The sequence below is a fragment of the Bartonella sp. MR63HLJHH genome (assembly GCF_042194155.1).
Taxonomy (GTDB): Bacteria; Pseudomonadota; Alphaproteobacteria; order Rhizobiales; family Rhizobiaceae; genus Bartonella; species Bartonella grahamii.
This window is the reverse complement of sequence record NZ_JBHIMN010000001.1, coordinates 173,014-288,356: the sequence shown is the minus strand read 5'-3', so window position 1 is coordinate 288,356 and position 115,343 is coordinate 173,014. Positions and strand designations below refer to the sequence as shown.

Sequence of the window (115,343 nt, the reverse complement as noted above, 5' to 3'; positions counted from 1 at the left end):
GTGCTGCTGGTGGTGGTTATGCACAAGTCGTTCCAATGGATGACCTTAATTTACATTTTACCGGTGATTTTCATGCTATTACAGCTGCTCATAATCTTCTTGCCGCAATGATAGATAATCATCTTTATTGGGGAAATACTCTAAACATTGATCCACGTCGCATTGTTTGGAAACGCGTTCTTGATATGAATGACCGTGCATTGCGCGATATTGTTATTTCATTAGGGGGCATAACAAATGGTTTTCCACGCCAAACAGGTTTTGATATTACTGTTGCGTCAGAAATTATGGCACTTCTTTGTCTCTCTGAAAATTTAGAAAACCTTACACAAAGACTCAAAAAAATTATTGTTGCTTATCGTTATGATAAAACGCCCATCACCGTTTCTGATCTCAATGCAGAAGGTGCAATGGCAGTTCTTCTCAAAGATGCTATACAACCCAACCTCGTACAGACAATTGAAAATAACCCTGTTCTCGTTCATGGAGGACCTTTTGCCAACATTGCTCATGGTTGCAATTCAGTTATAGCAACAAAAACTGCTTTAAAACTTGCTGATTATGTTGTCACAGAAGCAGGGTTTGGAGCAGATCTTGGAGCAGAAAAGTTCTTCAATATCAAATGTAGGCAAGCAGGTATTGTACCAAATGCTACAGTAATCGTCGCAACTATTCGTGCATTAAAAATGAATGGTGGTGTAGATAAAAATAACCTGACAGAAGAAAATATCACCGCTTTAGAAAAAGGAACAGCCAATCTTTTACGACATATAAAGAATATGGAGCACTACGGTATTCCTTGTGTTGTGGCTATCAATCATTTTGACAGCGATAGCGATGCTGAAATAAAAACATTACAAAAAATAGTTGCAACAACTGGACACAAAGCTATTATCTGTAAGCATTGGGAACAAGGTGGAAAAGGCGCTATAGAACTTGCACAAGAACTCGTTACCTTGATTGAAGAAAAACATTCTCATTTTAAAGTTTTATATCAAGATAATATTCCACTCGTTCAAAAAATTAATTGTATTATAACAAAGCTATACGGTGGGCGTGGCGCCATCATCCCAGCCCCTATTCTCAAACAACTTGAATCTTGGGAAAAAGAAGGTTTTGGTGCCTACCCTATTTGTATGGCAAAAACACCTTATTCTTTTTCTTCTGATCCCAAGCAATATGGTGCTCCTGTTGATTTTGAAATTCCCGTACGTGAAGTTCGTCTCTCCGCAGGAGCTGGCTTTATTGTTGTCATTTGTGGAGATGTTATGACCATGCCGGGACTACCCCATTATCCCACGGCTGAAAAAATTCATCTTGACGAAAATGATCAAATACAAGGACTTTCATAAATTTATAACCGTAAATTCTATCATTCATTATAAAAAGCGTTTTATTGCAAAAAGAATAGAATTTTAAAAAGCGATATAGACAAATGTCTTATTTATATGATATAGGTGCTTGTCCTTTTGGATATGCCTTTAAAAGGATGTAGGTTTTTCCTATCATTTATGACACTGAAAAAAGCAGGATAGATAGTGCAAGTACTCGTTCGTGATAATAATGTTGACCAAGCGCTCCGTGCGTTGAAAAAAAAGATGCAGCGTGAAGGTATCTTCCGTGAAATGAAAATGCGTAGTTATTATGAAAAGCCATCTGAGAAGCGTGCTCGTGAAAAAGCTGAGGCTATTCGTCGTACACGTAAGCTTGCTCGTAAGCGTGCGCAAAGAGAAGGTTTTGTTAGTAACGGACGAACTGTTGCGGTAAAGTAATATACTTTATGTAATTGCATAAGTAGTAGATAATAAGCTTCCAGAAAATTTTATCTTCATAGGCGATTGCAATAAATTGCTTGTGTACGGTTTTTTGTGTACAATGTTATCTAATATGTTAGTTATCTGAAAATAATAAGGTTTCTGTCATAGGGGTGTTTTTTTCACTCTTATATTTCAAAAAACAGATAACAAACTACGCTTTAGATATTTAAGCGACTTATTCTTATGTGAATTGAGTGTAAGGTGTTTTATTATCACTTTTCGCTATAATTTTTCTCCTTCCGGATATCTCTTAAATAACTGTTTCTTTATGTACAAATTTCATGATGATTTTCTTTTTTTGTCATTAAATATTCTACATCTTTCGAACATCCTAGATCAGATTGCAAAACAAAAATAACTATCGCAATATGCGATTGTGTATAAAAATATGATATCAAATGCATAATCCTCTTTCCCTTCAGTTATGTAACAAAACGATATAATTCCATAACTTTTTATATCTCTTGACTCTGTCTCTCTAAACGATGACGAATTTCAACCACGGCACTACAGATTCTTTTTTCTTGATAAATTTCTTCTATTCATCACTTATGTAATGCCCCCCATAAGTGTATTGAATAAGCTCCTCTATTTCATTCAACTTTCTTCTATACTGAGTTAGAGAAAAAGAAAATTGACAATAAACAGAGAAAACACTGTATTTTAATATGGATGAATGAATGTACCTTTTATTACCATTTTTGATGGAAATATTTTTACAATTTAAATAACGAGTTAAAGTTTTTAACGCATTGATTTATCGTTATAAGTAATCGTTTTTCATATTAAGTAATAATTCTGAATAACGTGAAGTTTCTCAACACCTTCTTATATTGAATAAATCAAGATTATTTTCTTGTACATCATAAGCAGGGTTAGTATGCAAATAGAATAAAAGCTATTTAAGAAAAAAATAAAAATGCTTCTTATGAACGCCATAAATAATAAGAACTGCATAACATTGAGAGCTGGTAAATGGTATGATGGATCCAGCTTATCTGCCATACGGATAAGCATTATCATGACATAAGATTATAGTATAGCAAATTTTATAAAATGGATTATCACGAAAAACTGTCTTGTTAAAATCAGCCCTTCATATATCAATCTACTCCATAATTTTGCTCATATTTTTAAGCTTAAATGTTTTATTCATCGTATTATTTTGTCCATTCAAAACTTCTTTTCAAGCCACATGATAACCCCTTTACTGAACAGCTCTTTGTTCATAATATGCATACATGTACTTTTACTTCGAGAAACAAACTCAGAAAAGAGATGCAATACTTTAGCCCTAATTTCCTGTACAAAAAATGCTATGCTCCTAGTATACTTTACTGTTTTATCACGCGTACATCTACATAAAAGTCCAGTGTTTATTTATATTTATCCCCTCATAAACAAGATAAGCACTAAAAAATACAAACTTTTGTTTTCCTTATTTTGCTATTCTCGTAACAATTTTTTCATTGTTTAGATCTCTTTAACGAGCGATATGTCATAATTTTTATCAGTTTCTAGTCTTATCTTTCAGATTTTAATTTCCAATATATGACGAAATAAAGGAGTTCAGTGTGCAAAATTCTCGTTGGTTTCGCGTTTCAATACTCGCATCATGTATCTTAATAGCAACAGTCATTGTATTGGGTTCACCTCATTTGTTGCATGCACAAACATTTAATCAAAATTTAGGGCCCAGCGGTTTACCACTTCCGCGATTTGCTTCGATTAAACCCACCAGCGTTAATGTACGCGTCGGACCAGGAAGCAACTATTCTATCATTTTTACCTACAAAAAGAAGGGCTTGCCTATTGAAATCATTCAAGAATATGATCAATGGCGCAAAATTCGTGATGCAGAAGGCGATGAGGGGTGGGTGTATCAATCGCTTTTATCGGGAAAGCGAACTGCTATAACTATTCCATGGCAAAAAGATAAAACAAAAAGGCTGATGCTACGAAAAAACCCCACCGACAACGCAGAACTTGTGGCGGAAGTAGAACCTAATGTCATTGGTAATATCCGCCAATGTGATGGACAATGGTGCGAACTAAACATTAATAATACGCGCGGATGGCTTCAGCAACCCCAGTTATGGGGAATCTATCCTGATGAAAAAGTAAAAGGTTGGTGAATACTCAAACTTATCAAGTTTAACTTTTATTCCTCATTGAATATCCTCACTGCCTATCACAAGATTGATTTTTGGGTTTCAATCGTACGATCAAATCAACATGTGAAACTTCCATACCTTCTGGTGGCTTAGGCAAATTTCTAATAATGGGAGCTTCTTCCAAATTGTAAGGAATATCAAGAATACGATTTTCGCCTTCTATATAAAAATGGTAGTGATCAGAAGTATTGGTATCAAACCAAGTTTTTGAGCCTTCTACGGCAATAATCCGTAACAATCCCGCTTCCGTAAATTGATGAAGCGTATTATAAACCGTTGCTAAAGATACAGGTACACCTGCCCTCCCCGCTTCCTCATAGAGCTCTTCAGCAGTAATATGACGATTTCCTTGAGAAAAAATCATATGTGCAAGCTCCAACCGCTGACGTGTTGGACGCAGACCATTTTGACGCAAATGTTTTTCTAACATAGAAATGGAATAATATTGCACAATTTTTCCACACTCTTTTGTGAACTGTTGTTCTTCATTCATATCTAAATCGTCTGCACTTACTGACATATTACAAACCCAAATATATTCCTGCTAAATAAGATCAAAATACAAAAAAATGGGAATAGTATGGTGTAATCTTGTATTCCATTTTTAAATAATTACCTGTGTAGAATACATAAAAAAGGGCTTTTGTCATTAAAAATGATATAAAATCATTTCCCTCTCTTTAAAATTTGCTCTAAAAGTAGGTTGGGAAAAGCGCAGAAATAAAGATATATGCAAATAAATGGAGTAACAATGGCTGAACAAAAGTCTCGCTACACTTATGAAGAGCTTCTAAGCTGCGCTCGCGGCGAAATGTTTGGTAGAGGTAATGCGCAATTGCCAGCACCGCCAATGTTGATGATTCATCGAATCACTCAAATTAGTGAAACTGATGGTAAATACGATAAAGGAATGGTTCGCGCCGAATTTGACATTACACCAGACCTGTGGTTCTTTAATTGTCACTTTATAGGCGATCCCGTCATGCCGGGATGTCTCGGACTAGACGGTATGTGGCAATTAACAGGCTTTTTTCTTGGTTGGCTAGGCGAACCAGGAAAAGGAAGAGCGATATCAACAGGTGAAGTAAAGTTATCAGGAATGGTAACTCCACAAACCAAAATTCTTGAATATGAAATAGATTTTAAGCGTATTCGACGTGGAAATTTAGTCTTAGGAATAGCTGATGGATGGCTAAAAGCAGATGGAGAGACTATTTATAAGGCGAATGATTTACGCGTTGCTTTATTCAAAGAAGATTGAACGTTATTTCCATCAGAAAGAACTTTTCATTATTCTGTATGGAACGAGGAGGTATGAATGCGTCGAGTTGTTGTAACCGGAATGGGAATTGTCTCCGCGATTGGAAATGGACCTGAAGCTGTTTTAACCAGTTTACGTGAAGCAAAATCCGGAATTTCTTACGCGCCTCAATATGCCGAATTAGGCTTTCGTAGCAGAGTTTACGGCAAACCCGATATTAATATAGAAGAACTCGTAGATCGACGTGCTCTACGTTTTCATGGGCGTGGAACAGCATGGAATCACATTGCTATGGATCAGGCAATTGCTGATGCGGGTCTAGAACCGCATGAAGTATCGAATGAACACACGGGTATTATTATGGGTTCTGGAGGTGCTTCAACTCAGTCAATCGTTGAGGCTGCTGATATTACACGCCAAAAAGGTCCAAAACGCATCGGTCCTTTTGTTGTGCCTAAAGTGATGAGTTCTACGGCATCCGCAACACTTGCAACTTTTTTTAAAATTAAAGGCGTAAACTATTCAATCTCTTCCGCGTGTGCTACATCCAATCATTGTATCGGCAATGCTTATGAAACAATACAATATGGAAAACAAGATCGCATTTTTGCTGGTGGTTGTGAAGATCTGGATTGGACATTATCTGTTTTATTCGATGCTATGGGTGCTATGTCCAGCAAATATAATGATGTACCAGAAAAAGCTTCGCGTGCTTATGACACTAATCGTGATGGATTTGTTATTGCTGGTGGCGCTGGCGTTTTGGTTCTTGAAGAACTAGAAGTCGCTAAAGCACGTGGTGCAAAAATCTATGGAGAAATTGTTGGTTATGGCGCTACATCCGATGGACACGATATGGTCTCTCCATCAGGTGAGGGAGCAGAGCGGTGCATGCGCATGGCACTTGCGACCGTCAAAAATAAGATTGATTATATCAATCCCCATGCAACAGCAACACCTGTTGGTGATCCCCCTGAAATAGAAGCGATCCGCCGTATCTTCGGAGCAGGTGATCAATGCCCACCAATTTCCGCCACAAAATCTCTGACTGGTCATTCCTTGGGTGCAGCTGGTGTTCAGGAAGCAATCTACACACTGTTAATGATGAAGCATAATTTTATTTGTGAAAGTGCTCATATTGAAGAACTTGATCCAGCTTTTGCCGATATGCCAATTGTTCGTAAACGACGCGATCATCAACAACTTAATACCGTATTGTCAAATACTTTTGGCTTTGGCGGTACCAATGCAACGCTTGTTTTCCAACGCTATGAATAAACAAAAGTTCTTAGTAATTGAAAAAAGTACGGTCTTACGGAGAATAATATGAAAGGTTTGATGGAGGGCAAACGTGGCCTTATTATGGGAATTGCAAATGACCATTCAATTGCTTGGGGCATTGCCTGTCAGCTCGCACAAGCAGGAGCTGAATTAGCATTGACTTATCAAGGAAATGCTTTTGGAAAACGTGTTCAACCTCTAGCAGATAAACTTGGCTGCAAATTAGTGCTAGAGTGTGATGTTGAAAATATTGAAAATATTGACTACGTCTTTGGGCAACTTGAAAAAGAATGGAAAACAATTGATTTTATTGTCCATGCCATTGGTTTTTCAGATAAAACTCAGCTAAAAGGGCGTTACGTTGATGTTACAACACGTGAAAACTTTCAACGCACGATGGTTATTTCAGCGTATTCCTTTACTGAAATTGCCCAACGCGCGGGTAAGCTTATGCCCAATGGAGGAACACTTTTAACTCTTACCTATGGTGCTTCACAGCAAGTTGTGCCTAATTATAACATCATGGGTGTTGCTAAAGCAGCTTTAGAAGCTATGGTACGTTATTTAGCAGCAGACTTTGGTCCTCAAAATATCCGTGTCAATGCGATTTCCGCTGGTCCTGTTAGAACTTTAGCAGGTAATGGCATTGCAGCTGCACGTGCAATATTTTCACATCAACGCCGTAATGCCCCATTACGTCGTACCGTAAATATTCATGAAATTGGAAAATCTGCTCTTTATCTACTCTCTGACTTATCATCAGGTGTTACAGGTGAAATCCATTATGTTGATTCAGGCTATAACATCATGTCTATGCCAATACTTGAAGAACTGAAAAAAAGTGACGATACTCAAGAAGAATAAAAATTATCGCACTTAGAAAATATGACGTAAGGCACGTGTGCAGGTCTTTATAAGAATAAGTATAATACAAAACAAGATGCCTTGTTTTGCGAAGTATTTTATAAAAATCCGAATATTTTTTCAATCCATGGTTGAAAAATTTTGTATTTTATGACGTTATTTACCTTACTAAAGCATACCCTTTTGCTGTTGCTTACAAATCAATCCTCAGCCCTCATGCCATCGCAGTTTGAAACAGAGATTAGAGGATTATTAAAATCCTTAGCTTCAGCTTTTGTATACCAGATTGAAAAAAATATTGCCTACCTTTTTATTTATTCTTGAAACGCAAAGACAATCTAATTTAGGAAGAATATGAAGGCGTAAAGAAATCAATCATTAATCTTACTATTATTCTTTAATGAGGCTTTACAGTTTTAAAAGCATCCACATCAATATTTTTTTAATAATGGAGATTACGCTTTACCTCACACCTTTATTTTTCTCGTTCTTTAATGAAAGCATTTCTCTGATATATCAGGTAAAACAGAACGCTCAAAAACACTACGGCTGTTGCTCCTTCATGCATTTTTTTAAAAGATATCCCTCAATACACGCAATTCCATTTCACAATGGTATCTGTAGAACAGATAAAATCCCCGTGAAGTACATAAATCCTTTTTTCTCCACCATTTTAATGTTTATACAAATGACAAATCGACACTATCATTTTACTTGCCATGTTCTAATGTTGAAACACCCCTTGATACTTGAGATGATTCATTAGAAGTATTTTTAATAATTTTTATCAACATACTAACCCGCTTGTGACAAGCAAACACATATTTTTAATTAATTCAATACAAAAATAAAATGAATTATTCATATAAATCAATTTGTTATCTTTATAATCACATTATTTTTTCAATTTAAATGACAGCCACAAACAAGTACGATAACATTTTTTCAATTTTAGATTTTCAAAAGTCATTTCTTGCATATAAAAAACAGAATTGACATGTGAGAAAATAAAAGGCGTAAACATCTCTACTGAACAGCCTCAAGTGCCAAGAGCTGTCTCAAACATTGGAGGCTGGTAGGATGTGTGATGATGCCCGGCTTCCTCCTTCGTAAAGGTAAAGATGGGGATGTGCACAATGGCTTTATCGTTACACTATTCACGGTCACCGTCGCGAATTGGGCTTGGGCGTTTTAAGAGAGGTCTCTTTAAAACAAGCGCGTGAATATACAACAGCAATAGTGTTTTATTTTGGGCGTTCTATTTTACCTGACACATCAAGGTGTGAGGTAATCTCCACTATTTAAAAGATATGCTTTAGATAGCGTAAAACTGAATTTAAAAATGATGGTAGAGATGGGAACTGGTTTTTATCTTTAAAATTTCATCTTCTTCCCAAATTAGATTGTCTTCTTGTTTTAACGAATTACACAAACAGAAACACACAATATCCCTGCCTCTATCGAGATATAAACGCTGTTACACGCAGCAAATAATATTGAAAATTGGATAATAGCAATGATATTTTTAGCTTATACGTTACATAAAAAAAATGCTTCCACCTAATGAGTCTTGTATTATTCTGTTTGCAAATATCATTGTGAGATGAATTTAAGAGAAAATCAAAATATCTTGTTCATTACATTACATAAACATGTGTAAGTGGAAACGATAATTTATTTTCAAAGAGATAGCTCTTAGACAAAAGCCAAAACTTTTATATTTCAGCCATGTTTCATAAATAATCGAATGATATGAATCTATAATTTGCTAGAATATGACTGTCTTATACAACCATCAATACAATCTATTTTATATGTCTTCATAGCAAGTTTCTATTTTTTTACGATTGGAATTATTAAAAAACAGAATATCATTGTATTTCATCCTTGAGAGTACGGCTTAGTAATGTGTGCGCCGCTTCAGTTATGTTTTTACCACAATAGAGAATTTGATAAATTTGTTCTACAATGGGCATTTCTACCCCAATACGTTGCGCCAACGTATGTACTTCCTTGGTATTTAAGTACCCTTCCACAACCTGACCAATTTGTTTTTCCGCTTCTTTTATATCTATTCCTTTACCAAGAAGTATTCCAAAACGACGATTACGCGACTGATTATCAGTACATGTCAAAACCAGATCACCTAAGCCTGTCATTCCCATAAATGTGGAAAGCTCAGCACCCATAGCCCCCCCTAAACGACTGATTTCAGCTAGTCCTCGTGTGATGAGAGCTATTCGTGCATTTGCCCCAAACCCCATACCGTCTGATATTCCTGCACCAATAGCAATAACATTTTTGACTGCTCCCCCTAATTGAACACCAATCATGTCTGAACTTTTATAAACTCTAAAACTTTTGTCACAATGAAAAAATTGCTGTAATTCTTTACCAAACTCAACATCAGAAGCTGCTATCGTCATTGCAGTAGGCCAACCAATAGCTAGTTCTTGAGCAAAAGTTGGTCCAGAAAAAACTGCTAAAGGAATTTTTTCACCTAAAATCTCACGAGCAACCTCTTGTAAGAAACGTCCGGTACCATGTTCTAAACCTTTTGTTGCCCAAATAACGCGTGAATGCTGATCTAAATAAGGCTGAATATTATACAAAACTTGATGAAATACATGGCTTGGAACAGCGATTAATATATTGTGACTTGCTGCTATTGCAGTTTCAAGCGAAGCTTCAAGTAATAAATTTTCAGGAAATTGAATATCGGGTAAATATACTTGATTACAACGTTGTTCCTGTAATTCTTTGATATGTTGAGGATTATATCCCCAAAGTAAAACATTATTACCATTACGGGCAAGAGCAATCGCTAATGCAGTACCAAAAGAACCAGCACCAATAATTGTCATTGCAGCGGTTTTCATTAAGTTTTCTGATTATTCTCTAAACTTTTGATTTCAAGTGCATATTATTATCACAAATAACTTTAATGCTATCTTTAATATAAATTCTGTAAATTATAAAAACGTTACCGCTTCGTAGCTCTTATCTCACACAGCATAAAAACTTGTTTCTCACATTCTCTTTCTTTGTAGTAAATTGCATAGACATCACTTTTTGTATATTCTACAAATAGCTATTTGTCTCAAAAATTAAAGCTTGACTCAATACTCCATGGACTTTCTCTTTTAAAATAAAAGTACATTCAAAATCATGATACTCATTCCACTGATATCTTGCACTTAACCCCTCTTTAATATCCTACGAATTTTTTGTAAGAGCTGATACACGCCGCATCAGCTCCACAGGTATTTCTAACAATTACTCCACAGGAGACTGCGTACTTAACCCCTGCTCCATAGGCATTTCTGAACTAGGAACTTGATCTACAGGAGTTTGCGTACTTAGCCCCTGCCCCATGGGCATTTCTGAACTAGGAACTTGATCTACAGGAGTTTGCGTACTTAGCCCCTGCCCCATGGGCATTTCTGAACCAGGAACTTGATCTACAGGAGTTTGCGTACTTAGCCCCTGCTCCATGGGCATTTCTGAACTAGGAACTTGATCTACAGGAGTTTGCGTACTTAGTCCCTGCCCCATGGGCATTTCTGAACTAGGAACTTGATCTACAGGAGTTTGCGTACTTAACCCCTGCCCCATGGGCATTTCTGAGCCCTGTATCTTTTCTGGCTGTTTTCTTACGGATATATCTTTGTTTGATAACTGCTCAGATACTGAAGAATCATCTCTACTTGATATTTCCGGTTCAATAACACGTCCTGAGCCACCCATCATATTATAATTCAAATGAGAAATAGCCCACCAAGTTCCCCCAATAATAACAAAAACGCAAATAGCAGCAAACCACAACGCGCTTAAATTCCACTTGGCATCTGGACCAGAATTCAAGTGCAAAAAGAAAACAATTTGTACTATAATCTGAATAATCGCCATCCCAATAAGATACGCAACCTTTGTACTAACTGCCCAACTTTCCATCATTCCATACATCACAGGAACAAAAGAACCCAAAGTGAAAAATACAGCCAGAATAAAACCGACTAAATATGAACCAGTACTGGGACCATGTGTTTCATTTTGCATGCTCATCACAACGCTCCTAATAGATAAACCATGGTGAAAACACCAACCCATACAATATCAAGTAAATGCCAAAAAATGGAAAGGCATGCTAAACGTGTCTTATTGTTCTGATCCAAGCCATTACGACGAAGATGAAAAAACATCACAACCATCCAAAGAAGACCAACACTTACGTGAAGTCCATGGGTGCCAACCAAAGCAAAAAATGCTGACCAATAAGCAGAGAGAATCTCCCGACCAAAAAGCTGTAAACCTGTTGCAGAATCAATACCAGCATAAGCATTTGGATCGTAATAAAAGACCTCACCCAAAAGTTCATGAAATTCGTAAAGTTCCATACCAATGAAGCAACAGCCAAATACAAAGGTAATAGCCATCCATAAACGCACACCACTGATGTTATTTTTATGTGCTTGTACCATTGTAAAACCATAAGTGACGGATGAAAACAACAAGAAAGCAGTCTCAACCAAAACAAATTTTAAATCAATAAACTCATTGCCCGCCTTACCACCACCATAAGAAGCAGAAAAAACAGCAAAACTTGAAAAAAGTGTCGAAAACAGGATCAAATCTGAAAGAATATAGACCCAAAAACCAAACGTCATTACCGAACTATTATCGTGGTGATGTTCATCCACAGCACTCACATTATTTATTGTTACTGCACTCATACTGTCACTCCTTGTTCTTTAAGAACAGCTGTAAAGGCATCTTCAGTTTTTTGTACTTCTTCAGCCGGAATATAATAACCATGATGGTCACCTGTTAATGAATGACACACAAGCGTTGCAATAAAACCAATCAAGCCGACCGCAACAAGCCACCAAATATGCCAGACAAGCGCAAAACCAACAACTAACGAGAAGAATCCCGCAATAATTCCAGCCGATGTATTGGACGGCATATGAATTTTTGTAAATCCACTGGTAGGACGTTGATAACCACTTTTCTTCATATTCCAATAAGCGTCATCAGACTGTATTTTCGGAACTATTGCAAAATTGTAAGAAGGAGGCGGTGAAGAGATAGACCATTCAAGAGTCCGTGCATCACCCCAAGAATCATTTAATGTTACAGGTAAACGTCCCTTATGTTTGATACCGTACCAAATCGCCAAAACAACTTGCAGCACAAAACAAAGGATACCAAGCAAAATAATAAAAGCGCCCAATGCAGCAATCATAAACATCGGTTGCCAACTAGGTTCCATATAATGCTGGAGACGACGTGTCCCACCCATTAAACCAAGTGCATAGACTGGGAAAAAGGCAAGGTAAAAACCAATGAACCAACACCAGAAAGATGCAATACCCAATGCCCGATTTGGTTTATAACCAAAAACTTTTGGAAACCAAAATGCAATCCCCGCTAAGTACGCAAAAACGACACCCCCAATAATTGTATGATGGAAATGCGCTACCAAAAACAACGAATTATGAAACTGCCAATCAGCTGGCACAATAGATAACAAAACACCAGTTAATCCACCACCAACAAATGTAAAGATCATTCCCATGCACCAAAGCATTGGAGGCTCAAAGCGAATCCGCCCCTTATACATAGTTAGCAGCCAATTAAAGACTTTTACACCTGTTGGAACGGCAATAATCATTGTCGCAATACCAAAGAAAGTATTCACAGCTTCACCGCCACCCATTGTGAAGAAATGATGTCCCCAAACAAGAAGCGAAAGAATCAAAATAACCAACATGGCCCATATCATCGAAGTATAACCAAAGAGGCGTTTTGAAGAAAAAGTTGATACAACCTCAGAAACAATTCCAAAAGCAGGAACAACCAAAACATAAACCTCAGGATGACCAAAAACCCAAACATAGTTAATCCATACCATCGGATTTCCGCCACCAACATTGGAAAAGAAATTCATGCCCAAATAACGATCGCATGCCAAGAGTGCAAATGCTACAGTTAAGACAGGGTAAATAACTAAAATAAGGACATTGCTAACAAAAGCGCTCCAACAAAAAACAGGCATTCTCATCATCGTCATCCCAGGAGCACGCATCTTAATCAAAGTCGCAACAAAATTGACCGCCCCCATTGTTGTCGCTATACCAGAAAGTTGAAGTGACCATAAATAATAGTCTACCCCTGTATCTGGACTCGTTTGCAATTCTGTAAAAGGTGGATACATCAACCAGCCACCACGACCAAAATTCCCAACACCTAGGGATATGTTAATCAATATTGCCCCTGCAGCCGTAATCCAAAAACCTAGATTATTTGCAAAGGGAAAAGCAACATCACGCGCACCAATTTGAAGCGGTATAAGATAATTAAAAAGGCCAAATAAAATAGGCGTAGCCATGAAAAAAATCATGATAGTGCCATGCGCCGAAAAAATTTGATCAAAATGGTCAGGGGGCAAATAACCTGCACTTTCACTCCCAAGAGCTAAAGCTTGATGTGTTCGCATCATGAGTGCGTCCGCAAAACCGCGAACAAGCATAATAATTCCAAGAACTATGTACATAATGCCTATGCGTTTATGGTCAACAGTTGTAATCCAATTTCGCCATAGAATCCCCCACCACCCAAGTGCTGTTAGAGCAACAACAGCAATTAAACCAACCACAACAATCGCAATACACGTGTATAAAACGATCGGCTCATGTGCAAGTGCATGAAAAGCACCTGCCGTAGGATCTGTAAGTCTTCCAAACATTTCTCAACCCATTTCAAATGAAATTCAAGTTTAAAAGAAACCTTATGTTAAAAGGGCTCTTTCTTTACTGACCCTTTAAATAACATCAGGATCAAATACTGAACATAGTGCACCCCATAGCGTCTGAGCAGCAGCACGTTTCATTAAATCCTCATTACATACCGTATTTTCATCGACACATCGATTAACAACACGATAGTAAAGGCGCTTCTCAACAGGTGCAAAATAACGAACTTCAGCATCTTTTTTCTTCGCAGCAATATCACCCATACGAGGCGCAATAGAAAGTTGACGATAAGATGCACGATCAAGTACTCGACCATTAGCCCGAGCTTTTACAATCCAATCCTCAAAGTCCTGCAAAGACACAGAATGCCACTTAAACCGCATACTCGAAAAACCATCACCACTGTAATTTGCTGAGGTTCCTTTGAATACTCCTTGCTCTTCAGCGACCAAATGCAACTTAGCATTCATCTGCGGCATAGCGTAAAGAACTGTACCCAGTTTGGGGACCCAAAAAGCATTGACAGAATTCTCTGACGTCAATTGCAATAAAACCTGACGTCCTTCAGGCGCATAAATCTCATTAATCGATGCAACACCATATTCAGGATAAATAAAAAGCCATTTCCAATCAAGAGAAACGGCATCAATCTGTAATGGCTTTCCTTCACCTACAACTTCCACTGGGAGAGGATTTGTAGGTTCCAGCTTATAAGTATAATAAGCTGTTAATGAACCTAAAACCATTACAATTACAATTGGAATACCCCACATCAACGCTTCAATTTTATTTGAATGCGCCCAATCAGGAGAATAGTCCGCTTTCATATTCGATGCGCGATATTTTATAGCTAAAAACACCACACTCACCATAACTGGGATGACAACACAAAGCATCACCACCACACAAACAACTATCAAAATGAGCTGTTGACGTGCAACATAACCTGATGGCTGTATAACATCAATTTTACAACCAGATAAAAGCAGTGCTCCCCCTAAAATCACAAGCATTTCTAATTGTCGAACAAAGCTTTTCATCTCTATTTACCCCCGTCATATGCACCAAAAATTGTCATAAAATATATATACCTCATATTGTACAGATTTGAAAATAATTATCAAGTGAATTCAATGCCTATATTACTCTTATCAAACGCTTATTCTTTACCTATCACAATTTAATTGTTTTGCTTAATTGTTTTGCAATATATTCAAGTGCAAACCAATATCCATCACCTCCACACCCAGTTATGATAGCGTCTACACCTGCAGATGTATAAGAGTGGTGACGAAAAGCTTCACGCTGGTAAATATGAGATAAATGAACTTCTACTTTCGGCCCTGAAAACATTTTTAGGGCATCAAGAAGTGCAACAGATGTATGACTGTAAGCCGCTGGGTTAATGATCAATCCAGAACTTGCCTCTATTGCTTCTTGTATCCATGCTACCAACTGCCCTTCACAGTTACTTTGATAAAAATTTATTACGATATCATTTTTTTTTGCCCATTCTCTGCATCTTTTTTCAATATCTTCCAGAGTCTCAGTTCCATAAATTTCTGGCTCACGTTGACCTAGAAAATTTAAATTAGGACCATTTAAAATCGTTATCACCTCAGACATAGCATGCCTTTTCTTTTAGACCTATCACTTATTAAAAAAATATTTAGCATGTTTTTACGACAATAAAGCCCCATCCTTAATCTCAAAGAATTCTGCGCGTCCTTTTAAGTCATCAAATAAAAGACGATCTGTTCCTGTCATAAATGTTTGTACAGCTAAATCATCAAGAATATCAAATAAAGCAGCACGTCGATGCGAATCAAGATGGGCAGCCATTTCATCAAGAAGAAGAATAGGAGCTTTTTCCGACATCATACCTGTTAGACGTGCATGACACAAAACTAAACCTGTCAGCAGCGCTTTTTGTTCACCTGTTGAACACGATGCGGCTCCTATATTTTTATCAGCATAAAAAACCTGCAAATCTGCGCGATGTGGTCCTTCTAACGTCCGCCCAGCAGCACGGTCCATTGCGCGATTATGCCGCAATCGATCACAAAATTGCTCTTCAACTTCAATTGCTGATATTTCACTAAGAGCTGTTTCCAAAAAACCATCAATTTGCAAAAAAGCTCGTGGAAAAGGTATCTGTGATGGCATTTGTGTAAACATATCATTTAAAAGACGAATAACATCAACACGCGCCGCAGAAATAGCTGTCGCCAGTTCTGCCATCTGCTTTTCTAAAGCATCAAACCAAGCATAATCTTCATTTCCATCTAAAAACAAACGATTACGTGCGCGCATAGCTCTATCATAATCGGCTATGCGGCGCCTATGCAAGGGATCAATCGCCAAAACCATACGATCCAAAAAACTACGGCGCTCAAGCGAAGGACCTGTAAAAAGACCATCCATGGATGGTGTTAGGACACTAATATGACAATAATCTGTTAGGCAATCACCCGACTCATTTACACCATTAATATGGACTTTTCGACTGTTATCGCTAACCTCCAAAGCTGTACCAATCTTTACTTCACCATAAAGAGCGCATTCAAGACGCGCAAATACAACAAATCCTCCACCGTCACCATCTACAAAGCTAACGTCAGAATAAGCAGCACGCCGCAAACCACGACCAGGAGAAAGAAAAGATAACGCCTCCAAAAGATTCGTCTTACCAGCACCGTTATGGCCGGTAAAAACCACATGCTGACCAGAAAAATGAATATTGAAAAAAGGATAATTGCGATAACGTAAAAGCTTCAGCTGCCTCACTGCCACTTTGTGCACATGACTGGCCATGCATTGCAAAACAATTGCCCCTAAACGCGAATAGGCATCAGTACATAGAGCACATCCACATCATCATTATCACGAATCAGAGCTGGTGCTCCAGCCTCAGCCAACATAAAAACCATCTCGTCACTTGAAAGCTGCCCAGCAATATCCAAAAGATAACGTGAATTAAATCCTATCTCAAGCGGTTCAGATGCATAAGTTACTGATAATTGATCTTCTGCACTGCCCGAATCTGGGCTATTAACAACAAGCCTTAACTGTCCGTGCTCAATCGTTAATTTAACTGCACGCCCCCGATCACTTGAAATCGTTGAAACACGATCAACTGCAGAAGAAAAGTCCTGCCTATTAACAATTAATTCTTTATCATTTCCAAGAGGGATAACACGTTGATAATCCGGAAATGTTCCATCAATTAATTTTGATGTAAAAATCACAGAACCTACAGAAAAACGAATCTTTGTCTCTGAAAGCTCTATACATACATCGCTATCATTTTCTTCTGAAAGAAGTTTTTGCAATTCTCCTACAGCTTTACGGGGGACAATAACACTGGGCATTCCCTCAACTCCTGAAGGAGCTTCCATCTCAACTTGTGCCAAACGATGACCATCAGTTGCAACCAAACGCAATTTCAAAACACCGTCATTAATAACATGTAAATAAATACCATTAAGATAATAACGGGTTTCTTCAGTAGAAATAGCAAACTGCGTACAATCAAGTAAATGTTTTAAGCTTGATGCCGATAGAGAAAAACGATAACCAAACTGCCCAGGAAGCGACTCTGGAAAATCTGCCTTCGGAAGACATTGAAGCTGAAAATGTGCACAACCCGAAACAACGGACATTGTACCTGCCTGATTCTCATCGACGGATAATACAACTTCATTGCTATCAGGAAGTTTTCGAATGATATCATAGAGCAAATGTGCTGGAACAGTTGTTGCTCCAGCTTGTTTAACATTAACTGCAAAAGATTCCGTAACCTCTAAATCAAGGTCTGTTGCTTTTAACTGCACAGAACCATTTTCTGCATCAATCAGCACATTCGATAAAATAGGAACAGTATTACGGCGCTCTACCACACGGTGAACCCGACCAAGAGACTTGAGAAATTGACTGCGATCAACTGTAATACGCATAAAAGCCCCGTATGATTTACTAAAAACTATAAGAATTCCTTAGCATTAAAAATAGATCCTCTTCAAAGAATCGCCTGCTAGACTTTATTAAACCTCTCTTAAAATGGCAAGTCACTCCTGCACAAGAAAAAATAAATCTTTTCATTAAATTCTTTAAAGTTTCTCCAAAGAAAGAAACAATAAACACTATACAGCCTGTTCTCCAATCAACCGCTTAAGCAATTCAAGTTCCTTAGCCAAGGTCTGATCACCACAAACCAAATCTTCAATTTTACGCACAGCGTGTAAAACTGTTGTATGATCACGCCCACCAAAACGACGCCCAATTTCTGGCAACGAGCGAGGAGTTAATACTTTTGCTAAATACATTGCAACTTGCCGTGGCTTCACAACCGTACGTGTTCGACGATTAGATAACAAGTCCTGTTTAGAAACATTATAATGACGTGCTACCGTACGCTGAATTTCTTCAATCCGAATGCGCTTAGGTTCACCAGGACGTGTCAAGTGGCCTAATAACTCATCAATCCGCTCTAAAGATAAATCAGACTCAAAAGATTGACGAAACAAGAGCTGATTAAATGCACCTTCAATATCACGCCCCGACCCTAAAACCGTTTTCGCAATATATTCCAAGATATCATCAGAAATTGATACCATGCCATCATCTTGTTGTGCCACCTTCAACCGCTGGCGCAACATTTGCAAACGCATTTCATAATCTGGTGCTTCAATTTCAAGAGCTACCCCTCCCTGAAGACGAGAACGAACGCGAAGATCAAGCGATTCTAATTCTGCTGGCGGACGATCTGCAGCGACAACAACTTGTTTTGCACTATCAAGCAACATATTAAGCAAATGGCAAAACTCATGTTGTATCGACTTACCCTGCAAAAACTGCATATCATCAATAATCAAAAGGTCGATATCACGAAGCTGTTCTTTAAAAGAAAGAGCATCATTATCACGAATAGCTGTTGCAAAACGCCACATAAAATATTCAGCAGTTAAATAAATAACGCGCGCAGACGTTAAACGCTTCAATGCAGAAGCAGCAATCGCCTGAAGCAAATGTGTTTTTCCTAAACCAACAGATGCGTGAATAAAAAGAGGATTAAAACGCAAAGCACTTTTATGCCCCTCCGCAATTGAACGCGCAGCTGCTAAAGCAACACGATTAGAAGCCCCCTCAACAAAACTTTCAAAAGTATAGCGCGAATCAAGCGGAGATCCAAAAACTCCCGTTTGAGAACTCTTAACTGAATGCTCTGCACAACTTTCAACAAAAGATGAAGTCGCCTGCTCCTCTAGCACAACAGAAGGAACACTTCTTTTACAAACGACGTCTCTTGAAACGCGTTCCATACCACGAACAATAACTTCAACACGAAGAATTGCTGAATTCTCTTGTTTCCATAAATGAGTCAAAAGAGAACCATAGTGATTATTAATCCATGAACGTAAAAAAGCAGTAGGAACAGAAAGCTTTACAAGAGTATGGCTATATTCAGCAAGCTTCACACGTCCAAACCAACTGGTATAAGCCTCAACACCAACCTGCACCTTTAATTGCGCCATAACACGTATAAAAGCCGCCGCACTTTCCTCCTCTGAAACAATAGAATGCCCTATAGAAGCATTTCTACGAACATCCTCATCACTCTCCGTCATCCTATTCTTTATTATGTTCTCTGCTGACAGGATATTCACCGAAACCCTTTTAAAGGAACTAGCTTTAGAGTTCAATTTATCCACCATCTTCCATCCTGATAAAAATAAAATTTTGTCCTGCCAAACAGCTAAAATAAATCTAGCGAAGGCAAAACGCCCTACCCCAAATAAGATTACTCACCCTCCCCTAGGATAGCCTCATCACAACCCCACTAACAAAGATGACCAATAAGATTTACTTGCACTCATGATATGACCCACCCTTCTAAAATGGTAAACATATCTATTCAGAAAACTAAAAAATCGTCAGAAAACCTTTCCAGTACAAAAGCTTCGAAAAGCCTAAGTCAAAACATCTTGTACTCAACAAAATATAGAACAATGTGCTGGTGTGACCCCTTCATGCTTTTTAGTCTTCATAAGAACCATACAAAACAGCAGAGGTAAAATGCAAGAGGTCAAAATAAAATCAAAAAACCCGAAAAAAATGCTTGTATCAATGAGGAATGAAAAAAATATTGATTCAATTCATTTTTTTTCTCTAAATTTACCAATAATTAAAGAATCTCCTCAGATTTAAAAAAAAAAATAAAATGCTTGACAAAAAAGACTCTGTAAAAATCCACAAAGCTTGTGGATAACCATACTCCCCCTATAAACTTTCTCTCCTTTTTCAAGAGGAGAATCATTATCGATTCTTATTTTCAATAGAAACTTTTTGAAATAATAAACAAAAAGCCAGCATCCTCATGGATACTGGCTTGATTCTCAATAAAGGAGAAAAAGCTTAAACGCTGAGAGCCTTCAAACGTTTAGCTAAACGCGATACCTTCCTCGCAGCAGCATTTTTATGAAAAACCCCTTTAGAAACCGCACGCATAATTTCAGGCTCAAAATTCTTAAATGCAATCTCTGCAGATGCCTTATCGCCACCCGCTAAAGCATCATCAAACTTACGTATAAAGGTACGAACGCGCGAACGGCGGGCCTTATTAACCTGTGCGCGCGTTGCAACCTTGCGCACCGCTTTTCGAGCAGAAGGTGTATTCGCCATAAATATAATCTCTCTTTCAACACCTTGGTAAAATGAGTCTAAATGACAACTCTACCAATATAAATAAATTCAACCCAAGCAAAACTATAAAGCTGCCTATAACTGTGTGGCTTATAGCGCAATCCCAAAGCTAACGTCAATTAGATTTTCAAAGATAGTCATAAAAAAACGAAGCCAAACTCTTTGATCCGCAACTTTACAGCTTAATAATAGATATTCCTTAACAAACAAAAGAATTTAAACAGCTAACTTACGCAAGACATATTGCAAAATTCCCCCATGATGCAAATAATCTAGCTCATCTTCAGTATCGATACGGCATAATAACGGAGCGGTTTTTATCGTACCATCAGAAAAAGTAATTTTCGCTACTGTCTTTTGACGAGGTTTCAAGTTATGAATTCCTTCAATTGTCACCTTTTCATCTCCCTTTAAGCCTAAAGATTTCCAACTTACACCCTCCTCAAAGACAAAGGGAACAATGCCCATACCAACAAGATTAGAGCGATGAATCCTTTCAAAAGACTGTACAATCACTGCTTTTATACCAAGAAGATTGGTACCTTTGGCTGCCCAATCGCGCGATGATCCATTGCCATATTCAATACCAGCAAAAACAACAAGTGGAGTACCTTCTTGTTTATACGCCATTGCTGCATCGTAAATGGCTTGTTCTACCGCTGACGGATAATGAACCGTATAACCTCCTTCTCGACCATTTTCCCCCAACATGAAATTACGAATGCGAATATTGGCAAAGGTCCCACGCACCATAACTTCATGATTCCCACGACGCGTTCCATACTGATTAAAATCAGCCACTTTAACACCATGATCCATTAAATATTTTCCGGCAGGAGAAGCTGCTTTAATAGAACCAGCAGGAGAAATATGATCCGTCGTGATTTTATCACCAAATAAACCTAAAATCCGTGCATCTTTAATATCTGGTAAGATATCAGGTGTTTTCTGCATATCATCGAAATAAGGTGGATTGCGTACATAAGTGGATTGCTCATCCCAAGAATAGGTAGAACCCGTAGGAATCTGAACTTTTTGCCAATTTTCATCTCCCTTAAAAACATCTGCATACTTTTCAGCAAAAACCTTACGCGTGACATTTTTTTCGATGAATTCCTGTATTTCTTGAGAGGTTGGCCAAATATCTCTCAAATAAATGGGTTGGCCATTTGAATCTTCACCAAGAGGTTCCTTGGTTAAATCTTTACACACCGTCCCGATGAGCGCATGTGCAACAACTAACGGTGGTGAAGCTAAATAATTCGCTTGCACATCAGGGGAAACACGCCCTTCAAAATTACGATTTCCCGAAAGAACTGCAGATGCAATTATACCATTGTCATTAATCGTTTTGGAAATAGCTGGATGCAAAGGACCAGAATTCCCAATACATGTTGTGCACCCAAATCCTACTAAGTTAAATCCTAATGCATCTAAATCTTTTTGCAGACCCGAATTTTGAAGGTAAGCTTCAACGACTTGTGAACCTGGTGCAAGAGAAGTTTTTACCCATGGTTTGCTCTTGAGACCTTTTGCCACTGCATTTCTTGCCAAAAGACCCGCTGCAATAAGAACACTTGGATTCGATGTATTCGTACACGACGTAATCGCAGCGATCACCACATCACCGTGACCAAGCGTATATTCTTCACCCTCGACCCGATAACGCTTATTTTGTTCAGAAGTCTTCTTATAGTCTTCGACCAATGCCTTCTCAAAACCCTGCCCAACGTTTTCCAATGCAATACGTCCTTCAGGACGTTTAGGACCAGCCATAGAAGGAACAACAGTTCCCATATCCAATTCAATTGTATCACTAAAAATGGGATGAGCCACCATTTCGTCATGCCACATCCCTTGTGCTTTGGTGTAAGCTTCTACTAAGGCAATCCGATTTTCATCACGCCCTGTCATATTGAGATAACGCACTGTCTCCTTATCAATTGGGAAAAAACCACACGTTGCTCCATATTCAGGTGCCATATTTCCAATCGTTGCCCGATCAGCAAGCGTCATCTGCTCCAAACCAGGACCAAAAAACTCAACAAATTTACCGACAACACCCTTCCGGCGTAGCATTTGAGTCACCGTCAATACGAGATCGGTGGCTGTTACACCTTCTTTAAGTTTACCTGTTAGACGAAAACCAATCACTTCAGGTAACAACATAGAAACAGGTTGGCCTAACATTGCTGCTTCTGCTTCAATACCACCAACACCCCAACCTAAAACCCCTAAACCATTAACCATAGTCGTATGCGAATCAGTTCCCACACAGGTATCAGGATAAATCGTCTCACACCCCTCTTCATTCTTCATCCATACACATTGTGCTAAATATTCTAGGTTAACCTGATGACAAATCCCTGTTCCTGGAGGAACAACGCGAAAATTTTGAAAGGCTTGCTGCCCCCATTTAAGGAAACGATAGCGTTCACCATTGCGTTCATATTCATGCTCAACGTTTTCCTTAAAAGCCATGGAATTGCCAAAAGCATCAACAATAACTGAGTGATCAATGATGAGATCAACGGGAATGAGAGGATTGATTTTTTCAGCGTTACCGCCAAGTTTAACCATAGCATCACGCATTGCAGAAAGATCAACAACTGCTGGAACACCTGTAAAATCCTGCATAAGAACACGTGCAGGACGGTAAGCAATTTCTGCCCCAGCGCTCCCTTTGTCGTTTAACCACTTAGCAACATTGAGGATATCCTCTTTTTTAACTGTGCGACCATCTTCAAATCGCAATAAATTTTCGAGAATAACTTTCATCGAAAACGGTAAACGAGAAACACCTTCAAGACCATTCTTCTCCGCTTCGATCAAGCTATAATAAGTATATTCTTTGCCACCAACATTTAATACTTTGCGACAATTAAAGCTATCAATTTGAGTCATGACTGTCCACCCTCATACTATAACCACCCAATTTCCAGGAATGAACAACACAAACTACGAGTCAAGGTCGCAGCTTGAGCGCAGACGCAATCACCTCCGCCATCCATTTCCCCCTCCACCCTCTCGTAGGCAAATGCGGAAATCAGCGCCAGAAACCATTTTACACCAGATATTGATGTAAGGTATCTCTTATAGAACTATTTCTAGAACTATTCTAGGTACAATTGCACAAAAAATGTGTTTTTTATTCTATAATGCAATAAAGAATATGAAAATAAAAACAAAATAGGCAATCACATGGTGTTATCAGGCAAAGATTTAGCCGCTTACAGAAACGAGGAAATTCTGTTTAAAGGTCTTTCTTTTTGTTTATTTTCACAGCAACTGATGACAATCACCGGTCCTAATGGTATCGGAAAATCTACATTACTCCGAATCATTGTCGGTCTTCTTGAAGCTGCTGAAGGTCATATAATACTTAAAGACCATAATCAAATATACCCTGTTGCAACTGCGTGTCATTATCTTGGTCCTCAAAATGCTATGAAACCTCTCTTATCTGTCATTGACAATTTGCAATTTTGGGCAGATTTTTACGGTCAACATTTACGCTTTGTGCATGAGGTTCTTGCCGATATTGGTCTTTCTAACCTTGAACATTTACCCTTTAAAGCTCTGTCAACTGGACAACAAAGGCGCGTAGCTATTGCTCGCCTTTTGCTCTCCTATCGTCCTCTTTGGATTTTAGATGAACCAATATCTGGACTTGATAACCATGCTCAAAAACTCCTTGCTCGTATTTTCCAGCGTCATCTCAATCAAGGTGGTATGATTATCGCTGCAACTCATAATTCCCTAGGTATTCCAGAAAACCATAAAATCGCTCTGGAAAAATTTTTACCTCTCTAGGAGAGAATAAAATGAAAGCACTGTTCTGGCGTGACCTTAAACTATTATTAGCGCCACAAGCCTCTTCACTAACAGGACTATTATTTTTTATCGCTGTTGTTGTCATAACCCCCTTTGCCATTGGACCAGATCCCAAAATTCTTGCACAAATAGGGCCAGGTATATTGTGGTTTGGAGCCCTTCTTGCAGGACTCCTCAATCTAAACAAACTTTTCCAAATCGATCGCGATGATGGTAATCTCGACCAATTTATCCTTTCAGGAAAAAGACAAAGTTTTACACTAATTGTTTTTACCAAATGTCTTGCCCATTGGGTAGGAACAATGCTTCCTCTTATTTTTGCTACACCTATTTTAGCCCTCATGCTCCATTTAGATGTAACAATAACTTTTACAACAATACTTACCCTTTTATGCGGAACACCAGCCATTATTTTTATTGGCGCCATAGGCGCGGCACTGGCAACCTCATTGTTGCACAGTACTCTGCTTATTTTTATCATTATCTTGCCGTGGATCATTCCAATTATGATTTTTGGTGTCTCGGCTGCTACAGCCCCAATAAATCCAAATATTTCTTTTCTCACGTCCTTGGCTCTTCTCAGCGCTTTTTCACTTCTTTTGAGTCTCTTTGGCTCTTTTGTTGCTGCAATAACGCTTAAACTTTTATCAGAATAATAAAAGATGATTGCCGCATAGAAAAACTCTGCCTATTATGAATTTCATGAATGAACTATCTCGTCCATATAAAATCAGGTCACTCCCTGCAAGTTTCACCCTTTTCATGAAAATAAGCAGTATCGTCTTACCTTGGTTGGCCGGCATAACATTGTGTTTCCTTATTTTAGGACTTATTCTGGTGATGTATTCCCCTGATGACTATCAACAAGGCATTACTGTTAAGATTATGTACCTTCATGTACCCTTTGCGTGGTTGTCTACATTCTGTTATGTAACTATGAGTGCAGCAGCATTAGGAAATCTGATTTGGAAATATCATCTTGCTGATGTGGCACTTAAATGTGGAGCGCCTATTGGAGCGATTTTTACCGCATTGGCTCTCATGACAGGAGCACTTTGGGGGCGACCTACATGGGGAACATGGTGGGTCTGGGATGCACGGTTAACATCAGTTTTAATTCTGCTTTTTATCTATCTTTCCATTATCCTGCTTGGACGTGCTTTTGACAACCAAGTAAAAGCCGCTCGCGCTACTGCAATTCTTACACTTGTTGGATTTGTTAATATTCCTGTTATTAAATTTTCCGTTAATTGGTGGAATACATTGCATCAACCAGCATCATTGTTACGTGCTGGAGGATCAACAATCGACAATGCTATGTTATGGCCCCTTATAACAATGCTATTTTGTTTTATCTTTATGTTTATTGCACTCTATTTGATGGCTATGCGAAATGAAATCAATAGTCATTATATTCGAATACTTCAGATTAAAAAATCCCGTCGTGCACAACAACAGGACTCTTCATCATGCTCGACCTAAATGGCATCCAGGGCGGATTTTTAGGAAATCTATCTCAGAAAATTGATTTTTTCCTTAGCACCCTTAAACACGAGCAAATTGTTGTTTTAAGCTATGTGCTTTCTGCAATATCCCTCTTATGTCTTATTGGATATATTCTTTGCAAAGCGCTATACCAAAAAAAAATTCTCCAACAGCTAAACAAAAAAGAGTTGTCACAAAAAGAAAAGTATAATGAAAAACATCCCTCCAAAACTTAAAAAAAATATATCTTTTCCTGTTCTGCTTGTTTTTTTTGGACCATTTGTGCTTTTTCTTCTTCTCGTGGTGCTTTTTTTCAACTTTATGGATAAAAAAAACCTTCAAGATTCTTCTCTTCTCCCAAACGCATTAGCTGAAAAACCTGCTCCCAATATTCATCTTCCTCTTCTTGATAAAGAACGTTATCTCAATTCAAAACAGTTTAAGGGACGTGTCACGTTGGTCAATTTTTGGGGCTCTTGGTGTTTGCCCTGTCGCGAAGAGCATCCTATTCTTATGAAAATTGCACAAGATAGACGTTTTGATCTGATTGGTATTAATTATAAAGATAACAAAACAAACGCCCTGCGCTTTTTAAACAGTTTTGGTAATCCTTTTAAATTTATTGGCTTTGATGTTTCAGGATATACAGCTATTGATTGGGGAATATATGGACCCCCAGAAACCTTTCTCTTGAATAAAGAGAGCATCATCATTGCCAAACATGTTGGTCCCTTAACATGGCAAATTTATCAAAAAAAAATTCTACCAAAAATTAAACAAGCGATCATGACAGAAGAAAAATAAAATATCAAAATATTGATTTATAAATAGTAATTTACCATTTTTATCTATTAACTGAAAATACCGTATACTATGAGATTTTTTAAAATTTCTATATGTTGAATCAAAAAAACATTTAAGATAAAGACTAAAAATACCCCTTATGAATTGTCTAAACGTGAAAATAATTGGCAATATTTTAAGTTGAAAAATACAATAATGCAGGTTTGTAAAAACATAACGTTTTATCATGCTATGTATGCTACTTTATTTATACGGATCCTCATTCTTCTTAGGAAAATTTGACAAGAGCATTACCATTGTTGATTCAAAAACATGTGCAAAGAAATATCTGTAGAGCAAACCTCCCAAATATAACAAAAATTTAAGTAGTTTTCATTTTTTTAGCGATTAAATATCTGTTTTTGAACTTTATTTTGATTATTTGGACAAAACAATATTGCTATAGAAACATCGTTAGATTAGTGAAAGCAACCAACTATTATTTTCAAAATCATATAGTGTTCTGTCTCCGCTTTTTTATCTGAAATGCACATTGTTATGAGGGGACTTCACCACTATTTTCATCTTTATAAAATAACAAATCCATTCCTTCGCAGCGTTATTGGTATATTTATTCCCATTACACTATCTGTTCGTAATAGACTCCATAAAGCCCATATTGAGTCTATACATTCTTATTCTTTCGATAATTTATCTTATGATTACAACTAATAAGCTTTTTTGACTTTTAATAAGATAAATTCGAGTAAGAAAATATGACTACAATCAAAAAATCTCATTTAACAGAGAAGATAAGTTATAAGTACATGATCAATCTATCAATGAATATTATAAAAGAATTCATTGTAAGAAATAAGCTTTTGAGATGAAAAAATAAACAAGAAGCTTTTTCGAGAGGAGAAAATATATTTTACAGAGAACTCTTTTTTAAGCACTCGGTGACGTGATTACTGATTTCAACAGAAAGATCACTCGTATACATTAAAAAACTCTAAGACAAGAAATATTCTAGAAGTTCATATGAGCTTATAGGTAAACTTTTATGACGCAAATAAAATAGGCTTTTGTTGCAATCATCATTTTTTTATGAAAAATATTTGATTATGTTTTTTCTTCTAAAATTCTTGTGGTGTAAAACAATACGTTTTTGAGCAAAATTCACATGTGACTGAAATATATTTATTTTTAACCATTTTATTGCGTTCATCAATCGAAAATCCTTCTAGGATTCCTTTAATTTTTTCGTGTGAACAAGAACATTGATCGACAAGAGAAAAAGGATTAAAAACTCTAACACCTTGTTCATGAAAAAGACGGAACAAGAGCTGTTTACTACCAACTTGGGGATCTGTTAATTCTGAACTTTCAATCGTTGCCATGAGTATTTTAGCTTCCTGCCATTGGTTATCCAATTGGCTATGGGTTTTCGTTTTTTCTCGCGTTTGATGAGGGGTATCTATTTTATGATGAGACAATTCTTGGGGTAAAAGTTGGATCAAAATACCTCCAGCTCGCCAGCTTTTCTGCGTTTTTCCTTGTTGGTCACGATTAATTAATATAGCAACAGCCAAACGGATATCGGTAGGAATTTGTTCTGATTGATCAAAATAAATACGAGAAGTTTCTTGTAAATTTGATCCATCTAATGCAACTATCCCTTGATAGGGCTGCATATGGGGACCTTGATCAATTGTGAAGGCTAAAGTGCCTTTCCCTAAAAGGGTTTCTGAAGAGATTTGATTATTGTCCATGGCTTGTTTAAGCTGTTCTTTATCAAAACGAGCATATCCACGTAAACTGGAAGGAGGCGAAAAATCGCATACCAACATATTAACCGGTCCATCTGAATGAGTTTGTAAAATAAATTTTCCCGTAAGCTTTAGAGAAGTTCCAAGCAAAACAGTTAAAAGTAAAGCTTCTGCCAGAAGATAGGAAACCGGTTCAGGGTATTGATGTCTGTTAAGAATAGAATTTAAAGTTTCTCCAAGTTGTACGGCACGTCCACGAATATCAAGTTCTTCGACTTGAAAGGGAATAACAGTATCATCTTCATGCAAGAAGTTGTTATTGAGAGAGGCTTCATCTTTAGCTTGTTTACTCATAGCTTTGCCTTTTTTATATAATTTGTTGTAGAGGAGCTATTGTGGAGAGAAAAACGCATCTTGTAAACACCAAGAAAGAATTGCCTTTTGAGCATGAAGACGATTTTCAGCCTCATCGAAAACAACGGAGTGCGGTCCATCAATAATAGAATCAACCACTTCTTCACCACGATGAGCAGGAAGACAATGCATAAAAAGAGCATCAGATTTTGCTAATTTCATGAGAGCTTCATTGACTTGATAAGGCTGAAAAATAGAATGACTGCGAGCACGAAATTCTTGTCCCATGGAGACCCATGTATCGGTCATAATACAATCAGCATCTTGAGCTGCTTTTTGGGGACTATGAGTTAGTGTAAGGTGCGCTCCTCGTTCACGTGCCCAATGTATAAATTTTTCTTGTGGTTCACTGCCCTTTGGAGTAGCAATACGCAAATGAAAATCAAAAAGAGCTGCGGCCTCAATTAAGGAATGGAGCACATTATTACCATCCCCCATCCACGCGAATATTTTGCCAGCAATTGGCCCCCGATGCTCTTCATAGGTTAATATATCTGCTAAAATTTGGCAAGGATGTGTATCATCTGTAAGGGCATTAATGACAGGAATTTGTGCATATTGTGCCAATTCGAGCATACGTTGATGTTTTGTTGTTCGTAATATCACGATATCCACAAAACGGGATAAAACACGAGCCGTGTCAGCTATAGTTTCACTATGACCAAGCTGCATCTCTGACCCCGTGAGCATGATTGTATCTCCCCCAAGCTGGCGCATACTGATATCGAATGAAATACGGGTTCGTGTGGATGGTTTTTCAAAAATCATCGCAAGTGTTTTACCTATAAAAGGTTTTGAACCTTTCCCTGCTTTAAAAGATGCTTTAAGGATTTTTGCATAATCGATCAGTGCGCGTGCTATTGCTGGCGTTAAAATGGATAAGTCCGTGAAATGACGAAGAGCATTTGTCATGTGTGTAATATTTGTCTTTCTTTGTTTACTTGCGAAAGATACGCTATTGCTTTTTCAATACGATGCAAACTTTCATCTATTTCTTCTTCCCTAATGATAAGAGGAGGCAATAAGCGCACAACATTGTTGTTGGCAGCAACACTTAAGAGATATTCATTTTCTAAAGCATTAACGACAAGATTAGAAGACACAACACACTGAATACCCACCATTAGGCCCATCCCCTGAACTGCGCAGATAATATCAGGATAGATATTGAGAATGTGCAAAAGTCCACTTCTTAGTTTATTTCCCATACGCTGAACATGGTTGAGAAAATTTGGCTCTAACAAAATATCAAGAACACTATTTCCTACAGCCATTCCAAGAAGATTTCCTCCAAAGGTTGAACCATGGGTCCCAAGTGTCATGCTTTTTGCAACTTTATCCGTTGCAAGGCAAGCACCTAATGGAAATCCTCCTCCTAATCCTTTTGCGAGGGTAAGAATATCAGGCGAGACATCACTCCATTCATAAGCAAAAAGCTTCCCTGTTCGTCCTATACCCGTTTGGACTTCATCCAAAATCAATAACAGACCATTATCATCGCATATTTTGCGCAAAAATCTTAAATATTCATGAGAAACCGTTCGTATTCCTCCTTCTCCTTGAATAGGTTCAATAAGAATAGCGGCGGTATTTTTATTAATAGCGTTACGCAAAGCGATTTCATCACAAAAAGGTACTTGAATAAATCCACCAGCTTTAGGTCCAAAGCCTTCAAGATATTTTTCATGCCCAGTCGCAGCAAGTGCTGCAAGTGTACGTCCATGAAATGCCCCTTCAAAAGTAATTATTTCAATGCGTTCTGAATGACCAGCAGCATAGTAATAATGACGTGCCGTTTTGAATGCGCACTCCAATGCTTCAGTGCCTGAATTGCAGAAAAAAACCTTATCCGCAAAACTATTTGCACAAAGCCGCGTGGCAAAAGCTGCTTGTTCAGGGGATTGAAAAATATTAGAAACATGCCAAAGTTTTTCAGCTTGTATTTTGAGCGTATCAACCAATTTTGGATGTGAATACCCTAATGCATTAACAGCAATGCCAGATGTGAAATCAAGATAATGTTCTCCCTTATCGGAAATAAGCCATACACCATGCCCCTGTTCAAAATGCAAATCTCGTCGTGCGAAGCATTCATAAAGTGGTTGTATAGAGACGGCATCCATCATAATTTCCTTTATATTTTAACCTTTTCAATATATATACAAAGCAACACTACAAATAAAACAACATGGTACATTTTGTTACGGTGCTTTCAACATTTCATTACGATTAATGATTACACCTATGGAATAGATCATTACACCAATTGAAAAAAAGTCAATGAAGGTTCTATAAATAAGCATTTTGGGAAAAAGCCTTAAACAAAAGTGAAAGTTTAACCTATGATTGATTTGCAAGTTGGGGAAAACATTCTAAATAAACTCTTCAAGAGGTAAAGACTCTTGTCATAGAGTGAGTGCATATTGTAATTTATAATATAATAAGCAAGATGATGTGTTTTAGTTTGTAAGTCCACAGGTTGGATGATTTTCTTATGCTCGCTTAGAGTGTAAAATTCTTTCATTCAGCGTAGTGAAAATATTATTAAAACATTTGAAGATGCAAAGGGGAGAGCATCTTAGTGACGTAATCGGAATGGAGTGCTGGTATGGGTTGGACATGTGAACGCGTTGAGCTTCTTAAAAAGCTTTGGAGTGAAGGGTTAAGTGCAAGTCAAATTGCTGCTCAATTAGGTGGGGTCAGCAGAAACGCAGTCATCGGCAAAGTACACCGATTAAAGTTACCAGGACGCGGTAAGACAGCACAAGGAAGCGCGCGTACGCAAAAACCCCCCGTGGGAAGCAGCCCATCATCTCCACGTGTGCGTCGCAACACATCCACGGTATCGCCAATGAACACATCATCTGTAAGTATTGAAGAAACAGCTTTAAAGACAGAATTTGTAGCGGAAGATATAAAAGAAGTTGATATGTCCACAAAATCCAATGTAGTTGTGCCTATATCACGTCAACTTAATCTTTTACAATTGAGTGAAAATACATGTAGATGGCCGGTTGGCGATCCATTATCAGCAGATTTTCATTTTTGTGGTGCAGATTCTGATGAAAATAGCCCCTATTGTGCCTTTCATGCTAAGTTAGCATTTCAACCAATATCTGAAAGACGTCGGATAAGAGTGTAATATCCTCGATTGAATCTCATATTCTACACCTTCTGCGCTTCGTTATGAAATTTTAATTATCGAATTATTATGAGAAAGAAATTTAATAGAGCTTTTAATGAGTGAAAAAATTTCTTCATGAAACTATTCAACGAAATTGTATCTTTTGTGCTATTGCACAATTATGTGTTGTAAAGTTATATTCCTGTTTATTTCCAAGATCCTCTTTAATTTAGTTGTACTACTTTTAACACTATCCATAGCAATATCTTTTGAATAAGACAATTTCTCATGTTTTTATTCTTCGTGTATTTAATAGAGTAATGCTGTGGTTTATAAAAACAATTTATCGCGTTGCAACCTAAATGAGATCCATCAATATCTCTTTCATTTCAAGCCCTCTTATATTGAATCAATCAAAATCTTTCGTTTGGGCGTCACGAATGAGATGAGAACTGGGGAGAGTAAAAACACTTAAAGAAAAGCATGCCTTCTACAAATGCTTTCAAGTGCCAAGGGCTTCAAGAGTTGTTGCAACATTGGGAGCTAGCAAAGTGTGTGATGATGCCAGCTTGCTCTTTTATTAAGCATAAAGATAAGAGTCTTAATGGATTTATCGTTATACCCTTCACGGATGCCGTCGCAAAATAGGCTTGGATGCGTTGAGAAATGTTTCTTTAAAACAAGCCTGTGCATATATGCAATCCAATGTCATTCTGTTTTGCGTGAGGGATGTGCCCCATCAAAGAATGCGATAAATAAAAGCGTGAAGCAATACGTAGAATGTAAAATGATATATTTATAATTTTTTATAAAAAATTATAAATAAGGGGATATTGTATTCAAGGCTCTTACGAAATATACGAAAACTATAAATTATTACGTATAAATAAATATTAAACCTAGAACGACCACAATAACATCACTTTCCTTTTCCCGACACGAAACGGCGCAACCAAACATAAAGTGCACCTTCTCCGCCATGCTGACGCGCTGCTTGCTCAAACGCATGGACATAATATCGAAAAGCTGGTGTTGATAACCAATACGGAACAAATCTATACAAAGCTCCATCGCTCCCAACAGATCGTCCTTTTCCTGTAATCACAAGGACATAACGCAATCCTCTCTGCTGAGAGGATTGTAGAAAATTTTTTAAGAAAAAATAAGCTTCTTCCTGCATATAACCGTGGAGATCAAGGCGCGCCTCAAGAGGATAACGACCTTGGGAAATTTTACGATGTGCAACATGATCAAAGAAATGAATCTTTTGTACTTGTGTAACTGCCCTCTTTTCTTTTTTAATAAATGTCGAGGATTGTTGATTTTCCTGAGACAATGAGGAGATTTGAGTTACAGGCTGTTTTTTATCATTAATATTTGCAATAGTTTCTGAAGCAGAAGAGAGCATCTTACCGTGAAGCGGTGTTATCGTACGACAAACCATCTCCCATAAAAGGCGATCCTGTGAAGCCAATAAATCTCTTTTTTGTCTCCATTTACTTGAGGACATTTTAATTTCTCATAAATCATTGAATACTTATGGAAGAAAAACAAAAAGTATTTTAATTTTCATTTTCTGTAGCAAAAAGCTTCCAGTTTGGATCTGACGATAAACTATTGCGAACGAAAGTCCAAATATCCCTGATTTCTACAATAGCATCAGGATCACCGTCTATACGCTCACCCTGTTCATTATAAGTAACAGAAATCATCTCACTGACAATACGTATCGTTAAAAGTTCATCCTTTTCTTGTATTGCCGCCGCAACAAATTCGATCTTATTAATTCCAACAAAAGTGAACTCTATTCTCTCTTTATTTTTTTCTCGTTGCTCAATAGCCGTACAAAAGCTCTCAAAAACATCCTGACAAAGCAAGCTTTTAAGTTGATTGCGATCACCTTTGGCAAAAGCTGTTACAATCATTTCATAAGCAATTTGTGCACCTTTTATAAAAAATTGAGGAGAAAATTGAGGATCAATTTTATGCAATTCCCGCAAATTTTTATTCAAAATACTCCCCTCCGGTGAAATTTTATCAATTTCACTAAAGTCGTCTTTTTGTGAATTTTTCTGATGAGGGAACGAAACAATATTATCAGCCGTTTCTGCTTCAACCTGTTTTTTAGAACGACGCGAATAAGGATCAAAGGGGGGCTTTTCAAACCCAATTCGTTTCCCTAATACATTACGGAGTTGCACAAAAATAACAACCATAACAACAAGAGCTATGACAAGTATAACGTCAAATTCCATGGGCGCTGTCAATCTCCAAAGCTTAAATCTCTAATAAACATTGCAGTCAATACCATTTATCAATAAATATGTAAAATAAGGAATCCTACCATTCAAATATTTTTATAGATTTTATATTAAATGGAGTGCTCTTAAGAATTTCTCCCCACCTCATCCAGAAGGAAATTTGCATGTGATAAAACTTTATTCTATAAGTCCTCGTTTTTTTGTTGTTATCTTTCTTTGCATTCTTTTAATCGAGATCGCTGGTTTTATCTTTGTTGGTCAAGAAATTGGTATTTTGGCAACTTTGAGTTTGGTTATTCTCACAACCATAGTTGGGGTTGTTTTATTGCGAGTTCAAGGGTTTAGCCTTTTAAGAAACATACAAACTGAACTTATCCAAGGACGCACATTAGAGAATAATATTATTAATGATGCTTTCATCATGTTTAGTGCAATTTTACTTATTCTTCCCGGCTTTGTAAGTGATCTCTTGGGAATATTACTTCTTATTAAACCAATTCGCTCTGTTGTTTGGCATTTCTTTACATCATTAAAAAACAAAATAAATCCCAATACTAAAAGAAAAAATGACTCTGAAAAAATAATTGATCTTAACGCAGAAGATTACACAATTCATGATACGACAGAATCTCCATGGCGCAAAAATGATGATAACCATTGAAATGCCTAAAAAATCTGTAACAAACTAAAAAAATATTCAAGATAAAGAGCGCATTTCTTGCAACCTTTTGCAAGGCGTGATAACCAATTTGGTCTTTAGATCTAAAATAAATATACATATTATAATGAGAGAGGTTCGTCGTATGGCCGAAGGTGAAATGAATAACAGTGGTGGAGAGCCGGTTTTTGCTGTATTAACTCAATATTTAAAAGATTTATCATTCGAAAACCCAGGTGCTCCTCGTTCATTGCGTACACGTGAAAAATCACCACAAATTGATATCAATATTAACGTCAATGCTAACCCAATTGGTGATGACAATTATGATGTCGTTTTGTCTCTCTCCGTCAAAGCCAATGATAATACTGAAATCTTATTTCATGTAGAACTGATTTACGGTGGTGTTTTCCACCTTGAAAACATTCCACAAGAACATGTTATGCCATTGGTCTTTATTGAATGTCCCCGTCTTTTATTTCCATTTGCTCGCCAAATTATATCTGATGCTACTCAAAATGGTGGTTTTCCACCTTTATGGATTGATCCTATTGATTTTGCAGCCCTCTTCCAAAAGCGTCTCGCTGAAGAACAAAAAGACAATCAAATACAGCCCTCTTAAAAAATTTATTCTTTTGCTATCATAAAGCCCCTTGATATATTATTGGTATATTAGGGGCTTTTTTCCTTTAGACGGCTTTTGCGGCATGATAAGCCGCGAGCATTGCAATATTGACCACATCTGTATCGTTTCCACTAAACGGTACAATTTGGACAGATTTTTCCAACCCAATTAAAATAGGACCAATGATGGTTGCTCCACCAAGTTCTTGTAACATTTTGCTTGCAATGGAAGACGCGTGATATCCAGGCATAACCAAAATGTTAGCGGGCTCTGTTAATCCCATAAATGGATATTGCTGCATCAATTTGGAATTGAGTGCTACATCAGCACTTATTTCTCCATCAAACTCAAAATCAACCTTGCGTTCATGCAAAATATTAATCGCATCCTGAATTTGCTGTGTGATTTGCCCTTTCATATAACCAAACGTAGAAAATGCTAAAAATGCTACCCGTGGTTGATATCCAAATCCACGTACAAACGAAGCGGTTTGTTCCGCTATATCCGCAAGTTCTTCAGCATTAGGATTTTCATAAACAGCTGTATCCGTAATAAACACAGTTCGTCCTCGGCAAATAGCCATTGAGATACCAATCAATCGTTCTTTTGGTTTTTCATCAATTGCACGACGTATATCGATCAGCGCTGTTTCATAATTGCGTGTCACCCCTGTAACCATTGCATCAGCATCTCCTAGTGCCACCATACACGCAGCAAAATAATTGCGATCATTATTGATACGACGATGACAATCACGCAACAGCCAACCTTGACGCTGCATCTTTTTATAAAGATAATTCGCATAATCATCTGTACGGCAAGAAAGCTTAGCATTCATAATAGAAATACCTTCACGCTCCAGATCAATTCCAGCGATAACAGCTGTTTCTCTTACTTGCTCTTCACGACCAACCAAAATCGCTTGTCCTAATTTTTGATGAACATAGGAAACGGCTGCCCGCATAATTTGCTCTTCTTCACCTTCTGCAAAGACAATTTGTTTTGGCGCTTGACGAACATGGTTATAAACCCCACGCATCATCGAGGAAGTAGGATCACGTCTCGCATTCAAATCGCGCTCATAGGCCTCTAAATCATCTATGTTCTTTTGCGCAACACCGCTTTCCATTGCTGCTTTTGCTACCGCTATTGAAACAACCGTCAATAAACGCGGATCAAAAGGAACAGGGATGATATAATTAGGACCAAATTTTAATCGCTTTCCACAATAAGCTTCTGCAACGCTGTCAGGCACTTCTTCATGCGCTAAATTGGCAAGAGCCTTTGCCGCAGCAATCTTCATTTCTTCATTAATAACTCTTGCACGCACATCAAGTGCACCACGAAATATATAAGGAAAGCAGAGAACATTATTAATCTGATTTGGATAATCGGAACGCCCTGTTGCGACAATGGCATCATGACGCACTTGCATAACCTCTTCCGGCGTAATTTCTGGATCGGGATTAGCCATAGCAAAAATGATCGGCTGTGGTGCCATAGATCTTACCATTTCAGGAGTAAGAGCACCTTTAGCAGAAACCCCAAAAAATATATCTGCACCTTCCATTGCTTCTATAAGCGTACGTTTATCTGTTTGAATAGCATGCGCAGATTTCCACTGATTCATTCCCTCTTTGCGACCTTCATAGACCACACCCTTTGTATCACATAATATGATATTTTCGGCACGAAAGCCCATCGCTTTAATCAGTTCAATACAAGCAATTCCTGCAGAACCAGCACCATTACAGACTAACCGCGTATTTTGCATATTGCGCCCTGTTAAAGTCAAAGCATTGAGAACACCAGCAGCAACAATAATTGCTGTACCATGTTGATCGTCGTGAAAAACAGGTATATTCATCACCTCGCGTAGGCGGCTTTCAATCATAAAGCACTCTGGCGCCTTAATGTCTTCAAGATTAATTCCACCAAAAGAAGGTTCTAAATGACGCACCAAATTGATAAAACTTTCTGTATCGTTTATATCAATTTCTAAATCAATGGAATCAATATCCGCAAAACGCTTAAACAGCACTGCTTTGCCTTCCATGACCGGCTTAGAGGCAAGAGCTCCTAAGTTGCCTAACCCTAAAATAGCTGTACCATTTGAAATAACAGCAACAAGATTGCCTTTTGCTGTATAATCGTAAGCTAGCGCTGGATTTTGAGCAATTGCCTTAACTGGAACTGCAACACCTGGTGAATAAGCAAGTGCTAAATCATGCTGTGTTGCCATAGACTTTGTTGCAACAATCTCAAGCTTTCCTGGTCGACCACGACTATGAAAATCTAGAGCTTCTCGTTCGCTCGCACTGTAAACAGTTTGAGACATTTTCTGATCCTGCTTGCTCTCTTTCATTTCACTTTATTTTCTCCAAAAACAGTGTAAATTTTGCTTGATAATGCGTATAGTCATTAAATTTGATTCATGTATTAGAACTCGCTATTCTTGCCTTAGCAAATCTGATGATGCGTTGCAATTTAGAGATAAATAGATATTGAAGTAAACAAAAAAGAGTAAAAACTTCACTTAAAGGAAACAGGCCTCGTACAAATGGATAAAAAAGACAACCATAAAAATAATTTAATTCCACAGCCTGCCTCCTCATCTGCTTCCTCTCAAGAACGTCTGACACCTATGATGGAGCAGTACATAGAAATCAAAGCCGTACATCATGATTCCCTTCTCTTTTACCGAATGGGGGATTTTTATGAATTATTTTTTAATGATGCGATTGAAGCTGCTCAGGCTTTAGGAATCACACTCACAGCACGCGGAAAACATTTAGGACAAGATATTCCTATGTGCGGTGTTCCCGTTCATGCTGCTGATGATTATTTACAAAAACTGATTGCTTGTGGTTACCGAGTTGCTGTTTGTGAACAAATAGAAGATCCTGCTGAAGCAAAAAAACGTGGCTCAAAATCTGTTGTTCGGCGTGATGTTGTTCGCCTTGTAACACCTGGAACGATAACAGAAGAAAAACTCCTTGATCCAACACGCGCAAATTATTTGATGACACTTTCCCGTATAAAAACAAGCGATGGAGAGGAATTTGCTCTTTCTTGGATTGATATCTCAACAGGCATATTTCGTGTAACAGAAAGCCGCCAAGAAAAACTTTTGGCAGATATTATGCGTGTGGATCCACAAGAAATCATTGTTGCTGATTCATTCTTTCATGATAAATCTCACAAATCACTTTTTAATGTTCTTGATCGTATCGTTTCACCTCAACCTGCTTGTCTCTTTGATGCACTGACCGCTGAACGCGATATTTGCAATTATTTTAAACTCTCAACTCTTGAAGGCGTTGCCGATTATTCACGTTCCGAACTCTCTGCAATTGTAGCTGCTATTCGTTATATCGAAAAAACACAAATCACGCATCGTCCTCCCCTCATGCAGCCTGAGCGCCAAAATGAAAGTGCGACTCTTTTTATTGATGCCGCAACCAGATTAAGCCTTGAACTTATTCGTACGACATCAGGTCAACGGGATGGAAGTTTATTAAAAGCTATTGATCGCACTGTAACAGGAGGAGGATCACGCCTTCTCATCGATCGCCTTATTGCTCCCCTCACCACTCCTTCGGCTATTGATACGCGTTTGGATTCTATCGATTTTTTTCTACGTAATCCTTCTCTTGCAGAAGCGATAAAGCTTATTTTAAAAGGGGGACCAGATATGCCCCGCGCCGTTTCACGTTTGGCTCTTGGACGAGGAGGTCCCCGTGATATGGCGACAATCCAGCGCGGCTTTGAAATCATTCGTGAATTGCATCAACTTCTTAATAATGAGCTTCTGCCTCAAGAAATAAGTGATGTACAACAGGTGTTCTCAAACTTACCCACAGCGTTATACTTTCATTTAGAACAAGCATTAGCTGATGATCTCCCACTCCTTAAACGTGATGGTGGTTTTATTCGTTCAAATTATCATAAAGAGCTCGATGAAATGCGTGCTTTACGTGATGAATCGCGCCGTGTCATTGCTGAACTTCAAGCGCAATATGCCCAAGAAACAGATATTAAAACGCTTAAAATAAAGCATAATAATATTCTAGGTTATTTCATTGAAGTAACCAGTACACAAGCATCTGCTCTTACAAATAATCCACAAGCTAAAGCACGTTTTATTCATCGGCAAACAATGGCAAACGCTATGCGTTTTACAACAACAGAGCTTGCTGACCTTGAAAGCCGTATTGCCCATGCTGCCAATCACGCATTGACACTTGAACTAGAGATTTTTGATATTCTCGTTCAGGAAATTACCGAACAAGTTGATTTTATTCGTAAAGCCTCTGAAGCACTTGCTATTTTAGATGTCTCTGTCGCCTTAGCATATCTTGCTGAAGAACAAGGCTATTGCCGACCTAAAATTGATCTTTCACTTACCTTCCATATCACAGCAGGACGCCATCCTGTCGTCGAGCAAGCACTCCGCAAACAAGCAGCAGAACCTTTTATTGCCAATAATTGTGATCTCTCTGTGCAAGAAAATCAGCAATATGCAGCAATCTGGCTGTTGACAGGGCCTAATATGGGAGGAAAATCAACTTTTTTGCGGCAAAATGCTCTTATTGCTATTATGGCGCAAATGGGGTCCTTCGTTCCAGCGACTTCAGCACATATTGGTATTGTTGACCGCCTATTTAGTCGTGTTGGGGCTTCCGATGATCTTGCACGGGGGCGCTCAACCTTTATGATGGAAATGGTTGAAACAGCAACAATTCTCAATCATGCTAGCCACCATTCCCTTGTTATTCTTGATGAAATAGGACGTGGGACATCAACCTTTGATGGACTTTCTATTGCTTGGGCTGCTGTTGAATATCTCCATGAAGTTAACCATTGTCGTGCTATTCTCGCTACCCATTTTCATGAAATGACTGCACTTACCGAAAAACTTGACAGACTGCATAATGTAACCATGAAAGTCAAAAATTGGGATGGTGATGTAGTTTTTCTTCATGAGGTCACACCAGGAGCTGCTGACCGTTCCTATGGTGTACAAGTCGCAAAGCTTGCTGGACTTCCCCCAGCCGTTATTACACGAGCAACAGATGTACTCCATCAATTAGAACAAAGTGAAATGGCTGGAAAAGGGCATAAACTCATTGATGATTTACCACTCTTTTCTCTTAAAGCAACATCTCCCGTCAATGAAGCAAGAAACAAACATTGTGTACTTCACGAAGCTTTAAAAAATATCCATCCCGATGAACTCTCTCCTAAACAAGCTTTAGAAGCAATTTACCACCTCAAACAGCTTGAAAAGAATAACCTCTTATAGAAAACGGATGTTATTTTTTATTAAAAAGCTTTCTTAAGAGGAGATAAAGTATCACTTTTTGATATGCCACAGCACAAACTGTTGTTTACCGTATTCCCATCGCTTTTCTACACAATATATTTTGATAAGTGTAATGCATATAGAGGCAAAATCCTATGCATTATATTCCATATTTCCTTAGATCAATATTGGCCCGTAGACAAAAAATTAGTCAATATCGACTATTTTTACAAGATAGTCGTTTTTTGTGAAGATTGTCATGAAATCTCCTCCACCTTGCAAATACGCAATATTTAATGAATTATGCTTTTTCACAATCAATATTATTGTTATCATAGCAACAGTTTTAGTTTAAAGCTGTCGGTGTTGGGATGCCACCCCATTTTGCATAATAAATTCATGGATGATGGGTCTCGTATTTTCTTCACATTTTAAGTTATAAAAAGCTCTTTTACTGTTTTCATATGAACCATATAATCAGATATATCACAGCAGCATTTTATTTTCCTAAACATCCTTTGAACTCCTTCCCACACCTCAAAGGATAAAGATTTTCATTCACATCAAGTCTGCAAACAGTCTAGATTCTAAGGGATTTACCTTGACTTCCTTCATGTGATTCACTTAAACCCAAAGCTTGATAAACAAGTCTAAGAATATTCACCACACACTTAAAAAACACTTAATATATTAAGGAAGATGCCGTATATCACAGCCCTAAATGACAGTGTTTTTACGGTACAAAAAGATAATGCCACCAGTACAATAAATATCTTTCATAAATATAAGAACAGGAAATCGTAATTTCGTATAAAATTGAAATATGATATGAAGCGTAATCATACCATATCTATCTTTATCTGTCTTACATAGCTGCTGAAATAAGCAATCCGCAGCAGCTTTTAGTTGTATTGATAGCTTTTTAATCATACTTATCATGGCTCGAAATATTCTGATAAGTTCATAAACTCATAAAATAATTAGCTTAGAATATCGTGTAAAAGATGCAAAAAAAAATCAGAATACTATCTCTCTTTTATAAGACGCGTCATTCATCTCATTAAATATTACGTACTGCACCCTTTGCAGCAGATGTGGTCATCGCTGCATAGGCTTTGAGAGCCTTTGAAACTTTACGCTGACGCTTCTCAATCGGTTGCCAAGCACCTTTTCCTTTTGCTTCCATCTTAGCACGGCGCTGCTTCATCTCAACGTCATCCACCAACATATGAATTCTACGATTTGGAATATCAATTTCTATGATATCCCCCTCCTCCACCAACGCAATTTCTCCTCCTTCAGCAGCTTCTGGTGAAATATGTCCTATCGAGAGCCCTGAACTTCCCCCTGAAAAACGTCCATCCGTAACAAGTGCACAAACCTTGCCCAATCCTTTAGATTTGAGATAACTTGTTGGATAAAGCATTTCTTGCATTCCAGGTCCACCACGTGGACCTTCATAACGGATTAAAACAATTTCACCTATTTTAATCTTATCAGTTAATATAGCTGAAACAGCTGAATCTTGGCTTTCAAAAATTCTTGCCGGACCTTTAAAAGTTAAAATTGATTGATCAACGCCTGCTGTTTTTACAATACAGCCATCTTTTGCAAGATTTCCATAAAGAACTGCCAATCCTCCATCTTGTGAATATGCATGTTCCCTATCGCGAATCACACCTTTTTCACGATCAAGATCAAGGGTCTCATAGCGACAAGATTGGCTAAAAGCTGTCTGTGTTGGAATACCACCAGGAGCAGCACGATAAAATGTACGGACTGTTGGTTCATTAGTTTGTTTCACATCCCAACGGTAAAGAGCTTCTTTCATTGTTTTTGCATGAACCGTATAAGTTGACGTATCAATGAGTCCCGCCGCATCCAGTTCGCCTAAAAGCCCCATAATACCACCAGCGCGATGAACATCTTCCATATGTACATTCGCAACAGCAGGAGCAACCTTACATAAAACAGGAACACGACGTGAAAGATGATCAATATCCGTCATGGTAAAATCCACCTCACCTTCTTGCGCCGCGGCTAAAAGATGCAGTACCGTATTGGTTGATCCCCCCATAGCAATATCAACGGTCATTGCATTTTCAAAAGCCTTGCGTGAAGCAATAGAGCGGGGCAAAACTGTTTCATCATCTTTTTCATAATAACGTTTAACCAATGCAACAATCTGTTTTCCAGCTTCTTCAAAAAGCATCCGTCGATCTGCATGTGTTGCTAACATTGATCCATTTCCGGGAAGCGAAAGCCCCAATGCTTCCGTTAAGCAATTCATGGAGTTGGCTGTAAACATTCCTGAACAAGAACCACATGTAGGACAAGCAGCACGCTCCATTTCAGCAACTTCTTCTTCTGAATTCTGTTCTGAAGCTGCTGCAACCATGGCATCGACCAAATCAACCCTTAGATCTTGATCCTTCCATTTAATCTTACCTGCTTCCATAGGACCGCCTGAAACAAAGATTGTCGGAATATTCAACCGTAAAGCAGCCATTAACATACCAGGCGTAATTTTGTCACAATTAGAAATACAGACAAGTGCATCCGCACAATGTGCATTAACCATGTACTCTACAGAATCAGCAATGATTTCACGTGAGGGCAAAGAATAGAGCATTCCATCGTGCCCCATCGCAATTCCATCATCTACAGCAATGGTATTAAATTCTTTCGCAACACCACCGGCAACCGCTATCTGTTGTGCGACTAATTGCCCAAGATCTTTTAAATGGACATGCCCTGGTACAAATTGTGTAAAAGAATTCGCAATCGCAATAATGGGTTTACCAAAATCAGTATCTTTCATCCCTGTTGCACGCCAAAGTCCGCGGGCTCCTGCCATATTACGCCCGTGGGTCGATATTCTTGAACGGTAAGAAGGCATTATTTTTTTCCCCTCAAATAATTCCATTTTGCTTGTTGTGCTGTAACTTCATTATAAAAACAAGAGCTTTAATATTCAAAAGAGAAAAATACCTTGTACTGAGGCATTTGAAGCACAAAATTAAAAGCTCTGCATAAACTTTTTCATAAAGCCTTTGTTTTTTTATTACCTGTTAATCAACATCTAATCCCTGTGCAATTCCACGTTTGAGACAAATATCAAAACACTTCAGTGTGGCACGAACTGTACCAGATTTTTGTATGCCAGATTTGGTAAGTATATTGCATCTATCTGTTTGCGTAATTTCTGGAACAAGAAGACAGCCTAATTTGGAAAGAATATAAAGGCATCATGGTAAAAATCTATCATCTCCTTACAATTCAGCTTTACATCTTTCAAAAGCATTCATAGCAATATCTTTTAAATAACGATGACGCATTATATCATGCTTTTGTTTTTATACTCTTCAATGGAGTTACTCTCCTCACGAAGAACAGAAAACCCCAAACAAAATACACTTGTATAGCCTTCATGTACTCATTTTAAAGAAACATCTTTCAATGCACACTCGAGCCTATTTCACGATAGCGCCTATGAATGGTATAAAAGTTCCCGTGAATAATATAAATCTATAGGGGACATCTTCACACTTATGAAGAAGCAAACTGACACCATCATACATTTTTCTCATCCCCAATATTGCCAACATCCTTGCTAATTAAGACAATTCACAAGAGATATTTTTATTCCTTTCTTAGATATTTTTATTCCTTTCTTCAAGTGTTTTTATCCACACGGCTCTCCCTGCGTGTGACATACAAGCAAGTGACTTTAATTGTTTTAATACAAGAGGATTTCAAATGAGAGAACCTTATGATATTCGGGACTCTCATTCCAGTTGTAAAAATTAATTATGAATATAAACCTATACTTATCTCATTATAACTCACATTACACCCTTTACGAAAAAACAGATAGAATTTATAAAGAGTACAGCGTTTTCTCGTAAGGTAATCTAGTGCAGAGTTACAATTTGTAGTTCATGCTCATTGGCTCCAGCAAGGGCGATAGAACGCTCATCGGATAAAATGATAGGATAACCTGTTTCACCAAAGAGAGCCCATATCGTAATTCCTGGGGTCATTGGTGGAAGATCTGGAAAGTTTTTAGCCAGATCATCTGTACAAACTTTTTTTAAATAGGCAATCTGTCCCGCATCAGAGTAGGATGTGTTCTGAAACGACAAGTTTTGTTTATGTTCTCCCATTTCACTGTTCCTTTACGCCTTAACTTTTATGACTCACCACTACTGACTTTAATTGGAATCTGTTTTATTTCTTTTTTTAACTTTGGTTGATACAGATTAATTGATAAAAGACCATTTTTCAACTCTGCATTTGTAACATGCATCCCTTCCGCGAGAACAAAGGTTCGCTGGAATTGTCGCGCAGCTATACCGCGATATAAATATTGATGATTTTGGTTATCTGTTTGTTTACCATGAATAACCAATTGATTATCATCGAGCAAAATATTAAGATGGTTAATCTTAAATCCAGCAACAGCCAAAGTTATGCGGATATGATTTGCATCATCATTTTTATGCAAACGTTCAATGTTATAGGCTGGGTAAGCCTCATCAGCTTTACCGATACGTTGCAATATTTTTTCTACGGTTTCAAACCCTAAAAGGAAGGGATTGGAGAAAGGTGTCACATGTGTCATTCATGAGTATCCTCTTTAAAACGGCTTTACTTGACCAAACTCTATAAAAGTGTTCGCTGCATTCCTCTCATATGGCGAGCGTGAATGATAACTTCAAGAGAGAAGATTTAAGAGAGTTCAATGCCTCAAAGTACCATAAAATTGTCAAACGTGCGAAATTTATCTGGTATATTATATAATGAAAATGAAATTGCAGAAATATTTCGCCGTTTTTCTGTGCAACGCCCAGCGCCTAAGAGTGATCTTATCTATACAAATATTTTTACGCTTTTGGTTGCCGTTGTGCTTTCGGCTCAAGCGACAGATGTAAGCGTTAATAAAGCGACAAAAGAATTATTTCGCCTTGCTGATCAACCGGAAAAAATGGTTGCATTAGGAGAAGAAGAAATAGCACATCATATCCGTTCAATTGGTCTTTGGCGAGCAAAAGCACGCAATGTTTATGCACTTTGCAACTGTTTAATTGATTGTTATGGCGGTCAAGTACCTGATACGCGTGAAGCACTTATGTCCCTTCCTGGAGTGGGGCGCAAAACGGCTAATGTTGTTTTGAATGTTGCTTTTGGTCAGCCTACATTGGCAGTAGATACACATATTTTTCGCTTAAGCAATCGTCTTGGTTTAGCGCCTGGCAAAACACCAGAGATTGTTGAGAAGAAATTATTAAAGATTATACCAATCCATTATCTTCGTCATGCACATCATTGGCTTATTTTACATGGACGCTATGTTTGCCAAGCACGTAAAGCACAATGTAGGCAATGCATTATTGCTGATCTATGTAAAGCAGCTATCAAAACAAATGCTATTCCGGCACCTTTAGTTGAGCTTCAAGGCAATGGAGCTCCGATTTTTTTGTAATACGGTCTTGCTATTTTGTGTATAGTGGCTTATGGAAACACTATTAGAACCGCCCGGCAGGGCATGCCGTGGCTGTTTAAATGCTTGTTCAAGCGTTGGTCCGCTTGAGTGAATAAAATATTTGATTGAATAAATTAATGTACGGAGTAGCAAAATGCCCAAGATGAAGACCAAATCATCCGCTAAAAAGCGGTTTAAAATCACTGCGTCAGGCAAAATTAAAGTAGCAGCTGCCGGTAAGCGCCACGGTATGATTAAGCGTTCGAATAAATTTATTCGCGATGCACGTGGAACGATGGTTTTGTGTGAACAAGATGCTAAAAAAGTCGTTCAGCATTATTTGCCGAATGGTGTTTAAACCTTACGCTTTTGATTTTGAGGAGATTATAATATGGCACGTGTGAAAAGAGGTGTGACAGCACACGCTAAGCACAAAAAAGTTCTTAAACAGGCTGAAGGTTTTTACGGTCGTCGTAAAAATACCATTCGTGCAGCTAAAGCAGCAGTTGATCGTTCAAAGCAATACGCTTATCGTGATCGCAAAAATAGGAAACGTACTTTCCGTTCTTTGTGGATTCAGAGAATTAATGCGGCTGTTCGCGCAGAAGGTTTAACTTATGGACGTTTTATTGATGGCTTATCAAAAGCCGGTATTGAGGTTGATCGTAAGGTTCTTTCAGATATAGCAATCCACGAAGCAGAAGCATTTTCTGCTTTAGTAGCTTCGGCAAAAAAGGCTTTGGAATATTTAAAAGATACGACACCTAATGCTTTTGAAGGCGCTGTCAAGTAAGCCAGTCGTGTTCTCTTAAAGCATTTATTTATTCGAGGTCCCGTGCTGGCTGTTGCGAGTGCGGGTTTTTTTTATTAAAAAATAGGCAAAAATATGAACGATATTGAGCGTCTGGAACAAGAAATTTGTTTATCCTTAGAGGCAGCGGGTGATGAACAGGCACTTGAAGCAGTGCGTATTGCAGCATTGGGTAAAAAAGGTAGCATCTCTGAAAAATTAAAAGCATTAGGGAAGATGGATGCTAGCGAGCGCCATAAAGTTGGACCAGTTCTTAATGGATTAAAAAATCGTATTTTAGAATTATGGGCGCAAAAGCGTGATCTTCTGAAAAGACAGGCAATGGATACCCGTCTTTCTCGTGAAACGCTTGATGTTACCTTGCCTGTTCGCTCTTCACCTATAGAACGGGGACGCATTCATCCTATTTCACAGGTTATTGAGGAAATTATTGCCATTTATACGAAGTTGGGTTTTTCTCTTGCAGAGGGACCTGATATTGAAACAGATTATTACAATTTTACGGCATTGAATTTTCCTGAAGGGCATCCCGCACGCGAAATGCATGATACCTTCTTTTTTGATGTCAATAAAATGGGAGAACGAAAGTTGTTGCGGACCCATACATCACCCGTACAAATTCGCACACTAGAAAAACAAAAAGCACCGATACGGATCATTATTCCTGGAAAAACTTACCGCATGGATTCGGATGCGACGCATTCGCCCATGTTCCATCAGGTAGAAGGTCTTGTCATTGATAAAACCTCCACCATTGCCCATATGATGTGGCTACATGAAACCTTTTGTAAAGCATTTTTTGAAGTTCCCTCTGTAAAAATGCGTTTTCGTCCTTCTTTTTTCCCTTTTACCGAACCATCTATGGAAGTGGATATTCAATGTGATCGCTCTGGTTCAGAAGTAAAATTCGGAGAAGGACAGGATTGGTTGGAAATTTTAGGATGCGGAATGGTGCATCCTCATGTGTTGAAAAATGTTGGTTTAGATCCCGATGAATATCAAGGCTTTGCATGGGGAATGGGCATTGACCGTATTGCCATGTTGAAATACGGTATGCCTGATTTACGAGCTTTTTTTGATGCTGATCTGCGTTGGTTAGACCATTATGGCTTTCGTTGCTTTGATATGCCTGCTTTTTTTCCTAATAGAAATATGTGATCTTAGTCATCGCTTTCATGTGAGGTTTTAAAATGAAATTTACATTGTCGTGGTTAAAAGATCACTTAGAGACAAGTGCATCTTTGGATGAAATTTGTGAGAAACTAACAGCTATAGGTCTTGAGGTTGATTACGTTGATGATCGGTCTTCTTTAAAAGGTTTTGTGATTGCAAAAGTTTTAACAGCAATAAAGCATCCTGATGCAGATAAACTCCAGATTCTGTCCGTCGATACAGGGACTTCTACACCTGTTCAAGTTGTCTGTGGAGCACCAAATGCGCGTGCAGGTCTTGTTGGTGTTCTGGCACTACCAAGCACTTATATTTCAGGACTCGATGCGACATTATCTGTAGGAAAAATCCGCGGTGTTGAAAGTTTTGGGATGATGTGTTCGCAAGCGGAGCTTGAATTATCAAATGAACATGACGGGATTATCGAACTTCCAGAAGATGCACCTATTGGAGATTCATTTGCAACTTATGCTGGTTTAGATGATCCGATCATTGATATTGGTTTGACCCCCAATCGCTCTGATTGTACAGGTGTTCGTGGTATTGCCCGTGATCTTGCTGCCGCTGGAATGGGAAAATTAAAAGAATTATCCTTGTCAAAATTTGAGCCTTCCTTTGAAACACCTCTCGATGTTTCATTAGATTTTTCGCAAGATTCATCATTATGTTTAGGTTTTGCTTGGCGTGAAGTGCGCAATGTTCAAAATGGTGCATCACCTCAGTGGATGCAACAGCGTTTGAATGCAATTGGTTTGAGACCGATTAATGCGCTTGTTGATATGACCAATTACATAAGTTTTGACCTTGGTCGTCCACTCCATGTTTTTGATGCGGATAAAATTAAAGGTAATTTGTGTGTACGTTGTGCTCGTGAGGGAGAACAGCTTCAAGCACTGAACGGAAAAATCTATCATTTGGGCGCTAAGAATTGTGCCATTGCAGATGAAGAGGGGATTGTTTCGATTGCCGGTATCATGGGCGGTGAAAGAACGAGTTGTGATGAGACAACACGTCGCGTTATTATTGAATCAGCGCTTTGGGATGCGCAAAGCATTGCACAAACAGGAAGAGCATTAGGTCTTATCAGTGATGCACGTTATCGATTTGAACGAGGTGTTGATCCGGCTTTTATAGAAACAGGGCTTGAGATTGCAACAGAATTGGTCTTACGTCTTTGTGGTGGTGAAGTATCTAAGAAGAGGATCGTTGGCTATCAGCAACAAGAAATCAAACAGATCGCTTTTCCTTTTTCTGAAATTAAACGTTTAACAAATTTGGAAATAGAACCTGAAAAAGTCATCTCTATTTTAACAAAACTTGGATTTTTCGTTGAAGGAAAAGGAGATGTCGTTACAGTAAAAGTACCATCATGGCGCCCTGATATTATGGGGAAAGCCGATTTGGTGGAAGAAGTCATGAGGATTTATGGGCTAGATAAAATTAAACCTATTCCTTTGGAAAACTTCGCAGAAGGAAAAGATCAAATTTTAACATGCGCACAAATTCGTTCACGTGCTACACGTTTGGCTTTAGTGCAACGTGGTATGAAAGAAGCGGTAACATGGTCTTTTATTTCTGAAAATCAAGCTCTTGCTTTTGGAGGAGGTCAAGAAGAGCTTAAATTGGTTAATCCTATTGCTGCTGATATGTCAATGATGCGTCCTTCCCTTTTACCTGGTTTGATTATGGCGGCACAGAGAAATGCTGATCGTGGTTTTTCCGATCTTGCTTTGTTTGAAGTTTCCAATATTTATGAAGGCGATACCCCTGATAAACAACACCGTGTTGTTAGTGGGATTCGTCGCGGAACAGAGCAATTTAAAGGGGCTGGTCGTTTTTGGAATGGAAATGCAACCGTCGTTGATGTTTTTGATGCCAAAGCAGATGCTTTAGCTATTTTAGAAGCATGCGATATGGATGTTGGAAAAGTGCAGATTGAAGTAGGAGCACCCGATTGGTATCATCCTGGTCGTTCAGGTGTCATAAAACTTGGATCAAAGATTATTCTTGGTTTTTTTGGTGTTTTTCATCCTGCTACATTAGAAAAGTTAGATGTCAGTGGCCCTTTATGCGGCTTTGAAATTTTTCTAGACAGAATTCCAGAATCAAAGAAAAAAACGACCAAAAGCCGTCCTCCTTTGAAACTCTCACCTTTTCAAATGGTGCGGCGTGATTTTGCCTTTATAGCGGATAAAACTGTTGCCTCTTCTCTTATTATTCGTGCGGCAAGTGGAGCCGATAAAAAACTTATTCATTCAGTGCAGATTTTTGATATTTTTGAAGATTTAAGCTTTGGCGAAGATAAAAAATCTGTTGCAATTGAAGTAACTATTCAGCCCATAGAACGGACTCTAACAGATGAAGATTTAGAAAAGCTTGCCTTAAAGATCGTGGATAATGTTACCAAAATGACAGGTGCATATTTGCGCTACTGAGTATTTTCATTTTTTATGAGATATTTTACATGAAGTGGGAGCATTTTTAAGTGCTCCCTTTTTGTTTGGCATTCAAGAGCTATAGAGCTTCTTGAAAGCGGATCTCCTTACCAAAACAAGCTGCTTAAATCATCAATTTTTTCAATATGAAAAAAGCTGTTTTTAAACATCTTGAAAAGTTATTTTTTCTCTTAATCCTTCATTGCAAATGTAAAAGATAACTGCTATTGCTAAATGATAATGCAAATTATTTGCAATAAAAAGAAGGCATATAAAGGAAAGAGAGAATCAATGAACGTAAGAACGTTTTTCAGCATAGTTTTTGGAAGTGTTATTTTTTTTACACCCAATTTTGCTTTGTGTGCTGGTAAATTTAAAGCTGTTACGACATTCACTATCATTGCTGATATGGCACGCAATGTAGCAGGTGATGCTGCTGATGTTGAATCCATTACAAAACCAGGTGCGGAAATTCATGAATATCAACCCACCCCTCGCGATCTTATGCGTGCTCAGGGAGCTAACCTTGTATTGTGGAATGGATTAGAGTTAGAGCTTTGGTTTGAAAAGTTTTTTCAAAATATCAAGGATGTTCCAAGTGTTGTTGTTTCAAAAGGTATTGTACCCATTAAAATTGGTGAGGGCCCCTTTAGCGGTAAACCCAATCCTCATGCGTGGATGTCACCAACCTCTGCTTTGATTTACGTTGATAATATTCGCGATGCTTTTGTAAAATATGATCCTGAACATGCTGCTATTTATAAAGAGAATGCTGAAATTTATAAACAGAAAATTCGTGCAACGATTGATCCAATTAAGGCTGAATTAGAAGCCGTACCGCAAGATAAGCGTTGGCTTGTGACCAGTGAGGGGGCATTTAGCTATTTGGCGCGTGATTTTAATCTAAAAGAGCTTTATTTATGGCCCATCAATGCTGACCAGCAAGGAACACCACAGCAGGTCAAGCATGTTATTGATATGGTTCGCAAATACAATATTCATGCAGTTTTTTCTGAAAGCACTATTTCCCCTGCGCCTGCTAAGCAGGTTGCTAAAGAAACAGGGGCTAAATACGGTGGCGTTCTTTATGTTGATTCTTTAAGTGAGAAAAATGGTGAGGTACCCACTTATATTGATTTATTACGTGTCACGAGTGGGCGTATTAGCAATGCTTTATTAGAGGGAGTAAAAAGCCAATGACGGAATCTGGAATATTTGCCCAAGGAGTAACGGTAACTTATCGTAATGGACATACGGCTTTACGCGAAGTGAATTTTGAAAGTCCAAAGGGTTCTATTACGGCATTAGTTGGTGTTAATGGATCCGGTAAGTCAACGTTATTTAAAGCGATTATGGGGTTTGTACGCCCCTCAAAGGGAAAAATTCGCATGTTTGATTTGCCCGTTGATATAGCTTTGAAAAAAAACCTTATTGCTTATGTTCCTCAAAGTGAAGATGTTGATTGGAATTTTCCTGTCTTGGTCGAAGATGTTGTATTGATGGGGCGGTACGGTCATATGAATTTCTTTCGCTATGCCCGTACACAAGATTATGAAGCCGTTCGTATTGCCTTAGAGCGCGTTGATATGTTGGCTTTTGCCAAGCGCCAGATTGGAGAACTTTCTGGTGGACAGAAAAAGCGTGTTTTCCTAGCGCGCGCTCTTGCACAGAAAGCAAAAGCTATTTTATTAGATGAGCCGTTTACAGGGGTTGACGTTACAACAGAAGATAAAATCATTGCTTTGTTACAAGATCTTCGTAAAGAAGGAGCAGTGATCTTGGTTTCAACTCACAATTTGGGTTCTGTTCGCGAATTTTGTGATCATACAGTTTTAATAAAAGGAACCGTTTTAGCTTCTGGGTTAACAGAAAAAATCTTTACAAAAGAAAATCTAGAAAAAACTTTTGGAGGATCTTTGCACCACCATATTTTTGATCTTCCTAGCACAAAAAAAAATGATGGTTTCATGGGAAGAAAGCAGTCTGCAGTTTGTGAAGATATTGAAAGAGTGGAGCACGTTGCATGATTTCTTGGTTGCTTGAGCCACTGAGCTATCAATATATGGTGAATGCAATGTGGGTTTCTGGGTTAGTTGGGTGTGTTTGTGCCTTTCTTTCGGCTTTTTTGATGTTAAAAGGTTGGTCATTGATTGGTGATGCTCTTTCCCATTCGATTGTTCCTGGTGTAGCAGGAGCTTACCTTTTAGGGTTACCTTTTTCACTCGGCGCTTTTTTTTCTGGTGGTCTTGCAGCAGCAGCAATGCTCTTTTTTAACCACCGGACAAAGCTTAAAGAAGATACCATTATTGGGCTCATTTTTTCCTCCTTTTTTGCCTTTGGGTTGTTTCTCAAATCGTTAAAACCAATGGCTGTTAATATTGATACGATTGTTTTGGGAAATATTTTAGCCGTTAGTTCATCAGATATTCTACAATTGGCTTTTATCGGCTTTTTTTCGTTGCTTATATTGCTTTTGAAATGGAAGGATCTTCTTGTTTCGTTATTTGATGAAACACATGCGCATGCCATTGGATTAAATGTAAAGTTTTTAAAGATTCTCTTTTTCACATTACTTGCCGCTTGTACTGTTGCTGCTATGCAAACCGTTGGAGCGTTCTTAGTCATTTGTCTTGTTGTGACACCTGGGGCAACAGCCTATCTTTTAAGTGATCGTTTCGTGAATATCTTGGTTATTGCAGTTGTAATTGGAACATTCACAAGTGTCTTGGGTGTTTATGTGAGTTATTTTTTAAATGCACAAACGGGGGGGGTTGTTGTGCTTTTTCAAGCATCTTTATTTGTTTTGGCTTTTATTTTTGCTCCTAAACATGGGTATATTGCTGCACGCTTACGCATAAATGCGGCCAAAAAGGGTGTAATATTATCATGATTGATCAATTACTACTTCCGTTTCAGTTTTCTTTTATGCTTAAGGGTATGCTTATTGTCATGATTCTTTCTATTCCCATGGCGATGCTTTCCTGTTTTCTTATTTTGAAAGGATGGGCGCTGTTAGGCGATGCCATTTCTCATGCAGTTTTTCCAGGTGTTGTTGTTGGTTATATGACAACACCATGGGTAATCGCATTTTTGACTTCTTTGCCATTTGCTTGGTTTCAGCATATGCGTCCAGAGAATATTACAATGACTCTGATTACTTGCGGTGCTTTTGTTGCAGGAATGGTGTGTGCACTATTAACGGGTTTTTTAGGGAGCAATAGCCGTATCAAACAGGACACGGTGATGGGTGTGGTCTTTTCTTCGATGTTTGGTTTGGGGCTTGTTTTAGCCACGTCTATTTATAGTAGCTTAGATTTGAATCATATTCTATTTGGTAATCTTTTAGGTGTTAACTGGCTTGATATAACACAAACGGCGATCATTTCTGCTGTTGTCACTTTCATTTTAGCAGCAAAATGGCGCGACTTTATGTTGTATATTTTTGATACAGTTCAAGGACATGCAATGGGGTTACCAATATCTCTACTTCACTATACCCTTCTAACGATGATTTCTCTTACAATTGTTGCGGCTTTGAAAGCTGTAGGTATCGTGCTCGTTATTTCTTTACTGATAGCACCAGGAGCAATTGCCTATCTTGTTACAAAGCGGTTTTCTTTTATGTTAATGATCGCGATACTTGTTGCAGCTTTTTCTGGCTTTTTAGGGATTTATCTCAGCTTATTTATCGGCTCTGATTCTGCTTCCACAATTGTGTTGATCTTGACGTTGATTTTTATGGCTATTTTCATGATGATTTTTTTTCGTCAAAACACAGTTCAAGAAACTTAAAAGTGTTAAAATTCATGCATATCAGCCATGCATTTTTATATATTGTTTCTCATTTCTATTTTAATTAGAGTTCGGGGTGCTAGGTTATTTTTCCTCCTAATGTCTAGCAAGTGAATGCGGTACATTTTCTCCCCCCAACGCTGCATTCTTAATTAAGAGGCTGTATTGATTTATTCTGCAGCCTTTTTATTTTTTTGATTTTCTAAAATCTCTTCTCTTTTCTTGAAATCATTTAAAATGATTATCATATTGCGTAAGCTATTTGGTATTTTCAAGGAACTTATAACAGCAAAGACGCTTACGCATGAAGGGGTAGAAAGTAATTGTGCACTCAGACATGTAAACAGAAAAAAACAGATATAATGTTTTTGTAGAGGGTTTTGCGTAGAGGAAAAAAATACAAGAAAATGAAAAAAGATTTGAAGATATCTCACCCTTTGCGTATCTGCTATTATATAGCAGGGTGGACAATGGTTATATTAGGTATTATCGGTGTAGTATTACCTATTATGCCAACTGTGCCTTTTTTGTTAGTTGCCTCATGGTGTTTTACGCGTTCTTCTCCACGTTTTCATCAATGGTTGAATAATCATCGTATTTTTGGTCCCCCTATTAAGCGATGGGAAGAAAAAAAAGCAATCTCTCCATTCATTAAAGTTTTTGCAATAATGAGTATGACAGGAGGATTTTTATCCTTTTTCGTAATGGTACACCCTCCTTTATGGATTTCCTTACTTTTTGCGGTTATATTACTGCTGATTGCCATTTATATTGTAACACGTCCATCTTCATAATGATAGAAAAGGCTTTATGAGATATTCTTTTTAGCTTCGACTTATTTGTAAAAACTATGAGGACTTTTAAGTTTTGAATATAAGCTCTCCATATCCAAAATGCATATGAAATAGCAAGCTTTTTGAAAGCAATTAATTAATAATATGTTTGTGAAATGATTTTTATGAACAAAGAAGACTGTTTACGCACACTCAAAATGTTCTCACTTGGATAAACCACATTCATGGAAAAGAGTCATTATTTTTATAAGGCATGTTTGTATGAATCTCTACATATACATCATTGAAAAGTCATTGATATGATAGCCATTTCTTTCTAAAAAGACGTTTCGTTTATTTTCATATCTCTTAATGAGGATATAATACAAAGCAAACATCATCATCCTTGCCTTACAAAATGCACACCGATAGTCACCGTGCTATTTGTCATCCTCCAATGTTGCCTTAGCAATTCCTAATGTTACAACTGTAGCTTTTCATCGGGTTTTGTATATTTTTACACTAGATTTTGTACCAATTTATTTTTTTTCAAAGAGTTTTAAAGATGTTCTCAAAGGAGGGCAAAGCCTTTTCTCATTTTTACTATGGAAAAGCGCATTTAATGGTCAAAATTGTACATAAAAACAACAAATTACCACGTATTCCTACTTAATCCTATCTCTTCCCACTTAGTACAAACCTACTGTCGAGCTACAACAATAACCCTTAAAACTTGAAAACCTTCATACATGTAAGGAGATGAGTGTGCTTGATTTAAAAGGGTTGAAATGAAAAAAATTTATGATATTCACGCACGCTCTTTCAACATGCAAAACAACAGTATCTTGTTGTGCCGTATAACACCGTTATTTATGACAATGATATAAGGAAACCTCCTTGGCTAAACTTCCCTAGCAAGTTAAGTATTTTTTTAATGCGTAGTGAATATTTTTAAGTCTGATCTGTCGAATCCTTATGTAAGTGAAGCGTATGCGTGGTAGGCCAAGTAGAATCTGCTCAAAAAACAACCGAACTATTTACAGACCAGCAAAGGTTAAGAACCCTCATCCTTAGGGCAGGACAAAAATCAATCTTATAAACAATATGATGAGTCAATATACTCGTTTAAAGAACCGGAAACTACGTCTTTATAGGTCTAGCAATTCGCTTTTTATTACCAAAAAAATTGAGATAACGTTGTACTTCTTTTGAATCACCGATCGTTTTTTCAGGATTATCTGAAAGCTTTACGGCTGGTCGACCATTGGCATAGGTCACCTTACAAACAAGGGAAAGAGCATCAAGAGTTTCGATTTCCTGAGGTGCACAGCCTGTAAAGTCATTGGTAAGATCCGTGCCCCATCCAAAACTCATGCGCACTCTGCCATGGAAATGATGATAGGTTTTTTCAATTGTATTGACATCAAGAGCATCAGAAAAAATTAAAAGTTTTTCGCGTGGATCTTTTCCTTTTTCTTTCCACCATTGAATAATACGTTCGCCACCTTCAATAGGGGGCGCACTATCGGGTCTGAAACCTGTCCAATCAGCGACCCAATCTGGTGCATTGCGTAAAAATGCTTCTGTACCAAAGGTATCAGGTAAAACAATGAGAAGATTTCCACCATAATAACGGTTCCAATCTTGCAAGACTTGATATGGAGCTCTGCGTAATTCATCATCGTTGTTGCTGAGAGCCGCAATAACCATGGGCAATTCGTGTGCATTGGTTCCAAGAGCTTCTAAATCCGTATCCATGGCAAGAAGAACATTAGAAGTTCCAGTAAAAGAATTACCAATGCCTTCTTTTAATGCTTCCACACACCAGCGCTGCCATAAAAAAGAATGGCGACGCCTTGTCCCAAAGTCAGATATTTTAATATCAGGCAATTTTTTGAGACGTTCAACTTTACTCCACATTTTTGCTTTAGCACGCGCATAAAGTACATCAAGAGCAAAACGATCTAGTTTTTTGAGAGCTGCACGTGAACGTAATTCACTGATAATAGCAAGGGCTGGAATTTCCCACATAGAGCTATGAGCCCACGAACCATAAAAATGAAGCATATATTGGCCATCTTTGCGGGTTAGTTCATATTCTGGGAGTTGAAAATTCTCAAGCCACTGAAGAAAATCCGGTTCAAAAATTTGTTTGCGTCCATAAAATGTATTACCAGCAAGCCAGATCATTTCTTTTTTTGTAAAGCGCAAACTAAGAGCATGATCAAGTTGAGCACGTAATTCACTCTCATCAATATCATCGGCAAGACGTATTGTTTTAGAGCGATTTATGAGGGAAAAAGTAACATTAACATTAGGATACAACCCCCAAATCATCTGTACCATAAGAAGCTTATAAAAATCCGTATCGAGAAGTGAACGAATAATGGGATCAAGTTTCCAAGTATGATTGTAAACACGTCTAGCAATATCCGGATGATTCATAACCTTTTTCTTTCAGTTTCATAAAATCTAAAATATTATGCACCAACACGGACAATATAGGCGGTGCAATATAACAACTCTACAGTTTTGGGCAAGAATAAAAAAGTCTGCTCTCTTTTTCATCTTTCATCTCTAAGATTTAACAATACGTATAATTTCATGCTGACCTGTTTTGTGTAACTTTATCCCCGCATGAACTTCGGTATATTTTTTGCCATTAACATGGAGCATATTTTTAGGTCCCCATTTTACTTTAATGGTATAAACGGCATCATAAAACTTCATTGTTGCTTCATATTTTGGCCAAATAGAGGGTAAATGTGGCTGTAAAAACAACAGATCTCCCTGACGCTGTATTCCAAGAATAGCTTGTGTTGCAGCACGATAAAACCAACCGGCTGAGCCTGTATACCATGTCCAACCGCCTTGACCACATCGTGGTTCAACAGAATAAATATCTGCGGCCATCACATAAGGTTCAACACGATAAGTTTCAGGATCTTGTCCATGGGTAATCGGGTTAATCATAGAAAATAAAGCGTAAGCTTTATCGTTTTGTTCCATTTCAGCCAATGCTAAAATACTCCAAATGGCACCATGCGTGTATTGACCACCATTTTCTCGGATTCCCGGAGGATAACCTTTTATATAACCGGGCTCAAGTGTGCTTTTATCAAAAGGTGGCCAAAAAAGGCGAATGAGTCCGCCTTTTTTATCATAGAGATGTTCCAACATTGATGTCATTGCTTGCTTTTGATGTTCAGGCGACGCCATTTGAGAAATGACAGCCCAAGATTGAGCAATGGTATCAATTTGGCATTCATCATTAATTTTAGAACCAAGAGGTGTTCCATCATCAAAATAACCACGTCGATACCAAGCACCATCCCAACCGTTTTCCTCTAGGGATTTTGTTAAGCGTTCAAGGTATGTACTCCATATTTGCATATGGCTGTTATCACCACGTTTTTTGGCCAAAGGAATAAATGCTTGTAATGTGTACCCAAGAAACCATCCTAACCAAATGCTTTCGCCTTTTCCTTCCACACCTACCAAATTCATGCCATCATTCCAATCCCCACCTAAAATAAGAGGGAGACCATGGGGCCCGCAGCGTTTAATGGCAAGGTCTAAAGCTAAAGCACAATGTTCATAAACTGTTGCAACCTTTGAGGATTGGATAGGTTGAAAATAAGCATCCTGTTGCCCACTTTTGAGAACATCACCTTCAATAAAAGGAATGAGCGTATCAAGAAAAGCGTCATCACCAGTGGTAGTGACATAAAGAGCTGTTGCATATGCAAGCCAAACGATATCATCAGAAATGTATGTACGAACACCAGCATTTGTGTCAGGCAACCACCAATGTTGCACATCCCCTTCAAGAAATTGGTGCGCTGCTGCATTTAATAATTGTTCACGTGCTAATTGTGGTTCCAGCAATAACAAAGACAGGCTATCTTGTAACTGGTCACGAAAACCAAATGCACCACTCGCTTGGTAAAAGCCTGCACGTGCCATGATGCGGCATGCGTAGATTTGATAAGGAAGCCAATGGTTGACCATAAGATTAAAAGAAGCGTCAGGTGTTTTGACTTGGAAAGGAGAAACAAAATCACTCCATTGCTGTTTTTGTTTTGTGAGCAGAATTTCAAAATCACTTGCATGTACTTGATTGAGTAATTTTTCAGCTTCTTGCCTATTTTCAGCACTGCCAAGATAGAAGATGATTTCTTTTGTTTGCCCTGGTTGAAGATCAATATCATAGGCGAATGCTGAACAAGGATCACATCCTGCTTCAATGATATTCGAAAGAGCACCAGCTTTACGGATCGCAGTTGGATGCGTTACGGTTCCCGTTGCACCAATAAATTCAGCACGATTGGTTGTGGTGCTGGTTGGCATTTCAGATGCCGATAAGAATGTGACTTGTTGAGATTTTTCAATGTGATAAGGATTTTGAATAAAATGTACACCCCTTTTGTCCTCATAAGAGGAAATAATGAAGGGGGCATATTTTGTACGGGTATTTCCCAAAACCCATTCAACATAATTATAAAGGCGTAAACTGCGTAGTTTTTTCCCTTCATTCGTGAGGGTAAGACGTGAAAAGCGAACTGATTTTTCCGGATCGAGTGTATGAGTCAGTTCTAATGCAATTTCTGAATGTGTCGATTTAAAAGTTGAAAATCCAAAACCATGACAAGCCTCATAGACAATATTTTCATCACATTCTACAGCAGAAACGGGTGAAAAACGTTTTAAAGACTGGCGATCAACCAGATAAAGTGCTTCTCCTGGCCGGTTAGATGTTGGATCATTTGCCCAAGGAGTTAATTTATAATCGCGGCTATTATTAACCCAAGTAAAAATTGCACCTTCAGCAGAGACATGAAAACCAAATTTGTGGTTAGCGATGACGTTAATCCACGGGTGCGGTGTAGTTGTACGTCCATGAAGACGTATTACATAATGGTTATACTGGTTAAAACCACCGTAACCATTCCAATATTTTAGATCTTCTCCATTTATGGGAAAGGAGGAGGGTTTTTGTTGGCTAATAAGACCAATGGAAGCAAAAAAATTTTGTTCAGTTTGTATTGTAACTTGCCTTCCTTCGCTATACTTTGGGGAATCTAATTGATCATGCAATTCATGATAATTTTTATGAACTGTAAGATCAAAATCACTCTCATCAAGTCGTTTAAGCTGTTCAGATAAAGAGCCATTTTGGGCATCAAGAACGATGCGCGCTGATGCAAGAAGCGTTTTAAAACTCTGTTCACTCATTTGATCGCGTCGAAGCATGAAAATATGTTGGCGTTCATCTGCTTTTTGCGTGTGGTGATAATAAGATTCACAGACCCACTCAAGAGCGCGTTGTGTATTTTGTATGTAGGAAAATGTTTGTTCATTAAGAATGACCAAATCAACAATGAGTCCGCGTATATGCCAATATTCGTGTGCTTTAAGGAGCTCGCGCAGTACAGAGATATTTCCCTCGTTATTTAACCTAAGAAGACAGAGTGGATTGTCTCCTGAAATGGACATAGGCCAAAGATCGGACTGTTTTCCAAGCGTTTTTGCTAATATTTCAGGAGAAAGACGCCATGTTCGATCAAGGTAGATAAGCGATGTGGCATATTTTTGATAGACAATAGCTTCTTTAGGCTGGGTTCCGCTCTGATACAGTGCGACTTGTGAGCGCGTCCATGCCCTTGAAAGTTCTTTTTGAAACATATCGGGTTGTCGATAATGTTTAATATGATTATGCAGCGCTTCTTTTGTATGAGCAGCAAAAGTCCAAAAAATAAGTTCTGCTTTTCCATATGCTGAAATTTTGATACGGCATCGCAATGACATAATAGGATCAAGAACACAACCTTGACTGTTACTGAAACGAGCATTTTGGTCAAATGCAGCGGGCCGATGAATAGATCGACCCCGCCCAATAAACAGAGAGCGATCCGTTTCAGCTTCTGTCTCTTGGAGAATATCTGTTGTACTAGAGACAAAATGGGCAACATAGATTTCAGGATCGCTAGGTGAGCGTTTGCGCCTTTTGGCAAAAATTGTTTTACCTTCCTCAGCAATTTCTGTCTCTATAAACATACGGGAAAAAACAGGATGAGCTTCGTCTGTATCCATTGTGGCAAGCGCTAATTCACCATAAGAAGTCACTTCAATGAGGCGCTCTTTATTTGTCGTATTCATCAGTTGAATACGTCTACCTTCGCCACATCCTTCAGATGTAATAAGACATTCAAGTGTTGATTTTATACCATCAACCATTTTTGTATATTCAGCCTTTTCATCTGTAAAAATGCTGACAGCTTCTTCTTCAATAACACGTGTTGGCTCACTAGTAACAGACCACCACCGTCCACTATGCGTATCGCGTAAGAAGAATAAAGTACCTTGTTGATCTTCTGTTGCATCAGGAATAAAACGCGTAATCGCATAATCGTGCCACCGACTGTAACCAGAACCATTCGCTGTTAGCATGGTAAAATAAAAGCCATTAGACAAAAGTAACGTTTCTCGTGGTTTGAGCAACGGGTTTGTAATAATGCGCAAAGGAGCGGCGTCAAGTGCTTGAGACTTATTGCGCATACGATTAACAGCTTTGGTATGAATAATAGGAATGAGATGAGGCGCTCTTTCCTGTAACAGCAATTGCGTTGCTTCAATAATGGGATCACGGTGAAAACGGTCACGCATTCGCCCTTGAAAAATAACATTGTTAAGAGCAAGGATAGACATGCCATGATGGTGCGCATAATAATTGCGTACAACAGCGTATTTTTCCCCTGTTTTCACGCGTGAAGGGGTAAAATCGACAGAGTCATAATAACCATATGTTCCTAAAGCTCCAAGATCACGGAGTCGTTTTAAATTAGCGACAGCGCAAGCAGGAGCATATTGTGCCGCTAGAAGGCTGGCATAGGGAGCAATGACAGCATTGCGTGAAAGACCACGTTGGAGTCCGAGGTTTGGAACACCAAAATGAGCGTATTGGTAATTCATTAAATGATCGCGAGCGTTAAATGCGGCCTCTGAAATACCCCATGGCAATTCCCGTTTATGAGCATATTGTATTTGACAATGAATAATCAATCGATTTGTTTGATCTAGGAGAGATCCTAAAGGTTCATGCATTACGAGAGATGGCATAAGATATTCGAACATCGATCCAGACCATGATAGGAGCGCACCTTTCCAACCTATGGGTACGAGGAGTCGACCAAGACGAAACCAATGTTTAAGTTTTATGTCTCCTTTTGCGATAGCAAAAAAACTTGCAAGACGTGCTTCTGAAGCAAGTAGATCATAACAATTTTCATCGAGTTTGTTTTCTTGAACACGATATCCAATGGATAAGAGATGCCGTTTAGGCTGTTCTAAAAAGTCAAATTTCATATCAAAGGCTATTTGCCGTGCTACTATAGCCAACCTGTTTAGTTTTTTACGTAATTTTTCAGTATCACAATGAGCAGTCGCATCATGATGATAAGCGTTACAGGTATCGATAAGGCATTTAGCCCAAGAAAGCGCACGAGCAGATTCTATCGTTTGAATTTTGTGGTCAAGTTCACTGACTAAGTGCACAATATCGTGGGCTGCATGTGAAAGGTCTATGATGTGAGAAGGAATCGTATTTTCTTGTTTTACAAAAGTGAAGACAGAGTCATGAAAACGAATGATGTTTTCTTCGATTTTTTGACGTAACGAGCGTAAATTGGGTTGATGATCTGGAATTTCTTTGACAGTTTCTTCAAGAATAGCAAGAACATCCGATAAGCCTTCTCGATCACTTTGAAAAAAAAGAGGCAGTTTTTCAGCCCATTCACTTAAGGCAGAAGAGAGTGTTATCAAATGACCGGCAAGATTTCCTGAATCAACGGTTGATACATAAGTAGGTAAAAGAGGCCTGAGTGTATCCGTTTCATACCAATTATAGAGATGACCACGGAACTTTTCCATTTTTGTAAGAGAGCGTAATGTACATTCAATACGGGTAATGGTCTCTTCAAAACCAATCCAGCCAAAATCACGTGCAGCAATAATAGAAAGGAGATAAACGCCAATATTCGTAGGAGATGTACGTTGAGCAACAAGAGGTTCAGGATCTTCTTGAAAATTATCGGGAGGCAAATAGTTGTTTTGTGCATTGACAAAGGTTGTATAATAAAGCCATGTACGCCGTGCAATAGAGCGAAGTTTTTTTTCATCTTTTGAAGAAAGATCAAGACTATCTTGAAAGGTTGAAGGTTGACTCACAATCCAAGCAATGAAGGGTGAAAAAAACCATGCTATCCCAAAAGGAAAAGCAATCAAGCTTGCAAAACTATCAGAAAAAAGAGAAAGTGCTACAGTAAGGACACCAATAAGCGATGCTGGTGCCATTATAAAAACATAGAAGCGCAAACTATTGGGCATTGATTTTGTTGCGGCAGAAGTTTTCCATTCAAGAAGATGCTGTTTTGAAATCGTCATACGATAGAGTGTACGAATAATCGCATCGGTCATAAAATACGCCGAATGAGCAAGAAACGTTGTTTTAAGAAATATATCAGCGCTTGTAAGAGCAGTTTTGTTCCAAATTAATTGAAAATGTCCACGCAAAGAATGATCTATATTGGACGAGACAAGCGTTTTTAATACACATAGAATGGAAGAAATGAAGGAGCTAAACAACAAGAATATTTGCCAGACGATTGCACTCTTGAAAGACAAAAAAGTCCATCCTGCAAATGCTGCGATTAACCACATAAGTGGAGTAAGAGAACGACGTAAATTATCCTGCATTTTCCAACGCGTCACGGAACTTATTTGACGGTGGAAAAAAAGATAAGGCAAAAGCTGCCAATCACCGCGAATCCAGCGATGATAACGCATAACATCAATATTATAAGCGGTTGGATAGTCTTCAATGACTTCTATGCTACTTACCAGAGCAGTACGAGCATAACCTCCTTCTAAGAGATCATGACTAAGAATAGTATTTTCTTTAATTTTGCCATCAAGCGCTTGTTCAAATGCATCAATATTATAAAGACCTTTACCGATAAAGGTACCTTCTCCTAAAAGATCTTGATAAGTATCAGAAACGGCAAAAACATAAGGATCAATGCCACGGTTGATAGAAAAAACCCGTTGGAGAATTGATGTTTTTTTTCCTGTTGTAAGAGAAGAAATAATGCGTGGTTGTAAAACGCTATAGCCTTTTACAACTTTTCCACTTTGCGGATCAAAAATGGGATGATTGAGTGGATGGTTAAGCTTTCCAACAAGTTTCGCGACGCTCTCTGGAGTAAGACGTGTATCACAATCCAGCGTCATAACAAAACGGCAATCCATAGGAAGGTGTGGATTGGGAGGATAAAAGCTTGTGTTTTTATCGCCTCTTAAGAGCCGATTGAGTTCATGAAGTTTTCCTCGCTTTCGTTCCCATCCCATCCAACATTTTTCGCTTGTATTATAAAGGCGTCGGCGATGTAAAAGGAAAAAAAGAGGAAGTTCATCACGATGATAACGACTATTGAGTTTATCAATACTCTTTTGCGCATAGTGCAATAAATCAAGATCATCTTGCGTTTCTCTCAATGGAGCATCCACCCAATCTGTAATGAGCGCAAAATGAATGGCACCTTTAGGATTGGAAAGATAGTGCACTTCAAGATTGCGCACTTGTTCATCAATATCATCGCGTGATGTCATCAAAGTAGGTACAACAACCATTGTCCGTGCATGTTTTGGAATACCTTCTTTATATTCATAGCCAATGAGTTGTCTTGATGGGACAAACCATGAAACAACAGTGTTAAATAAAGCAAAAGCAGCATCGATAGCAGGAAAAAGCGCTAATACAGTAAAGCAAAAAGACATCCATGATGTCATGCCAGATATTTGTAAAAGGGCGTAAATTACAAGCAAAAGAGCGAGCGTCAGAAAAGAGACAGGAATAGCGATGACTCTCAATTTTGAGCAACAGGAAGCTCGTGTCCATTTTATGAGAAAGGGCGGGATATATCCACAAGCCTTTTCAAATATGCCACGACCATCATCAACAAGGTACCACCCCACACAAGAATGATGAGGCATATCTTTAGAAGTGGAATTTGCCATTTCTACAACTTTATGTGCAATTTCCAGCTCACTAAGAGGCGAAAAGCGTGCAACTTTTTCAATGACTTGTCGATAAATATTGCGTGAGTGAGAATCAATTTCAGAAAAATCACTATTTTTACGCAAAATAGAATCGACACAACTCACTGTTTCAAACCATGCTGTCCAATCAACATCATCTATAGCTTTAAGAGCACGGATAATATTTCCCATGGTCACACCATCTGCTGCTTGTCGGGTATGTTCATCAGCTGTTGCAATCTCTAAGCTACTGCCTTGGCTTTTCAATTGCTTTTCAAGCCAAGTCAATGCTACGGTTGAATCGACAGATGCACTGCGTAGGCGATAGAATAAATGTGCTGAAAACGTTGGATCAACAGTAAATGGTTTATACTGCGTAAAGAGAGAGTGTAGATTTGTTTTATTTTCTACAAGAGAAATTTTATCAGCCACTTGACTAGCAAGATGGCGCATATGTCGCGCTTTTTCGATACATACTGAAAGACGACGGACATTTTCAATGAGCAGCATTTGCATAACAGAAGGAAGAGCCCACAATTCACCAATTGTGAGCGCACAAACTTCTTGAAATCCATTGGTCATAGCAGTGAATGTTTCTTGTGAAAAGCTGCTATCAGTATGCGCAATATAAAGCCAAGTTAAAGCAAAAATTCGTGGTATTCCCGCTTTGTGTGTAAAAAGAGGAAGTTGCTTTATGAAGGACTTAGGTAGATTACGACGTAGCTTTTGTATAGTTTTATCAATGGTGTAATGATTATCAATGAGCCATTGAGCAGACGGTGCGATAGTCTCATCATTTCGGGCTGCAAAATCACTGGTATGAAAGGCATTAAGAATAAGTTTCGCATTTTCATTCAATCTCTTGCGAAAATCTTCTACTCCTTCATATTCAGGGAGTAAAATTTCTTTACCAGAAGCTATATCATGCCCTAAGTTATAAAGATCTTCCCGTACCTTATAAATTGCACGAAGAGGAAAATCCGTATTAATAAAATGGTTTTTTTTCTCTTTTTGAGAAAAAAAGCACTTTATGAAAGGTATTATGCACGTCATAATGTCCCATTGTTATTCAATTACATCGTTTTTTATTTAAATTGTAAGCATTTTATCTGAATAGTGAACCGTTGATAGACAAAAAAACAAACTTTTTGTTTTTAGTTGCAAGCAGTTATAATTTTTTACGCAATAATTAGAAAATAAGCAGACAATTTTTTTAGAAAATAAAAAGGTCACCCTAAAATGAGTGACCTTAATAACACCGTAAGCTTTAATGATTGATGATTAATCTTGTTCTTGTTTTTTTAAAGCAGCACCAAGAATATCACCAAGAGAAGCACCCGAGTCTGTAGAACCATATTGTGCAACCGCTTCTTTTTCCTCTGCAATTTCTAAAGCTTTAATCGATACTGAAATTTTACGTGTTTTTTTATCAAATGCTGTGATGCGAGCATCAACCTTTTGCCCAATTGCGAAACGCTCAGGACGTTGCTCATCACGATCACGCGCGAGATCAGCACGCCGAATGGTTGTCTCAAGGTTGTGGTCAATCAATTTCACACCAATGTCATTGTCGTTAACAGCAATCACTTCGCATGTTACAACAGCACCTTTTCGCAATTCGCCAGAAGCAGCTGCTTCTCCAACTTTATCGCTGGAAAGCTGCTTAATTCCAAGAGAAATGCGCTCTTTTTCAATGTCAACATCAAGGACCACAGCTTTAACGATATCGCCTTTATTGTAAGTATCAATGACTTGTTCACCAGGACGGTTCCAATCAAGATCAGACAAATGAACCATACCGTCAACATCGCCTTCAAGCCCAATAAACAGACCAAATTCTGTTTTATTTTTAACCTCTCCTTCAATTTGCGAATTGACAGGAAATTTATTGGCAAAAGCTTCCCATGGATTTTCAAATGTTTGCTTTAAGCCAAGAGAAATACGCCGTTTAGAAGGATCAATCTCAAGAACAACCACTTCTACTTCTTGTGATGTAGACAGAATTTTCCCAGGATGAACATTTTTCTTCGTCCAGCTCATTTCAGAAACATGGATCAGCCCTTCGATTCCTGGCTCAATTTCAACAAAACCACCGTAATCAGTAATGTTGGTGACAGCACCCGTAATTTTTTTACCAATCGGATACCGAACACTAATGCTTTCCCAAGGATCACTTTCAAGCTGTTTCATTCCAAGAGAAATACGGTGTGTATCCTGATTGATGCGAATAATCTGGACTTTAATCGTTTGACCAATTGTGAGGACTTCAGATGGGTGGTTAACACGCCGCCATGCCATATCTGTAACGTGCAAGAGACCATCAATCCCACCAAGATCAACAAAGGCACCATAATCTGTGATATTTTTCACCACACCTTCAACGATTTGGTTTTCTTCAAGATTTTGTACAATTTCTGAACGTTGCTCGGCGCGACTTTCTTCTAAAACAGTACGACGTGAGACCACAATATTGCCACGACGACGGTCCATCTTCAAGATTTCAAAGGACTGAGAATTATGCATGAGAGGTGAAACATCACGAATGGGACGAATATCAACTTGGCTGCGCGGCAAGAAAGCAACAGCACCATCAAGATCGACTGTAAAACCACCTTTTACTTGGCTAAAGATCACTCCATCAACGCGTGCACCAGCATTGAATTTTTCCTCCAAACGGACCCAACTTTCTTCGCGCCGTGCTTTTTCACGGGATAAAACAGCTTCGCCCATCGCATTTTCAATGCGTTCAATGTAAACCTCAACTTCATCGCCAACTTGCAAAGAACCGTCTTTTGCTTTAGCTCCAAATTCTTTGAGAGGAATACGTCCTTCAACTTTAAGACCAGCATCAATAATGGCCATGTCTTTTTCGATTGCAATAACACGACCTTTAACAACAGATCCTTCATTAAGATCATTGGTTTGAAAAGATTCTGTTAAAAGGGCTTCAAAATCCGCTGTTGTGGGATTGTATTGTGACATAAGAACTCCTAATATATACCTTGTGTTATAAGGTATGAGCGCTAGGTTAGTGTTAACATAAGCAACTCCCTGCCTTTTTCCTTGAATAAAGGAAAAAAAGTTAGCGCGAGGCTGGAAGTCACCTTAACGAATTTATCCAATTATATGCATTTTTATGATTGGATCAATAAAACTACATGCAATTTCAAATGTTGCTTCTATACTCAATTCTGATGTATCAAGCAAGTGGGCGTTTTTTGCTGGTTTTAGTGGACTTTGTTTACGGGTTATATCGCGACTGTCGCGCTGTTCAAGTTGAGCTAGGATTTCATGATAATTTGCTTGAACCCCCTTTTTTAAAATCTCCTGGTAGCGACGTTTGGCGCGCGTCTGAACATTGGCTAAAACATAAAACTTGATATCGGCATCAGGACAAACAATAGTTCCGATATCACGTCCATCAAGCACACAGCCAGGCAAAACTTTAGCAAAGTTGCGTTGTTTTTCGACAAGAATTTTGCGTACAGCAGGGTTAATCGCTATTTTTGAAGCCGCTTCACCAAGTTCATGAGAAGAAAGAAGGGCAGGATTTAAGGTATTAAAATCAAGTTCTTTAGCATAAATAATAGCATTTTTTTCATCATTAAGAGCTAAATTTTGTTGTAAAAGCGTATGAGCAACACTACGATAAGTAAGACCCGTATCGAGATGGCGAAGACGATAATGTGCAGCAATTTTGCGTGCTAAGGTTCCTTTGCCTGAGGCTGCAGGTCCATCAATGGCAATAACAAAAGGCTTCAAGCAATTTTCCCCCCAAGTTGTTTTATAAAAGGAATAAATTCTGGAAAGCTCGTAGCGATCATTCGTTTATCATCAATGGTAACAGGTTTTTCTGATATAAGCCCAAAAATGAGAAAACACATAGCAATTCGATGATCAAGATGTGTGGAGACATGTCCACCACCCAAACCTTTGGCAGAACCTTTCCCATAAACAATAAGAAAATCTTGACCTTCTTCACAGTCTACGCAATTAATTTCGAGTCCTTGAGCAACAGCAGACAGTCGATCTGATTCTTTTACACGCAATTCTTCAATTCCTAACATCACTGTTTTGCCTTCTGCAAAGGCTGCTGCTACTGCCAAAGCAGGATATTCATCAATCATTGATGGAGCACGTTCTTTGGGCACCGTAACACCTCTAAGAACCGATGATTTTATCCGTAGATCAGCAACATCCTCTCCACCTGTTTGACGTCGGTTCAAAAATTCAATTTGAGCACCCATTTCCCTCAATGTTTCGATAAGTCCTATTCGAGAGTTATTTATCAAAACATTTTCAATGGTGATATCAGAGTCTTCTACAAGAAGGGCTGCGATAATTAGAAAAGCAGCAGAAGAAGGATCACCCGGAATATGAATCGTTTGTCCAGTAAGATGGGGTTGACCGTTAAGATGAATCAAACGCGCACCTTCATTATCTTTTTCTATTTCAAGTTGTGCACCGAATGCTTTTAACATTTTTTCCGTATGGTCTCGTGTCAGAACTGGTTCAATAACAGTTATAATGCCGGCGGTATTGAGTCCAGCAAGCAGGACTGCTGATTTAATTTGGGAGGAAGCTATTGGAACACGGTAACGAATCGGATTAGCCATTTTCGGACCATAAAGCGTTAAAGGAAGGTGATCGTCGTGCGTTGCTTCAATTTCAACCCCCATGAGACGCAGTGGATCAAGGATACGTCCCATTGGACGTTTAGAGAGAGAAGCATCACCAATAAAGGTTGTTTTCATATGATATGGACCAACCATTCCCATAACCAAACGAGCACCTGTTCCAGCGTTTCCAAAGTCTAAAGGTTTTTGTGCAGCTAAAAGGCAACCATTCCCTGTTCCTCGTATGGTCCATAAGCCATCTTTTTTAATAATACAGGCACCCATAGCTTGCATAGCAGCAGCTGTATTGAGTACATCAGCGCTTTCAAGTAATCCATGAATATGTGTCTCACCACTTGCTAATCCTCCCAATATAAGAGAGCGATGAGAGATTGATTTATCTCCTGGTATTTTAATTTTTCCAGAGAGACTACTCGATTTATAGGTGGTTATAGGGATTGCTTTTTGCATGGAAATTCTATTTAATTCTATCTAACTTTTATGAAATTGTGCATCCTTTAGCACATGCTTTAAAAGACGTCATGAAAAAATCACTGTGAAACGGTGTATTTATCTTTGACAAAGGCATTATTTTTCGATTAAGCACCATAGAATTTATCTTTTAATGGAATAATAGTTAATCAAAGAGGCACGGTTTATGGCAAAAAAAGAACTTGGAACTAAACGTGTTGATCCAGAAACGGGAAAAAAATTTTACGATCTAAATCGCGATCCTATTGTGTCGCCCTATACAGGAATTTCTTATCCGCGTTCTTACTTTGAAGTTGCAGCAGCTGAGGCAAACAATGAAGAAGACGTTGATACTGAAGAGCTTGATACAGCACTTGAAAAATCTGCTTTTATGCTTCTTGAAGAGGATGATGAGGATTCTAAAGATGACGATCTTCCTGATTTAGAAGATAGTGATGTAGATCTTGGTGATGACGATGATACATTTTTATCTCATGATGATGACGATGAAGATGATGACGTTACTGATATTCTCGGAGGCGGTGTTTCTAATGATGACGATGCTTAAGAGAAGTAAAAGAGGACATCTTTTCCATTGAATGTAAATTCTTCTTGATCTTCAATTTTGATCGTTCTAGAAAAGCTGAAACTGTATACTTTCCTTTTGGGAAAAATTGTTTTTATAGGGGCTATAGCTCAGCTGGGAGAGCGCTTGCATGGCATGCAAGAGGTCAGCGGTTCGATCCCGCTTAGCTCCACCAAAAGGACCAGCTATTCTATCAAGGGAATCAATTATAATAGAGAATGTGTGCATCAATTTAAAAGGTTTATGCGCTATTTAATCATCATTCCAATAGCGCCTGTTGCTTGCATTTTAGCGATATTATAACACGTTTTTAATCATTTGTTGGATTATAAAATTTTACTGTCGTAACCGTGAAAGTAGATAATTTTTTATGCTTTGCACAGAAACAGAAAAAGAGCTGTTTAACTTACGCCTTGTTTTAAAGGACAAAATTTGAATTACCTTTATCACAATATTTCCACAAAATCATAATATGTTGGTTATCGATATCTTTTTAAAAGGTACGAAGTACCTAAACAAAGATGAGGGAATAAAATATTAAAATATTCTTCTCAATTATTGCGAATCAGAACTTTTTTCGAGTATTTTTAGCTTGATCAAATGTCCTGCCAATTAAAAAATTGCCTACTTTGAGTAGCATCTACCTACTCAATACTAAGGTGTATTAACGCTCAAATAACATATTGAATCAATTAATTTTGTTTCCTTGCACGTCACAAAAAAGGTTGAGGTGTGAAAGCAACGTGCGCCATCATTATATGTGCTAATTCCCAATGTTGCCAATAATTCTTACATTTGAGAATGTTCATAAGAAACATTTTTAGTCTTTTCTTTCACAGTTTTTATCCACATGCCAATTGCGCTTGTTATGTGCAAGCCAATGGTTTTTATTGATTCAACCTCAAGAGATCTGAAATGATAAAACCCTACGCCATTCGAGATTCTTACTTTAATATGATGCTCGAATTGCATTTCTTTTGATTGCTCTTTTATACGCTAACAAAGAAAATATTCATGTAATAATCAGTCAGCAATACGCATAATGAAAATAAAAAATAATATTAAATTTTAAAATTTTTATTCAATAATCTCTGGTACTTAGCCCTGTGCGAAATGTCAGAACCAAATAGAAGATAGTTTCCATTGTAAATTTTTTAAACAACAGAGGTAAAAATATTGAGAGTGCTCTCAAAATTGTGCATTGCAAAAGCTTTCTGTCTCTTTGGTTTATTCTAAAAAATAACAATTTATTTCATTTAACAATCAGAAAAACGATACAGCCTTATCACGCCATAAGAAATTTGGCTCTCAAATAATTTTACCAAAACAATTCTCTAATTGAGATTTTCAAAAATCTTCCCTAACGCCATCCACATCTCTTTAATTGCTGTTCATAGAGTCTCGATATCCTTGCCATGCGCTGTGCTGCCTGTGAAAGTGCCGCAGAGACATGCCCGCCACTACGCGCATAAGCACCATGTCCCATATGATAATTTAAATAAAGGCTATATGCATCATCAAATCTCACCCCATTGCGTTGAACACTTTGGCGATGGTACCAAGCAATAAAATCAGCAGAATCTGCAAAATTCGTACGCCATGCAAAAGATCTGCCCGTAGAGCGAAGATACATTGCCCATGTACTGTCAAGCGCTTGAGAATAACCATAGGCTGTCGATTGACGCTTCCATGGAATAAAACCAAGTAGTTTTTTACGTGGAGGACGTGCATTGTGACGAAAACTCGATTCCATATTAATGGTTGCAAGAATAATAGACATAGGAATCCCATAGCGCATTTCTGCACGTTTAGAAGCCTTACCCCAATTGTCAAAAAAACCATTTTTTTGTGCTAAAATAGCACACGCATTGTTCGTGTGTATGGGAGTGGTTGTTGCACACCCATCTAGCAGAAACACCAGTGCCCCTAAAAACAAAAGGTGTCGCATATTCCTATTCCTCTCGTTTAAGAAATAAAACAAGATAGAGATACTAAAAAAATATTACCAATCAATAAAGAACATGATCTGACTTGTGATATTTAAGAAGCTTGCTTTGCTTTATTCCTCGTCAGCAAAACGCAATGTTTGCGACTGAGCCAATGTTGTCATTTTTGTTGGTTCAGAATGATTCTCTTTTAATTCGACAGTTTCAATGCGATTTGCCCGTTTCATAATTTTGGAAGACGATATCAAAATTCCCTCTATATCTTCACCTGCTTTGTGAAAGTGCTTCTGTAACGCACGAACACGTATATCCATTCGTCCAAAATCTTCCATCAATTTTGCTACTTCTGATTGAATTAAGTGCGCTTGTTCACGCATCCGTGCATCTTTCATAATGGTTTGTACCACTTGGACAGAGAGCATCAACAAAGATGGTGAAACAATAATCACATGAGCTCTATTGGATTTTTGTACCAATGCCTCAAAGTCCTCATAAATTGTTGCAAAAATCGATTCAGATGGCACAAAAAGGAAAGCAGTGTCATGGGTTTCTCCAGGAATCAAATATTTTTGTGCAATATCACGAATATGGACTTCCATATCGGTACGAAATTGGCGTTCTGCCTCTTGACGCTCTTGCGCTGATTCTGCCTTACGCATAGCATTCCAAGCCTCCAGAGGGAATTTAGCATCAACAACAAGAGAAGGGGCTTTATTGGGCATATGAATGAGACAATCTGGGCGTTTTCCATTGGAAAGAACAGCCTGAAAAACATAAGCATTTGTTGGTAAGGCATCGGCAATAATTGCTTCCATCCGCCCCTGACCGAAAGTACCACGTGTCTGCTTATTGCTTAAAATGGACTGCAACTGAACAACTTGTCCCGTAAGCGATTGAATATTATTTTGTGCCGCGTCAATCACTGCTAAACGCTCTTGCAAACGATTCAAATTTTCATAAGTGGATTTGGTCTGTACCTGAAGTGTTTGGCCTAAGCTTGTTGTCATCCCATTGAGTTGCTCACTGAGTGATTTATTCAATTCAGCCTGCCGTTGACCAAAAATTTCCGCCATCGTTTGCATTCTCCCTTGCATTTCAGCTTGTGTTTTCAGCAAGGTAGCCATCTGCATTTGTGCCTCACGTGCGCGTTCAGCAATTTCATTTTCCAAAAATGCTTTTTTTCGATGAGAATGTATCAACATAAAAAATGCCCAACAAACAAGTATAAATAAAAGCAAAAGCATTAGTTTAGAAAAAAACTCTCCAGCGAGTATGGAAAAAAACGAATCAAACATAAATTGTAATATAACGCTCTTATTGTAAAAAAACGCAAGAATCCGTTATTCAATATTGACCAATAACAAACCATTGATTAATCTCTACTTATGCCAATGAGATCTTTAGTTACTTTACCTGATCCGATTTTACGGGAAGTGTCCAAGCCCGTTGATCAGGTCGATTCAGCTCTTCAAAAACTTGCGGATGATATGTTGGAAACCATGTATAGTGCTAAGGGCGTTGGTCTTGCTGCTATTCAAATTGGTATACCGCTACGTATGTTGGTTATAGATGTCTCTGGAAATTCTGAAGATGAGCAGAAAAAACCATTTGTTATTATCAACCCTGAAATTTTATGGCTTTCAGATGAGCGTAATATTTATAAAGAAGGTTGTCTTTCTATTCCTGACTATTTTGCAGAGGTTGAACGTCCTAAACGCCTTTGTGTTCGCTACCAGAACCGTGAAGGAAAACAAACAGAAATTGAAGCAGACGATCTCTTGGCAACTTGCTTGCAGCATGAAATTGATCATTTAGATGGGCGCCTTTTTATTGATTACATTTCAAAGATCAAACGCGATATGGTGATACGAAAATTTAAAAAACGCGCAAAAGAAAAAAACATGCAGGAAGCAGTTTTGTAATGGCTTTACGATTAAGTTTTATGGGGACACCAGATTTTTCTGTTCCTATTTTACGTGCTTTATTGGATGCAGGTCATGATGTTGTTGCTGTTTATAGTCAACCCCCTCGCCCAGCAGGACGTCGAGGACTTAAATTAATCCCCTCACCTGTTCACAATGTAGCAAAAGAGAAATCTATTCCCATCTTTACGCCACAAACACTCAAAACAATCGAACAACAGGAGCAATTTGCAGCACTTTCTGTTGATGTTGCTGTTGTTGTTGCCTATGGACTCCTTTTACCCAAAGCTATTCTTGAAACACCCCGTTTTGGTTGTTTTAATGCCCACGCTTCACTCTTACCACGCTGGCGTGGTGCTGCACCTATTCAGCGTGCAATTATGGCTGGCGATAAAGAAACAGGTATCATGATCATGAAAATGGATGAAGGACTTGATACGGGACCTATCGCTCTTTCTCGCTCCATCCCCATTACTGATAACACCACCACTGCTGAGCTTTCAAACAAACTTTCACATATTGGCGCAGAACTTATGATAGAAACCCTATCAACTCTTGAAAAAGACCAACTTAAACTAACCCCACAATCAGAGGAAGGCATCACCTATGCTGCCAAAATCAAAAAGGAAGAGACCCGCATTGATTGGACAAAACCTGCAGAATTTATTCAGAGGCATATTCGCGCGCTCTCTCCTTCTCCTGGTTGCTGGTGCAATATGAATATTGGGGGACGAGAAGAACGTGTAAAAATTCTTGATAGTCGCTTAACAACAGGTCCTTCTCTTGAAATTGGACGGATCGAACCAGATTCTTTGATTGTCCATTGTGGACAAGGGCGGATAGAAATAACCTCTCTCCAAAGATCGGGTGGTAAAGTCCTTGATAGCGCAACCTTTTTACGAGGTGCTTATATTTCTGCTGTTTTTTAAGATGCCACGTTTTAAACTCACTCTTGAATATGATGGTTCAAATTATGCTGGTTGGCAGCGTCAAGTAAAACTTCACACTGTACAAGGAGCTCTTGAAAAGGTACTCTTTTCCTTTAGTGGACAACAATTGACCATAACAACAGCAGGAAGAACCGATGCGGGCGTACACGCTACGGGACAAGTTGCGCATGTTGATTTCATAAAAAACTGGCATCCCCATACTGTACGTGATGCGCTCAATGCTCTTTTACGTAAACAGGGAGAAGCGATTTCAATCTTAAACGTACAAAATGTCCCTGATGACTTTGATGCACGATTTTCCGCTGTAAAACGCCATTATCTTTTTAAAATTCTTAATCGTCGCTCTCCACCAGCCTTAAATGCCAAACGCGTGTGGTGGTTGCCAAAGCCTCTTAATGCTGAAGCCATGCATGAAGCTGCTCAAAAGCTTGTAGGAAAACATGATTTTACCACTTTCCGTTCCGCACATTGCCAAGCAAAAAGCCCTATTCGCACCCTTGACCGCCTCGATATTCAAAGAGAAGGTGAAGAAATTTTCCTTTATGCGCAAGCCCGTTCTTTTCTTCATCATCAAATCCGTTCATTCGCAGGAAGCCTCATGGAAGTGGGTATTGGACGTTGGACAGCTCAAGATCTCGAAGCAGCTCTTCATGCTAAAGATCGTAAACATTGTGGTGTTGTTGCTCCTCCTTCAGGACTTTATTTAACCAAAGTAGAGTATTAATTATCCTTCAAGAGTGAACGTCTTAAAAGTCATTAAGGCAGTTTATAAAAAGAACGAATTTCTTCAAAAGCTTCTGCTGCTGTATTGACAAATTTCACAAAATTAACATCAGTAGGAGAAATTGTACCTTGTTCAGACAGATACTCAAAATTGATAGTATTGCTCCAAAATTCTTTGCCAAACAATAAAATTGGTACCTGTTTCATACGCCCCGTCTGTACTAAAGTTAACGTCTCAAACAATTCATCCAGAGTCCCAAATCCTCCAGGGAAGATAGCTAATGCTTTCGCTCGTACTAAAAAATGCATTTTGCGCATCCCCAAATAATGAAAATTGAAACACAAATGCGGCGACACATACGAATTAGGTTCCTGCTCATGTGGTAAAATAATATTCAAACCAATCGTTGGGGCACCAACATCACAAGCACCACGATTTCCCGCCTCCATAATTCCTGGTCCGCCCCCCGTAACAACCACAAATTCACGATATTCTGTCGTAGCAGAATAAAATGAGCACAAACGCGCAAATTCTCTCGCTTCATCGTAATAATGTGACATAGCACGCAAATTTTTCTTTTGTATTTCATTTTTTGCAGCCCACGCCGCTTGCCCAGATTCAGGAATACGCGCACCACCAAACAAAACAACTGTTGATTGAATATCATATTCTTTAAGGGTTATTTCCGGCTTTAAAAATTCAAGACCAATACGTTGTGAGCGCAACTCTGGACGCATCATAAAATCTTGATCGATATAGGCTAAACGATAAGTAGACGAACGCATTTGTGCTGAATTAGAGATTTTATGTATTTGTTGTAGAGCATCCTTCGTATGGAGAAGTGGTGTCCAATTTTCTTGTTCTCCTTTTCTTTTTTCTTTACAGCCTTTTTTCATGCACCTGTCCTACTTCCTCATCGTTTTATTGACTGAACACATTTCTTCGCGTAGTTCATAGAGAATAAACCTTGAAGCTTTCAACTTGTTTAACGGAACTCTCATCATGCCCCATCTCACACAACTTGAAATGATTATTCAACAAGCTTTTGACGATCGCGATTCTATCGATACTACCACAAAAGGCGAAATCCGTGAGAGTGTCGAACATACATTGAACCTTCTTGATAACGGTGAAATCCGTGTTGCAGAACGACAAAAAAATGGACAATGGCATGTTCATCAATGGTTGAAAAAAGCGGTTTTGCTCTCTTTTCGGCTTAATCCTATGCAAATTATTACTGGTGGAATCAATGGAACACATTGGTGGGATAAAGTTCCTTCAAAATTCTCTGGTTGGCAAGAGACCGATTTTAAAAGTGCTGCTTTCCGTTCCGTTCCTGGAGCCATTGTACGTCATTCTGCTTACATTGCACCCAACGTTATATTGATGCCATCCTTTGTTAATCTTGGTGCTTTTGTCGATGAGGGTACAATGGTTGATACATGGACCACGGTTGGTTCTTGTGCACAAATTGGTAAACATGTCCATCTTTCTGGCGGTGTTGGTATTGGAGGTGTTTTGGAACCACTGCAAGCAAACCCAACAATCATTGAAGATCACTGCTTTATCGGTGCTCGCTCTGAAATTGTTGAAGGCTGTATTATCCGTGAAGGTGCTGTTTTGGGAATGGGAGTCTTTATTGGAAAATCTACAAAGATTATTGATCGTACAACAGGTGAAATTTTTATCGGTGAAGTACCAGCCTATTCAGTGGTTGTGCCAGGTTGTTTCCCTGGAAAACCTTTACCAAATGGTGAAGCAGGACCAAGCCTTTATTGTGCTGTTATTGTAAAACGCGTTGATCAAAAAACACGAGAAAAAACATCCATTAATGATCTTTTACGTTCTTAGACACAAGATTAATTCACAATAATATTTCATCGTTTTTTTACTTGAATAATAACCTCGAATACAAAAATTCTCTCATTTCAAATCCTTTCATAGTGAATCTAATCACTATCATTTCCTTGCGTGTTACAAACGCAGTTGGTGTGTGGGCAAGAGACACTTTAAGAAAAGAGTAAAAATATTTTTAATGAAAATTCTCTCAAATGATAAGGACTGTCATAATATTTTGAGCTAAAAAAGAGTATGATAGATGCGCTTTGCACCTTTATGACGCGTAAAGACGGTGATGCCAAATGGATTTTATATCATTCACAGTGTATGTTACTTTATATTTTTCACAGCCTCCATTGTGAAATGGAATTTGATGCATTGAGTGATGATTCACTAAAACAAGCACACCAATATGCAACATAAATGTATTTCGTTTAAAGCATTCTGTTTTACGTGAGAAGCATGACATCATTACGCAATACACAAAAACATGAAGCACAGCGCAATTCTATTTAAAAGTGTTCTTTAAGCACCTGAATCAATCAATAAAAGCAAAAGCGCAATCAATAAGAGAAATACTCCTTTTTTCATTATTTGTTCATTTTGAGTGCTTGAATAAATGCCGATTGTGGAATTTCTACTTTTCCAAATTGGCGCATCCGCTTTTTGCCTTCTTTTTGCTTTTCCAAAAGTTTGCGCTTACGCGTGACATCACCCCCGTAACATTTCGCTGTTACATCTTTACGCAAAGCACGAATTGTTTCGCGCGCTATAACTTTACCACCAATAGCCGCTTGAACTGGAATCTGAAACATATGCTGGGGAATAAGATCTTTCAGCTTTTCACACATGGAACGCCCGCGCTTTTCTGCAATCGTGCGGTGCACAAGCATAGACAATGCATCTATAGACTCTCCATTTACCAAAATAGACATTTTAACTAAATCCCCTTCTGCATAATCTGCCATCTGATAATCAAAAGAAGCATAACCCTTTGAGATTGATTTTAGCCGATCATAAAAATCAAAAACAACTTCATTCAGTGGTAAATCGTACGTTACCATAGCACGGGTTCCAACATAGGACAAATCAGCTTGTATCCCCCGCCGCTCTTGGCATAGCTCTAAAATTGACCCAAGATAATTATCAGGAGTCATGATTGTCGCCCGAATCCATGGTTCTTCGATTGAAGAAATTTTAACCACATCAGGCATATCCGCTGGATTGTGCAACTCTTTAACAGAACCATCATTCATATTCATGCGATAAACAACCGAAGGTGCTGTCGCGATTAAATCCAAATTAAACTCACGCTCTAATCGCTCTTGAATAATTTCAAGATGAAGAAGTCCCAAAAAGCCACAGCGAAAACCAAATCCCAAAGCCGCGGATGTTTCCATTTCAAAAGAAAAACTCGCATCATTTAAGCGTAATTTGCCCATGGCTGCACGCAAATCATCAAAATCGGCAGCATCAATTGGAAAAAGACCACAAAATACAACTGGTTGCGCCGGCTTAAAACCAGGCAAAGCATTTTCACAAGGACGGCGCTCTTCAGTAATCGTATCCCCAACCCGTGTATCTGCTACTTCTTTGATAGAGGCAGTGATAAAACCAATCTCGCCTGGTCCTAACTCATCAACCTGTACCATTTTAGGTGTAAACACCCCAACGCGCTCAACTGGATATTTTGCTCCCGTACCCATCATACGAATGGTTTGGCCTTTTTTTAAAATACCATCTATCACTCGTACCAAAACAATGACACCAAGATATGCATCATACCAGCTATCAACCAACATTGCTTTCAAGGGATTTGCAACATCGCCTGTATGTGGAGGTGGTAATTGTGTAACAATTGCCTCCAAAACATCAGGAACACCCAAACCTGTTTTTGCTGATATTTCTACTGCTTGAGATGTATCAATGCCTATCACATCTTCAATTTGTTCTTTAACACGCTCAGGTTCTGCTGCTGGAAGATCAACTTTATTGAGTATAACAACCAATTCATGGGAATTATCAATAGCTTGATACACATTTGCTAACGTCTGCGCCTCTACACCTTGGCTTGCATCCACCACCAATAGAGAACCTTCACAAGCTGCCAATGAACGCGAAACCTCATAAGCAAAATCCACATGACCAGGTGTATCCATAAGATTTAAAATATAGGTTTCACCATTCTTTGCCTTATAGTGTAAACGTACCGTTTGTGCTTTAATAGTAATTCCACGTTCACGCTCAATATCCATGGAATCGAGTACTTGTTCTTTCATCTCACGTGTATCAAGCCCACCTGTTATTTGAATCAAACGATCAGCTAAAGTGGATTTGCCGTGATCAATATGCGCCACGATGGAAAAATTACGAATATAATTACGATCTATTGTCATATAAGGCGATTTAGCAAAGAATAATACAAAACGCAAAGACCAATTATGCTCCGGCTTCTATCAAAAGAATATAAACCTAAAAAGCTTCTCAAAACACAACTTTTCATAACCTAAAAAATGAGGCTTTTATTTGCTAAATTAAATCCAACGGTACTAAAATGATATTTTCACATCTTATTTTATGACTCATATGCTGGATAAACCGGCACCATCACACATTTTGCCAACCTCCAATGTTGCAACAATCCTTTACACTTGAAAGAGTTTATAAGAGATATGCCTTTCTTGTACAGTTTTTACCCACATGGACCACCTTCTTGTAACGTGTAAGCAAGTAGATTTGGATTGATTTAATATGAAAACGATTTGAAGTGAGAAAGTTTTACGGTATTCAGGATTCTAATTCAATGTGAATAATTCTATATTAATTATAAATCAATATGTTATAATATTTATATTATGGGCGTGTATATCACTTAAGCTTGCAATAAAATTCGCAAGAAATGCTTTTTTATTTATACGCAATAACCTGCTTTTTTAGCAATCTTATATAAAATAACATGAATATCGAGGGAGTTTCTTCTCAATTTTTAAAATTTTAGAAATATGCTCTATTGAGTGATCTTTTTATGTACTTTTTATACAACTCCTTCCTCCGTCCATTAAAGATAAAAAACACCAATCCTCTTCGATTCATTGAATAATGCATTGATTTATAATCATCGTTTATTGTTTTTCAATTTAAATTAAAACTCTGAATATCTCGAGCCTTTCTCATTTTAAATCTTTTCATAGTGAATCAATCAAATTTTTTGCTTCCCCATTATAAAACAGGGCTAGTATATGGATAAAAACGTTTAAGAAATGAGTAAACATGTCTCTCTCTTTCAAATGCCAAAGGCTGTCGTAATATTGAGAACTGACAAAGAAAATGCTAGTGCCTTTTATTTAAGTAAAACGATGATGCTCTGTGGTTTTTCTATACTTCACGCGGACCGTCAATGAATATGATGTATATTAAGAAAATTGTCTTTTTAAAAAACGCGTTAATATACAACATTATGGGAGGCTGCTTTAGGCGTTCTATTTTACGTGAAAAGCGTGATCCCATGAAATAACAAAAGGAATAACGTGCAACAGTGCGTAATTTTTATTATTCAAAAAAATTACCATGGATGTTTTCGAAAACTGTAAAGCTAAATTTAACAATAACAGTAAAGATGAGAGCTGTTTTTTATCTTCACCATTTCATGCTTTGACTCAATGAAGGTTGACTTCCCATTTCAGAGGTTAAGCAAACAGATAAATATTATTACTCCAATTTGCTATACAAAAGCTGGAATAGCTTATAAAGCCTCCTTATCTTCATATTTTAAAAAAGCCTCAAAAATGAAAACTTTGCAAGCAAAAATCTCATGTAATAAAATCATAATAGAAAAGGTGCATAGCTAATCAATTTTTTCAATTGCTTTATTTTTTTTACGCCATTGTGAAGGTTGTAATTCAGCCACAATGATCCCAATCAGAATAAGCAAGCCACCTAATAATGCTAACGGAGATAAATGCTCTCCAGCCAAACGCCCAACAATACCAGCCCATACCGGTTCACCTGCGTAAATGAGTGTTGCACGTGTAGGGGAAATAGACTTTTGTGCCCAATTCATAGCCAATTGAATGATGGCACTCATTAATGCCAATCCGATGCCAATACTAAACCATACCCACGAAAATTCAGGAATGCTTTCACCCATCAAAGGCATACAAGAAAATGAAAAAAAACCACTAAAAAATAACTGGATAATGGTCACACGCCGACTATCAACCTTATTGGCAAAAATTCCGATGAGTATGACTTCTCCAGCAATCGCTAACGCGCCTAACAAAGTCAAAGTTTCGCCTTTTGAAAAATCAAAATTCCCCGGCTTTTGTCCTGAAACAAGAACAAGCCCAATAAAAGCGAAAACAATACCAACCCAACAAGCAAAACGGGGAGGTTTTTTAAAAACAATCCATTGCAAGATTGGAACCATCGGTACATAAAGCGCTGTAATAAAAGCCGACTGACTACTAATAATCGTTTGAAGTCCAGCTGCTTGAAAAGCATAACCTAAAAACATGGCTAAACCAATCGCCATCCCAGCGAAAACTTCATAAACCGTTATACCTTTTATAGAGCGCCAAAAAATTGCTCCACATATAAGAGATGCAACAATAAAACGAAATCCAACAAAAAACAGGGGACCACTATAGCGTACCGCAATATGAATGACTAAAAATGTAATACCCCACAATATTGTTGCAGCAAATATTGCTAATTCTGGCTTACTTAATAAAGGATATTTAAGCTGTTTTATATTTGTCATGAAAGGCTTTCTCCTCCAATTTTCCGCACAATTTATGAAACAATAAGCGTTCCAACTCCCTGTTCGGTAAACAGTTCTAGTAAAACAGAATGAGGAGTTTTACCATTTAAAATGACAACACCTTCCACACCATTTTGAAGGGCTTTTATACAAGTCTCTACTTTTGGAATCATGCCTCCTGAAATTGTCCCATTTTTGATAAGTTTCTCTGCTTCAGAAACTGTCAATTCTTTTAAAAGTTGGCCCTGTTTATCCAAAACACCAGGAACATCAGTGAGAAATAAAAGGCGTTTAGCCTCTAATGCACCAGCAATAGCCCCAGCAAAAATATCAGCATTAATATTATAGGTTTTTCCATCGCGTCCTGGAGCCACAGGAGCAAGAACTGGTATCATTTCAGAACATGCTAAAAGATCCAGCAATGTGCGATCAACTTCAATAGGCTCACCAACAAATCCCAAATCTAAAACACGTTCAATATTCGAATCAGGATCAATGACAGTTTTATAAGCCTTTTCGGCAAAAACCATATTGCCGTCCTTACCACATAATCCTATTGCCCATTCACCCTCTGCATTGATGAGAGCGACAATTTCTTTGTTTATGGAACCGGCCAAAACCATTTCAACGACTTCAACGATCCGCTCGTCGGTTACCCGTAAACCGTTTTCAAATCGTGATTCAATCCCCATTTTCATCAAAATTTCAGCAATTTGAGGTCCTCCACCATGAACAACAACAGGGTTAATCCCCGATTGCTTTAATAGAGCAATATCACGCGCAAATGCTCGCCCCAAGGCAGGATCACCCATAGCATGACCGCCATATTTTACCACAACCGTTTCATTTTCGTATTTTTGCATATATGGTAAAGCAGACGATAGAAATGCTGCTTGTTTTTCTAAAACATCTACAGCACCGTTTTTAGCATCATCCATTAATAGAGCCTCCTCATCACTTTTTACCATCTCTTAGTGGAATTTAGGAAAAGTAATAACGAAATGAAACAAGAAAACAACTTCCTCAAAAAACTGACAGCGAAAAATTAAACAAAACAGGCGTACAAAACGTTATTATTTTATGATTTTATGTATAAAATTGAAAAGCAAAGTTCTGAAAAAATTTTAAAGCTATGCCGTACATTCGACTCGTTAGTTTATGCTTATGGATACTTAACAATGAATAAGAATATATACAACCATTGATTTTGTAAGATAAAAACAAAATTATTCTTATAATAATAAAATAATAATAAAATTAACAGATCACCAAGATAAGAAGTAGATTGACTTAGCTCTGTAACCTTATCCAAGCAATTTTTAAGACTATCAAAAATGCCAAAAATAAAATTGGTTATGAGGAATTGATATTTTATTTGAAAAAGATGGATTGTCTAACAGCTTATTTAGCTACTTCTTGATAGGCTACTACCTATTTGACAGTTTTAGTATAGGGCTTTTAAAAAGACATTTTGAGTAAAACAATAAATACAAAAAATGCTGAATGCATAAAGGCAGTTATCATGACACTGGAAATTAGTCACTCAATTGCGTTCTTCTTGTATGGATAAGCCCTTTTTAAAATATCATAGATACTCAAAAATAAGACTTATCCATAAAACTCGTGAAATGTAAAAAACTATCAGCGGCAGGCACTTACTTACCCTAAATTAATCGTTTCTCTCTTTTCTTTTCAAGAAAAAAATGCTTTTCACAGATGAATAAGACTATAGAAAGCTTAATTAAAATAACCTTCCAAAAGTTTTTTCTAATCTATTCTGAGAACATTCACATATTTAACCAGAAATATTTTCAAAAAATTCCTTCATACGTGAAAAAAAGCCATGTGATTGCGGTGAATTCTCATGATTTGAAAGTTTTTCAAATTTTTGCAATAGTTCACGTTGTTCTTGCGTTAATTTTTGTGGTGTCTCAATCGTGATATGGATGTAAAGGTCACCCCTTGCTTGCTGCCGACGCAACATGGGCATACCCTTACCCTTAAGGCGGAATTGACGTCCATTTTGTGTCCCTTCTGGGATCTTAACACGTGCTTTAACACCATCAAGATCGGAAACTTCAAACTCTCCTCCTAAAGCAGCTGTTACCATTGAAATAGGAACGCGACAGTGAAGATCTGCTCCTTCTCGCTGAAAAAACTCATGCGGTTTAACGGAAAGGAAAATATAAAGATCACCATTGGGGCCACCACGAATACCAGCATCACCCTCACCAGAAAGGCGAATACGCGTTCCATCTTCAATACCAGCTGGAACATTCACGCTCAATGAACGTTTTTTCTCTATGCGTCGTGTCCCCTGACATTTTGGGCATGGATCCGTAATAGTTTCACCACGTCCATGACATGAAGGACATGCTCGCTCAATAGAAAAGAAACCTTGTGCAGCACGCACACGACCAGATCCATGACATGTTCCACAAACTTGCGGCTTAGAACCCTTTCTCGCTCCTGATCCTTCACAAACATCGCACGTAACGGAACTGGGAATAGTAATTTCTGCAGTTTTTCCTGAAAATACCTCTTCTAAGGTTATTTCCATATTATAACTCAGATCTGCACCACGTTCGCGACCATCACCACGCTTACGGTGCGCACCTCCCATAATTTCGCCAAAAAAATCTTCAAAAATATCAGCAAATCCACCACCAGCAGCAAAACCTCCAAAGGGATTTGCTCCTCCTTGACTACCGCTATTTTCAAAAGCCGCATGACCAAATCGATCATAAGCAGCACGCTTTTGGGGATCTTTGAGGACTTCGTAGGCTTCGCCAATTTCTTTGAATTTTCGCTCTGCCTCTTTATCCCCGGCGTTGCGATCAGGATGATATTGCATTGCCAACTTACGAAAAGCAGATTTCAACTTTTTATCATCACATTCACGAGTCACGCCAAGAATTTCATAATAGTCAACCTTCATCATGTATTCCTGATAATTTCTCTGTCATCCATCTTATGGATAAGATTGCTTTTAATTTATATTTTTAGCAACAAAGTTGCAACTCACTCAAATAATAAAGCCCAGCCTTATATTTCAAAGGCCGGGTTTATAAATTAATCAACACACATGCTGACACTATTTCTTCTTATCATTAACTTCTTCAAAATCAGCATCAACAACATCATCATTCTTTGCTTCTGTTTCAGTGTCAGCGCCCGCTGCTTGCGAAGCTTCATACATAGCCTGTCCAAGCTTCATACTGACTTCAGCTAATTTTTGCATCTTTGTTGTTACTTCTTCAGTATCACTGCCTTCAAGCGCAGATTTCAAATCAGATATTGCTGTTTCAATCTGTCCTTTTTCTTCAGCTGATACTTTATCGCCATATTCACTGAGTGACTTTTCAGTTGAATGAATAAGAGCTTCCGCTTGATTTCTAGCTTCAACACCTTCACGGCGTTTTTTATCCTCAGCTGCATGCTCTTCCGCATCCTGTACCATTTTTTCAATATCAGCATCACTTAAACCACCTGATGCCTGAATACGAATTTGATGCTCTTTACCAGTTCCCTTATCTTTGGCCGAAACATTAACAATACCATTCGCATCAATATCAAAAGTAACTTCAATTTGAGGTATACCACGTGGTGCTGGAGGAATACCAACAAGATCAAATTGAGCCAATAACTTATTATCGCTCGCCATTTCCCGTTCACCTTGGAAAACACGAATGGTCACAGCACTCTGGTTATCATCAGCTGTTGAAAAAACTTGAGATTTTTTTGTTGGGATAGTGGTATTACGCTCAATGAGACGTGTGAAAACACCACCCAAGGTTTCGATCCCCAAGGATAAAGGTGTTACATCTAGAAGCAAAACGTCTTTGACATCGCCTTGCAATACACCCCCTTGAATGGCAGCACCCATTGCAACAACTTCATCAGGATTAACGCCTTTGTGTGGATCCTTACCAAAGAAGCTTTGCACGACTTGCTGAATCTTGGGCATACGTGTCATACCACCCACTAAAACAACTTCGTCAATCTCACCGGCCTTTAATCCAGCATCTTTTAACGCAGCTTTACAAGGCTCGATGGTGCGCTGCACTAAATCGTCAACCAGAGATTCAAATTTTGCCCGAGTCAATTTCATTGTTAAGTGCTTGGGACCTGATTGATCTGCCGTGATAAATGGTAAATTGATTTCTGTTTGCTGTGACGAAGAAAGCTCAATTTTTGCTTTTTCTGCCGCTTCTTTTAAGCGCTGTAAAGCTAATTTATCATTTTTCAGATCAATTCCTTGCTCTTTCTTAAACTCATCGGCAAAATAACCGACCAAGCGCATATCAAAGTCTTCACCCCCTAAAAACGTATCTCCATTGGTTGATTTAACTTCAAAAACGCCATCTCCAATTTCAAGTACTGAAATATCAAATGTACCACCACCAAGGTCGTAAACAGCAATTGTCTTTCCGTCTTTTTTGTCCAAACCATAAGCTAAAGCAGCAGCAGTGGGCTCATTAATAATCCGTAAAACTTCAAGTCCAGCAATTTTACCCGCATCTTTAGTCGCTTGACGTTGCGCATCATTAAAATAAGCAGGAACAGTAATAACCGCTTGTTCAACTTTTTCACCCAGATAAGATTCTGCTGTTTCCTTCATCTTTTGCAAAATCATAGCTGAAATTTGCGATGGAGAATATTTCTTACCCGCTTCTTCAACCCATGCATCACCATTGTCACCTTTAACAATTTTATAAGGCACAAGTGCTTTATCTTTTTCAACCATAGGATCATCAAAACGACGCCCTATCAAACGTTTAACTGCAAAAACCGTCCCTTCGGGATTTGTTACCGCCTGCCGTTTAGCAGGCTGTCCAACAAGCCGCTCTCCCCCATCAGTAAAGGCAACAACGGAAGGTGTTGTTCGTGCTCCTTCTGAGTTCTCGATAACCTTTGCGTTTTTGCCATCCATAACAGCCACACAAGAGTTCGTTGTCCCCAAATCAATACCAATTACTTTTGCCATATTATAATCTCCATTCAGCAAGCTACCTCAACCTTCATAAAGCATCTTTTTAAGACAGCTCCTCATAACACTCAAAGCCCATACATTGCTTCAAGCAACATAAAATAATAAAAAATTGCAAGTCGCAATAAGCCTTGCTGCCTCGTATATAAGAACAGGCTTTTATTGCTACAAGAGAATAATGAGAGAAACATCTCCAAAATAAAAAATTTATTTTAAAATAGGCGCTTTAATGACCCATAAATACCATATTTATGAGAAACTTGAGATCATAATATATTTTTCTTGCAATTCTCAATAAATATATCTTTCTATAAAAATTAAAAAAACAAAAGAGTGATTGCACTCTCGCTCTTGATCTTCTCATCATTAATAAAATGATGCTCACGTAAAAGCTTTTTAAAAGGCGAATAATTTATATCACGAATATTATAAATTTTCCTTGGACTAAAATAGTCATCATATCTAATGTTCATATCAGTAGAGGTATTATCTATCGATCTCCTTTCAAAAATTCTCCTTTTAACGGTCTCATTGTTTACTGCTATTTGAAAGATGTGTTTTAAACTCACCTAAAGCGTTTTTTCTTAACTGTATAATTTTGAACTTGAAAATATATAAAAATGCCTCTGTATAAATGCTTTAAAATACCAAGAGCTGTCATAATATTAAAAATTGGTAAAGTAGTTGATGATTGCTCTGTGTTATATCTTTATTAAGTAAAATAGTAGTGCATCATAGATTTTATACCATTTACAAACACTATTATGAGATGAACACGGAAGCGTTAAGAGGTGTGTTGTCATTGTAAACCTTATTGTCTTCCTTTAAAATCAAAGAATTCTATGATTTTTATTCTCATATTCAAATCAATTTCATTTTAGCATTTCTTTCTTTTATTTTAAATAAAAGCTCTGCTAAAATGAAAAGTTATTCAAAGTGTGAATCTTATGAAGGAGGGTAAATCAATGATGACATCTATTATTAAGAAAATAACAAATCTTATCTTGAAGAATATAATAAATACACAACATCCATACAAAAAGGTTATCATAAATATCGTGTGTGCTCTTCTCTTTGCTGGTATAACCCTGCCTGCAGGTGCTCAGCAATATCAACTTGGCGACATAGAAATTCTCAATCCTTGGACACGCGAAACACTTAGAGGTATAAGAGTTGGTAGCGGTTATCTCTACATTATTAATCACAGCAATACCCCAGACCGTTTGGTTTCTATTTCCACAAACGGAGTAAAAAAAACAGAGATACACTCTATGGCTGTCGTTAATGATATTATGAAAATGGAAAAAATGCACAATGGCATTGAAATTCCGGGAAATGGCGAAATCACGCTTAAGCCTGGCGGTGATCATATTATGTTTATGGGGCTTTCACAACCATTCAAGTTAGGTGATAAAATTAGCGCAAAATTGACATTTGAGAAAGCAGGAACGATTGATGTTGATTTCTCTGTAAACGCTATGAAAGCACCATCACCTTCTAAATCCTCTCCTAGCCACTAAGCTCCTTTTTTATAATACACACTCTTAAAATGAAGAAGCGTGAAATTTTTGTACGCTTCTTTATTTTTTGTTTAATGCCATCAGTAAAAAATTCTCCCCTTTGATGAATTAACTATGGTCAATTTCAGGAATACGTAAAACTTGTCCAGGATAAATTTTATCGGGAGATTTTAGCATTGGCTTATTGGCTTCAAAAATAAACGTGTTTTTATTACCTTGCCCTTTTCCATAAACCTCTTCAGCAATTTTCCAAAGATTATCACCAGATTTAACCTCATAAAAGCGAGAAGGTTTTCTGGGCGTTGTATCTATAACCTTTAATTGATCAACATCTACAGAAGAGATACCTTGTGAATTGCCAACAACCAGCAGTGCTTTTTCAAGTGTTTCCCTGTCTGGAACTTCACCGCTTAAAATAGCTTTACCGTCTTCAACTTGAATATTTACTTTTTCTGTACCGAGTTGAAAATGATCAAATGCTGTCTTAAAATCTTTTTCTTTTGGTTCATGGTCCCCAATACCTAACTTTTCCCCTACAGTTTTAATAAAATTAAAAAATCCCATTACAACCTCCTTTCGTGTAGCAGAAACAAATTTTTGTGCATATATTGCCACATTCTTTTCTTTGCTCTTAAAACACATAGGCAGATTTTCTAAACTTCAACAATCAAAACTATACCTGTTCAATTATGGGACAAATACAATAATAAACTTTGTAATAAACCTTGATAAAAAAAGCCTTTATGAAAATTTTCTCTCAAACGAAGGGATCTTAATAGACGTAGAAACATTATAAATTATGAAAGCAAAACAAGATTTTACAGTAATGACAAAAGGTTTTTTACTTTGCTACAATTTGTATCATATTTGTTTTGCAAAAAAAATATGAACTCCCATATAAATAAGTGTGGGTAATTTGCTACCACAGCAATAGAAAGGTCTAAGAAACCATGAAAGATACACCAACAATCACACAAACGATTGTACTTGTTGATGATGATCGCAATATTTTGACGTCTTTATCTTTTGCGCTTGAGACAGAAGGCTATCGAGTTGAAAGCTATACAGATGGAGCATCCGCACTCAAGGGTCTTACACTTCACCCTCCACACTTAGCTATTTTTGATATTAAAATGCCCCGAATGGATGGGATGGAACTCTTGCGTCGTTTACGTCAAAAATCTGATCTTCCAGTTATTTTTCTTACCTCTAAAGATGATGAAATTGATGAATTATTTGGTCTCAAAATGGGAGCTGATGATTTTATTACTAAACCTTTCTCCCAACGTCTTCTCATTGAACGCGTGAAAGCTATTTTGCGCCGTTCTAATGCACGTAACCAACCACTTTCTACAGGAACTTCTTCCACCTCTTCTCTCAAACGTGGAGATCTTGTGATGGATCAAGAACGCCACACCTGTACATGGAAAGATAAACCTGTTATTTTAACCGTTACGGAGTTTTTGATTCTGCAAACCTTAGCACAAAGACTAGGAGTTGTAAAAAGTCGTGATGCTTTAATGGATGCTGCCTATAGTGATCAAGTCTACGTAGATGATCGCACCATTGATAGTCACATTAAACGTCTGCGTAAAAAGTTTAAACAAGTGGATGATGATTTTGCAATGATTGAAACACTTTATGGTGTAGGTTATCGTTTCCACGAGGTATAAAACTACTTTGTCGCAAAAATTTGAACGGCAATCAAATCGATGACAGACAATTCTCAACTGGAAACTTTACAAAAAACAACCGTTAATGGTACATCCTCAACGCCATTTCTTATGTTTGCCCGTTTGCATCTCCGAACACAACGTCTCTTTAGACAATTGCTTTTTTCCAGCCTCACACGTCGCATTGTTATATTAAACATTGCTGCCCTTGCCATTTTAGTTACAGGCATTTTATACCTTAACCAATTTCGCGATGGTTTAATTGAAGCAAAAATTAAAAGTTTATGTACCCAAGGAAAAATTATTGCTGGGGCTATTGCTGCTTCTGCAACAGTAGATACAAATTCTATCCTCATTGATCCCCAAAAACTCTTAGAGTTACAGACTGGTGAAAGCGTTACACCCGCCCCTCAATCAACCGATTCTTGGGATTTCCCTATTAACCCTGAGCAAGTTGCCCCTCTTTTACGGCGTCTCATCACACCTAAAACGACAAGAGCACGTATCTATGATCGTGATGCTACTCTCCTTCTTGATTCGCGCGTTCTTTATTCTAGTGGAGAAGTTTTTAGTTATGATTTACCCCCACTTAAAACAGAACAAAGCATGTGGGATCGCCTTACTTCATGGTATTCAAGCACATTTTATGGCAAAGGTATTGCTCTTGACAGAGAACAAACAAAAACCAGTGGTATTGCTTATCCAGAAGTGTACCGCGCATTAAACGGATCTCTTGCTACGGCTAAAAGACGCAACAGACAAGGTCAATTAATTGTTTCTGTTGCCGTTCCTGTGCAACGCTATCGCGCAGTGGTTGGAGCTCTTCTTCTTTCAACCACTGGTTCTGATATTGATAACATTGTAAAAGGTGAAAGACTGGTTATCTTTAAAGTTTTTGCCGTTGTAGGCAGCGTACTTTTGGTTCTTTCTCTCTTTTTGGCCCATACGATTGCCCATCCATTAAGTAAATTATCTGCCTCGGCTAATCGAGTGCGTAATGGCAATAATCAGCGTGTAGAAATTCCTGATTTTTCAATGCGTGAAGATGAAATTGGTCACCTTTCAACCTCTATTCGTGATATGACTAATGCCCTTTATATGCGTATTGAAGCCATTGAACGCTTTGCTGCTGATGTAAGCCACGAATTAAAAAATCCTCTCACCTCCCTACGCAGTGCTGTTGAAACGCTCCCCTTGGCTAAAAATGAAGAAGCACAAGAGAAATTGCTTGAAATTATTCAACATGATGTGCGCCGTCTTGATCGGTTGATTACAGATATTTCTGATGCATCGCGGCTCGATGCAGAGCTTGCACGAGAAACCGCAGAGATTGTTGATATGACACCGCTTTTGGAAAGTCTTGTTCATGCTGTTCAGGAAGTGTATCGTAATACGCAAACCATTGACATAAGCCTTAATATTGTCCCACGTCCTCATGGAAAAGCCTATCTTGTATTGGGACATGAACTCCGTTTAGGGCAAGTGATTTCAAACCTTCTTGAAAATGCACGTTCTTTTATTCCTCGGAATCGTGGCAAAATTTGCATTACTATGAAAAGTCATGCTTCAACCCTTATTTTAACCATTGAAGATAATGGCCCAGGTATTCGTTCAGAAAATATTGAACGCATTTTTGAGCGTTTTTATACAGATCGACCAAACGAAGATGCTTTTGGACAAAACTCTGGACTTGGCCTTTCTATTAGTCGGCAAATCATCGAGGCTCATAATGGGACAATTACAGCCGAAAATATTATTGATCCTACACTTGGAAAGTGTAAAACTGGTGCACGTTTTATTATTATGCTTCCCCTCGCTAAATAAATCTTTTATCCAAAGTAAAAGACATGAAAACAAAATGTGAAATACTCCACGCAAATTGCCTTCAATTAGGCGGCAAGGGGCTGTTAATTATAGGTCCATCGGGATCAGGAAAATCAACCCTTACCCTTTCTTTGCTCGACCGTGCTGAGTGGTCAAAACGTGAAGCGAAGCTTATTAGTGATGATTATACAATGTTGCGTGCGGAAAATGGAAAGCTTCACGGATACACTCCTGATAATTTAGAGGGCGGTATCGAGATTCGTGGCGTTGGTCTTTATATGATAGAATTTGAAAAGCACACAACTATCGATTGTGTTATTTTTCTCGGTCCGGAATATGAACGTTTTTCCACAAATAAAACTTTTCAATTTGAAAATTTGCACATTCCTCTTTTAAAACTTCCCTCTCTTCGTGAAGCCGATTGTACAGCCATTTGTCAAGCTATTGAAGCATTTTTGTTTAGAAAAATATGGCAAAAATCTGTCTAATTTTTTTCTAAAGATAAAAAAATCACTATTTTTGCCTTTTTTTTGCAAATTTTTCTTGGCAGCAAGACAAAGCCTTGTAAAATGTGTTTCCCACCAATATGGTCGGATCTTATTAGTTAACAGGAGTTTGCGTAAATGATTGGACTCGTGCTTGTAACGCACGGTGAGCTGGCTGTCGAATTTTTACATGCCGTGGAACATGTTGTTGGAGTACAAGAAAAGTTCGCAACAATATGCGTTTATCCCGATGACGATATAGATCAGCGCCGAGGTGATGTTATAGCCGCAGTAACCGATACAGATACGGATCATGGCGTAATCATATTAACAGATGTGTTCGGTGGAACACCATCGAATATAGCTGTTCCTGCTATTGAAAAAGGACGCGTTGAAATGATTGCGGGTGTTAATTTGCCCATGCTTATTAAACTGATTTCTATTCGCAAATGTCCTGATATTTCATTATCAGACGCGTTAAGAATAGCACAAGAAGCAGGGCGTAAATATATTAATGTACCAAGTATGATTTTATAGCGGATAATAAAATACCAATGTTTTCCAAAGATACCCTCCCATGTATAAGTCGTCATTTCAATATCTGTAATAAACGTGGCTTGCATGCACGTGCTTCTGCAAAATTTGTACAAACTGTTGACAATTTTAATGTTACTGTTGAAGTTGAAAAGGATGGAAAAATCGTTGGTGGATCATCAATTATGGGACTTATGATGCTAGCGGCTTCATCCGGTTGCAACCTCACCATTCGTGTTTCAGGACCAGAAGCAACAGATGCTCTTAATGCTCTTGAAAAGCTTATCAATAACAACTTTGGAGAGGAAAACTAGCGCTTTCTCACCATAAATAAGGATGATGATTCTTAGGAAATAGGAATTGTCCATCATTATTTTGAATTTTAATTTCTCTTCCCGCTTTTATACCAATATTCATATCCATTATAGATTAGCATAATTATCATAAATGTAAAAGTTTATAGTAATTTTATTATACTGGAGTTTTTCCTTCCTTTCCTAACATTATTTGATCAATTTGAATAGTTTTGCGTATTACGGCTATTACCCGACTTAATCGTATAATTAAATCTTTACAGAAAAAGAGAACTCTTCACCTTGTATTAGAATATGCTTTATTTTAAGCTAAAGATAGATGTCAAAATAATTTAGCACATCAAAAATCTATCAACTTTTCTTATTTTCTGCTAAATTTGTAGTCTTTATAATACACAAGGAATCTTCCATTGCACATCATTGTGATACAGCTCATGAAAACGCAATTCTTATCGATATCATAACCATTTTTTAAAACGAATAAGCTTTGTACGCTCATAATTATAGTAAGCATTTTTTAGATATTCTTTTTCAATACTATTGCCTTATTTCCTATGGTACATGCCTCGCCCTTATTATCTATATTGCGCTTTGGATAGCCTCTTTCATTATAAGGAGATAATATTATGGGTCGTCTATTTAGTGCCCTTCAGATTCCTCAACAAACAACACAACAACTTGTATCGTTGCAAAATGGCTTACCAAAAGCGCAATGGATCAACCTGCAAAATTTTCACGTCACCTTATCTTTTTTCGGTGAAGTTGAAAGTGCTACCGCAGATGCACTTATGCACGCCTTTGATACAATAAAGCTCTCTCCTTTTATGCTACAAATAGATGGTTTTGATATTTTTGGTTCAGAAAATACTGCCCCCTCTCTTGTTATTCGCATTAAACCTTGTAAAGCTCTCAATCTTCTACACGAAAAGATGCAATCTATCCGTAGCCATTTAGGTCTAACACCTGATGAAAGAGAATTTACTCCACATATTACTATTGCGCGACTGCTTGATACTAAACCTGAAGACCTTGTTCCTTATCTGTTCTTTCGAAGGAATTTTTCATTTCCTCCTTTTGAGGTCGATCACTTTGTTTTATTTTCATCGTCATCTCCCTCAAGCGAGGCCGTGTATCTTATAAAAGGAAGTTGGGCACTTCAAAGATAAAAGGGTGTTTATAACACCCTTTAAAAACTCTTTGAGAAAAGACCTCATATATGTGTAATTGCAGGGAATACTGCATTTTATGTTGGAGATTTATTATTGATGTGTTTTAAGCAGAATCAGTTTCAACAGAAGCTTCTTTTGCTCCTCCTTTGGCTACACCCACTATAGCTGGACGTAACACCCTTTCCCCGATAATATAGCCTGCCTGAACAACTTGTTGAACAGTATTATCTGGAACATCGGCATTAGGAATTTCAAACATCGCTTGATGAAAATGAGGATCAAATTTTTGCCCCTCTGGATGGATTTTTTGCACCCCATGACGTTCTAATGCTGCCATCATGGCACGTTCAGTCATTTCAACGCCTTCTGCCAATGATTTCAAACCAGCATCACTTTCCCGCGCCCCTTCTGGAATAGCTTCCAAAGCACGATTGAGATTGTCAGAAACCGATAACATATCCCGTGCAAAATTAGCAATGGAATAAGCCTTTGCATCCGCCACATCTCGCATAGTACGGCGTCGAAGATTTTCCATATCTGCAACAAGACGTAAAAGCTGATCTTTCAGTTCTTTATTTTCATCCTGCAAAGACGCTAAAAGATCACTAACCTCATTGCTTTCTTTTTCAACGTCTTCGTGTTCCTCTGTTTTATGTGTTTTTAAAAATTCATCGGCTGCCTGTTTAAGTGTATTACGATCAGCTGGATTTTTTAAATCACAATTTTCAAATGAAGCGTCAGTAAATTTGTTTTTTTCATCAGACATAAAAATTTTATTCCTTCATAAGATTCGTTATTCTCGATATCGAAATTCTACAGACAAAAATCAAGGGGTATCGATGTATATAATACAATGAGCTTCTATAGTACAAATACTTACCTGCATCGTTTTAACGCAATAACTGTGACACAAGTTGAGCTGTATAATCAACCATGGGCACAATCCTTGCATAATTAAGCCGTGTAGGACCAATAACGCCTAAAGCACCAATGACTCTTTGTTGTGAATCACGATAAGGTGCTACAACTAAAGAAGAACCAGAAAGTGAAAATAACTTATTTTCTGAACCAATAAAAATTCGAACCCCAGAACCTTCATCCGTTAAATCGAGAAGCTGTGCCATACTCTCACGCGTTTCAAGATCATCAAACAAATGGCGTAATCGTTCTAAATCTTCTTCTGCTTTCACATCTTCAAGTAAATTGCTACGCCCGCGAACAATGAGGTGTATTTTATGATCAGCACCTTCTCCTCCCCAAAGAGCTAATCCCGTTTCAACAAGATGATGCGATAAATCATCAAGTGCAGCCCGTGTTTCTGAGCATAAACGTGCAATTTCCTCTTTAGCTTCACTCAATGTTCGCCCCTGAATATGAGCATTGAGAAAATTCGTTGCCTCCGTCAGTTGTGCATGGGTAACCCCCTCTGGCAAATGAACAATACGATTTTCAACTTCACCTTGTTGAGTCACCAAAACGGCAAGAGCGTGCTCCCTATCAAGGCGCACAAATTCAATATGTTTCAATGTTCCTTCTTGTTTTGTTGCTAAAACAAGCCCTGCCCCACGTGAAAGATCTGAAAGAACTCGGCTTGCTTGAACAAGAAAATGTTCAACCGATTGTGCATGACCAGCCTCTTTGACTTGCATTTCAATATTTTCTCGCTCTTCGTTTGGCAAATCACCTGCTTCCATAAATGCATCCACAAAAAAGCGTAAACCTGATTGTGTCGGCATTCGTCCAGCAGAAACATGTGGTGCATAAATCAAACCGAGATGTTCAAGATCACTCATCACATTGCGAATCGTCGCAGGCGATAATGTCTGTCGTAAAAGCCGTGAAAGATTGCGTGACCCTACAGGTTCACCATCATTAAGATAAGCTTCAACAATATGGCGAAAAATATCACGTGAACGTTCATCAAGATATTTTAGTTCATTATCAATAGTTTTGTGCTTCATCACAATTGTTTCACTACTTTTAAAATCCTCATCTCTTATATAAGTTTTGCCAAGGTTTGGTCAAATAGTCTAAAGTAGTATAAAAGCATATTATCCTATTGAGCCGTAAAATGCTACCTTTCAGAATGATGATTGATAAATTACGCAGGAGGTATTTTTTGTTAGAGTGTGTGAAAAATATTTAAGATTAAGAGTTGATCTATAAAGTGCTCTACTGTAGAGACTTTCCAAGAGAATCTGGATTGTTTAAAAACCGCTGTAAATAAAAAATTTCACCCTTTAGAGCAAGCCGGAAATTGGAAATTTACCATAAAAATGCTATTATAAAAAAGACATGTCCTTCATATCTTTGCAAGGTTATCTTTATACAAGATAAAAAATTTTATTGGAATAAAATATCATAAAACGTGTAAAATAATCATATCATGTAAAATTAAGCAGAATGTGTGTATATGAGTATTTAAGCTGGTTTTTAGCACAAAAATAGTTCCCCTTTCATTTTTGGAGAAATCTATATGAGAAGCATAGCAGATAAAAAACTTGTCATTGCTACACATAACACCGGCAAATTGCATGAAATCACTACTTTAATTACGCCTTTCGGTTTAATAATACAATCGGCAAAAGAACTGGGCTTGCCAGAACCAAAAGAAACGGGAAAAACATTTGAAGAAAATGCTTATATTAAGGCTTTTTCAGCAGCAAAAAAGACAGGACTTCCTGCCCTTTCTGATGATTCAGGCTTAGAGGTAGATGCATTGGAGGGTGCGCCAGGCGTTTATACCGCTGATTGGGCAATTCAAGCCGATGGCACACGTAATTTTCCAAAAGCTATGAAAAAAATAGAAAATGAACTCCAAAAAGTCGGAGCGCGAGAAAAAAGCCAACGAAAATGCCGTTTTATATCCGTCATTTGCATTGCATGGCCTGATGCTCATGCAGATTACTTCCGCGGATGCGTTGAAGGAACATTCTTTTGGCCTCCACGGGGCGACAAAGGCTTTGGTTTTGATCCTATTTTTTTACCAGATGGATATGAAAATACCTTTGGAGAAATGTCAACAGAGCAAAAACACAACTGGAAATGTAATGATATTCCCCCTCTTTCACATCGCGCACGTGCTTTCAAACTTTTGGCAGAAAACCTTTTAGCATTCTCATGAATGAACCTTTTGGCATTTACATTCATTGGCCCTTTTGTGCAGCTAAATGTCCTTATTGTGACTTTAATTCGCATGTTCGCATCCATGGTGTTGATCAACCACGTTTTGTCACCGCCTTTAAGCGCGAAATAGAAACGCAATACCACAAAATAGGCCCACGCCATATTACAAGTATTTTTATTGGTGGGGGAACTCCTTCTCTTATGGAGCCGCGAACTGTCGATGCCCTATTGCAAGCACTTGCAAAAAAATGGGTAGTCGATGATAAAGTTGAAATTACATTAGAAGCTAATCCATCCAGTGTGGAGGTAGAACGCTTTCGTGGATACCGTGCAGCAGGTGTTAATCGCTTATCTCTAGGGATACAAGCGCTCAATGATAAAGCATTGCGCAAACTTGGCCGACTCCATAATGTGGAACAAGCTCTTTGTGCCATTGCTTTAGCACGGCAAATTTTTCCACGTTTATCCTTTGATCTCATTTATGCCCGCCCCGAACAAACCCTTGAACAATGGAAATCTGAACTTGTACAAGCAATTGATTTGGCAGCGGACCATCTTTCTCTTTATCAATTGACGATCGAAGAAGGAACTGCCTTTAAACGGCTTCATGATGCAGGAAGACTTATCCTTCCCCCATCAGAGTTAGCAGCAGATCTGTATCATCTTACCCAAGAAATAACGGCACTGCATGGACTTCCTGCCTATGAAATCTCAAACCATGCAATGCTCGGTGCTGAATCAGCACACAATCTTCTTTATTGGCGCTATCACCAATATGCAGGCTTTGGTCCAGGAGCACATGGACGTTTCATTGAGCACGCACCGAATCATTCCTCTGCCTGTTCAAAAACATTGTCATCACATCTTGAAAACCGCGAACGTTATGTCACAATAAATGAAAAGCATCCCGAACAGTGGCTTAATTTGGTAGAAACAACAGGACATGGCTGTATTGAAACGGAACATTTAACCACTGAACAACAGGCAAATGAAATGCTCCTTATGGGATTACGCCTTTGCGAAGGCTTAGAACTTATACGCTATGAAACCTTAAGCCCTAAACGCATCCCAATGGAAAAACTGATCGATTTACAACAACAAGGGTTGGTAGAAATGGTAGGAAACCAGCGTTTGAAAGCCACGGCTAAAGGACGCATCCTTCTTGATCACATCATCAGCCAACTGGCAATATGATTTTAACCTGTTATCATATCAATTGTGACACATTTACGGTTTTCAATTTGAGGTGAAGATGCTTTTGAGAAAGCAATTGCTTCTCACCGCAAAAAATCAACAATGAAACGTTCATAAACAGCCGTGAGAGTCTCCAGCGCATCAAGCGTTACACATTCATCCACCATATGCATCGTTTGCCCCGGTAAACCAAATTCAACCACTGGGCAATAATCTTTAATAAACCGCGCATCCGAAGTCCCCCCCGAAGTTGAACATTCTGGTATATTCCCTGTCACACCTTCAATAGCATTGGATAAAGTTTTAACGAGTTTATCATTTTTGGTCAAAAAAACATCTCCCAAACTTGGAATCCATTCAAGCTGATAGTAGGGTAATTGATCATTCTTATTTTTTGGCTGCACCAAAGCAAGGCGTTTTTCAATTTCTGTCATAAGCGTTTCTTTTGTCCAAAGATCATTGTAGCGTATATTAAAACGGATTGTTGTTTGCGCTGGAATAACGTTCACCGCGGGATTCCCCGTATCGATGGTTGTTAATTCCAAATTACTTGGTTGAAAATTTTCTGTACCTTGATCTAAGGCTTTTAGTGTCAATGCTTGAATAAGCTTATTTACTAAAGGCAATGGATTGGCTGCCCGCTCAGGAAAAGCAACATGACCTTGGCGACCTCTCACGGTAATGATACCAGAAATCGATCCGCGGCGACCAACTTTGATGACATCCCCAACAGTTTTTACACTTGTTGGTTCCCCTACAAGAGCCGCAGTCCATTTTTCGCCTTTTTTTTCTGCCCATTTGAGAAGTTTGACGGTACCATTAACAGCAGGTCCCTCTTCATCACCGGTAATCAAAAAACTTACCATTCCTTTAATGGACCGTTTCTCAAGAACTCGCGCTAGCGCCGCAATAAAACAGGCGATACCGCCCTTCATATCAACAGCACCCCGCCCATATAATTTCCCCTGATCTATGACAGCTTCAAAAGGTGAATAGGTCCATTCATCCAATGCGCCTGGTGGTACGACATCTGTATGACCTGCAAACATAAGATGGGGTCCTTCATTTCCCATTTTTGCATAAAGATTTTCAACATTATCTGTATTTTTATCCGTAAAAATAGGGCGCTCAACATGAAATCCCATTTTTTTCAAAAATTGCTCCAAAGTTGATAAAGCCCCTGCTTCATGAGGTGTAACAGAAGGACAACGGATAAGTCTTTGTAATAGCTGAAGTGGATCTGTAAGAACAGGCATAAGCTCCCCTTCCCATTTTTTTATAAGTTATCGGAACTTAAGGTTATTACGCTGAATTACAAAAAAGATAAAGCAAAAACATTGAAGACACTCAGCAAACCAAGCAGGGGAGAACAATCGTGCTGAGAGCTTCAATGGCTTCCTCATTATGCATGAGCAAGTACACACACAACAAAACACTCGACAAAAAGTTCCGTTAAATATTGCCTTCATTGGAAAGCTTTTTACGCCTTTAAATTATATGAATCAAAATTAATTGCGTGCAATCTATGAGCATTTTCCTTCAACCAAGCACGATACGTTTTACTATCAGGACATAGTTCTTCACAAAGAGCCCAAAATCTTGGACCGTGATTCATTTCAACAAGATGAGCAACCTCATGAGCAACAACATATTCCACAACTTCTTTTGGTGCCATAACAAGGCGCCAAGAAAAAGAAAGACGCTTATCTATTGAACAAGACCCCCAACGACTTCTCGTATCTTTATAACAAATTGATTTGACTTTACGCTCTACTTTATGGGCATAATGTGCCACCAAAGGTGTTATAATACGTGCTGCTTGTTTTTTCAAAACGTCAGCAACACGCCTTGGCAAATATTCTAATTGACCATAAACGATAATTTGAGGTTCTTGTTCTGCATCTCCTGCAATAATTTCCGTCACCCCACGTCCTTCTCTATGCTTTATGGAATGGCAAACACCCAATAAAGGAATCGTTGCCCCCTCTTTGAGATAAGCATTTTCATGAGAGATTTGTACACGAGCAAGACGTGCCTCAATCCAAGACCGATGCTTTTCAATAAAACTTTGAATCGTACAGAGACTTATCGCTGGTGGTGTTGTTACACAAATCCTCTCTCCGCTCGCATCAATACGTAAGGTAAGACGGCGCGCGCACTTATTTTCCCGCACCCGTACAGGTACAGAGCGATCAGAAAAAATAAAATGCTGTTTAGAAATGCTCATATATTTTTATCTTCATCAATAAATGTACCCCTTATTTTGCATTAATCTGATTAATAAAAGATCTCAATACCGTTTCGAGGCAATCTAAATCTTGCGGACGAGAAAAGCGATGACCTGCATCACGAACAAGTGTCAATGTTACATCATGGAGAGGTAAATGATCAAGTAAAGTCAATGTATGCTGATAGGGAATATCTTCATCTTCCATCCCTTGTAAAATATGGACTGGACACCCAACATCAATGCATCCTTTCATAACACAATTTTCGCGTCCATCTTCAATCAATGTTTTTGTAAAGGGCATTGGCTCTGTATCATCAACTGCAGGTCGTTCAATATAGCCTTTTTCCTCCAAAATCTTCCATTCTTCTGGGCCTAATTTTGGTTCCACCAATGTTTGTGTAAAATCAGGTGCTGGAGCAATCAATATCATGCCAGCAAGCTTCTTATTTTTCTGTGCTAGCATCATAGCAAGCTTTAGCGCAATCCACCCGCCCATAGAGGTGCCAATCAAAATTTGTGGCCCCTCACAATAATTTTCAAAAACCGCTAAACTTTCTTTAACCCAGCGTGAAATCGTTCCTTGAAAAAAATCACCTTCAGATTCTCCATGTCCAGAGTAATCAAAACGTAAGCAGGACAAATCATTCTTCTGAGCAAAACTATCAACCAACATCGCCTTATCCCCTGACATATCGGACAGATAGCCATGAAGCCAAACTAAACCTAGAGAATGGCTGCCTTTGCGATAACGTACTGCAAGTGCGGTGTTCTCAAACGAAAAAAACTGACAAGGAATATTTTGATCCATGATTCTTTATCCTCCATAAAACAATTCCTTTAAATTAAGAGAAAAACTTTTATAATCTAAATCATTCCAAAAAGTAATAAATCAAATAATGAAAAAGACACGAATTATAGTTGTTTTTAGGTGCATAATTGTATATTAAATTAACTGTAGTTGAATCAAAATTAAGGAGCATAAACCATTCGTAAACCGTTTAAAATGACACCTACCCAAAAAGACGGACCACGTTCAAATCAGGATATCCGAGTACCTCATGTTCAGCTTATCAATGATGAGGGACAACATCAGGGGGTTGTTGGGATACAAGAAGCTCTTGCTATGGCTGCAGATGCGGGGCTTGATTTGGTTGAGATTGTACCAAATGCGGAGCCACCCGTATGTAAAATCATCGATTTGGGCAAATTAAAATATCAAACCCAAAAAAAAGCTGCTGAAACACGTAAGAAGCAAAAAGTCATCGAAATCAAAGAGATTAAGATGCGCCCAAATGTTGATGTCCATGATTATGGAGTCAAACTCAAGGCTGTTCATCGCTTTATTGATCATGGTGATAAAGTAAAGATTACTTTGCGTTTTCGTGGTCGTGAGATGGCTCACCAAGATCTTGGATTAAAGCTTCTTCAGCGTGTGAAAGAAGATACAAGTGAAATTGCCAAAATTGAATTGGAGCCAAAGCTTGAAGGCCGGCAAATGATGATGGTGATAGCACCTAAATAGTTTTGCATTAGAATAATATTTGCATGCAACTCATCAAAATAAGCGTATGGCATTATTTAGAAGCACCACATAGAGTTTTTGTGGTGCTTTTAAGGTTTTTATAAATGTGTATAAATCCTTATCGATTTATAAGAAGAATTCGTTATTTTGCATATTAAATGAGAAAGCTCAAACATCGTAAGGTCTTCTTATTTCAAGCTCTCTTATCATGCAATGCGGCAAAATTGTTTGCTTACACATCACAAACGGAGATGATACATAAAAATTATTAAAAAAGCAGAAATGTTTTTTGTGAGCTATTTCAAGTGCCAAAGGCTATCACAATATGGAAATTGGTAAATACAATGGTGAAACTCGCCGTTACCTTTTATTGAAAATTAAAAATAATGATGAACAACGAATTTTCATTATACCTTTTACAGAAACTTTGCACTACATTTTTCACTCTCGCCGTCGTGAAATTGATGTGATGAACCTTGAAAGAAAAGGCTATTTTTGTAAAAAAGATTAAGGGGCTTTTTAATTAAGAATGTTTCAATCTTGCATAAAATAATGAGAGAATATGGAAGCACTTCATGGCTAAAAAACAAATTTCCTCTTTTGATAAACATCTTATTATCCGCCTTTTGCGAGAAAATTTTCGTAAACATATGCGTTGGTACAGTGCGGCTATTTTCTCAATGATCATCATTTCTTGTACCACAGCAACCAGTGCATGGATTATGCGTGATGTTGTTAATCAGATTATTGATGCACAAAATTTTCCTATAATTGTTTTGATTTCTAGCTTCATTGCTTTTATCTTTATTCTCAAAGGAGTTGCAACTTTTTCCCAAACTTACTTTCTAAACAAAGCAGGCAATAGTATCATTGCTGAACAACAGCGTAAAATTTTTGCACGACTTATGGAACAAGGAGTCTCTTTTTATCATAATAACACTTCATCTGATCTTCTTGTTCGTGTAACTCATAATGCGACAGCTGTACGTAATATAATTGATACTATTATCACAACTTTTGTACGTGATTTGCTTTCCGTTAGTGGTCTGTTGCTTGTCATGTTCATTCAAAACTTTGTGTTAATCTCCATTACTTTAATCGTAGGACCACTAGCTTTTTTAGGCGTTCGAATGGCTTTAAAACGCGTTCGCCGCCTGATGGAAAAAGAGCTCCTTTCACTTGGTGAAATTATCAAAATCGTACAGGAAACGGCTGTTGGTATTCGAATCATAAAGGCCTTTTCACTAGAAGAAGTCATGAAAAAACGAATGGACAAAGCCATTTGTGATGTTGAAAAACAAACAAACAATATTGCAACACTCGAAGCTATTACCAGTCCGATTATGGAAACACTCACGGGTGTTGCCATTGCAGGTATTATTTGTTTTTCCGGTTATCTTGCAACCCAACGCGCAGGTGTTCAAGGTGAATTTATGTCCTTTATTGTTGCTTTACTTTTAGCGTATGAACCCGCAAAAAGGCTAGCAAATGTACGTGTCAAAATTGAATCTGGCTTGGTCAATATCCGTACGATGTTTGAAATACTCGATTGTCCCCTTACAGTTATAGAACATAAAGAAGCTAAAGATCTGAGTAAAACGCAAGGAACTATTCGTTTCGAACATGTTTCTTTTGCATACACTAATAACAAAATGATATTGAAAGATATCAACCTAGAAATAGAAGCCGGAAAAATGACAGCATTGGTGGGACCATCCGGTTCGGGAAAGTCAACCCTTATCAACCTTATTATGCGCCTCTATGACCCCACAAAAGGACGCATATTGATTAATGATCAAGATATTCGCTACACAACATTTCGCTCTCTGAGAAACCTGATGGCCTATGTAGGACAGGATACTTTTCTCTTTCAAGGAACTGTTAAATATAATATCGGGCTTGGAAAAGAAGGGGCTAGTGATGACGAAATTATCGAAGCAGCAAAAGCAGCAAATGCTCATGACTTTATTATGAGTTTGCCAAATGGTTATGATACACAGATAGGTGATAATGGCTGTAACCTTTCAGGGGGGCAAAAACAACGACTCGCTATCGCTAGAGCAATGATTCACGATAGCGAAATTCTGATTCTTGATGAAGCAACGAGTGCGCTTGATTCACACACCGAAGCACAAATTAATGAAGCCATTCACCACCTTACCAAAGGACGCACAACGATCATTATTGCTCATCGCCTTTCAACGATTGCTCGTGCTCATAAAATTGTAGTCATACAAAATGGACAACTGATTGAACAAGGTACTCAGAAAGAATTGCTAGCAAAAGAACATGGGTTTTATAAAAAACTTCATAATATCCAGTTCAAAAACATACCTCTTAATTTCTAGATTCTTAAATAAGATTTGAAATAAAAATGGATAGAAGGTAATGCTCCATTTATAAAAAAGTCTTGTTACCAAGCAAAAGTATTACTTCAATCAAGAATTGGCAAAGAATTTATGGTTTATTGAAAATAAACTTCTTGGATTTAGATGAAAACTTTACTCGCCATTTTGTTGAATGCAATTGACTTTAACAATGAAACTTCAAAAACCCCTTCCCTTCCTCAAATAAGTGTTGAAACATTCATAAATATTGCCAATCCTAAAAGAGAGAGCCTCAAGGTTTGAAAAAATTGCCGCGGATTATGATGATGAATCTGGATTAATACAACCTTTATCCGTGTTTATCCCTGCACTGACAATTTTTCTCCACACATCTTAAAGGACAAAGATTCTACCCAATCGGATCTGTAAACAATCCAGATTTTTATTGAGTTCGTTCCACTTGATAATAACTTATGTGATTCACTTATACAAGGCTTACCCTAAATATTCACCACGTGCTTTCAAAATACTTTGTCAAAAAAGCTTACATGCCTTATATTACCGTACCTCAAATGTCGATCTTTTATGGTACAACAGGATAGGCTGACAATTATGATTATGCTGCAAATTATAGATACACTCAGCATAAAAGAAAAACATTGAAAAAATAAGAGAAGATTTATTATAAAACTTTTTTACTGTTGTAGCTTGCTTTAAAGCAAGCTTTGCTGTTTTTTCTACATCCGAAACTAAAGTGATATTCCTCCAATACCTTAACTTCTTGAAGAGTTTATAAATGCACAACGTTAGTGCTTATATAAGGCTATGATTTCAACATGCAAAAAAACAGATGAAAAGTAAAATGACATTCCTCTTTCTTTTAACCGCCTAAATAGAAAAATATGACATATAACTCTGATAAACATTTTTACAAAAAATATCTTTTGACCTGCATTTTAATACTTTGATTTATAATCATAATTTATTACTTTACATCTTAAATAAAAGATAAGATGTAATTTACTTATTGCAAATTTTCTTTATATTTATGATGAATTAATCAAAAGCACTTGTTGTACGTCATAAGAGATATTGGTGTATGCATAAAAACTCTTAAGATAAGCAATAAAAATACCTCTACATTTTCAAGTGAAAAGATTGTCGGCAACATGAGAAGCTGGAAAATAGAATGATAATGCCGGCTTATATCTTTAATAAATACTTATACCTTTATTGACAATGGTAGTATGGATTTTATACCATTCATAAGGGGTACTTTATATCATTTCACAAGCAATCTTATGAAATAGGCTCAAGCGCACACTGAGAAATGTTTCTTTAAAACAAGCACATGAATTTGCAACACAATAGTGTTATATTTTGGAGTGTTCTGTTTGGGGAGCTGTTCGTTATAAGAAAAGTGATCTCATTCAAAAACACAATAAACAAAAATCGAATATTTCAGATATATTTCTTCACGCCTCAAAAAATCTTCTTCTTTTATAGGACTTTTAGCCTATGTCTTCTTCCTAAGATTTAGAAATGAGAGACAAAAAACGAAGAATTTGTTTTTTAAATTCAATCTTTAATAATCTCTTTCATAAAAGAGACCAATACTAGAATTTTGTTCATTTCCTATGGCACCTTTAGCTTTGAGATGACGCGAAATATCTAAATTAATTGTCCCTTTCGTCGTTCCATCGGACCCTGCTTCAAAGCCCAAATAAATATTATTGTGTATGTAGCGTCCAATACGTAAGCCTGTATTACCTTTCTCATTAACGATAACATCAAGATCATCAAGCCCAATTTTAGTTCGTAAAGTATTCAACAAAGATGTATTAGCAGCACCTGCAAGATCAGCCGCTGCTGCTGCAAGTTGAGCAATCTGAAATGGTGATAATTCATTAAGAGAGCGATTAAAAATCAAACGCGCCAAAATCTCATCCTGAGGCAAGTTCGGTTGTGAAGAAAAATTAATATCAAGATTATCAATCGTCCCACTTACAGTTACAGTGACTTGAATATCACCACTGTTATTGTTGGTTACAAAATAAACCGTAGGATTAAGATTACCGCTAAAACTCGCTTGTCCTTGATCAAAATTAAGACGTTGCGAAAGAATATCAAAACGTCCACGAATCATTCTAAATTCACCAACTGGATGCACATCATTCAATGGACCTGCTAGATTAATGAGTCCTCCCAGTTCAGCATCTAACCCTTTTCCGCGTACAAAAAATTGATTGCGTGCTGTAATACGCATATTTGATAGCACAACAGATGAAGATTCTTGTGTAACAATCCGGCTTTTGCTTTTGTTCGTGTTCTTAACATCAGCACGTTCAAGTGTTGTTTGAATCGATTTAGTTAAATTCTTATTTCTGATATCAAGAAACTTAGCACTTTTAAAATGATCAGGAACAAAAACTTCAGCTTTTTCAACGATGATATCACCACCAAGAACAAGATCATTTAAAAAATGACCTGTCATTGTCATCTCACCTGATAATGTTGCCAGAATCATAGAACCATCATTATAATTGGCATTATCAAGATGAAATATCAAATCTGTCTCTAGATCATTAGAGATACGACCTGAAGCAGAAATTCTCCCCCCCTCAAACGAAGAAGCTGAAGCTTTCTCTATAAGGATATGATCACCGTTCAATTTGCCTTCAAGCGTTATATTATTCAACCCTACATTTGTTTGTGAATCAAAAAAGCTACCGTCGCCTATAGAAATATTTCCTATCAATTGTGGCTTTGATAACGCCCCATTAAGAGTTGTATCAATTCTTGCTGTACCCGTTATATGTGCACCACGCTTAGCTAATAAGAGATTAACAAAATCAAGAGGCATTATCCCTTTAACGTTTAATTTTGCCTCTGAACCATTAAGAGATACAGGCCCATGGATGGAAAGATCTAATCCTTTATCTCCTGTAGCTATCATATTTTCAATATGAAAAGTCGATTTTTTATAAGAACCACGAGCATTTATATTGATTGACATCGGTCCTTTATGCGTCATAGCGGTTAAATTTTGACTAGAAAGCTCAAAATGAGCAGATGGATCCTTCATTGTTCCATCAATATCAACTTTGCCTATCATTGTCCCATCAAGCGCTTGTCCTGCAATAAAACCATTTGCCAAACGTGCAGATAAATTTTGCAAATTAATATGAAGATCAAGCTTATTTTTCTCTAGAGATACACGCCCCTGAGCTTGTGCTTGTACTCCTTCTCCTGTTAAATTTGCATTCAAAGTAAGATTTTGATCTAAGGTTTTCCCCGTAGCAGAAAAAGAAAAAGGCATAATTTTTTTATCTTGAAAAGCAACGGTTGTCAGTCCCTCACCTTTTATATCGTAAGTTATATCAGGTTTTGTTAAATGACCACGAATCATAACCTGCCCTGTTACACTCCCTGCTGCTCCAAGATCGGCTTTCCACAGATTAACTAAAGTAGCAGGAAGCGCATTCATTGTAAGTTGCAAATTCAGGGTATCTTGAATATTCCCTGCTAAGATGATGTTGCCTCCATTTATTGCAATTCCTAATTCATTGATTGCCATTCCATCTTTATCAAAAGCAATTATGGATGGTTTCAGCAATTTTGCATGAAAAGTGTGTTGTTTTAGATCCACAGTTTCAATTTGCACTTCTCGTTTTATACTTTCTGGAAGTTCCTCAACCATTAAACGACCAGAAAGCTGTGCATTGAGAGTATCATGCAACATCGCTTGGACAGTAAAAACCGTTTGTCCATTATTTCTATCAGCGTGAGCATTTAAACGATTGACCATTATCAAAGGTGTTTGAATATGTTCTGCATTGATAACTCCTTCAAACTGTGTCATGCCAAAAGGATCGAATATATCAGCATCTATTGCCAATTTTTTTATTTTATTCTTGGAAAAATTCAAATGGTTAATATGCGCCTTCACATTGGTTTTTTGTCTGCCATTTTGTTCATCAAAAATAAAATCTCCTTTTACTTCTCCACTACCATCCTGCAAAAATAACGTTGACAGTACGGAAATATCATCGGCATCAATATGCAGCGCTCCTTTCAAAAAACCGCCAAGTTGTTGAGAAAGAGCACCCGTTATTTTTGCACTTCCCCCTCTAATATCGATATTTTCAAGTTTTCGAATTTTATGAGAATCTTTAAAAGAGGCCGATAAATGCAAAGGTTTCTTAGCAAAAATCCCTTCACCTTTTATCACCCCCGTTAAAGCAGTAACTGGTGCTGTATTATCTACAAGTGCATCTATGTTAAATGTTGTATTTTGAAGTTTCTTCCCTACGATTAATGCTTCAGCAATATGGGCACGTGTATTTAGTTTTATATGGCTATTGCGCCCTCTCGCCGTACTTTCAATTGTAAGCGCACCGCTTATCTTTGGATCTAATTTGGACAAATCAGATATTTCAGCAGATAGATCCATTTTAGCGCTTTCATCTGAAAAATAACCATTAGCCTTTATGTTTGTATATTGATTTTTCAAATTAAAATGACGAAAAATGAAACCCTTCGTATTTCGAGTAGCACCACCTGAAAGAGTGATGTTTCCTTTGAATAAACGATCAAAAGACTGCACGCCTATTTTCATATCGTCAGCCATTCCTGATAATTGGAGATCAAAAATGCCACTCAATAAATTGATTGTTCCTTTGGCTTTAATATCTGCACTACCAGAAAGTGATTGTTTACTGAACGCTTCCAAAGGAGTTAATGTCTGAGCTTTTAAACCGAGGTCGCCTTTAAAAACAAAACCCTCCATTGTCCCTTTTAACCAAGAAGAAAAACCCTGAGCCGTAACACTCAAATCATGAATCAAAATTGGTTTATTCGAAACAATATCCGTATCTAAATGCACATGAACCGCTTGGCTTAAATTTTCTACTAACGCTCCCTTAATCTTTTTAACCCCTTGAAGCGTCCCTTTAACCTGAACACCAACATGACGAGAAGCTGAATTATCAAGATTTTCGCTTACTCCTCCCATATCAAAAATTGCATCGCGAATATAAATATTTTTATTGCTTAAATTACCTACAACCAACCGCCCATTCCAAGATTGTTTCCCTTCGCGACCATAGTCAATGTTCAGAGCAAGAGTATTGGCAGGTTTTGGCACTTCTGATACAGGTAAATGAACAGACTCCTGTTCGTTATCAAGAGCCATTTTGCCATCAACAAAAAGCCGCCGCAAAAATCCATCGGCAGTTATTTCAGCATTGGCTATAACATTCATTGCTTTGCTCTGAATAACCATCTGATCAAGGTGTGTCACACCTTCTTTTGTTCTTCTTGCCTTTGCTTTTAATGTTATATCAGATTCGAAGAGGCTACGATATTGAGAAGGTATTAAAGGGCTCAGTATTCCCTTTAGTTTTGTAGAAAAACTGTGTCCTTCTGGAACACTTGCAAAAATAACATTACCATCTAAAATAGAATGATGATCAGACTCTAAAGAAAGTTTGATAACCAAATCATCAAAAGTACCATCACCTTTCACGACGAGATTTAGTGCTGGACGTTGTTCAATGTTAAAAATATTCGCCAAAATACCATTTTGTGGTTCGTTAGCAGAAATATCAATTTGAGCTGTACGATTACTATCAGATATCTTGGTGAGAACAGAAAAAGAACCCGGTGCATCTAAACGATGCGCCGCTATATCGACATCAAAATTACCACTAGCTAAAGTGAAATTGCCTTTTAGGGACATATCAGCAGAAAAACCAAAAAGATTCTGTTCAAATATCACATGTTGAGCTGTAAGCGTATTGATAGAAAGAGCAAGCGGCAATTTTGGTAAAGAGAACTTACCCGTCTCAAGGGAAGAAACAAAAGAAGAATTGCCTTGCGGTTTGCGTAAAAATGTAACCTGTTCTGCCGAAAGCTGGTTAATATCCATCCGCCCTCTCAGCAACGCTAGACGATTCCAATTCATTTTAGCATTGGTAATTTTAAGCCAAACCCCTTTTTTATCACTGACCGTAATAGCATCAATTGATGTTTGAGAAGACAGTGTCCCTTGCATATTGTGTAAACGAACTTGACGATTGGGCGCTGAAAGCTTTCGTTCAATTAAAGAAACAAACCATGAGCGATCATCTGTTTTCATTTCGCTAGAGGGAAGAGTATCTCCTCTTTGCGCAAAAACAAAACCACCCACCCCAAAAAACAAAAATACAAAGAAGAAAGCTGATAAATGTACACCTTTTTTCATTAAAATGCTTGCCCTATACCCACATAAAAACCAATGCGAGGATCACCCTTCTCTCTCTTTAAAGGAAAGGCTAAATCAACGCGTAAAGGACCAAGACCCGTCATATAACGACCTCCTATACCGGCTCCCCATTTAATTTTTTGAGAAAAATCAAAATTCGCCTTTTCCCCTACTAAACCTCCATCAAGAAAACCGACAAACCCTATTTTGTCATTTAAAGAAACACGCAATTCTGCCGATCCCTCAACAACTGCCCGTCCACCAACAACCGCATCATTTTCTGTTTTGATACCAATATTACGGTAAGCATAACCACGAACAGAGCCCCCACCACCAGCAAAAAAAAGCGTATTCGCGGGGATTTGTGCTGTATCATTCCCAAGAATTGTACCAAGCTTTGCCCGCGTAGCAAAAACAAAACGATTCCCTTCATCCAACGCCCAGTAAGAACGACCTTCTGCTGTTACTTTTGCAACAAAGTTGCTAAAACGCATCTCATAAAAAGGCTCAATGAAAACTTCACCATATAAACCTTTTGTTGCATTAAGCTTATTATTACGACTATCGTAAATCAAACCACTAGGGAAACCTATTGTTGTAAAATTACGGCTCCCAAAATAAATATCACGTGAATAACCATTTGAAACTTCTACAGCAGCCTGTCCCGATAGATTACCATTGAAAATATGCGTAATCCCTAATCTTCCTTTGATGGCTTTTGTCGTATAATTTTCTAGAACATCTTGTTGTATTTTTAATTCTGACCTGAGATCTGTATCTGGCGTGAGTACACCAGGCTTTATAAACGTGCCACCGAAAAGATAATCAAAATTTTTAAAATTATACGATTGCTTTTTATTGCCACCAACACCATTTATTTTTGTTTCAATTTTAAGAACCTCTGCATGACCAAAAAGATTGTTATGCATCCAATAAGCTTCAAAACCAGCACCATCTAATGTTGAATAGCTACCGCCTACACCAAAACGACGCGGTTTACGTTCTTGTACAACAAGTGCAAGCGGTAAACTGCCATCTAGATTAGTGGTATCAGCCTCACGTATATTGATAGCACGAAAAACACCAAGGCGCGCAAGACGTTCATTTGCCTTAGCTAACGCATCGGAATCGTATTTCTGACCTAGCTTCAATCCGGTCATCCATGCGATATAAGCTGAATCTACACGTGGTTTCTTACTTATATTACGCACACTTAAAGGACCATAATAAGCCTTTTGTCCAAGATCAACAACAATCCGTCCTTCAACACACAACGTAGCATGATCAGCCACGACCTCACTCTTCATAACTTTAGCTTTGGCATAACCTTGTTGACGCCATCCTTCTACCACCCATTTTTCTGCTTTCAAAATGGTTTCAGATTTAGCAATAGCCCCAACTTTATAGCCTAATTCTTCAATTGTGGGCATTTTATGCGCTTTACGTTTTTCAAACGGAGCTACTTTATCAATATCTGCAATACTAAAAACATATTGTGGACCGGCATTAATTGTAATAACAATATTGGATTGTGCTGGAAGTTGAGTTACCGGACTTAAATCAGCGACTTCTAAGCCATTAATTTTAATACTAATAACACCACCGTAGCGCCCATCAGCATAAAGAGCAGAAAGAATTGCTCGATAATCTGAGCGCGCCTTGGCTAGCAAACCAGAAGAACTGGCGGATGCTTTCTCTTTATCAGCAACAAGAGAAGAAACAGATTTAACTATTTTTATACCTTCTAATGGCGCGCCTGGCGGTGCAACAACATCAACTTTATAAAATCTCTCTGTACTTTTGGCATAATTTGAAGGAGAATTTGTTTTCTTTTGACCAAAAAAAGGTATGCCGAAAAAATCAAATGCAGCAAGTGGCTGTGGAAAAGCAAAAGCGAAACACAAGCCTATAAATACACAGCGCACAGTCCCTGATTTTAACAAAATCCTTGCCTGGTATACCATAAAATCAGACACCTTATAATACACTTTGCATCTACTATACTTTAAATAATATAAAAATAAGAAAGGTAAATATAATTACTTTGCACATTTTACACGTTTTATCACATCAAATAACACTCTGCGATACATAACGTTACCCTCACCTTATATTTTCATAAAATTCTGCACTGTTGTATAACACGAACAGCCTCATTTTTTTCTTAACATATTTATTTAGCTTATTATAAATGTTTTATTGCGTCCCATACTATCATGGTTAAATTTGTACAAATGACTTTCTATGAGAACGCTAAAAAACTGCCTATGTATATAGATCTCTCTATAAAAAAAACCATAGAGATGCTTCTTGATTTTTATGCATAGATATGATTGTCTCTACAAAGTCTAAAGGGGGAAAATAAATAAATGATCGCACGTGTTACAACTGTTGCTTTTCGCGGTCTAGAAGCAGTCCCTGTCGATGTACAGGTTATGATTTCGTCTGGTAAAATAGGAATGGCTATTGTTGGATTAGCTGATAAGGCAGTTGCAGAAAGCCGTGAACGTGTGCAAGCAGCCCTCCACGCTTGTGGACTTTCTATGCCTACTAAACGGATTACGATTAATCTTGCACCAGCTGATTTGCCTAAAGAGGGCTCGCATTATGATTTGCCAATCGCTGTAGGCTTAATGCTTGCTATGGGAATCCTCCCTCCTGAAGTAGCACAAGACTATATCATTTTGGGAGAATTATCACTGGAT

General features: G+C 38.0%; 85 protein-coding genes and 1 tRNA gene (2 of these 86 only partly in view). 44 read left to right on the top strand and 42 right to left on the bottom strand.

Translation table 11 applies throughout. The features are described from left to right. From ACFIKQ_RS01120 to ACFIKQ_RS01110, 3 genes are all read left to right on the top strand, one after another. Window positions 1-1,352, top strand: partial view of a formate--tetrahydrofolate ligase gene (locus tag ACFIKQ_RS01120; RefSeq protein WP_375635445.1) — the 3' portion only. It extends 322 nt beyond the left edge of the window; the window shows 1,352 of its 1,674 coding nt (coding positions 323-1,674); the start codon falls outside the window, past its left edge; its stop codon occupies window positions 1,350-1,352. Window positions 1,353-1,538: 186 nt separating this feature from the next. Next, entirely contained in the window at window positions 1,539-1,772 is a 234-nt protein-coding gene (gene rpsU, locus ACFIKQ_RS01115; protein ID WP_012754552.1) for a 30S ribosomal protein S21, read from the top strand. Between the two features lie 1,619 nt (window positions 1,773-3,391). Continuing rightward, entirely contained in the window at window positions 3,392-3,952 is a 561-nt protein-coding gene (locus tag ACFIKQ_RS01110) for an SH3 domain-containing protein (protein ID WP_026500127.1), read from the top strand. 46 nt (window positions 3,953-3,998) lie between these two features. On the opposite strand, the gene irrA is transcribed toward ACFIKQ_RS01110, so the two are convergent. Next, window positions 3,999-4,511 carry an iron response transcriptional regulator IrrA gene (irrA, locus tag ACFIKQ_RS01105; RefSeq protein ID WP_375655629.1) on the bottom strand — a complete coding sequence of 171 codons (513 nt, stop codon included), beginning with the start codon at window positions 4,509-4,511 and terminating at the stop codon, window positions 3,999-4,001. A 231-nt stretch (window positions 4,512-4,742) separates the two neighbouring features. On the opposite strand from irrA, the gene fabA reads away from it, so the two are divergent. Genes fabA through fabI form a run of 3 tightly spaced genes read left to right on the top strand, consistent with a single transcriptional unit; the run spans window position 4,743 to window position 7,397 of the window. After that, the gene (gene fabA, locus ACFIKQ_RS01100) at window positions 4,743-5,252 is read left to right on the top strand and encodes a 3-hydroxyacyl-[acyl-carrier-protein] dehydratase FabA (RefSeq protein WP_012754549.1); all 510 of its coding nucleotides are present in this window, start codon (window positions 4,743-4,745) and stop codon (window positions 5,250-5,252) included. A 57-nt stretch (window positions 5,253-5,309) separates the two neighbouring features. After that, window positions 5,310-6,530, top strand: coding sequence for a beta-ketoacyl-ACP synthase I (gene fabB, locus ACFIKQ_RS01095; RefSeq protein WP_375644398.1), 1,221 nt, complete (start codon window positions 5,310-5,312; stop codon window positions 6,528-6,530). Between the two features lie 48 nt (window positions 6,531-6,578). Further along, entirely contained in the window at window positions 6,579-7,397 is an 819-nt protein-coding gene (fabI, locus tag ACFIKQ_RS01090) for an enoyl-ACP reductase FabI (protein WP_375635442.1), read from the top strand. A 1,871-nt stretch (window positions 7,398-9,268) separates the two neighbouring features. Here the strand turns inward: fabI and gpsA are convergent. From gpsA to acnA, 11 genes are all read right to left on the bottom strand, one after another. After that, the gene (gene gpsA / locus ACFIKQ_RS01085) at window positions 9,269-10,276 is read right to left on the bottom strand and encodes an NAD(P)H-dependent glycerol-3-phosphate dehydrogenase (RefSeq protein WP_375644397.1); all 1,008 of its coding nucleotides are present in this window, start codon (window positions 10,274-10,276) and stop codon (window positions 9,269-9,271) included. Between the two features lie 397 nt (window positions 10,277-10,673). Continuing rightward, entirely contained in the window at window positions 10,674-11,462 is a 789-nt protein-coding gene (cyoD, locus tag ACFIKQ_RS01080; RefSeq protein WP_375655627.1) for a cytochrome o ubiquinol oxidase subunit IV, read from the bottom strand. Continuing rightward, the gene (locus ACFIKQ_RS01075; protein WP_375635439.1) at window positions 11,462-12,130 is read right to left on the bottom strand and encodes a cytochrome (ubi)quinol oxidase subunit III; all 669 of its coding nucleotides are present in this window, start codon (window positions 12,128-12,130) and stop codon (window positions 11,462-11,464) included. Before ACFIKQ_RS01075 ends, cyoD begins: the two co-directional genes overlap by 1 nt. After that, window positions 12,127-14,145, bottom strand: a complete 2,019-nt coding sequence (cyoB, locus tag ACFIKQ_RS01070; protein WP_375619283.1) for a cytochrome o ubiquinol oxidase subunit I — start codon at window positions 14,143-14,145, stop codon at window positions 12,127-12,129. Before cyoB ends, ACFIKQ_RS01075 begins: the two co-directional genes overlap by 4 nt. Window positions 14,146-14,220: 75 nt before the next feature. Then, window positions 14,221-15,192, bottom strand: coding sequence for a ubiquinol oxidase subunit II (cyoA, locus tag ACFIKQ_RS01065; protein WP_273787465.1), 972 nt, complete (start codon window positions 15,190-15,192; stop codon window positions 14,221-14,223). 133 nt (window positions 15,193-15,325) lie between these two features. Beyond that, window positions 15,326-15,778: a type II 3-dehydroquinate dehydratase gene (aroQ, locus tag ACFIKQ_RS01060; RefSeq protein ID WP_375635438.1), complete on the bottom strand. Its 453-nt coding sequence runs from the start codon at window positions 15,776-15,778 to the stop codon at window positions 15,326-15,328. 54 nt (window positions 15,779-15,832) lie between these two features. Continuing rightward, window positions 15,833-16,966: a DNA replication/repair protein RecF gene (gene recF, locus ACFIKQ_RS01055; protein WP_375655625.1), complete on the bottom strand. Its 1,134-nt coding sequence runs from the start codon at window positions 16,964-16,966 to the stop codon at window positions 15,833-15,835. A 20-nt stretch (window positions 16,967-16,986) separates the two neighbouring features. After that, the gene (gene dnaN, locus ACFIKQ_RS01050) at window positions 16,987-18,108 is read right to left on the bottom strand and encodes a DNA polymerase III subunit beta (protein ID WP_375655623.1); all 1,122 of its coding nucleotides are present in this window, start codon (window positions 18,106-18,108) and stop codon (window positions 16,987-16,989) included. A 186-nt stretch (window positions 18,109-18,294) separates the two neighbouring features. Then, on the bottom strand, window positions 18,295-19,866 hold the full coding sequence (gene dnaA / locus ACFIKQ_RS01045) for a chromosomal replication initiator protein DnaA (RefSeq protein WP_375635435.1): 1,572 nt from the start codon (window positions 19,864-19,866) through the stop codon (window positions 18,295-18,297). 700 nt (window positions 19,867-20,566) lie between these two features. Then, window positions 20,567-20,833 (bottom strand): 30S ribosomal protein S20, encoded by a 267-nt coding sequence (rpsT, locus tag ACFIKQ_RS01040; RefSeq protein WP_375655621.1) that lies wholly within the window; start codon window positions 20,831-20,833, stop codon window positions 20,567-20,569. A gap of 237 nt (window positions 20,834-21,070) precedes the next feature. After that, entirely contained in the window at window positions 21,071-23,758 is a 2,688-nt protein-coding gene (gene acnA, locus ACFIKQ_RS01035) for an aconitate hydratase AcnA (RefSeq protein ID WP_375646981.1), read from the bottom strand. Between the two features lie 297 nt (window positions 23,759-24,055). Here acnA and ccmA point away from each other — a divergent pair, with 297 nt between their 5' ends. The 5 genes from ccmA to ACFIKQ_RS01010 are packed head-to-tail and all read left to right on the top strand — an operon-like array spanning window position 24,056 to window position 26,977. Then, window positions 24,056-24,667 (top strand): heme ABC exporter ATP-binding protein CcmA, encoded by a 612-nt coding sequence (ccmA, locus tag ACFIKQ_RS01030; RefSeq protein WP_375635432.1) that lies wholly within the window; start codon window positions 24,056-24,058, stop codon window positions 24,665-24,667. An 11-nt stretch (window positions 24,668-24,678) separates the two neighbouring features. Next, on the top strand, window positions 24,679-25,344 hold the full coding sequence (gene ccmB / locus ACFIKQ_RS01025; protein ID WP_375652592.1) for a heme exporter protein CcmB: 666 nt from the start codon (window positions 24,679-24,681) through the stop codon (window positions 25,342-25,344). Window positions 25,345-25,390: 46 nt separating this feature from the next. Next, window positions 25,391-26,170 (top strand): heme ABC transporter permease, encoded by a 780-nt coding sequence (locus tag ACFIKQ_RS01020; RefSeq protein ID WP_012754533.1) that lies wholly within the window; start codon window positions 25,391-25,393, stop codon window positions 26,168-26,170. Next, entirely contained in the window at window positions 26,158-26,409 is a 252-nt protein-coding gene (locus tag ACFIKQ_RS01015) for a hypothetical protein (RefSeq protein WP_375655619.1), read from the top strand. The genes ACFIKQ_RS01020 and ACFIKQ_RS01015 overlap by 13 nt, the downstream gene beginning before the upstream one ends. After that, window positions 26,384-26,977, top strand: coding sequence for a DsbE family thiol:disulfide interchange protein (locus ACFIKQ_RS01010; RefSeq protein ID WP_375655617.1), 594 nt, complete (start codon window positions 26,384-26,386; stop codon window positions 26,975-26,977). The genes ACFIKQ_RS01015 and ACFIKQ_RS01010 overlap by 26 nt, the downstream gene beginning before the upstream one ends. 1,115 nt (window positions 26,978-28,092) lie before the next feature. On the opposite strand, the gene ACFIKQ_RS01005 is transcribed toward ACFIKQ_RS01010, so the two are convergent. Genes ACFIKQ_RS01005 through ACFIKQ_RS00995 form a run of 3 tightly spaced genes read right to left on the bottom strand, consistent with a single transcriptional unit; the run spans window position 28,093 to window position 31,262 of the window. Beyond that, a complete protein-coding gene (locus ACFIKQ_RS01005; protein ID WP_375646977.1) occupies window positions 28,093-29,079 on the bottom strand; it encodes an Hsp33 family molecular chaperone in 987 nt (328 codons plus the stop codon). A gap of 36 nt (window positions 29,080-29,115) precedes the next feature. Then, on the bottom strand, window positions 29,116-30,051 hold the full coding sequence (gene argF, locus ACFIKQ_RS01000; protein WP_375635426.1) for an ornithine carbamoyltransferase: 936 nt from the start codon (window positions 30,049-30,051) through the stop codon (window positions 29,116-29,118). Beyond that, window positions 30,048-31,262: an aspartate aminotransferase family protein gene (locus tag ACFIKQ_RS00995; protein ID WP_375655657.1), complete on the bottom strand. Its 1,215-nt coding sequence runs from the start codon at window positions 31,260-31,262 to the stop codon at window positions 30,048-30,050. The genes argF and ACFIKQ_RS00995 overlap by 4 nt, the downstream gene beginning before the upstream one ends. A 485-nt stretch (window positions 31,263-31,747) precedes the next feature. Between ACFIKQ_RS00995 and ACFIKQ_RS00990 the strand changes: the two genes are divergently transcribed. Next, on the top strand, window positions 31,748-32,281 hold the full coding sequence (locus tag ACFIKQ_RS00990; RefSeq protein WP_375635425.1) for a GcrA family cell cycle regulator: 534 nt from the start codon (window positions 31,748-31,750) through the stop codon (window positions 32,279-32,281). A 901-nt stretch (window positions 32,282-33,182) separates the two neighbouring features. Here ACFIKQ_RS00990 and ACFIKQ_RS00985 read toward each other — a convergent pair. Both ACFIKQ_RS00985 and ACFIKQ_RS00980 read right to left on the bottom strand, forming a co-directional pair. Then, a complete protein-coding gene (locus ACFIKQ_RS00985; RefSeq protein ID WP_012754526.1) occupies window positions 33,183-33,773 on the bottom strand; it encodes a Smr/MutS family protein in 591 nt (196 codons plus the stop codon). A gap of 52 nt (window positions 33,774-33,825) precedes the next feature. Then, on the bottom strand, window positions 33,826-34,518 hold the full coding sequence (locus tag ACFIKQ_RS00980) for a Tim44/TimA family putative adaptor protein (RefSeq protein WP_012754525.1): 693 nt from the start codon (window positions 34,516-34,518) through the stop codon (window positions 33,826-33,828). A 172-nt stretch (window positions 34,519-34,690) separates the two neighbouring features. On the opposite strand from ACFIKQ_RS00980, the gene ACFIKQ_RS00975 reads away from it, so the two are divergent. After that, window positions 34,691-35,185 carry an FxsA family protein gene (locus tag ACFIKQ_RS00975; RefSeq protein WP_012754524.1) on the top strand — a complete coding sequence of 165 codons (495 nt, stop codon included), beginning with the start codon at window positions 34,691-34,693 and terminating at the stop codon, window positions 35,183-35,185. 142 nt (window positions 35,186-35,327) lie between these two features. Next, window positions 35,328-35,804: a protein-export chaperone SecB gene (gene secB / locus ACFIKQ_RS00970; protein WP_375655615.1), complete on the top strand. Its 477-nt coding sequence runs from the start codon at window positions 35,328-35,330 to the stop codon at window positions 35,802-35,804. 67 nt (window positions 35,805-35,871) lie between these two features. Here the strand turns inward: secB and ACFIKQ_RS00965 are convergent, their stop codons facing one another. Then, window positions 35,872-38,172, bottom strand: a complete 2,301-nt coding sequence (locus tag ACFIKQ_RS00965) for an NADP-dependent malic enzyme (RefSeq protein ID WP_375655613.1) — start codon at window positions 38,170-38,172, stop codon at window positions 35,872-35,874. 195 nt (window positions 38,173-38,367) lie between these two features. Between ACFIKQ_RS00965 and mutS the strand changes: the two genes are divergently transcribed. Then, window positions 38,368-41,112, top strand: coding sequence for a DNA mismatch repair protein MutS (gene mutS, locus ACFIKQ_RS00960; RefSeq protein ID WP_375655611.1), 2,745 nt, complete (start codon window positions 38,368-38,370; stop codon window positions 41,110-41,112). Between the two features lie 1,060 nt (window positions 41,113-42,172). Here mutS and ilvD read toward each other — a convergent pair. The 3 genes from ilvD to ACFIKQ_RS00945 form a co-directional block, all read right to left on the bottom strand. Further along, on the bottom strand, window positions 42,173-44,011 hold the full coding sequence (gene ilvD / locus ACFIKQ_RS00955) for a dihydroxy-acid dehydratase (RefSeq protein ID WP_375627959.1): 1,839 nt from the start codon (window positions 44,009-44,011) through the stop codon (window positions 42,173-42,175). Between the two features lie 1,015 nt (window positions 44,012-45,026). Next, window positions 45,027-45,278, bottom strand: coding sequence for a DUF1150 domain-containing protein (locus ACFIKQ_RS00950; protein ID WP_012754519.1), 252 nt, complete (start codon window positions 45,276-45,278; stop codon window positions 45,027-45,029). A 26-nt stretch (window positions 45,279-45,304) separates the two neighbouring features. Next, on the bottom strand, window positions 45,305-45,736 hold the full coding sequence (locus tag ACFIKQ_RS00945) for an Hsp20 family protein (protein WP_012754518.1): 432 nt from the start codon (window positions 45,734-45,736) through the stop codon (window positions 45,305-45,307). Window positions 45,737-45,856: 120 nt separating this feature from the next. Between ACFIKQ_RS00945 and nth the strand changes: the two genes are divergently transcribed. The 10 genes from nth to ACFIKQ_RS00895 all read left to right on the top strand — a co-directional run bounded on the left by nth (window position 45,857) and on the right by ACFIKQ_RS00895 (window position 55,599). Further along, window positions 45,857-46,597, top strand: coding sequence for an endonuclease III (nth, locus tag ACFIKQ_RS00940; protein ID WP_375651639.1), 741 nt, complete (start codon window positions 45,857-45,859; stop codon window positions 46,595-46,597). 154 nt (window positions 46,598-46,751) lie between these two features. Then, complete coding sequence (gene rpmI, locus ACFIKQ_RS00935) at window positions 46,752-46,955, top strand: 50S ribosomal protein L35 (RefSeq protein ID WP_012754516.1); 204 nt, start codon at window positions 46,752-46,754, stop codon at window positions 46,953-46,955. A gap of 33 nt (window positions 46,956-46,988) precedes the next feature. Continuing rightward, window positions 46,989-47,390: a 50S ribosomal protein L20 gene (rplT, locus tag ACFIKQ_RS00930; protein ID WP_375635419.1), complete on the top strand. Its 402-nt coding sequence runs from the start codon at window positions 46,989-46,991 to the stop codon at window positions 47,388-47,390. A 93-nt stretch (window positions 47,391-47,483) separates the two neighbouring features. Further along, window positions 47,484-48,566, top strand: coding sequence for a phenylalanine--tRNA ligase subunit alpha (gene pheS, locus ACFIKQ_RS00925; RefSeq protein WP_375655609.1), 1,083 nt, complete (start codon window positions 47,484-47,486; stop codon window positions 48,564-48,566). A gap of 32 nt (window positions 48,567-48,598) precedes the next feature. Further along, window positions 48,599-51,013: a phenylalanine--tRNA ligase subunit beta gene (gene pheT, locus ACFIKQ_RS00920; protein WP_375652581.1), complete on the top strand. Its 2,415-nt coding sequence runs from the start codon at window positions 48,599-48,601 to the stop codon at window positions 51,011-51,013. A 291-nt stretch (window positions 51,014-51,304) separates the two neighbouring features. After that, entirely contained in the window at window positions 51,305-52,213 is a 909-nt protein-coding gene (locus tag ACFIKQ_RS00915; protein WP_375655607.1) for a metal ABC transporter substrate-binding protein, read from the top strand. Beyond that, on the top strand, window positions 52,210-53,040 hold the full coding sequence (locus tag ACFIKQ_RS00910) for a manganese/iron ABC transporter ATP-binding protein (protein WP_375635416.1): 831 nt from the start codon (window positions 52,210-52,212) through the stop codon (window positions 53,038-53,040). The genes ACFIKQ_RS00915 and ACFIKQ_RS00910 overlap by 4 nt, the downstream gene beginning before the upstream one ends. Continuing rightward, window positions 53,037-53,903 (top strand): metal ABC transporter permease, encoded by an 867-nt coding sequence (locus ACFIKQ_RS00905; protein ID WP_012754510.1) that lies wholly within the window; start codon window positions 53,037-53,039, stop codon window positions 53,901-53,903. Before ACFIKQ_RS00910 ends, ACFIKQ_RS00905 begins: the two co-directional genes overlap by 4 nt. Next, window positions 53,900-54,805 carry a metal ABC transporter permease gene (locus tag ACFIKQ_RS00900; RefSeq protein WP_012754509.1) on the top strand — a complete coding sequence of 302 codons (906 nt, stop codon included), beginning with the start codon at window positions 53,900-53,902 and terminating at the stop codon, window positions 54,803-54,805. The genes ACFIKQ_RS00905 and ACFIKQ_RS00900 overlap by 4 nt, the downstream gene beginning before the upstream one ends. A gap of 407 nt (window positions 54,806-55,212) precedes the next feature. After that, on the top strand, window positions 55,213-55,599 hold the full coding sequence (locus ACFIKQ_RS00895; RefSeq protein ID WP_375655605.1) for a YbaN family protein: 387 nt from the start codon (window positions 55,213-55,215) through the stop codon (window positions 55,597-55,599). 1,119 nt (window positions 55,600-56,718) lie between these two features. Here the strand turns inward: ACFIKQ_RS00895 and pncB are convergent. The 5 genes from pncB to aroA form a co-directional block, all read right to left on the bottom strand. Next, the gene (gene pncB, locus ACFIKQ_RS00890; protein WP_375632143.1) at window positions 56,719-58,023 is read right to left on the bottom strand and encodes a nicotinate phosphoribosyltransferase; all 1,305 of its coding nucleotides are present in this window, start codon (window positions 58,021-58,023) and stop codon (window positions 56,719-56,721) included. 132 nt (window positions 58,024-58,155) lie between these two features. After that, the gene (locus ACFIKQ_RS00885) at window positions 58,156-66,726 is read right to left on the bottom strand and encodes a GH36-type glycosyl hydrolase domain-containing protein (protein WP_375655603.1); all 8,571 of its coding nucleotides are present in this window, start codon (window positions 66,724-66,726) and stop codon (window positions 58,156-58,158) included. Window positions 66,727-66,954: 228 nt separating this feature from the next. Continuing rightward, window positions 66,955-68,655 carry a 30S ribosomal protein S1 gene (gene rpsA, locus ACFIKQ_RS00880; protein ID WP_026500132.1) on the bottom strand — a complete coding sequence of 567 codons (1,701 nt, stop codon included), beginning with the start codon at window positions 68,653-68,655 and terminating at the stop codon, window positions 66,955-66,957. 132 nt (window positions 68,656-68,787) lie between these two features. Further along, window positions 68,788-69,435, bottom strand: coding sequence for a (d)CMP kinase (gene cmk, locus ACFIKQ_RS00875; protein ID WP_375635413.1), 648 nt, complete (start codon window positions 69,433-69,435; stop codon window positions 68,788-68,790). After that, window positions 69,432-70,760, bottom strand: a complete 1,329-nt coding sequence (gene aroA / locus ACFIKQ_RS00870) for a 3-phosphoshikimate 1-carboxyvinyltransferase (protein ID WP_375655601.1) — start codon at window positions 70,758-70,760, stop codon at window positions 69,432-69,434. Before aroA ends, cmk begins: the two co-directional genes overlap by 4 nt. A gap of 187 nt (window positions 70,761-70,947) precedes the next feature. Here aroA and ACFIKQ_RS00865 point away from each other — a divergent pair, with 187 nt between their 5' ends. Further along, window positions 70,948-71,328, top strand: a complete 381-nt coding sequence (locus ACFIKQ_RS00865) for a TIGR02300 family protein (protein WP_375635411.1) — start codon at window positions 70,948-70,950, stop codon at window positions 71,326-71,328. A gap of 117 nt (window positions 71,329-71,445) precedes the next feature. Then, window positions 71,446-71,521 (top strand) — tRNA-Ala (locus ACFIKQ_RS00860). A gap of 1,185 nt (window positions 71,522-72,706) precedes the next feature. Here ACFIKQ_RS00860 and ACFIKQ_RS00855 read toward each other — a convergent pair. Together ACFIKQ_RS00855 and ACFIKQ_RS00850 are read right to left on the bottom strand one after the other, a co-directional pair. After that, window positions 72,707-73,294 carry a hypothetical protein gene (locus ACFIKQ_RS00855; RefSeq protein WP_375635410.1) on the bottom strand — a complete coding sequence of 196 codons (588 nt, stop codon included), beginning with the start codon at window positions 73,292-73,294 and terminating at the stop codon, window positions 72,707-72,709. 111 nt (window positions 73,295-73,405) lie between these two features. Continuing rightward, entirely contained in the window at window positions 73,406-74,587 is a 1,182-nt protein-coding gene (locus ACFIKQ_RS00850; RefSeq protein WP_375635409.1) for a DNA recombination protein RmuC, read from the bottom strand. A gap of 90 nt (window positions 74,588-74,677) precedes the next feature. On the opposite strand from ACFIKQ_RS00850, the gene def reads away from it, so the two are divergent. Genes def through truA form a run of 3 tightly spaced genes read left to right on the top strand, consistent with a single transcriptional unit; the run spans window position 74,678 to window position 76,888 of the window. Then, the gene (gene def / locus ACFIKQ_RS00845) at window positions 74,678-75,214 is read left to right on the top strand and encodes a peptide deformylase (RefSeq protein WP_375644382.1); all 537 of its coding nucleotides are present in this window, start codon (window positions 74,678-74,680) and stop codon (window positions 75,212-75,214) included. After that, entirely contained in the window at window positions 75,214-76,143 is a 930-nt protein-coding gene (gene fmt, locus ACFIKQ_RS00840; RefSeq protein ID WP_375635407.1) for a methionyl-tRNA formyltransferase, read from the top strand. The genes def and fmt overlap by 1 nt, the downstream gene beginning before the upstream one ends. Window position 76,144: 1 nt before the next feature. After that, on the top strand, window positions 76,145-76,888 hold the full coding sequence (gene truA, locus ACFIKQ_RS00835; protein ID WP_375635406.1) for a tRNA pseudouridine(38-40) synthase TruA: 744 nt from the start codon (window positions 76,145-76,147) through the stop codon (window positions 76,886-76,888). 32 nt (window positions 76,889-76,920) lie between these two features. On the opposite strand, the gene ACFIKQ_RS00830 is transcribed toward truA, so the two are convergent. After that, complete coding sequence (locus tag ACFIKQ_RS00830) at window positions 76,921-77,784, bottom strand: LOG family protein (RefSeq protein ID WP_375635405.1); 864 nt, start codon at window positions 77,782-77,784, stop codon at window positions 76,921-76,923. Between the two features lie 106 nt (window positions 77,785-77,890). Between ACFIKQ_RS00830 and dapD the strand changes: the two genes are divergently transcribed. Beyond that, on the top strand, window positions 77,891-78,739 hold the full coding sequence (gene dapD, locus ACFIKQ_RS00825) for a 2,3,4,5-tetrahydropyridine-2,6-dicarboxylate N-succinyltransferase (protein ID WP_375635404.1): 849 nt from the start codon (window positions 77,891-77,893) through the stop codon (window positions 78,737-78,739). A gap of 578 nt (window positions 78,740-79,317) precedes the next feature. On the opposite strand, the gene lepA is transcribed toward dapD, so the two are convergent. The 5 genes from lepA to dnaK all read right to left on the bottom strand — a co-directional run bounded on the left by lepA (window position 79,318) and on the right by dnaK (window position 88,473). Then, a complete protein-coding gene (lepA, locus tag ACFIKQ_RS00820) occupies window positions 79,318-81,123 on the bottom strand; it encodes a translation elongation factor 4 (protein ID WP_375655655.1) in 1,806 nt (601 codons plus the stop codon). Between the two features lie 1,448 nt (window positions 81,124-82,571). Next, window positions 82,572-83,486, bottom strand: a complete 915-nt coding sequence (locus tag ACFIKQ_RS00815; protein WP_375655600.1) for a DMT family transporter — start codon at window positions 83,484-83,486, stop codon at window positions 82,572-82,574. Window positions 83,487-83,518: 32 nt separating this feature from the next. After that, window positions 83,519-84,424 (bottom strand): acetylglutamate kinase, encoded by a 906-nt coding sequence (gene argB, locus ACFIKQ_RS00810; RefSeq protein WP_012754491.1) that lies wholly within the window; start codon window positions 84,422-84,424, stop codon window positions 83,519-83,521. Between the two features lie 857 nt (window positions 84,425-85,281). Continuing rightward, entirely contained in the window at window positions 85,282-86,424 is a 1,143-nt protein-coding gene (gene dnaJ, locus ACFIKQ_RS00805; protein ID WP_375655598.1) for a molecular chaperone DnaJ, read from the bottom strand. 156 nt (window positions 86,425-86,580) lie between these two features. After that, on the bottom strand, window positions 86,581-88,473 hold the full coding sequence (gene dnaK, locus ACFIKQ_RS00800) for a molecular chaperone DnaK (RefSeq protein WP_375655596.1): 1,893 nt from the start codon (window positions 88,471-88,473) through the stop codon (window positions 86,581-86,583). Between the two features lie 968 nt (window positions 88,474-89,441). Here dnaK and ACFIKQ_RS00795 point away from each other — a divergent pair. After that, window positions 89,442-89,996, top strand: coding sequence for a copper chaperone PCu(A)C (locus ACFIKQ_RS00795; RefSeq protein ID WP_375655594.1), 555 nt, complete (start codon window positions 89,442-89,444; stop codon window positions 89,994-89,996). A gap of 108 nt (window positions 89,997-90,104) precedes the next feature. Here the strand turns inward: ACFIKQ_RS00795 and lysM are convergent, their stop codons facing one another. Next, window positions 90,105-90,560, bottom strand: a complete 456-nt coding sequence (lysM, locus tag ACFIKQ_RS00790) for a peptidoglycan-binding protein LysM (RefSeq protein WP_012754487.1) — start codon at window positions 90,558-90,560, stop codon at window positions 90,105-90,107. Window positions 90,561-90,946: 386 nt separating this feature from the next. Here lysM and ACFIKQ_RS00785 point away from each other — a divergent pair, with 386 nt between their 5' ends. The 6 genes from ACFIKQ_RS00785 (at window position 90,947) to thpR (ending at window position 95,992) form a co-directional block, all read left to right on the top strand. Then, on the top strand, window positions 90,947-91,669 hold the full coding sequence (locus ACFIKQ_RS00785) for a response regulator transcription factor (RefSeq protein ID WP_375655592.1): 723 nt from the start codon (window positions 90,947-90,949) through the stop codon (window positions 91,667-91,669). A 39-nt stretch (window positions 91,670-91,708) separates the two neighbouring features. After that, entirely contained in the window at window positions 91,709-93,493 is a 1,785-nt protein-coding gene (locus ACFIKQ_RS00780; protein ID WP_375627983.1) for a stimulus-sensing domain-containing protein, read from the top strand. A gap of 23 nt (window positions 93,494-93,516) precedes the next feature. Further along, window positions 93,517-93,981, top strand: a complete 465-nt coding sequence (locus ACFIKQ_RS00775; protein WP_273722417.1) for an HPr kinase/phosphatase C-terminal domain-containing protein — start codon at window positions 93,517-93,519, stop codon at window positions 93,979-93,981. Between the two features lie 135 nt (window positions 93,982-94,116). Further along, window positions 94,117-94,515, top strand: coding sequence for a PTS sugar transporter subunit IIA (locus tag ACFIKQ_RS00770; protein WP_375635398.1), 399 nt, complete (start codon window positions 94,117-94,119; stop codon window positions 94,513-94,515). Window positions 94,516-94,532: 17 nt separating this feature from the next. After that, complete coding sequence (locus ACFIKQ_RS00765; protein WP_012754483.1) at window positions 94,533-94,826, top strand: HPr family phosphocarrier protein; 294 nt, start codon at window positions 94,533-94,535, stop codon at window positions 94,824-94,826. Between the two features lie 626 nt (window positions 94,827-95,452). Beyond that, window positions 95,453-95,992 carry an RNA 2',3'-cyclic phosphodiesterase gene (gene thpR / locus ACFIKQ_RS00760; RefSeq protein ID WP_375655590.1) on the top strand — a complete coding sequence of 180 codons (540 nt, stop codon included), beginning with the start codon at window positions 95,453-95,455 and terminating at the stop codon, window positions 95,990-95,992. A gap of 106 nt (window positions 95,993-96,098) precedes the next feature. On the opposite strand, the gene grpE is transcribed toward thpR, so the two are convergent. Beyond that, on the bottom strand, window positions 96,099-96,761 hold the full coding sequence (gene grpE / locus ACFIKQ_RS00755) for a nucleotide exchange factor GrpE (protein ID WP_375635396.1): 663 nt from the start codon (window positions 96,759-96,761) through the stop codon (window positions 96,099-96,101). Window positions 96,762-96,885: 124 nt separating this feature from the next. Continuing rightward, entirely contained in the window at window positions 96,886-97,956 is a 1,071-nt protein-coding gene (gene hrcA / locus ACFIKQ_RS00750; RefSeq protein ID WP_375635395.1) for a heat-inducible transcriptional repressor HrcA, read from the bottom strand. Between the two features lie 515 nt (window positions 97,957-98,471). On the opposite strand from hrcA, the gene rdgB reads away from it, so the two are divergent. Together rdgB and hemW are read left to right on the top strand one after the other, a co-directional pair. Continuing rightward, complete coding sequence (rdgB, locus tag ACFIKQ_RS00745) at window positions 98,472-99,119, top strand: RdgB/HAM1 family non-canonical purine NTP pyrophosphatase (protein WP_375644377.1); 648 nt, start codon at window positions 98,472-98,474, stop codon at window positions 99,117-99,119. Then, a complete protein-coding gene (gene hemW / locus ACFIKQ_RS00740; RefSeq protein WP_375655588.1) occupies window positions 99,116-100,315 on the top strand; it encodes a radical SAM family heme chaperone HemW in 1,200 nt (399 codons plus the stop codon). Before rdgB ends, hemW begins: the two co-directional genes overlap by 4 nt. An 83-nt stretch (window positions 100,316-100,398) precedes the next feature. Here the strand turns inward: hemW and dapE are convergent, their stop codons facing one another. The 3 genes from dapE to ACFIKQ_RS00725 form a co-directional block, all read right to left on the bottom strand. After that, window positions 100,399-101,571, bottom strand: coding sequence for a succinyl-diaminopimelate desuccinylase (dapE, locus tag ACFIKQ_RS00735; protein ID WP_375655586.1), 1,173 nt, complete (start codon window positions 101,569-101,571; stop codon window positions 100,399-100,401). Between the two features lie 224 nt (window positions 101,572-101,795). Continuing rightward, the gene (locus ACFIKQ_RS00730; RefSeq protein ID WP_375644374.1) at window positions 101,796-102,542 is read right to left on the bottom strand and encodes a M48 family metallopeptidase; all 747 of its coding nucleotides are present in this window, start codon (window positions 102,540-102,542) and stop codon (window positions 101,796-101,798) included. 31 nt (window positions 102,543-102,573) lie between these two features. Continuing rightward, window positions 102,574-103,353 carry an alpha/beta hydrolase gene (locus ACFIKQ_RS00725; protein WP_375635390.1) on the bottom strand — a complete coding sequence of 260 codons (780 nt, stop codon included), beginning with the start codon at window positions 103,351-103,353 and terminating at the stop codon, window positions 102,574-102,576. 195 nt (window positions 103,354-103,548) lie between these two features. Between ACFIKQ_RS00725 and infC the strand changes: the two genes are divergently transcribed. From infC to ACFIKQ_RS00710, 3 genes are all read left to right on the top strand, one after another. After that, entirely contained in the window at window positions 103,549-104,067 is a 519-nt protein-coding gene (gene infC / locus ACFIKQ_RS00720; RefSeq protein WP_375644372.1) for a translation initiation factor IF-3, read from the top strand. A gap of 325 nt (window positions 104,068-104,392) precedes the next feature. Continuing rightward, window positions 104,393-104,578, top strand: a complete 186-nt coding sequence (locus ACFIKQ_RS00715; protein WP_375646954.1) for a hypothetical protein — start codon at window positions 104,393-104,395, stop codon at window positions 104,576-104,578. A 64-nt stretch (window positions 104,579-104,642) separates the two neighbouring features. After that, on the top strand, window positions 104,643-106,415 hold the full coding sequence (locus ACFIKQ_RS00710; RefSeq protein ID WP_375655584.1) for an ABC transporter ATP-binding protein: 1,773 nt from the start codon (window positions 104,643-104,645) through the stop codon (window positions 106,413-106,415). 1,564 nt (window positions 106,416-107,979) lie between these two features. Here the strand turns inward: ACFIKQ_RS00710 and ACFIKQ_RS00705 are convergent. Further along, entirely contained in the window at window positions 107,980-112,638 is a 4,659-nt protein-coding gene (locus ACFIKQ_RS00705; protein WP_375655582.1) for a translocation/assembly module TamB domain-containing protein, read from the bottom strand. After that, window positions 112,638-114,602: an autotransporter assembly complex family protein gene (locus tag ACFIKQ_RS00700; RefSeq protein WP_375655580.1), complete on the bottom strand. Its 1,965-nt coding sequence runs from the start codon at window positions 114,600-114,602 to the stop codon at window positions 112,638-112,640. The genes ACFIKQ_RS00705 and ACFIKQ_RS00700 overlap by 1 nt, the downstream gene beginning before the upstream one ends. A gap of 405 nt (window positions 114,603-115,007) precedes the next feature. Here ACFIKQ_RS00700 and ACFIKQ_RS00695 point away from each other — a divergent pair, with 405 nt between their 5' ends. After that, window positions 115,008-115,343 carry the 5' portion of a YifB family Mg chelatase-like AAA ATPase gene (locus ACFIKQ_RS00695; protein ID WP_375655578.1) on the top strand. The gene runs 1,197 nt beyond the window's last position, so the window shows 336 of its 1,533 coding nt (coding positions 1-336); the start codon lies at window positions 115,008-115,010; its stop codon lies beyond the right edge, outside the window.

Coding starts and splice junctions, on each gene's coding strand:
- irrA (WP_375655629.1), bottom strand. CDS start 4,511: ATGTCAGTAAGTGCAGACGATTTAGATATGAATGAAGAACAACAGTTC.
- fabA (WP_012754549.1), top strand. CDS start 4,743: ATGGCTGAACAAAAGTCTCGCTACACTTATGAAGAGCTTCTAAGCTGC.
- fabB (WP_375644398.1), top strand. CDS start 5,310: ATGCGTCGAGTTGTTGTAACCGGAATGGGAATTGTCTCCGCGATTGGA.
- fabI (WP_375635442.1), top strand. CDS start 6,579: ATGAAAGGTTTGATGGAGGGCAAACGTGGCCTTATTATGGGAATTGCA.
- gpsA (WP_375644397.1), bottom strand. CDS start 10,276: ATGAAAACCGCTGCAATGACAATTATTGGTGCTGGTTCTTTTGGTACT.
- cyoD (WP_375655627.1), bottom strand. CDS start 11,462: ATGAGCATGCAAAATGAAACACATGGTCCCAGTACTGGTTCATATTTA.
- ACFIKQ_RS01075 (WP_375635439.1), bottom strand. CDS start 12,130: ATGAGTGCAGTAACAATAAATAATGTGAGTGCTGTGGATGAACATCAC.
- cyoB (WP_375619283.1), bottom strand. CDS start 14,145: ATGTTTGGAAGACTTACAGATCCTACGGCAGGTGCTTTTCATGCACTT.
- cyoA (WP_273787465.1), bottom strand. CDS start 15,192: ATGAAAAGCTTTGTTCGACAATTAGAAATGCTTGTGATTTTAGGGGGA.
- aroQ (WP_375635438.1), bottom strand. CDS start 15,778: ATGTCTGAGGTGATAACGATTTTAAATGGTCCTAATTTAAATTTTCTA.
- recF (WP_375655625.1), bottom strand. CDS start 16,966: ATGGCCAGTCATGTGCACAAAGTGGCAGTGAGGCAGCTGAAGCTTTTA.
- dnaN (WP_375655623.1), bottom strand. CDS start 18,108: ATGCGTATTACAGTTGATCGCAGTCAATTTCTCAAGTCTCTTGGTCGG.
- dnaA (WP_375635435.1), bottom strand. CDS start 19,866: ATGGTGGATAAATTGAACTCTAAAGCTAGTTCCTTTAAAAGGGTTTCG.
- rpsT (WP_375655621.1), bottom strand. CDS start 20,833: ATGGCGAATACACCTTCTGCTCGAAAAGCGGTGCGCAAGGTTGCAACG.
- acnA (WP_375646981.1), bottom strand. CDS start 23,758: ATGACTCAAATTGATAGCTTTAATTGTCGCAAAGTATTAAATGTTGGT.
- ccmA (WP_375635432.1), top strand. CDS start 24,056: ATGGTGTTATCAGGCAAAGATTTAGCCGCTTACAGAAACGAGGAAATT.
- ccmB (WP_375652592.1), top strand. CDS start 24,679: ATGAAAGCACTGTTCTGGCGTGACCTTAAACTATTATTAGCGCCACAA.
- ACFIKQ_RS01020 (WP_012754533.1), top strand. CDS start 25,391: ATGAATGAACTATCTCGTCCATATAAAATCAGGTCACTCCCTGCAAGT.
- ACFIKQ_RS01015 (WP_375655619.1), top strand. CDS start 26,158: ATGCTCGACCTAAATGGCATCCAGGGCGGATTTTTAGGAAATCTATCT.
- ACFIKQ_RS01010 (WP_375655617.1), top strand. CDS start 26,384: ATGAAAAACATCCCTCCAAAACTTAAAAAAAATATATCTTTTCCTGTT.
- ACFIKQ_RS01005 (WP_375646977.1), bottom strand. CDS start 29,079: ATGAGTAAACAAGCTAAAGATGAAGCCTCTCTCAATAACAACTTCTTG.
- argF (WP_375635426.1), bottom strand. CDS start 30,051: ATGACAAATGCTCTTCGTCATTTCACGGACTTATCCATTTTAACGCCA.
- ACFIKQ_RS00995 (WP_375655657.1), bottom strand. CDS start 31,262: ATGGATGCCGTCTCTATACAACCACTTTATGAATGCTTCGCACGACGA.
- ACFIKQ_RS00990 (WP_375635425.1), top strand. CDS start 31,748: ATGGGTTGGACATGTGAACGCGTTGAGCTTCTTAAAAAGCTTTGGAGT.
- ACFIKQ_RS00985 (WP_012754526.1), bottom strand. CDS start 33,773: ATGTCCTCAAGTAAATGGAGACAAAAAAGAGATTTATTGGCTTCACAG.
- ACFIKQ_RS00980 (WP_012754525.1), bottom strand. CDS start 34,518: ATGGAATTTGACGTTATACTTGTCATAGCTCTTGTTGTTATGGTTGTT.
- secB (WP_375655615.1), top strand. CDS start 35,328: ATGGCCGAAGGTGAAATGAATAACAGTGGTGGAGAGCCGGTTTTTGCT.
- ACFIKQ_RS00965 (WP_375655613.1), bottom strand. CDS start 38,172: ATGAAAGAGAGCAAGCAGGATCAGAAAATGTCTCAAACTGTTTACAGT.
- mutS (WP_375655611.1), top strand. CDS start 38,368: ATGGATAAAAAAGACAACCATAAAAATAATTTAATTCCACAGCCTGCC.
- ilvD (WP_375627959.1), bottom strand. CDS start 44,011: ATGCCTTCTTACCGTTCAAGAATATCGACCCACGGGCGTAATATGGCA.
- ACFIKQ_RS00950 (WP_012754519.1), bottom strand. CDS start 45,278: ATGGGAGAACATAAACAAAACTTGTCGTTTCAGAACACATCCTACTCT.
- ACFIKQ_RS00945 (WP_012754518.1), bottom strand. CDS start 45,736: ATGACACATGTGACACCTTTCTCCAATCCCTTCCTTTTAGGGTTTGAA.
- nth (WP_375651639.1), top strand. CDS start 45,857: ATGCCTCAAAGTACCATAAAATTGTCAAACGTGCGAAATTTATCTGGT.
- rpmI (WP_012754516.1), top strand. CDS start 46,752: ATGCCCAAGATGAAGACCAAATCATCCGCTAAAAAGCGGTTTAAAATC.
- rplT (WP_375635419.1), top strand. CDS start 46,989: ATGGCACGTGTGAAAAGAGGTGTGACAGCACACGCTAAGCACAAAAAA.
- pheS (WP_375655609.1), top strand. CDS start 47,484: ATGAACGATATTGAGCGTCTGGAACAAGAAATTTGTTTATCCTTAGAG.
- pheT (WP_375652581.1), top strand. CDS start 48,599: ATGAAATTTACATTGTCGTGGTTAAAAGATCACTTAGAGACAAGTGCA.
- ACFIKQ_RS00915 (WP_375655607.1), top strand. CDS start 51,305: ATGAACGTAAGAACGTTTTTCAGCATAGTTTTTGGAAGTGTTATTTTT.
- ACFIKQ_RS00910 (WP_375635416.1), top strand. CDS start 52,210: ATGACGGAATCTGGAATATTTGCCCAAGGAGTAACGGTAACTTATCGT.
- ACFIKQ_RS00905 (WP_012754510.1), top strand. CDS start 53,037: ATGATTTCTTGGTTGCTTGAGCCACTGAGCTATCAATATATGGTGAAT.
- ACFIKQ_RS00900 (WP_012754509.1), top strand. CDS start 53,900: ATGATTGATCAATTACTACTTCCGTTTCAGTTTTCTTTTATGCTTAAG.
- ACFIKQ_RS00895 (WP_375655605.1), top strand. CDS start 55,213: ATGAAAAAAGATTTGAAGATATCTCACCCTTTGCGTATCTGCTATTAT.
- pncB (WP_375632143.1), bottom strand. CDS start 58,023: ATGAATCATCCGGATATTGCTAGACGTGTTTACAATCATACTTGGAAA.
- ACFIKQ_RS00885 (WP_375655603.1), bottom strand. CDS start 66,726: ATGACGTGCATAATACCTTTCATAAAGTGCTTTTTTTCTCAAAAAGAG.
- rpsA (WP_026500132.1), bottom strand. CDS start 68,655: ATGTCACAATACAATCCCACAACAGCGGATTTTGAAGCCCTTTTAACA.
- aroA (WP_375655601.1), bottom strand. CDS start 70,760: ATGCAAAAAGCAATCCCTATAACCACCTATAAATCGAGTAGTCTCTCT.
- ACFIKQ_RS00865 (WP_375635411.1), top strand. CDS start 70,948: ATGGCAAAAAAAGAACTTGGAACTAAACGTGTTGATCCAGAAACGGGA.
- ACFIKQ_RS00855 (WP_375635410.1), bottom strand. CDS start 73,294: ATGCGACACCTTTTGTTTTTAGGGGCACTGGTGTTTCTGCTAGATGGG.
- ACFIKQ_RS00850 (WP_375635409.1), bottom strand. CDS start 74,587: ATGTTTGATTCGTTTTTTTCCATACTCGCTGGAGAGTTTTTTTCTAAA.
- def (WP_375644382.1), top strand. CDS start 74,678: ATGCCAATGAGATCTTTAGTTACTTTACCTGATCCGATTTTACGGGAA.
- fmt (WP_375635407.1), top strand. CDS start 75,214: ATGGCTTTACGATTAAGTTTTATGGGGACACCAGATTTTTCTGTTCCT.
- truA (WP_375635406.1), top strand. CDS start 76,145: ATGCCACGTTTTAAACTCACTCTTGAATATGATGGTTCAAATTATGCT.
- ACFIKQ_RS00830 (WP_375635405.1), bottom strand. CDS start 77,784: ATGAAAAAAGGCTGTAAAGAAAAAAGAAAAGGAGAACAAGAAAATTGG.
- dapD (WP_375635404.1), top strand. CDS start 77,891: ATGCCCCATCTCACACAACTTGAAATGATTATTCAACAAGCTTTTGAC.
- lepA (WP_375655655.1), bottom strand. CDS start 81,123: ATGACAATAGATCGTAATTATATTCGTAATTTTTCCATCGTGGCGCAT.
- ACFIKQ_RS00815 (WP_375655600.1), bottom strand. CDS start 83,486: ATGACAAATATAAAACAGCTTAAATATCCTTTATTAAGTAAGCCAGAA.
- argB (WP_012754491.1), bottom strand. CDS start 84,424: ATGGATGATGCTAAAAACGGTGCTGTAGATGTTTTAGAAAAACAAGCA.
- dnaJ (WP_375655598.1), bottom strand. CDS start 86,424: ATGAAGGTTGACTATTATGAAATTCTTGGCGTGACTCGTGAATGTGAT.
- dnaK (WP_375655596.1), bottom strand. CDS start 88,473: ATGGCAAAAGTAATTGGTATTGATTTGGGGACAACGAACTCTTGTGTG.
- ACFIKQ_RS00795 (WP_375655594.1), top strand. CDS start 89,442: ATGATGACATCTATTATTAAGAAAATAACAAATCTTATCTTGAAGAAT.
- lysM (WP_012754487.1), bottom strand. CDS start 90,560: ATGGGATTTTTTAATTTTATTAAAACTGTAGGGGAAAAGTTAGGTATT.
- ACFIKQ_RS00785 (WP_375655592.1), top strand. CDS start 90,947: ATGAAAGATACACCAACAATCACACAAACGATTGTACTTGTTGATGAT.
- ACFIKQ_RS00780 (WP_375627983.1), top strand. CDS start 91,709: ATGACAGACAATTCTCAACTGGAAACTTTACAAAAAACAACCGTTAAT.
- ACFIKQ_RS00775 (WP_273722417.1), top strand. CDS start 93,517: ATGAAAACAAAATGTGAAATACTCCACGCAAATTGCCTTCAATTAGGC.
- ACFIKQ_RS00770 (WP_375635398.1), top strand. CDS start 94,117: ATGATTGGACTCGTGCTTGTAACGCACGGTGAGCTGGCTGTCGAATTT.
- ACFIKQ_RS00765 (WP_012754483.1), top strand. CDS start 94,533: ATGTTTTCCAAAGATACCCTCCCATGTATAAGTCGTCATTTCAATATC.
- thpR (WP_375655590.1), top strand. CDS start 95,453: ATGGGTCGTCTATTTAGTGCCCTTCAGATTCCTCAACAAACAACACAA.
- grpE (WP_375635396.1), bottom strand. CDS start 96,761: ATGTCTGATGAAAAAAACAAATTTACTGACGCTTCATTTGAAAATTGT.
- hrcA (WP_375635395.1), bottom strand. CDS start 97,956: ATGAAGCACAAAACTATTGATAATGAACTAAAATATCTTGATGAACGT.
- rdgB (WP_375644377.1), top strand. CDS start 98,472: ATGAGAAGCATAGCAGATAAAAAACTTGTCATTGCTACACATAACACC.
- hemW (WP_375655588.1), top strand. CDS start 99,116: ATGAATGAACCTTTTGGCATTTACATTCATTGGCCCTTTTGTGCAGCT.
- dapE (WP_375655586.1), bottom strand. CDS start 101,571: ATGCCTGTTCTTACAGATCCACTTCAGCTATTACAAAGACTTATCCGT.
- ACFIKQ_RS00730 (WP_375644374.1), bottom strand. CDS start 102,542: ATGAGCATTTCTAAACAGCATTTTATTTTTTCTGATCGCTCTGTACCT.
- ACFIKQ_RS00725 (WP_375635390.1), bottom strand. CDS start 103,353: ATGGATCAAAATATTCCTTGTCAGTTTTTTTCGTTTGAGAACACCGCA.
- infC (WP_375644372.1), top strand. CDS start 103,549: ATGACACCTACCCAAAAAGACGGACCACGTTCAAATCAGGATATCCGA.
- ACFIKQ_RS00715 (WP_375646954.1), top strand. CDS start 104,393: ATGGAAATTGGTAAATACAATGGTGAAACTCGCCGTTACCTTTTATTG.
- ACFIKQ_RS00710 (WP_375655584.1), top strand. CDS start 104,643: ATGGCTAAAAAACAAATTTCCTCTTTTGATAAACATCTTATTATCCGC.
- ACFIKQ_RS00705 (WP_375655582.1), bottom strand. CDS start 112,638: ATGAAAAAAGGTGTACATTTATCAGCTTTCTTCTTTGTATTTTTGTTT.
- ACFIKQ_RS00700 (WP_375655580.1), bottom strand. CDS start 114,602: ATGGTATACCAGGCAAGGATTTTGTTAAAATCAGGGACTGTGCGCTGT.